The organism is Rummeliibacillus sp. TYF-LIM-RU47 (assembly GCF_008638315.1).
Classification (GTDB): Bacteria; Bacillota; Bacilli; order Bacillales_A; family Planococcaceae; genus Rummeliibacillus; species Rummeliibacillus stabekisii.
Map to the genome: position 1 here is coordinate 576,715 of NZ_VVIR01000001.1, position 110,379 is coordinate 687,093.

The window sequence follows — 110,379 nt, forward strand, 5'->3', positions numbered from 1 at the left end:
ACAGCAAATAATGGTAATTATTATATAGTCAAACAAGGTCAAACATATTACTTTACATTAAAGATAGAGAAGAATATAATAAAATTAACATAAGGTCAGTAATGGTCAAAGGGAGCTGATTTGAATGCAAATGCAAATGAATAACGAAGAGCAAAAAAGCCCATTAGAACAATTTGGACGGAATTTAGTAGAAGAAGTGAAAAAAGGAAAGATGGATCCTGTCATTGGTCGAGACCAAGAAATTCGGAATGTTATTAGAATATTGTCCCGTAAAACGAAAAATAACCCGGTATTAATTGGTGAACCTGGGGTAGGGAAAACAGCTATTGTTGAGGGTCTTGCACAGCGTATTGTAAAAAAAGATGTACCTGAAGGATTGAAGGATCATCTCATATATGAGCTTGATATGAGTGCATTAGTGGCTGGTGCGAGTTACCGTGGCCAATTCGAAGAACGGTTAAAGGGTGTCTTGAAAGAAGTCAAAGAAAGTGAAGGACGTATCATTTTATTCATTGATGAAATTCATACCATTGTTGGTGCGGGAAAAACAGACGGAGCAATGGATGCAGGCAATATGCTTAAACCAATGCTTGCACGCGGTGAATTACATTGTATCGGCGCGACAACACTTGATGAATATCGCATGTATATTGAAAAAGACCCGGCACTTGAACGTCGCTTCCAACAAGTACTCGTGCGGGAACCATCTGTAGAAGATACTATTTCCATTTTACGTGGTCTAAAGGAAAGCTTTGAATTGCATCATGCCGTAAAAATTCATGATAGAGCGATTGTGGCAGCAGCAGAATTGTCTAATCGTTATTTAACAGAGCGCTTCTTACCAGATAAAGCGATTGATTTAGTCGATGAAGCTTGTGCGATGATTCGTACTGAAATCGATTCAATGCCACAAGAGCTAGATGAAGTAACACGTCGCCAAATGCAGCTAGAGATTGAAGAACAAGCGTTACAAAAAGAAAAAGACGAAGCAAGCAAAAAAAGGCTAGTAGCTTTACGCGAAGAGTTAGATCAATTAAAAGCATCATCTAAAAATATGAAAGAGCAGTGGGAATCAGAAAAAAATGCACTGCAAGCTATCCAAGAAAAACGGGAAACATTAAACCGCTATCGTAGAGAATTAGAAGATGCAGAGAATCAATATGATCTTAACAAAGCTGCCGTTTTGCGCCATGGCAAAATTCCAGAATTAGAAAAAGAACTGCAATCGCTTGAAAAATCTTTGCAAACTGATGATGAGAGCCGTTTGTTACGGGAAGATGTAACAGCGGAAGAGATTGCATCAATCGTTTCAAGATGGACGGGTATTCCTGTGACTAAATTAGTAGAAGGAGAACGCGAAAAGCTATTGCACCTGAAAGACACATTGCATGAACGTGTAGTAGGGCAAGACGATGCAGTTCGATTGGTGACGGAAGCTGTATGGCGTGCAAGAGCGGGCATTCAAGATCCGAACAAGCCTATTGGTTCATTCCTATTTTTAGGTCCAACAGGTGTCGGTAAAACAGAATTAGCTAAAGCATTGGCTGCTCAGCTATTTGATTCAGAAGATCATTTCATTCGTATAGATATGTCCGAATACATGGAAAAACACAGTGTTTCAAGATTGGTAGGTGCACCTCCAGGATATATTGGATACGAAGAAGGCGGTCAATTGACAGAAGCCGTTCGCAGAAATCCTTATTCTGTTGTGTTGCTCGATGAAATTGAAAAAGCTCATCCTGATGTAGCGAATATCTTGTTGCAAATATTAGATGATGGTCGCATAACCGACAGTCAAGGGCGTACAGTCAACTTTACCAATACAGTCATTATCTTAACTTCCAATATTGGCTCACACTATTTGTTGGAGTTAAAAGGGCAAGATAGCGATCATGCAATCGAAGATCTAGTAATGGCAGAATTGAAACAACATTTTAAACCAGAATTGCTTAACCGACTTGATGATATCGTGATGTTCCATTCCTTATCAGAAAAACAATATTACGAAATTGCTAAAAAATATGTAGCACTTCTTCAAAAACGGGTGGCAGAACAAGATATTGAGCTAACCGTAAATGAAGATGTACTAGAATGGGTAGTCAAAGAAGGCATTGACCCTGCATTTGGCGCACGTCCACTACGCCGCTTTGTTCAACGCTATATTGAAACATTGGTAGCGCAAGAATTATTAAAAGGCGAAGCAAGCGCCGGAGACCGATTAGTAGTAGCCTTGGAGGATGGTAAAGTAACCATTCATAAAGAAAGAAAGTAAATAATCATTATTCAAAATAAAAAACCTGTCCATAATTTAGGACAGGTTTTTTAGTCATTATTCGTGTTGACCGATTTCTTTTGGTGAATCTTTTGGAATCACTGCATCCATTATTAAGATTAATACTGAAATGATAAGTGATATCCATAATCCTTTTGTGAATGCTGGTCCATCTAATGGCACATTATTGATTGAGCTCACAACATAGTTTAAAGTGGAAACCAATAATGCTGACCAAATCACTAACATAATGTATTTCATATAATCACCTCTAGCTCACTTTTATCCGCATTATGGGGCAGCAAGACCTCAACTCAACACTTGAGTGATAACGAATGGTTAGAAGAGTTACTGACCATAAATGCCCGATTGGTTCAACGCGCACTAATTGAGGATTAAACCTCATGAAATCTGAGTGTTCGTTTCACTTTATATCAACTCTATCATACCATAACGTTTTATTTTTTTGGAAGAAACTTTTACAATCTGATATGAACAAAATTGATTCATATTGATAAAAAGAGAATTATTCGCTATAATTAAGACCAGATACTAATAATTGATAATAAGAAAAGAGGCGCTACCTCATGAATGCTGGGATTGTTGGAGTAGGAAGATGTGTTCCAGAGAAGGTATTAACAAATTTTGATTTAGAAAAAATGATGGATACGTCAGATGAATGGATTCGCACACGTACTGGCATACAAGAACGTCATATCGCTGCAGATGACCAAGATACATCCCATATGGCATTTGAAGCAGCAGATAAAGCGATCAAAGACGCTGGCATAAAACCAGAACAAATTGGATTAATTCTAGTAGCTACTGTTACGCCGGATCAGCCATTTCCGAGTGTAGCCTGCATGATACAAGACCAGCTTGGAGCAGTGAATGCAGCAGCGATGGATCTTTCTGCAGCATGTGCTGGCTATATTTATGGTTTAGTCACAGCTAAGCAGTTTATTGAATCAGGTGTTTACGATTATGTTTTGGTTGTTGGAGTTGAAAAACTAACAAAAATTGTTGACTGGTCTGATCGTAATACAGCCGTTCTTTTCGGAGACGGTGCAGCTGCTGCGGTGGTAGGTAAAGTTTCTGAAGGAAGAGGCATACTTTCCTTTGAATTGGGTTCAGACGGTTCAGGTGGAAATCATCTATATCAAACGAAAGAAAACTATCTTTCAATGAATGGCCGCGAAGTATTTAAATTTGCAGTTCGTCAAATGGGGCAATCTGCACTAAATGTAATTGATAAAGCAGGCTTAACAAAAAATGATGTAGACTTTTTGATTCCACATCAGGCTAATATCCGTATCATGGAAGCTTCTAGACAACGGTTGGAATTACCGCCTGAAAAAATGTCGTCAGTTATCCACAAATACGGTAACACTTCAGCTGCTTCAATTGGTAATGCGTTAGTAGAAGAGTTGGAGAACGGCCGCATTAAAGATGATGATCTACTTGTTTTAGTAGGTTTCGGAGCTGGATTAACTTGGGGCGCTGTTGCAATGAGATGGGGAAAATAACACAAAGGAAAAGTGAGGAATTATAACCATGGCAAAACGTCGAGTAGTAGTGACTGGTATTGGAGCAGTAACACCGCTAGGAAACGATATTTCAACAACTTGGGAAAATATTAAAGCAGGCCATGTTGGAATTGGACCATTAACAAGATTGGATCCAGAAAAATTTCCGGCTAAAATTGCTGCTGAAGTAAAAGACTTTGATATTGAAAAATATATTTCTAAAAAAGATGCGAGAAAAATGGACCGTTTTACTCAATATGCATTAGCCGCATCTATTATGGCTGTTGAAGATTCAAACCTAGAAATTACGCCTGAGGTCGGATTGCGTACGGGTGTATGGATTGGTTCAGGAATTGGTGGAATGGAGACATTTGAACAGCAATATAATAATTTCCTTGAAAAAGGGCAACGTCGTGTGAGTCCATTTTTCGTACCAATGATGATTCCCGATATGGCAGCGGGTCAAGTATCCATCCATTTCGGAGCAAAAGCGATTAATTCATGTTCAGTAACAGCTTGTGCATCAGGTACAAACTCAATCGGTGACGCCTTCAAGGTAATTGAACGTGGTGATGCTGATGTCATGATTTCAGGTGGAGCAGAAGCACCGATTACTAACATGGCAGTAGCTGGTTTCTGTTCAAATACTGCACTAACATTAAATCCAGATCCAAAAACAGCTTCACGTCCGTTCGATAAAAATCGTGATGGCTTCGTTATTGGCGAAGGTGCTGGTATTGTGATCTTGGAAGAATATGAGCATGCGGTTAACCGTGGTGCAAAAATTTACGCAGAAGTTATTGGCTACGGCTCAACAGGTGATGCACACCATATCACAGCTCCTGCTCCAGAAGGTGAAGGAGCAGCACGTGCTATGCAACAAGCACTTAATGATGCAGATGTATCTCCTGAGCAAGTGGATTACATTAATGCTCACGGAACAAGTACGGTCTATAATGATTTATTCGAAACGAAAGCGGTCAAAACAGTTTTCGGAGAGCATGCTTATAAATTAGCAATCAGTTCAACTAAATCAATGACTGGCCATTTACTTGGTGCAGCAGGTGGTATTGAGGCAATCTTCTCTGTATTGGCGTTGCAAGAAAATATTCTGCCACCGACAATGAATCTTGAAACACCAGATGAAGAATGTGATTTGGATTATGTGCCAAATAAAGCAAGAGAGCAAGAAATCTCTTACGTGATGAGCAATTCACTTGGTTTTGGTGGACATAATGCTTCACTACTGTTTAAAAAGATGTAATATAAAAAGTTAAAACTAGTAGAAAAGCCTTTCTCATGAATAGAGAAAGGCTTTTTTTCATAGCTTATAATAGATTCTTTTAACGACAATACGAAGATTCACACAACAAATCTCTTTCTATCACTGAAATAAAAAAAAAGAAAAGGATAATGATATGCGATTCTTATTTTTTTTAATTTGTTATGGACTAGTTGTATTGACCGCCACTCATATGATTTTGTATTTAAACTATCATGCTCTCGGTTATCCATGGTCTGATGTATTTATTTTCATCTTGAAGACAGTGGACTTTAAAATCTTTTTAGGAGCATGTCTTGGACTGATTACCGTCTTTTTCTTCCCAAGCCCATCGCGGACTCCATTTTCGTAACAGTTTCACTTGCAATCTTGTTGGCTTTCTCAGCACCAACATTCAGAATTTCATCCAATTCAGGTGAATCAATTAATTCATTGTATCTTTCTTGAATTGGTGTTAGGTGTTGAATAACACTTTCCGCTACGCCCGCTTTAAAAGCGCCATAGCCAAGTCCATCATATTTTGAGACCAAATCGTCTATCGACATATTGCTCAACGCTGCTTCAATAGTTAAAAGATTAGAAACACCTGGCTTATTTTCCATATCGAATTTCACGATACCTTCCGAATCAGTAACGGCTGATTTGATCTTTTTCTCGATTTCTTTCGGCGTATCCAGCAAACGGATTGTTGCTTTTTTGTTCTCATCTGATTTGCTCATTTTCTTCAATGGATCTTGAAGTGATTTGATGCGAGCACCGTTCTTAGGGAGTTGAATTTCTGGAATAGTAAATACTTCGCCATAGCGTTTGTTGAATCGCTCTGCTAGATCACGTGTAATTTCAAGATGTTGTTTTTGATCCTCTCCAACAGGAACGATGTCTGTATTATAAAGCAAGATATCTGCTGCCATTAATGGAGGGTAAGTTAAAAGGCCGGCTGATACAGCATCTTTTCCTTTCGACTTATCTTTAAATTGAGTCATGCGTTCCAATTCTCCGATATAAGCTGTACAAGTTAACATCCAGCCTGCTTGTGCATGTGCAGGAACTTCGGATTGAATGAATAATGTTGATTTTTGTGGGTCAATGCCTGCTGCAATATAAGTAGCGGCAAGAGCTCGTATGCTGTTTCTTAGTGAATCGCTATCTTGCGGTACAGTAATTGCATGTTCATCAGCGATACAAAAGATGCAATCATAATCCTCCTGCATAGCCACAAATTGACGAAATGCCCCAATATAGTTTCCTAATGTAATGACACCTGTTGGTTGTACACCTGAAAAAATTCTTTTCATTTCTTTTTCCTCCTAAAAATTCTTATAAAAACAAAAAAACATTATTCATCCCTCTGAAAAGGGACGAATAATGTTATGTATCCGCGGTACCACCCAAGTTTGCCGAAATCCGGCCACTCTAATCCTGTAACGTAGGACAAACCCGAGCCTTACTACTATGTTTTCATAAAGCTACTCAGAAGCCCATTCCCTATAGCGTAGGATCTGTTTCCACCAGCCACAGACTCTCTTTACATACGAACTATAAGTACTCTTCTTCTTCAACGTTTTATCAATATGGTGAAAATTATAATATAGCGTTTTTGAAAAAGCAACTGTTGCATAATTTCCAATTATAGAGAAAGTTTTTATTTGTCTACTGTTAGGACAGTTAGAGAATGTCTAAAAAGTATCTTCATTATTTTTCATCTTTTCAAAAAGTTTTGGAACCTTTTTGGCAATTAAACGTAAATAATAGTATAGCAACTCATTTTCAGTGTAAAGGTATTAATTGAGAAAATTATTCTGGATTTTTATGTTTAGTTGTTCCTAAAAATGGGGATAATACAGATATAACTGAGAATTGCTCTATGACGAATAATAGTGAAACTGAACATAATAGAATAATTCGTCATATTTAGTCGTCAATCAATTGATGTAATTTCTATTTTGTGTATATTCAAATGAGAATTTATGGTGTATAATGATGTTAGACTTCTTTATTAGAGTAATTCTAATTTAACAATACAGCAATTCCTATATACATTAACTCACATTTTCGAAAGGATGTGTTTTTGAGATGATGGTCACTCTTTTTACATCACCGAGTTGTACTTCATGTAGAAAAGCAAAAGCATGGTTAGAAGAACATGAGATTTCATATAAAGAAAGAAATATCTTCGCGGAGCCGTTAAGCATAAGCGAAATTAAAGAAATACTACGAATGACGGAAGATGGTACAGATGAGATTATCTCTACACGCTCAAAGATTTTCCAAAAATTAAAAGTGGACGTTGAATCATTACCTTTACAACGATTATATGAGTTAATCCAAGAAAATCCTGGCTTATTAAGACGTCCAATCATTTTGGACGAAAAGCGTCTGCAAGTGGGGTACAACGAAGATGAAATTCGTCGTTTCCTACCACGAAAAGTTCGTGCTTACCAATTGCAAGAAGCGCAAAAAATGGTGAACTAACTCTGTATAGATCAAGTACAGGTGTACAAGCTAAGCTAGAATCCATCGTCTGGTGGGTTTTAGCTTTTTTCGTTTTTTAAAAGCCATTTGTGGGTAAAGAAGAAGGTAAAGACATGAGGATATTAAAGAACAGCGATGTGTCAACAATGGCAAGGCATCAGAATATAATGTTAAAACAATTGCGGTGAATACATTCTATTCACATTGCCATAATCTATTGCTTCTTATTGGCAAATGGAACTTAAAACTATTATAATTCATATACTATTGATATTTCCTAAGATTTATCCTTTTCATTTTTCACCATCTCGTCATACAATAGTAATAGACGCTGTTAAAGTAATACACCTTGAAAATCTGGCTACATGATCGTTGAAGAATATTATAATTATGGACCGAAGGGGGTTGTGTAAAATGGATATGGAACGCATTAATGAGAATACACTAAAACTCTTCATTTCTTACGTTGATATTGAAGAACGAGGATTCACCAAAGATGAAATTTGGTATGACCGTGATAAAGGCGAAGAACTCTTCTGGGTTATGATGGAAGAGATTAATGATGATATAGATTTTGAAATGGATGGCCCGTTATGGATCCAAGTTGTGGCAACTGACAAAGGTCTCGAATTGACGGTAACATCTACAAAGTTATCTCCTGATGGTTTGATGGATCTCCCTTCAAGTATTGAAGAAAAAAGAAAGTTTTTTGAAAATGCATTTAGTGGGCTTGATGCGAAGGCGGGTTCCTCTAACTTTGATACAATTTTCGGCGAAGTTGAGGATGATATAGATGGATATACGTTTATCCTAAAAGACTTTGACGACATAATTGATATAGCAGAAAGAATGCCACAAAGTGCAAACTTTGAAACATCACTTTTCGAGATGAAAGGCAAGTATTTCTTGCATGCTGACTTTGACGAGGAAATGACGATGGATGATTTAGAAGACTATCTAAGCGTTATCTCCGAATGTGCAGAAGAAGCAGATACGACCATTCACCTTTTAGAAGAATACGGAAAATTAATTATGGATAAAAACTGCTTAGAAATAGTGCGAAAATACTTCTAACAGTTTCTTTGAAACCTTCTCTATTTCCAAGTTGAGAAGGTTTTTTGTTTGCATTCAGAGTCGAATATTCTTACAATTTGGTTTGTGGAGGTGATTGAATGTTGACGGCACTTGATTCCTCGAACAAGCTCATTTTGTTGACTGGAATTGAAGATAAAAATGGGTTAAGTCGTTTGAGAGAAAAAGAACAATTTTATTGTCCGCAATGTCAAAAAGCCGTGCATTTAAAAATTGGACAAGTGATGATTCCGCATTTTGCACACAGAAAGAAAGGGTCTTGCCAGTATTTTTCAGAAGGCGAGACAGCTACACACTTGCTTGGAAAACGGCATTTATATGAAATGTTTCAAAGACTGCAGATAGAGGCAAAGCTAGAGCCTTATCTAAAAAGTTTAATGCAACGTCCCGATCTTCTTATCAAAGTAGAAGAACAGCAATATGCTATTGAATTTCAATACAGTACGATTTCCAAACCCCAAATGGTAAAACGTACAACTGGCTATCACAAGGAAAAAATGATTCCACTGTGGATTTTACATACCCCCACGACCAAAAATCCTCATAAAGATGGAATTCAACAAATACGTTTATCCCCATTTAAACAGCAGTTCATCACATATAGTAATCAACACGCCCATCTCATCACCTACAACCCCACTTTAAAACTATTCGTGTACTATAATTATCTGCTCCCTATTGGCGGATATCGCTTCATTGCAAAGGTACAAACACTTGCCATTGACCAACAACACTTTCCTTTTTTGCGTGCAAGTGCACTCACAAAGAATGAATACTTGAAATATTGGCAGCTTTGCAAAAGGGAACGAGAACGAGTTCTTAGAGGAAGACTACATATAAGCAAGAGAGGAGTAAAAGATCCCTTTTTACGTGCTTGCTATTATTTACGAGTCATCCCTGAGAAGCTGCCCTTATTTGTTGGCATTCCAATAAATAAAAAGCCGCATTCAATAGAAGCAGTTGAATGGCAGCTGTTATGGCTATATTTTTTATATACACAGCATCAAAATTGTATGGCTTATAGTCCAAAATTAGCAAAGGATTTCACTGACTCACATGGCATATGTTTAGATACAGAATCAATTCGTTTTTATAGCGAAATATTAAATTATTTAGATATTGAAGATATATTTAGCCATTATGAGGAAGAAAAGATATTCCACTATATTTATAGCCAATTTCTTGCAAAAACTTAAGAAAATTGAGAAAATAATAGAGCAGTCCATTTTTGGAGTTGAAAGTAGGAGGTTTAAGTAATGACAGAAAAAACGAAAGTACTTACAAGAGAAGAAGTACCAGAGGAATTAACATGGAAATTGGAAGATATTTTTCAGTCAAATGCTGATTGGGAAACTTCTTATCAAGAATTAACAGAATTGGCGAAACAGGCTTCGCAATATCAAGGTACTATTGCTGAAGGATCGGATGCATTGCTTAAAGTCCTTCGTTTCCGCGATGAAGTCTATACTAAGCTTGGGAAGCTTTATGTATATTCACATATGCGCAATGACCAAGATACAACAAATTCCACATACCAAGCTATGGACAGTCGAGCTAAAACATTATATGCAAAGGTTTCTACAAGCCTGTCTTTCTTGACGCCGGAAATTTTAGCGTTGGATGAAGCGGTAATTAAAGAATATTTGAAAGAAAATAAGGATCTCCAATTATATACACATGAATTAGAAGAAATTAATAATGAACGCCCTCATATTTTGCCTGCAGAACAAGAGGCATTGCTTTCGCAAATGTCTGAGGTAACAGGCGCTTCTTCTAATACCTTTAGTATGCTGAACAATGCAGACCTGGAATTCCCTACTGTACGTGATGAAGAAGGTAATGAGGTTCAATTAACTCATGGCAACTATGTTCATTTCTTGGAAAGCAAAGATCGCTCAGTCCGTGAGGCTGCATTCCGTGCGATGTACAAAACGTATGGAGATTTTAAAAATACGTTTGCAGCAACGTTATCAGGCAATGTGAAAGCTCATAATGTGAATGCTGAAATTCGCCATTATGATTCTGCCCGCCAAGCTGCTATGAGCGCAAATCATATTCCAGAAAAAGTATACGATCAATTGCTTGAAACTATCCACAAGTATTTACCGTTGATGCACCGCTACATTGCATTGCGCAAAAAAATGCTTCAAGTGGATGAATTGCATATGTGGGATGTCTATACACCACTTGTCGCTGAATCAAAAATTGATATGACATATGACGAAGCCAAGGAACATATGCTCAAATCCTTAAGTGTGATGGGTGATGAGTATGTAGGTATCGTTGAGCAAGCTTTAAAAGATCGCTGGGTGGATGTTTTAGAAAGCAAAGGCAAACGCAGCGGTGCTTATTCATCAGGTTCTTACGGAACAAATCCATACATTCTGATGAACTGGCAAAACAATCTGGATAACTTGTTCACACTTGTGCATGAATTTGGACATAGTGTCCACAGTTATTTCACACGCAACAATCAACCGTTCGTGTACGGTGATTATTCAATTTTTGTGGCAGAGGTAGCATCCACATGTAATGAAGAATTGTTAAATGACTACTTGCTGAAAACAATTGATGATCCAAAAACAAGAATTTATATCTTAAACCATTGGCTTGAAGGCTTCCGTGGCACCATTATTCGTCAAACAATGTTTGCAGAATTTGAGCATATTATTCATCAAATGGACCAAAAAGGTGAAGCTCTAACTGCTGATCGTATGACTGAAGTATACTATGAGTTAAATAAGAAATATTTTGGTGATGACATGGTCGTAGATGAAGAGATCGGCTTGGAATGGGCTCGCATTCCACACTTCTACTACAACTATTATGTGTATCAATATGCAACAGGTAAAAGTGCTGCAATTGCATTAAGTTCTCAAATTTTATCAGAGGGCAAACCAGCTGTAGAGCGCTATATCAATAAGTTCCTAAAAGCAGGCTGCTCAGATTATCCTATCAATGTGTTAAAAGCTGCTGGCGTTGATATGGAATCTGCATCCCCAATTGAAGAAGCATGTAAAGTGTTCGAGCGAAACTTAGAAGAATTAGAAAAGCTATTGTCAGAACAATAATCGAATGAAAAAGATTGAACTCTCTAGTTGAAGAGTTCAATCTTTTTTGCTTTGGGTTCAGACGGGGATATTGCTAATAGAAAGTTTGAAAACAATGTATTCGTAATTATTTGATGTGGAATCCTACATTGAGCGTTGCAGGTGCATATCTTTGTATTAAAAGAAGACTTACCCTAGGAAAGCGTAGATATCCCCACTTCATCCACATATCAAATTAGTACGCATATTTAAGAAAACCCTGTGAATAAATGGTTAATTTTCAATGATAACGCTTTCTATTTGACAACTTTGTGAAAAGATGTTCAAAGCGTTGATATATGCGATTTTCCGTGCTAAAGTAATAGATGTGAAATAAATCACAAACAAACATACACCCCTTTGTTTGAACGTGAACATTTCTCCCATCCCCTTTGTGAAAAGAAGCATCTCCCGTAGAGATGCTTCTTTATTTTTTTGCCTTTTTTAGAATTTTATATGTCAACACAGAAAGCCCTAACTGTTATCAACAGTTAGGGCTTTTTTGGTTTATTTATTTTAAACGCCAGAGCGATAAGTTTTCATAAGTCACTCGGTCTACTTTTTGTTGCAACATTTTTTTCTTTAGCTCTCGTTCACAAGTAGAAGGGGAAATTTGATAAATTGCTGCTAATTCTTTTGTTGTAAATGTATGAAAGCGATGGAATAAATCTTCTACTGATGGCGGTTGCTGGCAAACTAGCTTCTCACCGAGTAATTCTTCTAATATTTTTTCATAGACTTCATAGGAGTAGCTGCCTGAAACTTTTAATCCCTCATCCTCAATATTTTCATTGAAGAATACAAAGCTTGGCACTTCATCTACTTCCATTTCTCGTGCGATGCATAAATCGTTCTGGAAAGAGCGGGAAGCTTCCACGGATAAAAAGTCTGTTTGGAATTCTTCTACATCTAGATTTGTTTCATAAGCGATCTCTTGTAATGTACTGCATTGGCATACATTTTTAGTATTTAAATAGGTGTATTCCTGGAGCTTGGTTAAATAGCGATAACCTGCTTTTTTTCCTTGCAGTTCCGCAGCCTTTACGGCGATGGAAGGCAGGACAGGATGTGATAGGTCCACTAGTTCTTCTTGTGTTTGGCAACTATTAATACGCTGACATGCACTGTTTAAAGAATTTAATTCTGTGCTCAGGACAAAGCGCATTGAAAAATAATGGCCATAGTTTATTTGCAATTGTCGGATTAGCGCTTGAAGTTCAAAGCTCCCCTGAGAAAGCAAATCGATGAACACATAAAGTTCAATCGGTTTGCTTAGAGATGGGGAGACAGCAGGTTTTTCGCTTAAATACTGAATATTGTTCACTCTAAAACCTCCTCGTCTTCATCCGGTGCGTTGATCATGTGATGTGCAGTTTGGACAAGACGTTGATAGTACACGTGTCTGAATTTGCCGTCTAAGCCGACTTCATCCATAGCTTCGGACATGCACTCCAACCAAGCTTGAGCTCTTTCAGGAGTAATCTTAAATGGCATATGCCTAGCTTTCATCATGGGATGGCCGTGCTCTTGTGTATAAATGTTGGGACCGCCTAAATATTGTGTTTGAAATTGCTTTTGTTTGCGTGCGGTCTCAGTTAAATCATCAGGGAATATAGGCTTTAGCTTCGGATTGTTGGCAACTTTTGAATAGAAAATATCAATCAATTTATAGAGTCTTTCCTCACCAATTTCCTCAAATGGGATAATAGGTTTTTGCATCATAGATGTATCTCCTTTGCTTTAGCTGTAATCCTATTTTATCAACCTCTTTCTATTTTCTCAAACAAATGATACGTTATCTATTTCAAATTTCATAGAGTACAAAATAAAAAGCCAATCTACGTGCTAAAATCATACATAATTAAACGTAAATAGATGACAGTTAGCTAAGATTGGCCAGTAATATAAGAGGCTTAAGCATTAAATGTATTCATAATAGATTGCACATAGTTCATGGTTTCTTTATAAGGAGGAACGCCGCCATATTTAGCAACTGCTCCAGGCCCTGCATTGTATCCAGCGAGCATTAAATCATAATTGCCCCCAAATTTATCAAATAATTGTTTTAAATATTTAGTGCCGCCCATGATATTTTGTTCGGCATCATACACATTGGAAACACCCAAGAATTTAGCAGTACTCGGCATTAATTGCATTAAACCTCCTGCTCCAGCTGAGCTAGTAGCACTTGGATTGAAGCCAGATTCTTGTTTAATTACCGATTTTATCATTTTTTCTGGAATACCATACATATTGGAAGCCTTCGTGATTAACCCATCAAAACTCGTTTGTGGCCCAGACCCTGCCGCGGCACTCACGGGTTGCTGTGTTGCATTTAACGCAGACGAGGAACCATTTGTATAGTTCATCGTAGCTGGAGTGTAAACGGGAGATGTCCCGTTGTAATAAAGCGAGTTGGCACTGTTGGATAAGGAGCCTAAGCTGCCCAACAGTTGGGTTGGATTGAAGGCACTAGCTAAATTACTATTCTGCATACCGCTAGAAGATAATAATTGCAATAATTGTGTTCCTGTATTCGACAAAGCATTAGACATACCAAGCATTTGCGAAGTATCGGATGATTCTGTTGATAAGCCAGTATATTGCCCCATCATGTTAGCAAAAGAATTTGTTGTGTTATTTCCATTTATATCTGCTGTATTCGTATTAAGTGATTGTATATATGGAAGAATAGATTGAATGTTCATGGATAGACCTCACTTTTTATCAAACAGAGATTGTAAAAATACCCGTTACACACGATGCAAGAAGAGAAAGATCTTACTGTTTCGCATTCATCAAGCGGGCAATTTTTTTCTCTGCAGGACGGATGGGAATCGAATGGCTAGCAAGAAATTCAAGGAATGTTGCTTTTCCTTTTTCCTCATTTGATACTTCATATTCTAGTTCATAGTCTTCCGTACTTCCATAATTTGAATGGTCCAAAACTAGAAGACCACCCTCGTACTTTATTTCGGCACGTTTGGTGATAAGTGTACCTATATTATTTAAGTCTTTTATATTAATTTTTAATGCTTCAAGCCGTTGGTTTACTTCTGGGGCAGCAAGTGGGCCTTCTCCTTTTAGAAAAGAGTCTGCTTTACCTGCAGTTAGCCTGTCCGTTGTTTCCATGAGCCCTATACCGGTGAACGGTTCTTTTAATGTACATTCAAAGGAAGAGCCTTTTTTTCGTATACGGAGACCTGCACGCAGCTGTTTCAGTAAGAAGTCCTCTGTATCAAAGTAATAATTGGTTTGTTCACGAAATTCGTCTTGTTTTAGATTGAAATAGTCGGCGAGTTTGATAAACTCATCTTTTGTCAGCATATTTTTGAATTCAATTTCTAATTCTTGGGGCATTCTTTTCACCCTTTCTTATCCTGAATTATAGCGGAATTTAGGCTAAAATGACAACAAAGGTGTACAGACGTAAAAATGAAGAATATGGTCAGAAAAGAACGTCTTTATGATAAAATAATATGGAGTTCTACAACTAAGTAAAGAGCGAACAATTTAATCGTGAAATCCATAATACAAAACGAGAGAAACACTTCACAAAAGGGGAGAAGAATAGTGAGAAAAACATATACGATTAGCAGTAGTACTTTAGAAAACACACATATTAATTTTCTACTTGAAAACCAAGAGGAGAATATAATGGGAACGCCGTCAGGCAAGCTTATTACAGACTCGGATGCCATGACGTTTGTATATATGATGGATGAGGAAGAGGGATATAGCTATGTGGAATTCCCGCAAGCTATTTGGCCTGATTTAGCTGCTGCTATGCAGGTAAATGCAGTACCTGTGTTAAAATGGGATGCGGGTAAAGTGGAATTAGTTCATCTATGGGATGAATTAAGATCGCTAATATATAATATTGAAGGCAACTCTAATTACGGCGAAGCTTTTACAACAGCGGTTGAGGAAGTGTTTGCACAACTTTTGAGTGAAGCCTAAATGTGTTAGGGGGACTTATCATGGGACAATGGGATCGCTTTTTGCAGCCATATAAGCAAGCCGTTGATGAATTGAAAATAAAATTAAAAGGAATACGTGCTCAATTTGAGAAATCAAATAGGACATCGCCGATTGAATTTGTCACAGGCAGAGTAAAACCGCTTGCAAGTATATATGATAAGACATTGGAAAAAGGTTTGGTCTTTGAACCTTCCGATACACTTGCACATGAGCTGCAGGATATCGCAGGCGTGCGAATTATGTGCCAATTTGTCGATGATATACCAGTTGTAATTGACCTTTTGCGGCAAAGAAATGATTTACATATCATAGAAGAGAAAGATTATATTACGAATGTGAAAAAGAGCGGATATCGTTCTTATCATATGATAATCGAATATCCTGTCGGAACCATTCAGGGCGAAAAAAAGATATTGGCAGAAATCCAAATACGAACGCTCGCTATGAATTTCTGGGCTTCAATTGAACATTCGTTAAACTATAAATATAAGGGATTATTTCCTGACGAGATAAAAAAGCGCCTTCAAAGCGCAGCCGAAGCAGCATTCATGCTTGATGAGGAGATGTCTGAGATTCGCGAGGAAATTCGAGAAGCCCAGGCATATTTCACAGAATATAAAGAAGCAAACAATCCAGAAGTGCGCCAAAGCCAAGGGAAAGGAGATGAAGGAAAACGATGAGATTCGCAGTGCAGTCACGGAATGATCCACAGTCTAATGAACTGATGGAACGAGCTATCAACTACTTAACACATTTCGGGTTAGAATTAGACGAAGAAAAGCCGGAAATAGTCTTATCTATCGGCGGTGATGGTACACTATTACAGGCCTTCCATAGATATACACATATGCTATCAGAAGTGGCTTTTGTAGGAATTCATACAGGACATCTAGGTTTCTATGCAGACTGGAAGCCAGCTGAAATTGAAAAATTGGTCATTTCAATTGCTAAAAATGAGTTTGATGTGATTGAGTACCCATTATTAGAAATGACGATTAATTATCAAGACAATACGGATTGTTTTACCTATTTAGCGTTAAACGAATCTACTGTGAAGTCGCCAGAGGTCACACTAGTAATGGATATAGAGTTAAACGGTAAGCTATTTGAACGTTTCCGCGGCGACGGTCTATGTGTCTCTACTCCTTCCGGCAGCACAGCCTATAACAAGGCACTGGGAGGAGCCATTATTCATCCATCATTAGAGACAATCCAGCTAACGGAAATGGCTTCTATTAATAATCGCGTATTCCGTACAGTTGGCTCTTCGCTCGTGTTACCTGCACATCACAACTGTGTATTAAAGCCAGTAAAGGTGGATGATTTTATGGTAACGATTGATCATATTCAGCTGTTGCATAAAAACGTGAAAACCATTCAATATCGTGTGGCAAAAGATAAAGTGAGATTTGCGCGTTTTAGAGCATTTCCTTTCTGGCAACGTGTACATGACTCCTTTATTGATAGCGATTTGAGGGACTAATGAAAGATTTACGATACCATTTAACGTTTCATGCATCTCTAGATGGACAATTACTTAGAGATGCACTAGCTCAATTTGGCATTTCGAAGAGAACATTAACAGCGATCAAATTTCGCGGTGGCGCTCTGTTGGTCAATGGAGAAGAACAGAATGTGCGACATCCCTTAACAGAAGGCGATGAAATTAAGGTTATTTTTCCTAAAGAAGAGATGAGTGTTGGCTTAATACCTGAAAAAGGACGTTTAACTATCTGTTATGAAGATCAAGCATTATTGATTGTCGAAAAGCCGGATGGTCAAAGTTCTATACCCTCACATGACCATCCAACAGGCAGTATGGCGAATAAGATTGCGGGGCATTTGCAAGAGCAGGATGTGGCATCCACTGTTCATATCGTCACACGATTAGACCGCGATACATCAGGGTTGATGTGTATAGCAAAGCACCGCCATATACATCATTTGCTTAGCGAAGCACAAAAATCGCATACCATTCACCGAACATATGAAGCGCTTGTACATGGCCACGTGAAAGAAGACTTTCAGCAAATCATCGCACCGATTGGCAGAAAAGCAGGAAGCATTATTGAACGTGAAGTAACAGAGGATGGACAATACGCCCATACAGATGTGACTGTTTTAAACCGTTTTAATGTAAATGGAGAAGAAGTAAGTCATGTTCGTTTGACTTTGCATACAGGCAGAACACATCAAATTCGTGTACACCTATCTTCGATTGGACATCCATTGCTGGGTGATGACTTATATGGAGGAAAATGCACATTGATTAGAAGGCAGGCGTTGCACTGTGTTTCGCTAAAGCTTCAACATCCTCTCTCCCAAGAGGAAATGATATGGTTTAGCAATCTTCCGGAAGATATGGAGCATATTTTGCTCAGCCATTCAAATAGCGGTGTAAATTAACAAGAGGCTGGGACATAATTTCAAAAATAAAAATGCATGAAGGACAATACGCCTTCATGCATTTTTTCTATATGACTGCCTTTAAATATCCCAAAATCCTATTCAGTTTTGGGAGTGGACCGGAGCGGATAAAGGTCGACTCCTGCGGGATTTAGTGCTATTTTGAGACCCCGCAGGAGTGTAAGCGACGAGGAGGCTCAAGGTGCGCCCCGCGGAAAGCGATCTTTTGGAGCGCAGGGGAACGGACTACTTTAGTTATGTCCCAGGCTCTTTTTTATATGATATTTTTGGGGTATAGTGCAGTAGATATAGTGATCACTGTAGGTAGAGCTTGAGCTGAATACTCGCAAGAATGAATTGATGAATTGATTAAGTCTTTCACTGCAAAGCGTATCTAGCCAGAACTATTATGAATAAATAAAAGGTTAAACCGAACTTTTATAAAAACGGATTTATGAAATTGATTCAATAGAAACACTAAAAAAGAATTGACCCTTGTCGAAACTTCGCACTATTATAGTAAGGTATTAAAAAAGATCCAAATCGAGAGGAGGGGACATGCATGATGGATAACACAACAGAAAATGATGAAGTACAATTTGATGAAGAGCATTTAAGCTCGTTAATTCACCAAGGCGATACACTTGCATTCAGAGAAGAGTATTTATCGCTTCATCCATATGATCAGGCACAGTTTTATGAGAAGGTGGAACCAGATATACGACAGGTGATCTATCAATACTTGTCCCCGAAAGAGTTGGCTGAAATCTTCGAAGCTCTAGAACTTGACGATAATGGATATACTCGGTTTCTTGAGGAAATGACGCCTATTTATGCGGCACAAATGATTTCAGAAATGTACACGGATGATGCGGTCGATGTATTAAATGAATTAGACAAAGACCAAATTAGCCATTTTTTAAAATTAATGAGCAATGAAGATGCCCAGGAAATTCGGGAGCTTCTTCATTACGAGGAATATACTGCGGGTTCTATTATGACCACGGAATATGTGGCAATCCCCGAAAACTCTACTGTAAGGTCTGCTATGACGATACTGCGGAATGAAGCGCCGAATGCCGAAACCATCTATTATATCTTTGTGGTGGATGATGCTGAGCATTTGGCAGGTGTCATTTCATTGCGTGATTTAATTATCGCGGATGAAGATACGCTAATCCATGATATTATGAATGATCGTGTCGTAAGCGTGAAGGTAGCGGATGACCAGGAAGATGTAGCTCAGATTATGAAGGACTATAACTTCCTAGCGGTGCCTGTTATTAATTCAAAAAATGAAATGCTCGGTATTATCACAGTCGATGATATTATTGATGTTATTGATGAAGAAGCATCTGAGGACTATTCCAAGCTAGCAGGTGTTTCAGATATGGATACATTTGACAAGAATCCTTTTTTGGCTGCCAAAAAAAGATTACCTTGGCTTGTCATACTGTTGTTCCTTGGTATGATTACGGCTAATTTAGTTGATCTATTTACTGATACGCTTGAAAAAGTAGCGTTGTTGGCAGCATTTATTCCGTTAATTGGCGGGACTTCAGGGAATAGTGGTACACAGGCGCTTGCGGTTGCGGTCCGGGGGATTGCGACAGGGAATTCAGAAGAAGATAACAAATGGGCACTGATGCTTAGAGAGATGGTCACCGGCATAATCATGGGAGTTGTTTGCGGTATTATCGCACTCGGCATTGTATACTTCTGGCAACATACATTCCTTCTAGGATTGTTGGTAGGTGTGGCCATCTGTTGTTCAATCGTCGTGGCAACGTTGGCTGGTGCAGTGATTCCATTAGTGATGCACCGCATGAATATTGACCCTGCAGTTGCTTCAGGTCCTTTTATCACAACATTAAATGACATTACCAGTATTCTGATTTACTTAGGAATTGCTACAGCTTTCATTAATCATCTCATGTGAACCCATATGGCATATTAGGCATATGATAAAAATAAAAAGGATGTGTGATTGTGGGAAAAGACCCACTCCTTTTTATCAAAACGCCCCCTGCTTTTTTCAGAGAAACAGTCCCTGTGGAAACAGGTGCGGAGCTAATTGAAAGTATTGTAATCGAGGACCAAACAGAGCATTTTGAGAGTGCTCAAAAGCCAAGTACACATAATTTAGATAACAGTGAATTAGTAAAAAGAAAAGAGAGGCTTCATTTCCTGTCAAAGCCATTTCAGCAAAGGGCATATCAACCGCTTGTATTTGTACTGCATGATGGGCAGGAGATCACTGGAGTAGTAAAGAAATTTGATAGTGAGACAGAGGATGTCTTTATTCGTACCTCTGAAACAGTGTTAACGTATAAGGTTTGGGAAATCTCTGATTTGGTGTGGAGAGGAAGCTCATTCTTTAAACCACAAGTCCAACATGCTGAAAAAGACAAAATCGATGCTGAATCTTAAAATCAATTTTTAAAACTTGCCTAGATATTTTCTAGGCTTTTTTTATTGCAAAATAATATACCACTTCCATAAAAAATTTGTATGAAAAAAGCGAGATTCACCATAGTAAAGGAGAATCCCGCTTTTTAGCGTCTATTCGTTTTCTGGTTTAGGTATTTTTGTTAATCAGGACAAACATTTAAGAAGACGTCCTGGATGCATTGCACGCCGCAGAAGCAATTTAAATCTACAGTAATGCAACTATCTGTAAGTTCAAAATCAGTTACATCACAAATTGCATTTAAATCGATTGAGCCGCAATCGCAATCTTTATGAATGTTCTTGTTTGGTTTTAGTACACGCAATGTTGCACAACAGCCATCAAATACATCTTCTACACGGAAAAATACAGAAAAACATCCGTTATGATGTGTTGTACTGTTATTATGCGAACCGTGATGACGCGGTTTGAAAAATGCTTTAAATGGTGTGCCGTCTTTTGTTAATAACATAAACACACGTGTGTCTGCATTTGATCTAGATGGACTTACCAAGCCACCCAGCGGTTCTAAGAAACAGTTAGAAGGGCACTGGCAATCATTAGTGATGTCCTGTGTCTGAATGTCTAAGATTGCTTGCACCACATCACACACACAATTAGCTGAAGTGATTGGTCTAACGCTTGAGCTCGAACTTGAGCTTGAACTGCTTGAGCTTTCTTTTCCACAACCCATTAATATCACATCCTTATTCAGATTCTCTATAGCATATGCCTTATTAAAAAAAGAGACTGGGCTAAAAGAACAAAGGGCCCTAATCATAGATTAGGACCCTTTGCAATATTACGACGCTGTTTCACCTTGAGCGAGCTTTTTATCGGCAAACGTCTAAGAAGACATCTTGCACACATTGTACGCCGCAGAAGCAATTTAGATCTACGGTAATGCAACTATCTGTAAGTTCGAAGTCAGTTACTTCACAAATTTTATTGAAGTCGATGGAGCCGCATTCTTTTAGGATGTTTCGATTCGGTTTTAATACCCGTAATGTTGCACAGCAGTCATCAAAAATATCTTCTACACGGAAAAATACAGAGAAGCAAGATTGATTATGATTATGATGTTGTTGATTATGGTGCTGTTGATTATGATGATTGTTCATGTTCATTCCGCCTAGTGACGTACTCTCTAAAGAATTACGATGATGGTGACGAGAGTTTTTGAAGAAAGCTTTAAACGGCGTGCCATCTTTAGTCACTAGCATAAATACACGAGTATCAGCATTGGATCTTGATGGACTTACTAAACCGCCTAGAGGTTCTAGGAAACAGCTAGTAGGACAAGTACCGCATTCGTTATTTTCACGTTGAACTTGGAGGTCCAAAATTGTCTGTAATACGTCACATACGCAATTTCCTCCCATAATTGGGCTCACACTTGTACTTTCTCTTCCACAACCCATTCAAATTCACCTCCTTATTTCCAATTCTTTATACTATATGGCTATTTAGTGGGATGGCGCAGGCTATTATCATTATTGCTTTTGAATAATTTGAATTTAAAATTCGCATACTATCAATAAAAAGGATGGGGAAGATATGAAAAAAAGCCTGTTGATGTTTATTGCTCTATTAACTGTGCTTGCTGGATGTGGAAAATCAAATAGTGCAGCTATCTCAGTCAATGATGACCACAAATATCAGGAAGAACGGCAATCGGTAGAAAAAGTTTTAGGCCATGACAAACATGTCCAAAAGGTATCTGTCTTATTTACAAAAAAAGAGGCAATTGTAGGTGTTGAGGTAAAGCCGTTTTCAAAATGGAATAAAAAGAAATATGAAAAGAAGTGGAAAAAAGAAATTAAGCGTGCACTTCCTGATCGCGATGTGCTAGTTAGTACAGATCAAAAGATAATAATGGAAACAGATCGTTTAAACGAAAAGAAAATGAGCGAGAAGAAGGTAAAAGAAAAAATTAAAAATTTAAAAGAATTAGCGGAGGAGCAAACTTAATGGATGCAAAACAATATGATACTTTACAACAATCTCTGTCGCCAAAACCTTCCATTATAAAAAATTGTTTAAAGGCTTTTCTCGTAGGCGGCATCATTTGTACAATTGGCCAGCTGATTACGTTCTTTTATATGGCTTATTTTAATTTTACAGAAAGAACAGCAGGAAACCCGACAGTCGCTACAATGATTTTCCTTGCTATGCTATTTACTGGATTCGGGCTTTATAAGAAACTTGCACAATTTGCAGGAGCAGGTAGCGCCGTACCAGTTACAGGGTTCGGTAATGCTGTTATCTCATCAGCCATTGAACATAAATCAGAAGGATATGTATTGGGTGTCGGTGGTAATATTTTTAAATTAGCAGGTTCTGTTATTGTATTCGGCGTTGTATCAGCCTTTGTAGTAGCACTAGTAAAACTTCTGTTAGTAACAGTGGGGGTGACGAATTGGTAATGGATCAAGGAGTAATTTATTTTCCATCAAAGCCTTCCATTATTGCTTCTGGAGTAGTAGGTGGCCCTTTAGAGAAAAAAAGTGTATTTGCTGCTGATTTTGACCTTCTTTTAGATGATGAAAGAGCAGAAGAAAAATCCAATGAAAAGGGCCATAAGCAGATGGCTCTTCAAGCATGCCAAATTGCATTAGAAAAAGCGAATATTAAAGAACGTGATGTTGACTTCCTTATGAGTGGAGATTTAGTTAATCAAATGACTCCCTCCAACTTTCTAGCGTCTACGTTAGGTATTCCATATCTTGGACTTTATTCTGCCTGTGCTACTTCCATATCCGGAGCTATTGTGGCAGCATTACTAACAGAATTAGGGGCAAGTAAATATGCGTTGGCTGGTGCTGCAAGCCAGCATAACTCCATTGAAAGGCAATTTCGATATCCAGTGGAATATGGCGGTCAAAAACCTGGTACAGCACAATGGACCGTTACAGCAGCAGGCTATGCATTAATTGCGAAAGGGCAGATGAATAGTCCTGTAATAGAGGCCGCAACTGTCGGAAAATCCATCGACTTACAGCAAACTGATCCTTTCCATATGGGGGCAGCTATGGCACCTGCAGCTTGCGACACAATTACAAGGCATTTAAAAGGAAGAGGACAATCATTAAGCGACTACGATTTAATCATTACGGGAGATTTGGCGAAGGTTGGTCTTCCAATATTACAGGAATGTTTAATTAAGGAAGGAATGGCTCAGCAAGATGTGATGAAAATCCGTGATGCCGGAGCAGAATTCTATGGAGATGATCAAACCTTTCTTGCCGGAGCAAGTGGCGCGGGGTGCTCTGCATCTGTCTTTTTCAGTACTATTCTAAAGGGATTGAATGAGAAGAAGTATGAAAGGGTCTTAGCAGTCGCAACAGGAGCATTGCTTTCGCCGCTTACTGTTCAGCAAAATGAGTCTATTCCTTGCACGGCACACGCCATCGAAATTTCAATGAAATGAGGATATAAATATGTTTGCAACATTGTTGATTGCTTTTATTGTAGGTGGCCTTATTTGCGTTGTAGGGCAACTGATTATGGATTTAGGAAAACTGACCCCAGCACATACTTTAAGTATTCTGGTTGTTCTTGGTTCAGTTTTAGACGGCTTTAATTTGTATGAACCGTTAATTGACTTTGCTGGAGCTGGTGCAACTATTCCGATTACCTCTTTTGGTAACTCCTTGACACACGGTGCTCTAGCAGAAGCAGAAAAGCACGGATGGATTGGCGTTCTGACAGGAATGTTCGAAGTGACAAGTTCGGGTATCAGTGCAGCAATTGTTTTTGGTATGATTGGTGCGCTTATTTTCCACTCAAAAGGTCAGCATCCATAGACATACGCCCGGTCTCTCTTTTCCAAAAGGCATAGGATATAGAGAAAAGAGAGGAGGGGATGTAAATGTCATGGGGATACGGATGCGGAGGCGGTTACGGATACGGAGGCGGCTTCGGCGGAGGCTGCTATGGTTATGATGGTGGTGGATCTTCTTACGGTGGATCTACTTTCATTTTAATCGTTGTTTTATTCATCTTGTTGATTATTGTTGGCGCAAGTTTCATTTGCTAGAGGAGGATATTGAATGAATTCACCTTTCTTTCGTAAAATCGAACAAAAGACTGGGGTTCCAATGGAAGAAGTCTTCGCACTAGCAAATGCCATTCAAAACGCCGACTTTCAAGATGAACGTCAAGTACGTAAAATCGTAAAAAAAGTAGCGAAGCTTGCAAATAAGCCCGTTTCAAAAGATCTAGAAGAGCAAATTGTCAATTCTATTATGAAGAATGGCAAGAATTTGGACATAAGTAAAATCCAAGATATGCTTTAATATAAGTTTCCCCTGGCATGATGTTTATCTTTTAAACATATAGGGTATAAAGGATAAAAAACTGTCGGGGGTGCTTATAATGAGTTATATTTTACCAATCAATGACTATCAAGCTGCTCAATATATCAATCGCTCTGCACAAACAAGAGAATCCTATTCATACGTGGAACGTGTTGAGAAAGTGAAAAATTCATCAAAGTTTCAGCAGGAGTTAGAGCAAAAAAGACAAACGATGAAGCAATCTTTCTATGTAGAGAAAAAAAGATCTACACCTGTACACCAACCAATCATACACAGTCCTAAACGCCATACAGCTGATTCTTATGATCACGAAATTGTGAATAAAACGGATAAGGGATTGATTTGCAACTTATATGTCTAATATGCTCAATTCATCAATGGATCAACCTAAACCCTTCCATACTTCTTCCATATAAAAAGCTACGATGTACTTGAGATTCATAGACATCGTAGCTTTTTTGCTGTTATATTATTTTTTCCATAGCGCGGTAAGGTATTCCGGCATCGAGAAATTCTGGAGAAGTGATGATATAATTCTGTTTCTCGTAAAAAGGAATAGCATGCGTTTGGGCATTCAACTTTACTTTACGAATCTCTGAGCCATGAATAAAATCTTCTAGGCAATTCATCATGAGAATACCAATCTGCTTTCGACGGAAATCTGGTAAAACGCATACGCGTTCTACAACAGCTACTAGTTCATCTGTAAATCTTACACGCCCAGCGGCAATCGGTCGATTATCAAAGTATGCGACAAAGTGTGTAGCACTCTCATCATATTCATCTATTTCTAAAGGTTGAGGAATTCCTTGTTCTTTCACAAACACTTCTCTTCGAACAAAAAAAGCATCCTGCAATTCTTTTTCTGTTTCAACAATCTTAGCGAAAACCAATAATTACTCTTCTCCTCTAAGTCGGTAAGTTTCAAACACTGTCCAAGAACCATCCTCTAACTGATAAAGCAAATGAATACGATTAATTGTTTCGTTGAAATCAACCTTTGTCATGCGCAATTGGCCAAAGACATCATCATGTTCTCCAGCGCTCATATCTTGGGCAATCGTAATATGAGGTACAAATTTATATTTTGCTTCGCCGCCTGCAACATCATTTTCTAATGCCTCGTGTAAGCGCATAAGTTGTTCTGTCGGCTCCACTTTTAAATAAATGGCATTATTAACAGGTGCAAAAGAGCTAATCTTTGAAATAGAAATAGTTAGCGGATTAAATTGTTCGCACACCTTCTTAATAGATGCTGAGATTTCCTCAATTTCAGAAGATTGGATTTCTGTTTCTCCTTTTAATGTAATATGCGGAGTAATTTTTGCGTAATGGGTATCATATCTTTTACGATAAGAGTTAGCAAAATCTTGGATTTCTTTTGATGGGAATGCAACAATTCCATATTTCATATTATGAAAACCTCCTTAATAGAAAAATAATTAACTTAATTTTCAGTATAGCAGAAATTACTGTAAAGGTTATTACCTAACTATTTATTTTTGACCGAAATTTTGTCGGATAGCTCTTTTTAAGTCAGCTTGCCAAAATTTCCACGTATGTTTGCCCTCAAATTCATCGTAAAACGTATCAACACCTAGTTCCTTAAGCAGTTGGTGAAGTTTTCGGTTTGGTGTCAAAAAGTCTTTTACTTTTTTATCCATCGTCACGACTTCCGTTTCTAAAGAACCGATAACATGATATACCGAAAAAGCATGAGGATCTTTCATTTCTTGGACTTTCTGAAGCACCTCTTCATTCACTTGCGGCGATTGAAGCAGTACCTTTCCAAAAGTATTAGGATAGGCAACAGCGGCAAGCAAAGATACTGTGGCTGCTTGAGAATCACCAATAAGTGCCCGGGCCATGCCCATATGATAAGTGGAATAATTTTTGTCTAAATAGGGCACAAGCTCATGTGCTAAGAAACGTAAATAAGCGGTATGTAAGTCGCCATTTGGCAAGTACTTGCGTCTACGATCTTCCACATTTTTATATGGAACGCCCACAATAATTAAATTTTCAATCTCTTCATTTGCCAAATATTCATCGGCAATTCTAGAAATGCGTCCTAACTGAAAATAGTCGCGCCCGTCAGAAGCGATTAAAATAGTATATTTGTAAAGCGGTGAATAATTTTCTGGTAGATAAATCAACAAATGTAATTCTTCTTGTAGTGCTTCGCTAAAAAATGCTATATCGTTAATAGTTCCTTGTCCCATACCAAACACACCCTTCAACATTCTGTAGGGAAATTGTAACATATGAATTTGCAAAGGTATAATAAGAAATATAGGGAGAAATGAGGTCATTATTATGTATAATGAAAAAGTGAATATATCCTCCGAAAGCGTCCGAAATGCAGCAAAAGAAGCAATTGCGCGACGTGGCGTATTGATTAGCGATATCGCCGAAATTGTATTTGAAATGCAATATCCCTATAGCAACGGCTTGACACTGGCACATTGCATTCAATCAGTCGAACGGGTTCTCAATAAGAGAGAGGTACAGCATGCTATTCTCGTCGGAGTTGAATTAGATGAACTAGCAGAAAAGGGAATGTTATCCCAGCCGTTGCAGCAATTAATCGAGTCAGATGAAAGCCTTTTTGGCATTGATGAAACACTTGCGATAGGCTCTGTCCTCACATATGGAAGTATAGCAATGACAACGTATGGACATTTGGATAAGCAAAAAATCGGCATCATCAAGAAATTGGATACTAGAGACGGAACAGGCGTCCACACATTTTTAGATGATTTGATTGCAAGCATTGCAGCATCTGCTTCTTCTCGACTAGCACATCGTATTCGCGACGTCGAAGAAACAGGTGAATCGATTGCAGGGAGAGATAAAGTATAGCGTCTTTGCGCAGCGTCATACTTGGCGCTGTTTCGTCGCGTTATACAATTTATAAAGAAAATATGGTGATAGTATGAAATGGTGGATCATCCTACTATGCAGCATGGTGCTTGTAGTACTTGCAGGCTGTACATTGGACAATTCTTCTAGTAATGAACAAGAAACTGAAACATCAGAAAAAGTACCTGTAAAGGTAATAAGCGTGATGGATGGCGATACAATTAAGGTGAAATATAATGGTGAACTAAAAAAAGTTCGCTACTTATTGATTGATACACCCGAGATGTATCATAAACAACTTGGCGAGCAGCCATATGGGCGCGAAGCACAGACTAAAAATAGAGAGATATTGAATCATGCTAAGAATGTTTCCTTAGAGTTTGATGTTGGCGATAAGGAGGACAAGTATGGCCGCCTACTAGCTTATGTCTACGCGGACGGAAAAAGTGTGCAAGAACAATTAGTGGCAGAGGGACTAGCACGTGTTGGCTATATCTATCAGCCGAATACAAAGTATGTAAATGAATTTAAAGATATTCAAGAACAAGCTAAGAAAAAGAAGATTGGGATATGGAGATATGACGGATATGTAACCGATCGAGGATTTGTCAAATCTGTCGTTGAAAAGCAACAACATACGAAAAATTCGAACGGGACTTTCCGACAAAAAGATAACGGAAAAAGCGCTTGTACGATTAAAGGCAATATTAACAGCAAAGGAAATAAACTATACCACATACCAGGAATGGCTCAGTACAATAATGTAAAACCGGAAAAAACATTTTGTACAGAAGAGGAAGCCAAAAAGGCAGGTTTTACAAAAGCGGCAAGGTAGGTGTATCAATGACAAAAATCTATATGCTTCGCCATGGAGAAACAGATTGGAATTTAGCGGGGAAAATTCAAGGTGGGACAGATACTGTACTGAATGAAAATGGGAAGCGGCAGGCGATTGCTTGTAGGAGTTACTTTCAAGATAAAAATTGCCAAGTGATTTTTAGTAGCACGCTTCAAAGAGCGCGGCAAACTGCTACTATAATGAATGAAACGTTGGACCTGCCATTAATTTTGATAGACGAGTTTAAAGAACGAAACTTCGGCAAGGCAGAAGGACTAACACTAGAAGAACGTTTGAAATTATATCCAAGCAAGCAGTATCCGAACCAAGAATCTATGGAAAGTCTCTGCCAAAGGTTAGCAAAGGGTTTGCATAAGATTCAGCAAAGCTATCCCCACGATGAGGTTATCTTAGTCACACATGGTGCAGTCATCCATACAATCTTTGATATGGTTGAAAAGATGGCAGTTTTTCAAGAAGTCCCTCGCTTATCAAATGGTGGAATTAGCACACTATCATATGAAAAAGAGAAATGGGTATTAGAAACATACAATGATACAAGCTATATGACGGATTTAAAATAAGAGGGCAAGTAGAAATAGTACGTTGTCATTAATAACTTTAAATGAATAAAAGGATAGATAGAGACGATTGAAACAGCTCTATCTATCCTTTTTATGTGATTCTATTAGAAGAATGAAAAATAGACGATTTAAACTATGGTTTAATCCTCATCATAATAACTACTATTATTCCTGCTACTCCTATAATAGCTAGTAAACAATAGACTAGTGTGTTTCCAAACCAGTATAGAAAATATGGTAAAACTATCAAAATTATACCTAATAAGATAAGAACGATGCCCGTACCCTTTGCTAACTTTTCTTTATCCCCTTCAAAAGTTGCTTCATTATAACCCGCAATTAGAAAAAGCATCTTTTTATACCAAATTAAATAGCCTAATAAGATTAAAATGAATCCAACAATTGAAGTTAATATAACCAGGTTAAAATCCATATCCATTCTTCCGTCCTTTACAATTTAATAAACTGTATAATGAAAACAACAAGATATATAATTCATCGTTTTGGTTTCAATATATTTTTATAGTGTTAAGTCTAAAAGTGAATAATTTATTTTTAAATATGTATTTGAATACGTAAAAAACCTAAAAGTGTAAAATGCTGATTTCATCATAATATGCAACAAAAAGCTTGAACAATCTTTATCTTATAGCGTAGCGGAAGACGGCGTCTCCTGCGGGAAAAGCTTGAGCTGAAAGCCCCGCAAGAGCGAAGTGATGAGGAGATTGAAGCCAAGCCCGCGGAAAGCGTCGTCTGGAACGAAGCGATATAAGCAGACATTATAAGCAAAAATTAAACCTCTTTTTTACATTAGGCTAGCTATAGATAGCATCTTCTGCTTGAAAAGCTTGAGCTGAAAGCCCCGCAAGAACGAAGTGATGAGGAGATTGAAGCCAAGCTCGCGGAAAGCGCCGTCTGGAGAGAAGCAGTTTATAATTAGCTATTTGAAAAGCGAACATTATATAAATAAAATTATATAATGTTCGATTATTGGTTTGACAGCTGGATAATCCTGTAGTATTATCAGGGTGTAATAAGCAATTCTCTCATATATCCCCGGGAATATGGCCCGAAAGTTTCTACCCAATAACCGTAAATTATTGGACTATGAGAGAAAGTAGAACCGTTTGCTGGATATTATGGGATCAGTGTACCCATTTTCACTTTCCGGACAGACTACTTTCTCTTTGAAAGTAATCTGTCCGGTTTTTTTATTTCAAAAGAATGCACAGTAGAGTGATGTCTTACTTATCTTTATGTTAGATGGAGGGAAAGAGATGCCACAAGTTGGGGTAATCATGGGAAGCACATCTGATTGGGAAACAATGAAGCATACATGTGCCATTTTAGAGGAACTGGAAATCGACTTTGAAAAACGAGTAGTATCAGCACACCGAACGCCAGAATTATTATTTCACTATGCTGAAGGGGCAAAGGAACGCGGCATAAAAGTAATAATTGCTGGGGCAGGAGGAGCTGCCCACTTGCCAGGTATGACAGCTGCTAAGACAACGCTTCCTGTTATTGGCGTGCCAGTTCAAACGAAGGCACTCAATGGGCTAGATTCTCTTTTATCGATTGTGCAAATGCCTGGCGGTGTGCCAGTCGCAACAGTAGCAATCGGGAAAGCAGGTGCAACAAACGCTGGCCTGCTGGCTGCTCAAATTTTGGCAACATCATATGAAATGTTAGCGGAAAAGTTAGAAATGATGCGCAATGAAACAAGGGAGAAGGTGCTAAACAGTAGTGAACAACTTACATAGCCCTGTGATTGTACCGGGGCAAACGATTGGCATTATCGGCGGAGGACAGCTTGGCAGAATGATGGCCATTGCTGCGAAAGCGATGGGATTTCGTGTTGCGGTATTAGATCCAACTCCAAATGGGCCATGTGCACAAGTAGCAGATATTGAAATTATTGGCGCTTATGATGATACAGAAAAATTACAAGAACTTGCAGATGTAAGTGATGTCATTACATTTGAATTCGAAAATATTAGCTCTCCAGCATTGAATTGGCTTAGTGATTATGCGTATTTACCTCAAGGCTCTGCATTATTAAGAATCAGTCAAAACCGTATAGCTGAAAAAACGGCTCTAAAGTCCAGCGGTGTTGAGGTCGCTCCATATTGTGTCATTCAAACTTTGGAGGAACTTGCAATCGGGGTAGAAAAAATAGGATTTCCGTGCGTGTTAAAAACAGCTCGCGGCGGTTATGACGGTAAAGGGCAGCTTGTAATAAAGAACCGTATAGATTTATCTCGCGCAAGCGATCTTATACAAAGCAGTGTGTGTGTATTAGAAGCTTGGGTGCCCTACGTGAAAGAGATATCTGTCATTTTGACTAGAAAAGCAGACGGTGAATGTACGTGCTTCCCAATTGCTGAAAATATTCATCAAGACAATATTTTAGCGCAGACCATTGTGCCTGCCCGCATCAGTGAAAAAGCAGCCGAAGAGGCTACCAAGCAGGCGATGATGCTCGCAGAAAAGCTAGAAGTTGTTGGCACGCTTGCGGTCGAGATGTTTTTGACAGAAGAAGATAAAGTGATTATGAATGAACTAGCACCACGACCGCACAATTCAGGACACTTCACACTGGATGCCTGCGAAACCTCACAATTTGAACAACATATTCGAGCAATCTGTAATTGGCCACTAGGAAGTACCGAATTGCTAAAACCCGTTGTCATGATGAATTTGCTGGGACAGCATATGGAGAACGCGATTACGACCATACCACATAGTCTTGGGTGGAAGTATCACATTTATGGAAAAAAAGAAGCAGCGTTTAACCGGAAAATGGGCCATATTAATATTCTTCACCGGAATACAGAAGAAGCTCTTATGCAAATTGAAAAAAGCAGATTATGGAAAACACCCTTAAACACATAAATCATGCACATATATTGAAATGGGTGTTTGACCATCTTTATGGCTCATTTTATCAATTGTTTAGTCATACTATTCGGAAAAATGGAGGGGCAGGAATGGAAAAGAGAGAGATGTTATATGAAGGGAAAGCAAAAAAGATTTATGCAACAGATCAGGAAGATGTAGTCCTAATACAATATAAGGATGAAGCCACTGCTTTTAATGGGGAGAAAAAAGCACAGATTGCGGGCAAAGGGGTTTTAAATAATTCGATTACAAGTTTGCTGTTTTCAAAGCTTCATAGCGAAAACATTCAATCTCATTTCATCCAGAAAATTTCCGAACGAGAGCACCTTGCAAAGAAAGTATCCATTATTCCATTGGAAGTGGTAGTGCGAAACAAGGCTGCCGGTAGCCTATCCAAAAGGCTCGGTATAGCAGAGGGCGTGCCATTCTCTAAACCGCTTGTTGAATTTTACTATAAAGATGATGCATTGGGCGATCCACTGCTCAATGAAGATCATATTGAAGAACTGGCGATTGCTGCCCCAGCTGATGTAATTTTGCTAAAACAGTATGCACAGCAGGTAAATGCAGTGTTGAGTGCTTTCTTTCAAGAACTTGGTATTACGCTTATAGATTTTAAATTAGAGTTCGGCAAAACAGCAGACGGTAAAATTTTGCTTGCAGATGAAATATCGCCGGATACTTGTCGACTATGGGAAACAGCTACAAATAAAAAGCTAGATAAAGATGTCTTTCGCCGAGACTTAGGCAGTTTAACAGAAGCTTATCAAACGATTCTCATGAAATTGGAGGAAGAAATCCATGTATAAGGTACAAGTATATATTACATTACGTGAAAGTGTATTAGATCCTCAAGGTTCAGCTGTAAAACAATCCTTGCATAGCCTGGGCTATAAAGGAATTGAAGAGTTACGAATTGGTAAATACCTAGAACTTACCATTGATCAAAAAGAACAAGATATAGATGGTTTGGTCAATGAAGTGTGCCAGAAGCTACTGGCAAATACGGTGATTGAAGACTATCGCTACGATATTAAGGAGGTTGCCGCGCTATGAAGTTTGCTGTCATTGTATTTCCTGGTTCGAACTGTGATGCTGATATGTACCATGCTATCAAGGATGAGCTTGGTGAAGAGGTGGATTATGTTTGGCATACTGAAGACAATCTAGATCGCTATGATGGCATTTTGCTTCCTGGAGGATTTTCTTATGGAGACTACCTTCGAAGTGGGGCGCTTGCGCGTTTTTCAACTATCATGGAGCAGGTAGTTAAGGCAGCTGAGGAAGGGAAGCCTGTACTTGGCATTTGCAATGGATTTCAAATTTTATTGGAAGCAGGCCTTTTGCCTGGCGCGATGAGAAGAAATGAACAGCTTTCATTTATTTGCCGAAATGTGAAATTAAAAGTAGAAAACAGCCAGACTCCTTTCACCAATCTATATACAACTGGTGAAGTGCTTTCCATTCCGATTGCACATGGTGAAGGAAATTACTATTGCAATGATCAAACACTAGCAGAATTAAAAAAAGAAAATAGAATCCTGTTTACCTATCATGAAGAAAACCCGAATGGAAGCCTCGAGAATATTGCCGGCATTATGAATGCGAGAGGCAATGTGTTTGGTATGATGCCACATCCTGAACGAGCTGTAGATGCGCTCCTAGGATCAGAGGACGGGCTGAAGCTGTTCCAATCAATCGTTAAGAGCTGGAGGGAATCACATGTCGTTACTGCTTGAACCTACTGTTGAATCCATAAAAGAAAATCGTTTGTATGCTGAAATGGGATTATCGGATGAAGAATTTGCATTGGTTGAAAAAATTCTGGGACGCACGCCTAACTACACGGAAACAGGTCTTTTTTCTGTCATGTGGTCAGAACATTGCTCCTATAAAAATTCAAAGCCCATTTTAAAGAAGTTCCCTGTAACAGGCGAAAAAGTATTACAGGGGCCAGGTGAAGGCGCAGGGATTGTCGATATCGGTGACGATTTAGCCGTTGTATTTAAAATCGAAAGCCACAATCATCCATCGGCTATCGAACCCTATCAAGGAGCTGCCACAGGTGTAGGGGGTATTATCCGTGATGTCTTTTCGATGGGAGCACGCCCTATTGCCTTATTAAATTCGCTTCGTTTTGGAGAACTGCAAAATCCTCGTGTGAAATACCTATTCAAAGAAGTAGTTGCAGGTATTGCAGGATATGGAAATTGTATTGGCATTCCAACAGTAGGAGGAGAAATCCAGTTTGATTCTTCCTATGAAGGCAATCCTCTTGTCAATGCGATGTGCGTCGGTTTAATTGCACATAAGGATATCAAAAAGGGCCAAGCGCATGGTGTAGGGAATACTGTCATGTATGTAGGTGCAAAAACAGGACGCGATGGAATTCATGGAGCTACATTTGCTTCAGAGGAACTTTCCCAAGCATCCGAAGAAAAACGCCCTGCCGTTCAAGTCGGTGATCCGTTTATGGAAAAACTATTGCTTGAGGCATGTCTTGAGCTTGTTCAATCAGATGCGCTTGTTGGCATACAAGATATGGGTGCAGCAGGTTTAACCAGTTCTTCTGCTGAAATGGCAAGCAAAGCTGGTTCTGGCATTGAAATGAATCTCGATCATGTTCCACAACGTGAAACGAATATGACCGCCTATGAAATGATGCTTTCCGAGTCACAGGAGCGCATGCTGCTTGTAGTTAAGAAGGGTCGTGAAAACGAAATCGTCGAATTGTTTTCGAAATATGGCCTTGAAGCCGTATCGATTGGAAGAGTAACGGATGATCACCAGTTGACACTATTCCATCAGGGCGAAAAAGTAGCACAGGTGCCGGTGGATGCACTTGCCGAGGATGCACCAGTCTATCATAAACCATCAAATGAGCCGCAGTTTTTCCGCGATTTCCAAGCAATGAACGTAAAAGCTCCTGTGGTTACAGATTATAAAGAGACTCTTTTGAATCTATTGGCACAGCCTACTATTGCCAGCAAAGAGTGGGTGTACAACCAATATGATTATATGGTGAGAACAAATACAGTCGTAGCGCCGGGCTCTGATGCCGCAGTTGTCCGCATTCGAGGAACGAAAAAGGCGCTTGCAATGACAACAGACTGCAATTCGCGTTACTTATACTTAGACCCTGAAAACGGAGGGAAAATCGCTGTAGCCGAGGCAGCTAGAAATATTGTATGTTCCGGCGGAGAACCCCTTGCTATTACAGATTGCTTGAATTTCGGCAACCCGGAAAAGCCAGAGATTTTCTGGCAGCTTGAGCAAGCGGCAGACGGAATGAGCGAAGCATGCAGAACGCTGAAAACGCCGGTAATTGGCGGTAATGTTTCGCTCTACAATGAAACAAATGGTGAAGCAGTATACCCAACCCCTGTAGTAGGCATGGTAGGGCTTATTGAAGATACAGCACATATCACGACACAAACGTTTAAAGATGCGGGTGATTTGATTTATATCATCGGCGAGGCAAAGGAAGAGTTTGGTGGAAGTGAACTCCAAAAGATGGTAGAAGGAAAGATCTTTGGGAGTGCCCCAGCCATTGATTTAGAAATCGAACAAAAGCGCCAATCCCAATTGCTTCAAGCGATTCGATCAGGACTTGTTAAATCCGCTCATGACATATCTGAAGGTGGACTATCTATCGCACTAGCTGAATCATTATTTGGCCAAAATCAACTGGGAGCAAAAGTATCTATAAAAGGTACTGAATCAGCAGCGCTCTTTGGTGAAACACAATCTCGTTTCCTTCTATCGATTAAGGAGGCAAATCAAGCTGCATTTGAAGCAGTGATGGATGATGCAGTATGTCTCGGGAAAGTGACGTCCACTCCAAAGCTTATCGTTCATAACGAAAAAGGAGAGCTACTAATAGATGCGGCTGTCCAAGAATTGCAGGATGTGTGGAAAGGAGCAATCCCATGCTTGCTGAATTAAAGGGTTTAAATGAAGAATGCGGCGTATTTGGGATATGGGGCCATCAGGATGCAGCAAATATTACATATTACGGACTCCATAGCCTTCAACACAGAGGGCAAGAAGGCTGCGGAATGGTTTTAACAGATGGAAAAAATCTAACTGGTGTAAAAGGCGAAGGGCTTGTCACAGAAATATTCACATCAGAAAAAATGCAAGGACTTTCTGGGCATGCGGCGATTGGACATGTACGTTATGCAACAGCAGGAGGTGGCGGATATGAAAATGTCCAGCCATTCCTCTTTAACTCACAAAGCGGTGGGCTTGCACTGGCGCACAATGGAAATCTAGTGAATGCGGCACAGTTAAAAGATCAGCTAGAAGCACAGGGAAGCATTTTTCAGACCACTTCAGACACGGAAGTTCTTGCTCATTTAATTAAACGCGGTGGTTTCGCAGATTTGAAGACGCGTGTTAAAAATGCACTTGGGATGTTAAAGGGAGCTTATGCTTTTTTAATCATGACCGAGACGGAAATGATGGTAGCTCTTGATCCACATGGTCTTAGGCCATTGTCTTTAGGAAAGATTGGCGATGGGGTTGTAGTAGCTTCTGAAACATGCGCCTTAGACATCGTCGGTGCACAATTTATACGGGATATTGAACCGGGTGAGCTTGTGATTATTAATGAGGAAGGCATTCACTCAGAGAGATTCGCACATGCGACACAGCGCTCGATGTGTTCAATGGAATATGTTTATTTCTCTCGTCCTGACAGCAATGTAGATGGAATTAATGTTCATACAGCGCGTAAAAATTTGGGAAAACAGCTGGCACTAGAATCAGTGATCCATGCAGATGTCGTGACAGGGGTGCCCGATTCTGGCGTTTCAGTAGCGATTGGCTATGCGGAAGCATCTGGTATTCCATACGAGATGGGCCTCATTAAAAACCGTTATGTCGGACGGACATTTATCCAGCCATCACAGTCTCTCCGGGAGCAAGGTGTGAAAATGAAGCTGTCACCTGTGAGAGGCGTTGTAGAAGGTAAACGCGTAGTCATGGTCGATGATTCGATCGTACGGGGAACAACAAGCAAACGAATTGTAGCGATGTTGAAAGAAGCGGGAGCGAAAGAAGTGCATGTTTGTATCAGTTCACCACCTATTAAAAATCCTTGCTTTTATGGTATCGATACATCAACGCAAGACGAACTGATTGCATCGAAACTGTCAGTCGAGGAGCTGTGTGAACTGATTGGAGCAGACTCTCTTACTTTCTTAAGTGTAGAGGGCATGGTCAAGGGAATTGGCAGGCCTTATGCAGATGGAGGGCAATGCTTAGCATGTTTTACAGGGCAATACCCAACGGAAATTTATCCGGCATCAGAACCTGTATCGGAAAATCTAACAGTGGAAGAAGTAAAATTGGGAGCTAACTGACGCTCAACAATTAATCTCGGTAAAAAATAAAATGCTCAAAAGGAGTCATTCCATGGCAAATGCATACAAACAAGCTGGTGTAGATATTGAAGCCGGCTATGAATCCGTAGAACGCATGAAAAAACATGTGGCAAGAACGATGAGACCAGAAGTGATGAGTGGACTTGGCGGCTTCGGCGGACTATTTGACCTTTCCACACTAGGTTTAAAGGAACCTGTCTTAGTATCAGGAACAGATGGTGTAGGGACAAAGCTTCTTCTAGCGATGAAGATGGGACGCCATGACACAATCGGCATTGACTGTGTCGCAATGTGTGTAAACGATATTGCCGTACAGGGTGCACAGCCGCTTTATTTTCTTGATTATATCGCGTTGGGTAAAGCAGTGCCGGAACGTATTGAAGACATCGTGAAAGGAATTGCTGTAGGCTGTGAGCAAGCAGGCTGTGCATTGATTGGCGGCGAGACAGCTGAAATGCCTGGCATGTATGATGCAGATGAATATGATGTGGCTGGTTTCGCTGTAGGAGCATGCGAGAAATCTCAATTAATCACAGGTGAATCTATCCAGCCTGGCGATGCGATTATTGGCCTTGCTTCAAGTGGTATTCATAGCAATGGTTTTTCATTAGTACGAAAAGTTATTGAAGATATGCCTTTGGATCAGTATGTGGAAGAGATTAACGGAGTACTAGGCGATGTGCTGCTTACACCTACGAGAATTTATGTACGAGCTATTCAGGCTGCGGTGCAAGAAATTGATATCAAAGGGATGGCCCATATTACAGGTGGAGGTTTTGTAGAAAATCTTCCTCGCATGCTGCCAGCCGGAGTAGGAGCAGCTGTGAAACTCGACACCTGGAAGGTTCACCCAATATTTTCTTTATTGCAGAAAAAAGGGCAAATCTCAACGCATGAAATGTATCAAATCTTTAATATGGGCATTGGTTTGGCTGTGATCGTGAAGCGTGAAGACGCCGAACGTGCTGTAGCTCATTTTAAAAAATCAGGTGAAGAAGCATATATTATTGGCGAAACAGTCGCAGGGGAAGGAGTGTCGTTTGCCTAATGAAAAAAATTGCTATTTTTGCATCAGGCAACGGCTCAAACTTTCAATCCATCATGGAAGCTGAAGCAAAGAAAGAACTAAAAATAAAAACGTCCCTTCTTGTCTGTGATAATCACGAGGCTTATGTTCTACAACGTGCCCAAAAATTGGGGATTCCTATTTTTTGTTTTAATCCAAAGGAATACGAAGATAAAAAAGCATATGAAGAAGTAATCCTAGAGCATTTACTTGCAGAAGGAGTGGAATATCTCATTTTAGCAGGCTATATGCGCCTTATTGGGCCGACCATTCTACGGGAATACGAAGGACGAATTATTAATATCCATCCTTCACTACTTCCAGCTTTTCCTGGTAAAGATGCAATTGGGCAGGCACTGGATGCAAAGGCAAAGGAGACAGGCGTCACCGTCCATTATGTGGACGAAGGCATGGATACAGGACCTGTCATTGCACAGGAGTCCGTGCGAATTTATGAGAATGACACGGAAGAGTCGTTGAAGAAATGTATTCAAATAGTAGAACACCGTCTTTATCCATCTGTATTAAAAGAACTATTTCAACAAGAGCATGTAAACATAGGTTGAGGAGGAATCATCATGTCTAAACGAGCATTGCTGAGTGTATCAGATAAAAAAGGGATTATTGAATTTGCGAAGGGTTTAAAGAATGCTGGCTTTGAAATTATTTCTACAGGCGGTACAAAAAAGGCACTGTTGGATGAAGGCATTGAAGTGACAGGCATCAGTGAAGTGACCGGTTTTCCTGAAATTTTGGAAGGACGAGTAAAGACACTCCATCCAATGGTTCATGGAGCACTGTTAGCGAAGCATGGGGAAGAAAGCCATCTTCGTCAAATAGAAGAGCATGGCATCGCACCCATTCAGCTTGTTTGCGTCAATTTATATCCATTCCAACAAACCATTGAAAAAACAGATGTAACTTGGGAAGAAGCCATCGAAAATATTGATATCGGAGGACCATCGATGCTTCGGTCAAGTGCTAAAAACCATCAATATGTTACGGCGGTTGTTGACCCAGCAGATTATGAAGGCATCCTTTTAGAATTAGCCCATACAGGAAGTGTTTCATTTGAAACAAATCGGAAGCTAGCTGCGAAGGTTTTTCGCCATACAGCAGCCTATGACACGATGATTGCCCAATATATGACAGAGCTATCAGGGGAAGAAAATCCGGAAAGCCTAACAGTGACTTATCGATTAAAACAATCCTTGCGTTACGGAGAGAATCCACATCAGAAAGCTGCATTCTATGAAAAGCCACTAGGCTCTCTTTTCTCAATCGCTAAAGCAAAACAGCTTCATGGAAAAGCACTTTCCTACAACAATATCAATGATGCAGACGCGGCCATTCAAATTGCCAAGGAATTTGCAGAACCCGCAGCGGTTGCTGTGAAGCATAGTAATCCTTGTGGTGTAGGTAAAGGCGACACAATAGCCGAAGCTTTTGCCAAAGCGTTTGAAGCAGATGAAACTTCTATTTTCGGAGGAATAGTGGCTTTAAATCGAACTGTTGATGTAAAAACAGCTGAGAAACTCAGCGGCATTTTCTTGGAAATTATTATCGCTCCTTCATTTACACCAGAAGCGCTCAATCTTTTAAAAGCGAAGAAGAATATTCGTCTGTTAACTATTCCATTTGAGGCTGGTTCAAATGTAGAAAGAAGAATCTCTTCCATTGAAGGCGGGCTGTTGGTACAAGATAGTGATAATGCCAAGCTAGATGAAACGACAACTACAGTGCCTACAAAACGGAAGCCGACTGAAACAGAGTGGCAAGCGTTGAAATTTGGCTGGAAGGTTGTGAAACATGTTAAATCCAATGCAATCGTTGTCTCCAACGATCGAATGACACTTGGTGTGGGAGCAGGTCAAATGAACCGAATAGGCGCAGCTAGCATCGCCTTAGAACAGGCAGGAGAAAAAGCAGCAGGCAGTATTATGGCTTCAGATGCCTTTTTCCCAATGGAGGATACAGTAGAAGCTGCTGCTAAAGCGGGCATTACGGCCATTATTCAGCCTGGAGGTTCTATTAGAGATATGGATTCTATACAAAAAGCGGATGAATATGGAATTGCCATGGTATTCACAGGAGTTCGACATTTTAAACATTAACAATGAGGTGATTGGATGAAGGTACTTGTAGTGGGACGTGGTGGCAGAGAACACGCTATTGCGAGAAAACTTGCAGAGAGCGAGCATGTTGATAGAGTTTTTGTAGCACCAGGAAACCCAGGAATGGCAGATGTTGCTGAACTATGCAACATCCATGAAAATGACCATATCGGACTCATCGCATTTGCAAAAGAAAATCAAATTACATTCACTATAGTAGGTCCTGAAATACCTTTGATGGATGGCCTAGTAGACGATTTTGAGGAGGCTGGACTGCGTGCGTTTGGACCTTCAAAGCTTGCGGCAGAGATTGAAGGAAGCAAATCATATGCAAAGGATCTAATGAAAAAATACAGCATCCCAACAGCACATTATAAAACATTTACTGACTTCGCTCTTGCTAAATCTTACATTATGGAAAAAGGGGCACCAATTGTATTGAAAGCAGATGGCCTAGCTGCTGGTAAAGGTGTAATAGTGGCTATGACAGAAGAAGAGGCGCTGCAGGCATTGTCAGAATTAACATGCGAAAAATTGGTGATCGAAGAATTTTTAGAAGGAGAGGAGTTTTCCTTCATGGCATTTGTAAATGGAGAAAAAGTGTATCCTTTGGCTATTGCACAGGACCACAAACGAGCTTTTGATGGAGATGCGGGCCCGAATACGGGAGGAATGGGGGCATACTCGCCTGTTCCACAAATTTCAAAAGAGATCGTGCAGGAAGCACTTGATCATATTTTGATGCCGACCGCAAAAGCGATGGCTACAGAAGGGCGCCCATTTACTGGTGTACTGTATGCCGGGCTAATTTTAACCGATGCTGGTCCTAAAGTGATTGAATTTAACGCTCGATTTGGTGATCCGGAAACACAAGTGGTCTTGCCACGTCTTGGTTCTGATTTAGCAGAGGCTATCGAAACTGTTTTGGATGGACGAGACATGGAGCTTGAATGGAAAGAAGAGGCTGTGCTAGGCGTAGTTGTTGCAGCTGAAGGCTATCCAAGGGATTATACAAAAGGAATTTCACTTGATGGAATGGAAACAATATCTTCTGATGTACATATCTATCATGCTGGAACAGCTCAATCTAAAGACGGTAAATGGATTTCAGATGGCGGAAGAATTCTAGTTGTCGCAGCTGAAGGAACTGATTTGGAAGATGCACATAAAACAGTGTATGAAGAAATCAAAAAAATAAAGAACGATGGCTTGCATTGGCGAAATGATATCGGCAACCGAGCATTGAAACTGAACCAGCCCGCACTCTAAGCGGCTGGTTTTTTTGTTGTTGAAGCTTATATGCAGGTTTATAAGAGAATAAAATCGAAATTATTGAAAAAGTTAGTAAGTAATGTTACAGGATTGTAAATGTTCTATTAAGTAGTGTAAATTTACAAGCAATTTATTTTAATTACTGATATGCTATTTTTGCAAACAGCACATATTATATACTAACTTTTTCAGGGGGATTTTATGTTTAGTCGAAAGAAAGTAGATCCATTTTTTGATGCCTTAGTTAAAATATCAGTGAATGTACAAGAAGCCTTGCATTTTGCCAATGATTTTCGAATTAAAAATTTTGAGGATCTACAGGAAATTAGCACAAAAATGAAAAAGTATGAAACTGACGGTGACACGTTGATTCATGAGTTAATTGTGATGTTGAATAAATCGTTTATGACTCCAATTGAACGTGAAGATATTTTGGCACTAGCCAACAGCATGGATGATGTACTGGACGGCATGGAAGAATGTATTGCACATTTTGATATGTTTGCGTTAACAGATATTGATGAATCTATGAATACATTTATCGAATATATTGTGAAGAGTACGGATGAAATTGTGAAAGCAATGGAGAAATTGCAAAATAAAAATCTAACAAGCATGCGTGAAAATGCAATTTTAATAAAAGATTACGAAAGTAAATGTGATGAAGTACTGCGTGTATCCATTAAACAGTTATTCTTACATGAAAAAGACCCAATCCGCATTATTCAATTTAAAGATATTTATGAGCAACTAGAAGATATTGCGGATGAATGTCAAAAAGTAGCAAATACAATGGAAACCATCATTATGCGTAATGCATAGAAAGTGAGTGCAGCATGGATTCAATCATACTATTAACAGTTCTCGTTGTTATTTTCGCTTTAGCATTTGATTTTATCAATGGGTTCCACGATACAGCTAATGCGATTGCCACTTCAGTTTCCACAAGAGCATTATCGCCAAAAGTAGCTGTTATGATGGCTGCTGTAATGAACTTTATCGGAGCTATCACTTTTACAGGAGTTGCTAAAGCCATTACTAAGGATATTGTCGATCCTTTCGCCTTAGAGAATGGGTCAGTTGTGATTCTCGCAGCATTAATAGCAGCGATTATATGGAATCTAGTGACATGGTATTTCGGTATTCCATCTAGTTCCTCGCATGCCATCATTGGATCGATTGCAGGCGCAGCAATTGCAGCTGCAGGCTTTAGCATCTTGAATTACGGTGGTTTCCTTAAAATTTTGGAAGCATTGCTTCTTTCGCCGTTCATTGCGATTGCAATGGGGTTCATTGTGATGTCTCTTTTCAAAGTCATCTTTAAAAAGGCACATCTTTATAAGACCAATAAAGGGATCCGCTACTTGCAAATTTGCACAGCAGCGATTCAATCATTTACACACGGCACAAATGATGCCCAAAAAGCTATGGGTATTATGACAATGGCGTTAATTGCTGCCGGCTGGCAAACAGGCGATGACATTCAAACATGGGTGCGGATTGCAGCAGCTACAGCAATGGGGTTAGGTACGTCTATCGGAGGCTATAAAATTATCAAAACTGTAGGCGGCAAAATTATGAAGCTTCGCCCAATTAATGGTGCTGCTGCAGACTTAGCATCTGCCTCCATTATCTTCGGTGCGACGCTGATCCATTTGCCTGTAAGTACAACTCATGTTATTTCTTCATCTATTATGGGTGTAGGCGCGGCACAACGAGTAAAAGCTGTTAAATGGGGAGTAGCCCGCAAAATTGTTATGACATGGATTATTACGATGCCAACGTCGGCTGCCTTAGCTGCCATTTGTTATTTTATACTAAATTTAATATTTTAATAGAATTAGGCTGTCAATCTCTTTTGGGGTTGGCAGTTTTTATTGTGTATGAATTGTTTGTATGTAGAATAACTTTGGAGGTTTCCTATGAAGAAAAAGATGGTATGGAATTTTAAATCAAAATAAAAAAGCAGGCGCTCATCTGCCTGCTAATAGAAAAGAACTCCCAGCAATCCGTGCTGTTATGGAGTTCCTTTTTGTGATGATTTACGAATAAATCTCACGTAGGTTTGGCACCTAATTGTATATTATAGTCCGGTTTTTAAAAAAGACAAGCTATTTTTACTGAAATGAATCATTTGTAGGATGAAATGCAAACAAAAGCCTTGCACAGGAATTGTGCAAGGCTCTTATTTGAGATTATTGAGTCTTACTTGTGTAAGAATCTCCATCTATCATAATTTTCAAAACAACAAATGTCAATACGTTGTATCGTTTTGATGTGAAATACGTAGAATTAGTGGAATAAACCAGATTTTCTGGATTTCTCGGTCATTTTTAAAGTCATGGTTTGCATTTGCTTTTTAAAAATACTTCCAAATAACAGGATAAATAGCAAGACGCCACCTAGGAAGGTTAAGTCTAAAATGACCTTCTGCCAAATGATTCCGCCAATAGATTCTCTAGCCAAGGAAATCGCGTAGGTAAAGGGAAGGTAAGGATTAATAATCTGGAAAAACTTAGGTAGCAAAACGACAGGATATGTCCCGCCTGAACCTGCCAGCTGCAATACAAGCAGGACAATGGATAAGGCTTTTCCGATATTTCCGAAGACTGAAACGAGCGTGTAAACAATGGTCATGAATACAATGCTGATGAATAAGCTAAAGAGTAAAAAAGGAAGCGGTGCTTGTACGGAGACTTTTAAGAGGAAAAGGTCGCCTAATACAATAATTAGCGCTTGCAAAAGGCCAATCGTCCAAAATGTCAGCAACTTACCAAAGTATACTTCTCGAACAGTATATTGCTTATCCTCTACGTCTGTCGCCAATAATGAAACAAGCAATAGTCCGCCGACCCAAATGGCCAGAACAGAATAAAACGGAGCCATGCCAGTACCATAATTAGGTATAGGGAATACGCGATGTTCTTTCATCTTAATAGGTTCTTCAAAAAAGGTTTTTTCAGCGGTCGGATTATTGATGAGCAATTGGATGACACTGTTAAGATTTGTTTCTTTCTCGAAACTGCGTATTTGATTGGCGAGCTTTTGTACACGGCTATGAATAAGCGGATAATCAGCAATTGCTTTTTGTAATCCTTGGTTGGCGCTAGCTAATGCACTATCAGATACATTTAATAAGCGTGTTATTTCAGGGAAAGTGGACTGGATATCTGTCAATATACCCTTCGTTCCTGTTAGCATCTCTTTTATATGGTTGATATGTGAATCGATTGTAGGTTGAATAACATTGTCGAATTCATTCGTAAAATTCGTTAGGCCAGTGAGGGCAGTATCTGAAAACTCCCGTAGCTTTCCAACCCTTTCAGAAAGCCCTTGTACTTGGTCTGTGTTTGATTGTATATTTTGCTTCAGGGTTTCCATGGCTTGTTGAGCATTCGCTGTTTGCTGTAGAGCCTTGTCTAACGCTTGACGGTCCTCCGCTGTTTGTTGATCATTGCTGTTTTGTTGCAGTGTTGTCAGGGCAGTATGAATAGCGGTCAATTTTTCAATTGCAGTACTCGCTTGCTGGTTTAGTTTATTATGCATATCTGTCAAAGTGGCAGGCGTGAAGTTATCGTTGTTTAAGGCTGTAATGAGATCTTGGGCAGATGTAGCAATATGCTGGATTTTTTCAACATCATTTCTTACTTGGGGTTTGAGCGAATTTATTTTCGTTTCTGCATTATTGATGAAAGTTAATGTCTGATTGATTGTGGAAAGACCATCTTGTGTTAAAGCCTTTGCTTCTGGCAAATCCTTTTTGGCTTTTTGAAGAATTTGACCAGCGCTATTGAGGTCCTTTTGCGCTCGTTGAAGCTTGTTGAAAATAGACGGTAAATCTCTTTCTAGAGTGAAAACCAAATTTTTAAAGTTTTCGATATCAGGCAATTCTTCCTGCATCGTTACGCCAAGCCTGTTCATAATATCAAAGATAATACCATTCACTGTTCCGATAAATTTGCTGCTCATTGATTCGACTAAAACACTAGCACCTTTGCTCGTGATTTTCGGAGCAATAGAATTAATCTTTTCGTTTACAAAGTAATCCATCTTGGCGCGTTGGGGCTGCCCGCTTGTGACAGTCGCTAGTTCCTTAGAAAACCCTTTAGGGATGATGATGACAGAGAAATAGTCTCCATTATTCAAACGATCCAACGCCTTAGCCCTTGTTGTAAACTTCCAATCCATATCATGGTTGTCTTTTAGTTGCTCTACTAATTCCTTCCCTGCATTAAACGAGCGGTTCCCAGCTGTTGCTCCCTGATCTTCATTAACGATGGCAACGGGGATCTGATTGGTTTTTCCGTAAGGATCCCAAGAAGCAGCGATGTTAAGCCAAGCATAAAGAGAGGGTAGAATAATTAGTCCCAATATGATAATGGCTGAACTACCGTTTATGACAATATTTTTTATATCTCTTTTATAAATTTGGATGCTTTTGTTCATTCCTGTCTCCACCTTTTTTTGAAAGTGAAAAAAGCATGTATACGGATAGTTGCGTATACATGCTTGAAGTAAGATGAAGGTAGATGTTAGATCGTTAACTCATCTTGTCGTTCAAAACGTTCTGTATTTTGCAAATACAAAAATCCTTCATCTTCTAGCTCCTGTTGACGTTCCAGTGATAGTCCAATTGATAAATCCCCTGAAAATAAAGATTCCCACCAAGTGTCTGTTTTTATCATATTAATGACTCCCTTCGCGACTAGTATTCATTTTTCACAAATGGTACAATTTGAAAAAAGACAGTGCGTACTGGCAAAATCAACATTCTATTTAGCTGAAATTAGTATGGATAAGTTGGTTTTTTTTATACTTTGTAGGAGGGATTTTATGGCGAATTTTACTGTACAAGATATTGAAAACATGATCGCGTTGCAACGAGAATATTATATGTCGGGTTCAACAAAAACACTGGAATTCCGTAGAGAACAGTTAAAGAAATTAAAGGGATCCATTCAACGAAATGAAAAAGAAATAATGAACGCATTAAATCAAGATTTACATAAGAGTGAGTTTGAGGCTTACTCGACAGAAGTCGGTATTGTATTAGAAAGCATCGGTTTTATGCTGAAGTATTTAGAAGAATGGATGCATCCTATAGCTGTTCCTACTCCGATCTATTTCCAACCTGCCAAAAGCATGGTGGTTCGAGAGCCATATGGTGTTTCATTAATCATTGGCCCATTTAATTATCCATTCCAGCTTGTCATGGAGCCGTTGATTGGCGCCATTATTGGTGGAAATACAGCAATTGTGAAGCCATCAGAGTCTGCTCCACACACAGCAGCTGTCATACAAAAAATAGTTGAAGAAACATTTGAAGAACGCTATGTACGTATGGTAGAGGGCGAAGTGGAGGAAACATCCATTCTTATCCATGCACCTTTTGATTTTGTGTTTTTTACAGGAAGTGTAGGAGTAGGGAAAATCGTAGCCAAAGCATGTGCCGAACGATTAACACCACATGTGCTTGAGCTAGGTGGTAAAAGCCCGGCCATTGTAGATCATACAGCTAATATTGAAGTAGCAGTAAAACGTATTGTGTGGGGGAAATTTTTAAATGCAGGCCAAACATGTGTGGCACCGGATTATGTGCTTGTCCACGAATCAGTGAAAGTAACTTTCATCCGCCATTTGAAAAAAACGTTGCAAAAGTTTTATGGGTCCAATCCACAAGAGAGTTCGGACTTTGGACGTATTATCAATACCAAACAGTTCGATCGGCTGAATGAACTGCTCACAAAGGAAAAGGAACATCTCTTGTTTGGCGGGAAAGTAGACAGAAAAGATTTGTATATTGAACCTACTGTTTTACAAGATATCAGGTGGGATAATCCTGTGATGGAAGATGAGATTTTTGGTCCGATCCTTCCTTTATTAGTGTATGATGATTTGCCTGAGGCTATATATCGGATCAAGCAGAAGCCAAAACCACTAGCGGCTTATTTCTTTTCTGAGACCGAAAAAGCCATTCAATACTTTTTAGATGAATTGCCATTTGGCGGAGGGTGCATTAACGATACGATGGCACATGTAGGGAATACCCACCTGCCATTTGGAGGAGTTGGTCCATCAGGTATCGGCAATTATCACGGTAAGGCTAGTTTTGAATGCTTTACACATCCCAAATCTATTCTTAAACGATCTAGTAAACTAGCGAATAATTTATTGTATCCACCTTATAAGCAAAAGGCAAAGTTGATTCGCACTGTTTTGCGATAAAGAAAAAATGAGAAATCTCTATGCTTAAGGGGGAGAAGAATAAATATGAGAAAAATTGTTTATGGCTTCTTAATTGTCTGTGCACTGAGTGGTTGTTCCCAGAAAGAATATATCGATGATGCGGAAGACGATGCACCACTTATAGCAGATGTGAAAATTCCGCGTACTGTTTTCAATTCAACCAAAAAAAATCAGGCTCTTAACAAAGAGGAAATGAAACGTAGCATACAAACCTACCTAGATAGTGATGAAAAATTAGAACGTGCTAGTGAACCATTTGAGGACAATATTTATGACGGTGAGAAATTATCTAAAAGTGAATCAAAAAAGCTGAACAGGATTAACAAGCTTATAAAAGAAAATGATGAATCCTTCTCACAATATATCTCGAATAATACCTTACCGGAAGGGTATCAAGAAGAATCTGAAAGAATCAGCCGTTATATAACGGCCTCAAATGAATATATTCATGAATTAAACAAAATGATTGATAAGGTTAGTGATGGGGATTTTTCTAAATTAAACATGGGTTCACTCATTGAGAAAAATGGGGTAGTCAATGGCAAAGAACAGAAAAAAATAGAAGCATTCCTTGATAAGGAAAATATTCAAACAATAGCATTTGGACGTGAAGGTACTAAATAGAGATTTGCTGATAATCCGTGAATATATTCGGAGCCAAATGTATGTATAGGCTCAACCCTTTTAGATCAAGTAATTATTATAAAAAGAGGCAATAGCTATTCTGTTTTTGGATAGAAATTGTCTCTTTTCATATGTTTAAATTAGCTATGTTATTAAGCGGAAAAGAAGAGAAAAAAGAAACTAGAGAGGATGAGTCTGTGCTCTCTGTTACAGTCAAAAAAGCGAGTATGAGAACGATTTCACATTCCATACTCGCAGTTGCCTAAAAGGAAGACTTTTCACTGCCTCCTATCAAAATTTTATTAAATACAAAATAGCTTTATTGTAACTCCTTACGATTCAGACAGCATTTCTAGGAAAATGGATATTTCAGTTCCTTCACCAACGCTGCTGTTGATTTCTATCCATCCTTTATGCTCTTGTATAATTTTTTCAGAGATCATCATACCAAGCCCTGTCCCTGCATCTTTTGTTGTATAAAATGGCTCGAAAATATGTTGAATGACTTCCTCAGACATTCCTTGCCCGTTATCTGCGACTCGGATCGCACAATAACCTTCTTCTGCTTCTTTAATCGAAATCCTAATGGTGCCATCTGTTTCAATCGCTTCGATTGCGTTTTTTATCAAATTTATTAAGACCTGTTTGATTTGATTAGAGTCACCTCTTAATACGATATTGTTAGCCGGAATATCCTCTAGTAGACAAATATTTTTCATTTGTAACTCTGGTTTGAACAATAATAAGATATCAGATACCACATGTTTAACATCAAAATCTCTCACTTGTTTTGAATGAGGTTTCGACAGAACTAAGAACTCGCTAATGATTAAATTTATACGGTCAATCTCTGCGTTAATTAGATTAGTATAGTAGGTATAAGGCGAATTTTGCTCATTATTCATCATTTGAACAAAACCAGAAATCACCGTTAAAGGATTACGAATTTCATGAGCCACCCCAGCAGCAATTTCACCTGCAACTTTTAACTTTTCTGACTGGATTCGCATTTGTTCGGCTTCTTTTTTATAGGATATATCTCTAGTAATGACAGATGTGGCAATCACCTTGCCTTCATCGTCAAGTATCGGTGAAAGTGTTACTTGTGCATCAAAGTAAGTACCGTCTTTTTTCATATCCTTTGTCTCAAATAGGTGGAAGCTTTCTCCATTTAACAAATGGCGTAAACGCTCATTTGCATACGCTAAATTTTCTGGTGGAACAAGCGGAATTGCATTTCCAATACACTCTTCTTTACGCCATCCGTACAATTTTTCAAATGCAGGGTTTACTGCCACTACACGTCCTTCCAAATCAAAAACGGCGATACTATCTTTTGCATTTTCAAAGAATAGGTGCAGGTAGCCTTCTTTTGACAATAATTCTTGCTGTTTCTCCTCAGCTACTTGTTCAACCTTTTTCCATCTATAATTCAAATAGTTGCTTTGAATAATACCAATTACCGCTAAGAATATAAAAATTAAAAAGAATATCGTCATATCTGTTGAATTATAGAATTTAGAAAAGGGCTCATAATGAAATTTTAATAGAAAATAAAATTCAATCAATGAGATAGACATCATAGCAAAATTCAGCCAAAATGAATGATAGATAGCTAAGATAAAAAGTAATAATATAAAGAGGACCAAATGATGTGTATAATTAAAGTATAGATTAATCAGTACAACAAATGAATTGAGTCCTATTGCCAACAGAATACAAATCAATCGTTCATCAATCTTAAAATAGGTTAATATACCAATACAGATACAAAATAGAATAGACGAAAGCGTTAAGAGTTGGCCATCATCTATTAATCCAAGTAAATTAATCAATGTATGAAAAATGGTCGCCGCTACTAAAATTAACAGTACGAAGCGATTCTTTTTTCTTAATATGGTAGAGTGCTTCATTAAGACACCTCGGAAGTACTAAATATTTTCATACTTCCATCATACATGATTTTACGTTGTCGTAAAATGTCCTATTTTGATATGATGAGAGAACAAGTAGGGGGAATTGCATTGAAAAATAGATTTAACGAAGAAGAAACAGTTGAATTGCTAGAAAAATTAGTGAATATTGCAAGTCCATCAGGCTATACAACAAAAATTATGAATTTTATCAGTGAATATTTGGAAGATAATAATGTTCCATTCATCAAAACAAATAAGGGCGCTGTCATTGCTACACTTGAAGGCAAGAATACGCAACGCCATCGCTTGCTGACAGCTCATGTTGATACATTGGGCGCGATGGTAAAAGAAATCAAATCAAACGGTCGCCTGGCGCTGACGATGGTGGGCGGTTTCAGATGGAATGCTGTAGAGGGTGAGTCCTGTACCATCCATACAGCTTCCGGCAAAAAAATCCGAGGTACCATTCTCATGCACGAAACATCTGTTCATGTCTACAAGAAAGCAGGCGACCTGCCCCGCAATGAGGAACACATCGAAGTACGAGTTGATGAAAAGGTGTTTAATGAAAAGGACAGCCGATCAATCGGTATAGAAGTAGGCGACTTTATTTCTTTTGATGCCCGTTATGAAGCAACTGAAACAGGTTTCATTAAATCTAGACATCTGGATGATAAAGCAAGCGCAGCTATACTGCTTCAATTCGTGAAAACAATCGTGGCTGAAAAGATCGAATTGCCGTATACAACGCATTTTTATATTTCAAACAACGAGGAAATTGGCTATGGAGGCAATGCAAGCATACCTTCTGAGGTTGTCGAATATATAGCTGTAGATATGGGAGCGATTGGTGACGGCCAATCATCTGATGAATATACTGTTTCCATTTGTGCGAAGGATTCAAGCGGTCCTTATCACTATGAGCTGACACAGCATTTAGTCAAGCTCGCAAAAGAAAGCAACATAGATTATAAACTAGATATTTATCCTTACTATGGTTCAGATGCTTCTGCCGCCATTCGCGCTGGTTTTGATATACGGCATGCATTATTTGGTGCAGGGATTGAGTCATCTCACGCGTATGAACGGACACATATTGATTCAATTAAGAATACAGCTCAACTTGTATCTGCGTATGTGGCGTCAACCATGTGTGACGAGTAATAGGAGGAAATAAAGAATGCAAGCAACACAGTTATTACAATGTTTACCGAGTAAAAAAATCATTGGGACATTGCCAGATCAAATAAAAAACATTGCGATTGATTCTCGTGGTGTAGAACCCAAAAGTATATTTATATGCATTAAAGGCTATACAGTCGATGGACATGACTTTGCCCAAAATGCGGTTGACCAAGGCGCTACTATTATCGTTACTGAAAAGCAACTTGATTTGTCAGGAGATGTAACGCAAGTCATCGTTAGCGATACAAATCGTGCGCTTGGCCTATTGTCGGCACGATTTTTTGACTATCCATCAACAGACTTGATAATGTTCGGCGTGACGGGAACAAACGGCAAAACAAGTGTCGCTACAATGATCGAAAATATTTTATTGGGGCTTGGCGTTCGTTCTGCTTTAAAGGGAACTATTGGCTTTAATTTGAACGGAATTTTATACGAATCGGGCAACACAACAAGTGATGCATTATCTACACAACAAATGATATTCCGCGCCAAAGCGGAGAGCTGCGAAACAATGGTAATGGAAGTTTCCTCTCACGGTCTTGTTTTAGGCCGTGTTGCCGGCGTGGATTTTGATGTTGCTATTTTTACGAACTTAACACATGACCATCTTGACTTCCATGGATCGATGGAGGAATACGGAAATGCAAAAGGTTTGTTATTCTCTCAGCTTGGCCAAGATCTTGAGAAAGATAAACATGCTGTATTAAATGCAGATGATGAGTGGTCTGAAAAATATGCGGGTCTTACCCCATATCCAATATGGACTTATGGTCTGCACAATGAAGACGCATTGTTTAGAGCCATTAACTGTGAGTATCATGACCATCACACCTATTTTGACATGGTAACGCCAGAAGGAACATTTAGCGTTGAATTGCAATTGCTTGGCGAATTTAATATTTATAATGCTTTAGCTGCTACAGCCGCATTATATTGCAAAGGATATAAAGTACAAGAAATTATTGAACAGCTAGAACAATTAAAACCTGTAAAAGGCCGTATGGAACAAGTATCGCCAAAGAATTTCCCTATACAAATCTTCGTTGATTATGCTCATACACCTGATGCAATTGAAAAAGCTATTACAGCTGCAATGCCATATAAGAAAAATAAGCTCATTTTTCTAATAGGCACAGGCGGCAACCGTGACCAATTAAAACGTCCGGATATGGCTAAAAAAGCCTCTGCAGCTGATTATGTTATATTAACGACAGATGATCCGCGCTATGAAGAATATGGCAGCATTCTAAGTGGTTTAGAAAAAGGGATGCAGCATGATCAATATCGTTGTATCGGTGATCGTGCAGAAGCTGTACGCCATGCAATCGAAGTGGCTGAACCCGGCGATGTTATTTTGTTTGCAGGGAAAGGTCATGAGGATTATCAAATCATTGGCAATGAAAAATACCCGCACAGCGATGCAGAGATTGCTCTAGCAGCTGCAAGGGAAAAATTCAACTTACCTAATCGATAATTAAAATTACATCATTTAAGAAAAGTGAGGGTATGAATACCCTCACTTTTTTTGATATAATTGCAAGGTTAAGTTTTAATTAAAAAACGGCGAAGTTATAATTCTACAAGAAAATGGGATAACTGATTGTGAAGGTATTCCAAATCTTTCATTAAAATTAAAATATAAAAATTCACTTAGTGAAAAATATTAAAGGATGAATCCGATGTAGACTAACTATAGATCCCAGATAAAAATCACTATTTAAAGAAATAAAGGAGATTACAATATGAGTGCTAAGCTTGAACAAGATATATTAGCCCGTCGTACGTTCGCCATTATCTCTCACCCGGATGCTGGTAAAACAACGATGACCGAAAAATTATTATACTTTGGTGGTGCTATTCGTGATGCGGGTACTGTCAAAGCGAAGAAATCTGGCAAATTTGCGACATCTGACTGGATGGAGATTGAAAAACAACGGGGGATTTCTGTTACTTCCTCTGTTATGCAATTTGACTATAATGATTGCCGTGTAAACATTTTGGATACACCTGGACACCAAGACTTCTCAGAAGATACGTACCGTACGTTAATGGCTGTTGACAGTGCTGTGATGATTATTGATGCAGCGAAAGGGATAGAAGCCCAAACGTTGAAGTTATTTAAGGTTTGCCGTATGCGAGGTATTCCGATTTTTACATTCATCAATAAATTAGACCGTCAAGGTAAAGAGCCGTTAGAATTAATGGAAGAACTAGAAGAAGTATTGGGCATTGAATCGTATGCGATGAACTGGCCAATCGGTATGGGGAAAGAATTCCTTGGCATTTATGACCGTTACAATAGCCGAATTGAACAATTCCGTACAGAAGAAGATGAACGCTTTTTACCGCTAGATGAAAACGGTGAGCTTGCTGTTGACCATGAGATGAAAAAAACATCCTACTATACGCAAGCAATGGATGATATTATGTTGTTGAATGAAGCGGGAAATAGCTTCTCAAAAGAGCGTATCAAAAGAGGGGAATTAACACCTGTATTCTTTGGTTCTGCCCTAACAAATTTTGGTATCCAAACATTTTTAGAAACATATTTAGAATTTGCACCAACGCCTCAGCCTCGTTTGACAGAAGAGGAAACAATTGTAGAGCCGTTGGATCAAGAATTCTCAGGCTTTATCTTTAAAATTCAAGCAAACATGAACCCAGCGCATAGAGACCGTATTGCGTTTGTACGGATTGTATCAGGTATGTTTGAACGCGGCATGAACATCACTTTATCTCGTACGAAAAAATCCTTTAAAGTAACACAGTCTACTCAATTTTTGGCTGATGACCGCGAGACTGTTGATGTAGCGGTAGCAGGCGATATTATTGGTCTGTATGATACCGGAACATATCAAATCGGTGATACGATTGTCGGCGGCAAGAAAACATTCCAATTCGAAAAGCTTCCACAGTTTACACCTGAACTGTTTGTTCGTGTAACAGCTAAAAACGTTATGAAGTCTAAGCACTTCCATAAAGGGATTGAGCAGTTGGTGCAAGAAGGAGCCATCCAATACTATAAAACCCTACACACAGAAGATGTGATCTTGGGTGCTGTTGGGCAGCTTCAATTTGAAGTTTTCGAAAATCGTATGAAAAATGAATACAATGTAGATGTTCATATGGAGCCAATTGGCAGTAAAATTGCCCGTTGGATTGAAAACGAAGAAGATGTCAAAGAATCCATGTCCGGCCCCCGCAGCATGCTAGTGCATGACCGTTTTAACAACTACGTATTCTTATTCGAAAATGAATTTGCTATGCGTTGGTTTAACGATAAAAATCCGGATATTCGCTTATATAGCTTATTGTAATTCAAATGTTTTCATCTACAAAAATGCATTTACATTTTGAGTACTTTTTGCTATACTGAGTTAACAAACTGTATAACTTCTTTTGACACATGTCAAAGGGGAGTAGCTATAGGGAAACCTACCTCATAATCGTCATTACATGGCAGCAACGCCATCGGTTATGAGAAGCATCCAAAAATGACGAATGCTAAGCGAGACCTTTGCCTTTTATAGGCAGAGGTCTTTTTATTTTCAAATTTAAGGGAGGAAATAACTTTTATGGAAACAATTTTACTAGAGTACGGATGGGTACTATTAATATTAATAGTATTAGAAGGTCTGCTTGCGGCAGATAATGCGGTGGTCATGGCTGTAATGGTGAAACATCTACCGCCACTTCAGCAAAAAAAGGCGCTCTTTTATGGTTTGATTGGTGCGTTTGTATTGCGCTTTGCAGCACTTTTTTTAATCACTTTTTTAGTAAAGTGGTGGTGGATACAAGCAATAGGTGCAATCTATCTTCTATTTGTTTCAGGAAAGCATCTGTATGATATGAAAAAGCATCAAACAGGTTCTTCAGATTCTGTTAAACAAAAGAAGGCTTCAGGATTTTGGGCAACAGTAGTGAAAGTAGAAATGGCAGATTTAGCGTTTGCGATAGATTCAATGTTGGCAGCTGTAGCACTTGCCGTTACCTTGCCTCACATGGGGGATTTTTCTATCGGAGGCATTAATGCAGGACAATTTGCGGTCATGTTCTTAGGCGGGATTATCGGTTTGATTATTATGAGATTCGCTGCACAATGGTTTGTTTCGTTATTGCAGAAATATCCTTCATTTGAAACAGCAGCATTTATGATTGTAGGCTGGGTTGGTGTAAAACTAGGCGTGATGACTCTTGCACATCCACAGGTTGGCTTTTTAGACGAGGATTTCCCACATTCAATTGCTTGGAAAGTGATATTTTGGGTTGTTCTTCTTCTTATCCTTGCGGGTGGTTATATTTTGAGTGTAAACCATAAAACAAAATCCTTAAATGAACCAGAAAAATAAAGATAGGAAATCCTATTCCCTGTAGTAGGGAATGGGATTTTTTTTGCTTAAAAAGGGAAAGATAGCAAAGGGTAAATCTTTTCCCTAATACCCTTCCTTTTTCGCTCATTATTCAATACAATAGTGTGTATGTATCTTGGTTAACAATGAAAGGACCGAAATAATGGCTTCAGCAAAAGGTTTTAAAAAGCGGTTAACGCCGTTCCAAGCAATCGTGACTTACTATTTTATAGCGATCGCTATTTCATTCATCTTATTAATTTTACCTGGTGTGCATAAGGAAAATGTCCATGTATCTTTGCTAGACAGTTTATTTACTGCTGTGAGTGCTGTTAGCGTTACTGGGCTGACTGTAAATAATATTTCTGAAACATACTCTGTTTTTGGGGTTATTATGTTGTCGGTTATTATGCAGCTCGGCGCAATTGGTATTATGTCATTAGGTACCTTTACTTGGCTTATTTTTGGAAAGAAGATTGGGCTGCGTGAAAGGCAATTAATCATGGTGGATCATAATCAATATAATCTATCAGGTGTTGTCCATTTGATTAAAGAAATTATCAAGCTTCTTCTAATGATTGAATTAATAGGCACTGCCATTTTAACACTATATTTCACTCAGTATTTTGATACATTTTTAGAAGCGCTCTATAATGGTTTCTTTGCAGCTATATCAGCCACTACCAATGGAGGATTTGATATTACAGGCAATTCTATGTATCTGTTCCGACATGATTATTTTGTTCAAGTTATCAATATGATTATGATTGCGCTTGGTGCTATTGGTTTTCCTGTATTAATTGAAGTGAAGGCCTTTTTGTCAAATAAGACGCCAAACTTTAAATTTTCACTTTTTACAAAAATCACCACGTCTACCTACGCTATTTTATTCATAGTGGGGACAGCAGTTATCCTGTTACTTGAAGCATTTAATGCATTTAAAGGGATGAGCTGGCATCAAGCATTCTTTACAGCTATGTTCCATTCAGTCTCTGCACGTTCGGCAGGATTAACGACTATTGATGTAACGCAGTTCCATCAAGCGACAGATATCTTTTTAAGCCTATTAATGTTTATTGGTGCGTCTCCAAGTTCTGTTGGGGGAGGTATTCGTACAACCACTTTAGCGATTGCTATTTTATTTTTAATAAACTTTGCTAGAAATAAGCAGGATATTCAAATTTTCCATCGTGAAATCCATGTCCTGGATGTGTTTCGATCCTATGTAGTGATTATTTTGTCTACATGCCTAGTAGTATTAGCAACAATGATCTTATCATTAACAGAATCGCATGCATCGTTGATTGAAATTCTCTTTGAAATCACATCAGCGTTCGGTACATGTGGTATGTCATTAGGGTTAACAGAGCACCTTTCTAGCATTGGTAAAGTTGTTATGATTTTTTTAATGTTTATAGGCAGGGTAGGAATGATTTCATTCCTTTACTCTCTTGGCGGAAAAGCGAAACAGACGAAATATCATTATCCGAAAGAAAGAGTTATTATTGGATAAACAATAAAAAGCCTTGATACAAAAGGGTTCAGAAGGTGTAGTCATTGGTTTTGACCCCTTTTTGACCCCTTTTGTTATTTTTTTAGATAGGAATCGAATAAATCTACAGATTTTCTCTCATGATTTTCAGAGATATGCAAATAAGTATTACCTGTCATTTGAATATCAGAATGTCCAAGTCGCTCACTTACTGTTTTTATATCAACCCCAGCTTCAAGGAGCATAACAGCATGTGTGTGTCGTAATAGATGGGCGGACTTTCGTTCATTCAATTTTGCTTTTCTTAGTAAGTTAATCATGAGGTCCTGAGGCTTTGTATGATAAAAAGGTTTACCGCTCTCATCTACCATTACATATTCACTTTCAATGTAGTGAGGGTTAGCTTTCTGATTTTCTTCTTGCCAGCATTTATACTCTCGCAGTTCATTTCTCAAGGTTTCATCAATTGCTATTGTGCGATAAGCATTTTTTGTTTTTGGTGGTCCCAAACCATTTCGTAAACGTTGCTGATCTACTGTTAAGAAACCTTTATCCAAATCGAGATGCGACCATGTTAATCCTAATAACTCCCCACTTCGTAAGCCGGTACGCAATAATATAGAAACCATCACTCTTTTAAAAATCTTTTCTTCCTGAATAGCTTCTAGTAATTGTTTTACTTCTTCTTTTCGTAGGTATACCACTTTTTCTTTCTCTTCTTTTTTAATTTCTACACCACTTAAAATGTTTCTATCCAATTCATCATTTTCTACAGCACTATTTAAAATTCCCATCATTTCTCCATGAATGCGAGAGACAGTATTCTTAGAATAGCCTTTAACAAAAAGCAAATCGTTTATAAAAATTTGATAGTCCGTTCTTTTAATTTGATTTAGTTTATATCCTTTATACTGCTGTAACAGTTTTTCTTGACCATTACGTGCTGATACATTGCTTGATTCTCTTCGATGTACATTTTTAATTTCAATATATTTTTCTAACCAATCTTCGAAAAGGATATCGCCTCTCTTTACAGCAGATATACCACCTTTGAATAATTTTTCTTCTATAAGTGTAGCAGCCTTCTTCGCTTCCATTTTGGTTTTAAATCCACTCTTAGAGAGTGTTTTTTGTTTCCCACTTTCCGTATATTTTATTCGATACTCCCATGAATTACTTCGCTTTCTGAAATATGCCATGTTAACACCACCTATTTTGAAACGTATGTTCTTTTTATGAGTATTAAAATAACCGTTTACATTTTAGTTCAACAAGCTCCACTGGCACGTTATGTAAAGCGGCTATTTGTTTAATAGATAAATTTTCACATTCTCTTATTGATTCATCAGAAATTAATAGTTCTGCAGCAAATGTATTCGCTTCAATTTCAATTTTAGAAATTGATAGGAACGTGTTTTTTCGCATTAATGGTGTATTATGCCTAGCATGCAAAATTGCATGGCCTAATTCATGCGCACAAACCACTCTTTGTGCTTCTTGAGATAGGTTATCATTAATTACAATGTATTTATTACGACGATCGTATTTATAAAATCCTCTAATATCATCATGAAGATTCCATCCAATCACATTGATTTTTTTACAAGCAGCTATCTCATAAGGATTTTCAGTTTTGTATTTTTTCTTTAAATCCATTACAATGCTTTTTAACATAAACTCGCCCCACAATCCTAATCGTTGTCTTTAAATTTATTAGGTATGTATTTCTTATTTATCCTTTGTGTTTGGCGGAAAATATGTTCCATTGATTCGATTAACGATTCTTTTGCTTCATCAGAGATTGGTTCGCCATCAAATGCAAGGCCATCTGAATTTTCAATTTCATTTTTAAAAGCTTCCAGTCGTTTTGCGATATCTTTTTCTTCCTTGTTAGGTGTTTGTCTAGTATTTGTTGTTGCTGTATTGTTTTTTCTTCCTAGTAAATCATCAATCGTCACTCCAAATAAATCTGCCATCGTTTCAAGCAAATTGGTATCCGGTTCTCTAAGCCCGTTCTCATAGTGAGAATATCTTGCTCTTGAAATTCCTAACTTCTTAGCTATTTCCTCTTGCGTTCGTTTGCCTCTAAATTTCTTTAAGTTTTCAGATAGCACTATTATCCACCTCAAATTTATATAGAAAAGTGTAAAAGAATTTATAAATTTCTTATAAACTTTGTACACTTTATGTATACAAAATGTATACACTTTTTATATACCCATTATATATTCTTACAGATACAAAAAGTATCGAAAATATAAAAAGATACAAAATGTATCAAAAACAGTTGACGATACGAAATGTGCCTGATATATTCTAATTACAGATACAAAACGTATCAAAAAAGAGGTGATAAAATTGCGTACAAAGTTAATTGAACTTCGAAAGGGCTCAACATTAACCCAAGCGGAGTTGGCAGAAAAACTTGGTATCTCGGAAATCCACGTTAGAAAAATTGAAAGTGGAGATAGAAATCCTTCTGTAACATTAATGGTTAAATACGAAAAATTATTTAACGAATCAATGAAAGACTTATTTCCGGATATTTTTTTTATAGATATTGATACAAAACGTATCAAAAATAAACAAGCTATTTAAGGAGTGAATCGAATGAATGAACTACAAATGTTTAATTTTGAAAATCAAAATGTAAGAGTTATCCAACAAAATGGAGAACCATGGTTTGTCGCGATAGACATTTGCAAAGTGCTGGATCTCACAAATCCAACCGTTGTGCTGTCCCGATTAGACGATGATGAACGGACTAAGTTCAACTTAGGGCGCCAAGGATTTACCAATGTGGTCAGTGAATATGGTTTATATTCTTTAGTCCTAGCAAGTCGTAAGCCAGAAGCAAAACAATTTAAACGTTGGATAACACACGAAGTAATACCAACTATTCGAAAGCATGGCGCATACCTAACGCCGGAGACATTGGAACAAACAATGCAAGATCCTGACTTCTTAATTGGCATACTCAATGGATTAAAAGAAGAACAAGAAAAACGTCGTGCTGCAGAGTTAGCAAACCAAGAAGCTCAGGAAATTATTCAACAGCAACGTCCAAAAGTATTATTTGCTGAATTAATAGAAACGAGCCAAACATCTATTTTAGTTCGTGAATTAGCAAAACTCCTTAAACAAAACGGCATTAATTTTGGAGAAAAACGCCTATTCGAATGGCTTCGTGAAAAAGGCTACTTAATTAAACGCCTCGGTACTGATTACAACATGCCAACGCAGAGAAGTATGAATCTCGGATTATTTGAAATAAAAGAAACGCCAGTTCCTCGTTCGAATGGACTTACTACTATTAGTAAAACTCCAAAAGTAACAGGTAAGGGACAACTTTATTTCTTAAATAAATTAGCAAGTAAGGAGGGTGCTATATAATGCTACAAGTCCAAATTGATGAACAACAGGTGCTAGACATTGCTCGAGAAGAAATTCAACTTGCAGTAAGAAAGATTGAAAGCGAATTTGTCTTCTGGGACGTGAAAACACTTTGTGAAAAGACGTGTATGTCGAGAGGTTTTATTTTAGAGACATTCTTTTTCTTACCGGATTTCCCAAAATACAAAGTCGGGACTAAATGGTTGATACCAGCAAAAGAAGCAACAGAATTTTTACTTCAATGGCTAAAAAAACAATCAACTAACTAATTAACTAACTGCATCTTAACAAGTTTACTAGTATCTATGTAACTTCAAGCAATACAAATAAGGGGGAGATAGTGATGAAAAAATCAGCAAATGTAGGTAATGCAATCAAAGTATTAGAGAAAGACGAGGAACTTACAAACGATCAACTAGCTTTTGATTTAAACCTAAGTCCTCAAATGGTCAGTCATATGAAAAACGACAGAAGAGTTATGCAGCAGGACATTGCGCGGGAATCAGTCGCTATGTACGACAACCCGCGTTACACAATGGAAATTCTTCATGAGTTTAGTGATGGCTTCGCTGTTCCGATGATGGACGGAAAAGCAGTCGATTGGCATCGATTATCTTTGCTAGCTATGTTGAAAAAGCAGTTCGAAGAAGCACTTGAAGCCTTGAAAGAGGTGGATTTCACCAAACCACCGCAAGCAATGGAAAAACACGAAAGAGAGCTTATGGTGAGTGCTTTTGATGAAATATTGGATGCTCGATTATCCTTAGAAAACTGGTTAATCCAGTTGCAAGAGGATTACAACATCTCGATTAAAAAACGTATGAAAGTAATGACACCAAGATGGAAGGCGAGAGGATGGTTGCAATGAATGAATTGAATTTTAGACCTCGAGATTTAGAAAAGGCAAAGAAGGCACATGATTGCCTCGACACACTTCACAAACAACTGGCAATACATATCGAACGTGGGAATTATGCCATAGCTCAGATATGTATAGAAGAGATGAACACATTTTTATGTGAACTTTGCAGAATGAGACATACAAAAAAGGAGCATGACAGGTTAATCAAGGTAGCAAAAACAATGAATCAACGAGGAATTAAATCAAAGGTGGTGGCGAGATATGTATGATCGCTTAGATATGTTAATCATCGTAGGTTTAGCAGTTGCGGTTGCTGTCGTTCTTACATCAATGATTTTCTCATACAGACATGAAAATGAAAAATAGCCGGCTAACTTGTGCGAGTTAACCAGCTACACGTGATAAATCTTTTGTTAATTCATTATAACACGACAGGATAGCTCCTGTCATGAAGCACATGAGACAAAATCTATATAAAGAGGTGAAAAAGCCTCCAATTTGTTTATCAACTCATGTGCTTCATGATGCGAGTTAATGGCATCAAAAAAACGAAAGGAGAGGAGAAAATATGTTAGAAAACCCAATGGTTACCGGGCGAGGTTTTGAAGAATCGTATGCAACCCCGGTTGGGCGTTGTGTCGAATGTAGAGATCTTGTATTTCAAGGGTTTGAAGGTGTGTTGTTTGAGGATGATTTATTTTGCTGCACAACGTGTCTCGAAAGTCATCTTAAGAAGGTTGGGGCTTTGCAAGAAATATAAAAAGACCACTTCGCGAGAGTGGTCTCCATTACAAACAATATTTACGTGATTATATCACGAAAGGAGAGAAAATGCATGGTTCAAAATTTCATTTCAACCGTTGATATGAGTCGCCATGATTGGTTGAAACAACGCCAGAAAGGGATTGGCGGCAGTGATAGCTCCGTCATTTTAGGATTTAACAAATGGAAATCACCATTCCAACTTTATCTTGAAAAAACAGGGGAGCATGTTGAAGAAATCGACAATGAGTTTATTTATTGGGGCAATATTCTTGAAGATGTTGTGGCCAAAGAGTTTGAAGTGCGAACCGGCAAAAAGGTGCGCCGAATGAACAAAATGCTTAAGCATAAAGATTACCCATTCATACAAGCAAACCTAGATCGTGTTGTGGTTGGTGAAAAAGCATTGCTCGAATGTAAAACAACCTCTACGTATAACAAAGATGTTTGGGATGGAGATAGTGTACCTGCAGCTTATATATGCCAGGTGCAACATTATCTAGCTGTCACTGGCTATGAAAAAGCCTACATTGCCGTATTAATCGGAGGAAATCAATTTGTTTGGAAAGAAATTGAGCGTGATGAAGAATTTATAGAATTGCTCATTAATCACGAGAAGAATTTCTGGGAAAATCACGTACTTACAGAAACGCCACCTGAAATTGACGGAAGTCCATCGGCAGCTGAACTTTTACAAAAGCTTTATCCAGATGACGATGGTTCGGCAATTGTCTTGGATGAACAGGCTAACACATTAATTGAAGCAATAAAGTCTCTTAAAACAGAAAAGAAGAGCCTAGAAAGCCAATTAAAAGAGTACGAGAACAAACTTAAGATGCAACTAGAAAGCGCATCAGAAGGTTACTCAGAACGCTTTAAAGTGACGTATAAATCGCAAACACGAAAAACAATTGATAGCAAGCGTTTAAAAACAGAAGCGCCAGAGGTTTATGAAAAATATGCAAAAGAATCGAATACCCGCGTATTAAAAATTAAGGAGGCTAACTAATTATGAACAAAAAAATTGGTTTTATGTCAAAAGAAGAAACGAAGCATGTGAAATGTAACGTGTGTGCAAAAAAATGGCACGTTGAAGAAGCTCTTTTTTGCACACGTTGTGGATCTAAACTAGAACTTTCAAAAGTTGAATCTACTAGAACGGGAATGGGATTTCTCCAGTAGGTTTTTTAATAATCTCGACTTTTGGGTGTTTCACTTCAATCAACCCTCTTTGATTAAAAAGTGATTCAGCGCTACATTTCGGACAAAATGCAGCTGTTGGTTCTAATAGGTATTCTTCTTCATCTTGATGTAATGGCTCATTTTCAAACCCCGAAGAATTGTACTTACCTGTGTTTGTACATTCGTTGCGAATAGGATAACCACATTGGTCACAAAAGATATGATCTGGATCCAATGAAGTGACTTCTGATTCACAATTTAAGCAATGCTTTAAGTATTTATTTTCGTGAGTTTCTGTTTTCAAATTAACCACCTCCTCTCTGTCATTATTCGACAGGGAGAGAGGAAATCCCTACAAAAGGAGAAAAAAATTATGGCTACTACAAACGAATTAAAAGAACAAATGAAACAGCAGGCACCAACACAAGCGAAAAAACCTAAGACTATTGAGGATTACATGAAACAAATGGCTCCTGCAATGGCGGAGGCTCTACCAAAGCATATGAGCGTTGATCGTTTAACGCGCTTGGCTATGACAACAATTAGGACAACCCCAGCTCTACGCGAAGCTGATGTATCAAGTTTACTAGGGGCAGTTATGCAAGCGGCTCAACTAGGATTAGAACCTGGCTTACTTGGCCAATGCTACTTGTTACCATTTAAAAACGGTAAAAAAGGAATTACCGAAGTTCAATTCATTATCGGTTACAAAGGAATGATTGATCTCGCTAGACGTAGTGGTCATATCCAATCTATTTATTCACATGCAGTCTATGAAAATGATGATTTTGAGTATGAACTGGGCCTAGAACCCAAGTTAAAACATACGCCGACAATGTCAACGGATAAAGGGGCTTTTGTAGGAGCCTACGCAGTAGCTCATTTCAAAGATGGGGGCCATCAATTTGAGTTTATGAGTAAGGCGGATATTGAAAAGCGTAAAGGTCGTTCTAAGGCTGCCAACTCAAATTACTCTCCTTGGTCTACAGATTATGAAGAAATGGCCAAGAAAACAGTGGTCCGTCATATGTGGAAGTATCTTCCGATTAGTGTAGAAATGCAAGAGCAAGTGGCCTATGACGAAGGTGTCGGACGAAGCATTAAAGATGTAACACCAGAAGAAGATGTTTTTGTGCAGGCGCCTGATGAGATTTTAGAAGCCGAAGCAACAGAAGCATAAACGATGAATATTCAAACAAAAGTCGTCCTGCCTGCATGGATTTTTGAGCAGGCCCAGGGCGATAAAGATGAAATCAAAAAGCTAGTACTCGACTATATGAAACGCTATGACGGTTATCGAGTGATTAAAGTTAGCAAGAGATTAGCAATTTGCGAGACTAACAGAATTTAAGGAGGTAAAGATATGGGAATCATGCGAGTCGCTAAAAATGGCAACTACACAGTAATGAATCGCACAGCACTTAACGACAAACGGCTCTCATGGAAAGCAAAAGGTATTATAGCTTACATGCTTTCAATGCCAGATGATTGGATATTTTACAAAGATGAGTTAATGACTCATTCAGCTGATGGAAAAGCAGCTTTCCATAGCGGATTTAAAGAGTTAAAAGATTGTGGTTATGTTGAACGAAGACCTGTAAAAGATGAGAAAACCAAGAAAATTACTCATTGGGAAACGATTGTACATGAGATTCCTTGCGAGCCACAAACCGAAAAACCAGAGGGTGGAAAAACCACTGACTGGAAAACCAGTGAGTGGGAAACCAGACATGTGGAAAACCATTCACAGGGAAATCCGCCACTACTAAGTACTGATAATAACCAAGTACTGAAAGAACCAAATACTAATAGATTACTAAGTACTGACAACCACCAACCAGATATGAACTTTGTTAAAGTAAAAGGCTTTTATGAAAGCAATTTTTCTCTAGTAAGCCCAATCATTGGAGAAATGCTTGGTGGGTTGGTTGATGATTTCGATACAGATTTAGTTTTATATGCTTTTGAAATTACAGCTTTAAATCCGAAAGTATCAAATCCAATGAGATACGCCACATCGATATTAAACGGTTGGCAAAAGAATTTAGTAACTACTCGTAAACAAGCTGAAATCTATGAATCTAACAAACGAGGTGAACAGAATGCCAACAATAGCAGAGGTCCTCAAAAAGATGCAGGATCAAGCAACCCTTATGATGTCGCAAGAGGATATTGCTCCGAGTAACTTTGAATGCGAAACCTGTAAAGACGCAGGGGGATGGACTGAATTGCGTGACGCTGATGTCTTCGGCAATGGTAGAGTCGTTCGGAAAGAGAATGTGTGGGTTGAATGTTCTTGTGCTAAACAACGCAAACTTGAAAGATTAATAAATGGTTCTCACATCACACAAGAGTTTCAAAAAATGAGATTTGAAAACTTCGTCGGTGAAGGTTTAGACAAGAAAATCTTAAACATGGCCAAGAAAGCTAAACAGTATTATGACGAATTTGAAGAAATCAGAAAGACCTCTCAAAACGGTATTGCACTGTTAGGTCAACCAGGCATCGGCAAAACACATTTGCTCATGGCGATTAGTAATAACCTAATGCTGAAAAAACACATTCCAGTTATGTACTTCCCTTTCGTAACGATGACTAGCGAAATGCGAGCTAATCAATTCGAGAAGGAAGAAATGATTACCCGCCAAGCAAAAGAAATCGATGTTTTGTTTATCGATGATTTGTACAAGCCAGTTGCAGGCAAACCAAAAGCTAGTGAATGGGAACAACTCAAAATGTACGACATCGTGAATTACCGATATTTGAATCGAAAACCAATATTACTGTCTTGTGAGTTAGACCCAGCACTTCTATTAGCAATTGATGAAGCGACAGGCAGTAGATTATTCGAAATGACACAGGAATTTACGGTGAGCGTAGAAAAGGATTTTCGGCTCAATTATCGTACACGAAAGTTATTTAACAAGGAGGCTAAATGATGACTCAAATCACACCAAAAGTTGCTGCAGAACTAATTGATACAAGTTTCGGAGTACAGCTTATTGCTACAGGGCTTGCACAGTTGGTAGAAGACGAAGGTTTTACACCACATGAAGCATTAAAAATCGCACGTTATACAGGGCAGAATTGCTTTCATGCTCTATTGGAATTGAAAGAGGAGGCTAAATAATGAAACCAACAAACAACATCAAATACATTATTGATCAGATTGTTATCGCCTATTGCCAGTTTGAAAAGTTCGGTGATAAGACATTCGGCGACAACTTCGAAAAATACACAGCTCAGTTAATGCAAATCACGGAGTTAAATCGTGATGGAGCTCTTGAATATGCAGTCAATTTTTTAGCTGGTGAAAGCAAAGTTAAGGGGGTTGCGTGATGGCAATTACATGGGTTTATGTCCAATCAGAACCGTGGGTTTATACAGTAGGTTTCTATGCTCCAGATGGCAATTGGCATACAGACAGTGACTGGAACAGTAAAGAAGATGCAGCAAATAGAGTTCATTATCTAAATGGCGGCAATCCTAGCGTAAGAAGGGAGGACTAAATTGTGAAAGGTATTTGCATCAAACAAGGTGCTTCAACAAACCTAAAAGAGGGAGAACAATATTTTCTCTTTGAACATGGTCCAGATCATTACTATGCAAGTAGGTTCAACCATAAAGGCGCACATTTTGGGGCGTTTGAAAGAAAACTATTTGATGTCTTTATAGAACGTGCTGTAAGTAAATGGCCGCCGGAACCACCTTGTATAAAAGTGTCATTAGACAATTCAAAAGTATATAAAGCTGAAATGATATGGCGCGATGAAGCATATAAGAACAAACCTTTAGGTATCTATTATATCCGGCCTGTGAAAACGCATTGTTGGTTTTACTTTGATTCTCAAATGAAAAAGCCAGGAGGGTGTTATCCTCTCCATTGGTTTGATGGATTCCAAGAGCATGATCCAGAAATGCAGCAAGAAATAGTGGAGCTACCGAAAAATGAATGGGAGCAAATACGGCTTTTCTAAAATCAGTTGACTAATATAGAGAGAAATTTCCCCACCTTATAATTAAAGTGGGAAAATTTATCGGAGAGTGATATTACAATAGTAGTATATGCAAAGTAAAGTATTACTACTGTACTAAAGACCAAATCACCGTCGCATTTTATACGTGAAATGGAGAAACAAGGCTATAAAGGTTCGCAAGATTTTGAAATCAGAGGGAAGCGAGGTAAGGGCATTGTCAGTGTTTGAATTAATGATTGTAACGATTACCGTTGCAGAGATGTGTCTTGCTATCAAGATGGCTTGGGAGGCTAAAGGTAAATGATAAACAATGTAACGCTAGTAGGAAGATTGGCAAACGATATAGAGCTAAAGTACACGCCAAGTGGAGTGGCTTCTGCAAAGTTCAGATTAGCAGTTAAACGTCCATTTAAAAATCAGCAAAATGAACCGCAAGCGGATTTCATCAATGTACAAGTTTGGCGGAAACAGGCTGAGAATGCATCTAATTATTTAAAGAAAGGTTCCTTATGTGGCATCGTTGGCAGAATCCAAACCGGCAGCTATGAAGGGCAGGATGGCAAACGAGTTTATACAACGGATGTAGTAGCCGAGAGCGTTCAGTTTTTAGAACCAAGGAGCTCACAGGAAAGTACCAATAATCAAAGTAATACGAATTACCAAGCACCTCAACCAAACACAACACAGGGGCAATATGGGGCGAATAATCAACAGCAGAACTATACCAGAGTGGATGAAGATCCATTTACAAATAATGTGCCGAACAATTATCAGGTGCAAGAGGAAGATCTGCCGTTTTGATGATTGCTTGAAGAAAACTGTGAAGTAAGGAGGGCTATTAATTGGCAAAAAAATTATTATGGATATTTGTTATTGGTAATTCGTTAAGTCTAATGCTTATGTATTTTTATAATGTAAAAAGTGAACAGATAAACTTTATACCAATGTGGGTTGCAATAGCAGTAATAGCAATTTGTGAATCTATTGAGAAAACTAAAGAAATTAATTAACGCACAATTCAATTAAAAAGTACAAGGAGGACAATATGAACTTACAAGAACTATTTGAAATGCAAGCAGAGTTGGACCAACACATTATAGAAAATAAGGGCCTACAGGGAGTTGATCTCATTGCAAATACGTATGTGGCCTTGCAAATTGAATTAAGCGAAATGGCTAACGAGGCTCGCTGGTTCAAACATTGGAGCAACAAAAAAGACCCGAAAGATAGAAATAGCCTACTCGAAGAGATTGCGGATTGTATCTCCTTCTTTCTATCATTGGCCATCAAAAAAAACTGGAAAGATGCTTTATGGATTTACGAAGAACAGCTTGATAAAGATGAGTGGAATGGTAATTTAACCGGTTGGTATATTGAAATGATTTATTTTCTTAATTCATCTTATATTACAATCTACAACAATGATGAAAACGAACGACATGAGAAGGCATATGGTTTTTATAAAAATCAATATGATTTTCGGGCAGCGTGGATTTGTTTCTTGAATATTGTAATCAATGGATTTGGATTTACTAACGAAGATCTTGAACAAGCCTATAAAGCCAAGAACAAAGTGAACTTCGAACGCCAAGCGACAGGATATTAACAGGGAGGAGTCGGAATGAGGAAGAAATCTCAAAGAATCTTTGCTTTGTATAAAGGCGATACCAACATTTGCGACGGCACCTTGCGAGAAATTGAAGAAAAATCAGGCGTACCATTATCTTACTTAAAACGAATGACATATCCAGTTTATGAAAAGAGGATGAGTGAATCGAAGAATGTAAGAAACAGAATGATACTAGAAGAAATTTTTATGGACGAGGAGGATCTAATTGGTTGAGTTAAAGCTAGAGCAGGAAGAGCGCGAAGGTATGCTAGACACGCTTGCCGTATTTGGAAACTATCCTTATGAGGTATACGCCAACTTTTGCGATGCTAGATTGATAGAGGAATATGAAAGGATAGTGGGAGATGGGAAATAAAAAAGACACGCTTGAAACAAGTTCAAACGTGTCGGAGCCTATTAGGAGTGACGGTCTGCAAACCGTCCACCTTTATTATTATCAATCGGATATTAATTATACGGATAAGAATCCATAAAGATTCGTTTATTATAAAAACCATCAGAGCGGAGGCGTAATATGGTCATAAAAATTCAGACAGATTCCGATATGATCGCCGAAATTGATTTACATGATAATGCTGTATATGTTGTTACTGGTGGAAGGATTATCTCAGTAGATCCACCACCAAGCGGCTATGGCAAGCAGGAGATTAGTTGGCATAAGGGTGAGCCGACACACTCGGAAATTAAATATACGCAGAAGTTTTAAAAGCATCGTTGTAGGATATTGAAATAAAAGGGAGTTCCATCAAAAATGTTGGTAACTCCCTCTTCAAATTATCTGATGCTGCCACTACGGACGATTTCCGCGTTTACTTTTGCTTCAATTTTGATGTCTTTATATATATCCTTCCATTTTCCCTCTCTCCATAATTGCGGATGATAAGCCCGGATATATTCACCAATCCCAAGTATATCGGAAGAAGCTTCTTGGCTTTTTTTGAACATTCTATTGATGTCTTTTTCTACGCTCCTTTCAATAAAGTTCTCTAATTCTTTTCTCACTTGCTTACGATCTAAATGATCTGGCGGATATTCAGTCATAACTATTGGCATGTTAATTTTATACTGAATCTTTATGTTGTCTCCATCCTGTATTACTTTTTTCTTTTTCTTAAAACGAATCACGTCAAATGCAACAGATACTTTTTCCCCTTTCTTATTCCACAAATAAGCTAATTCAACAATTCTTGCTTTTCTATAGCCTAATAATGTGGCAAAAGTAGATTCTCTAAGTGTAAGGTATTTCCCCGTATATTTTTTTCCATTAAATAAAGCCAATCCCTCCGCTTGGGGAAGTGCTTTGTCACTACTCGTTTTTAAGTATGGTAAGGCAAGATCTCTTCCTTCACTAAACATGAGGTTAGCTGTCATCTCTAAATTAGTTTTAGGAAATATAGTCGCATCTTCAAAACTCTGTACAAAATCTAAATAGTACTCGCCAATTTCCTTTGGAATTGTTTCTTTTAATTCTAAGAATCTTTTTGATGTACCCTCTGTAACCATAACTTTCGCGGTCATGGGGCTTTGGGCAGATCGATAATAAACATCCAACAAAGCATATAAATCATCCTTAGCAGTTTCTTCGCTAACTAAAATTGTGGTCAACTCAGCTATATCCATAGTTTGCTCTGTTTTTTTATTGGCATCAATCCTTACTTCTCTCGCTGTTTTGCCCTCACCCTCAAGTACTATATATTGAATAGGGTCAGTACCTGAGCTAGGGTAAGCGTAGTAGGCTTTAAGTTCTCCAATGTGTCCACCTATGCCAACTACGGAAATCACGGAGAGTTCTTTGTATAGTCGTTGATCCCAACATCCACTCAGGAAAAAAGTGCTTATTAGGAAAAAAACAGTCACTTTACGCATTAGTTTTCCTCCTTTTATTTAGCATCATAATAAATAACGGTAATAAAACGGTAACTGGAATATATAAATACTGAAAGTGTTTTCTGATAAACTCTACAGTTTCGATATTTAGAAAACTTATACTTCCAATAAATACAAGGATATGCAATACAGCCATAGCCAATTTTTGATGTTTCCGCTCTTTTTGGAAATAGACTATACGTATATTAAAAACAATTAGTGAAATTGAAATAATACTCCAACCGAGCCATATATATAGGAAGAAGAGATCAAGCCTCTTTACAAATGTAACTTCAATGGATTTTAAAATATATAAAACAGGCTCTGTTATATATGGCAAAGACGCTTTTGCAAAAAACAACTCTACAATGAGGAGTATAAAAACAATAAACAATGTTATGATGAGTTGATAAATTAAGATGTCTTTAAATTTCATTTTTTCTTCGGGTAATACATATTTCCTCATTACTAAATAACCTTCTAAACCTGTAAAAGAAGCTAAGCCATAGAAAATACCCTTTATCCATTGGTGTTCTGTGCTTGTTCCAATAGGGAAAAGTCGAGAGAGTTCCACTTCAGGCAAAGCAAATATTAAAAAAATCAAATAAATAAAAGCAAATGGTATTATGAAAACGGGCATATTTACAGCAGTTGATGGTCTACTGACGCTAATATAATAGGAAACGAACAGCATTAGTAGCATTGATACTGTATTAGGCGTGTTTTGTAGAACCCAAGTATTTAAGGTGTATTGCATATATACTAAGGCGCAAATTAACTGCATTATCCAAAATAAAATATAAATCCATCTTGTAAATTTACCTAATTTGAAATATTTGAAAAACTTTTCATACAAACATAATTGAATAAAAACAATTAGTGCAGCTATCAAGAGCATAATCCAAGAATCAGAACCGCCAGCCTGAATAATTATTTCTGAATAAGCAATAAATATGATACCTATAGTTCTAAAAAAGAGCATGAGAAAAAGCTGAACTTTTGTTATTGTAAAATTCATATTTTTCTTCCTTTCGGATTAAAACTACTCGGCTGAGTACCAGATTTGGTATGCTTGCCCCGAAATAAAATTTGGGGAATTTCTTTTGGTTCAAAAGGAACTATTGGGAAAAAGTACGGTGATTTCAAAGAACTTAAGTTACATAAGTGTATACCTAAAATTAGAAAACCAATGACTATGCCAAAGAAACCGAACAAAGATGCTGCAAACATAAACGGAAAACGTAATACACGTACCGAAGTATTTAATTCAACCGACGGTACAACATAGCTAGATATCGCTGTTAATGCTACTACGATTACTACCATATTTGACACTAAACCAGCATTAACTATGACATCTCCGACAACTAAACCGCCGACAATGCTAATTGTTTGAACTAAAGACTTTGGTAATCTAACACTAGCCTCTCGGATTAGTTCAATAATGATTTCAACAATTAATGCCTCAACTAGTGGTATATAGGGGATTTCGCTAATATCTAATTTGAGTTTTTTACTTAATTCGATAGGAAGAACCTCATAATGAAAGGTAACTATTGCAATATAAAAGGCAGGTAAGTAAACAGCTGTAAGGAAGCTAACGACGCGCACCATTCTATAAAAAGACCCTACAATGACACGACTATTAAAGTCATCAGGCGATTGATAAAATGAAAATAAGGTGACAGGAGTGATAAAAGCAGCAGGCGAATAATCGGTCATGATGACAATTTTTCCATCAGAAAGATTAGCAAAAACTCTGTCAGGTCTTTCTGTATTCATTATCTGCGGAAATGGTGAAAATGGATTATCTTCTATAAAGTCATTCAACTGTCCTGATGTATATAACCCATCCGCTTGTTCTTTTATTCCTTCTAGTTTCCGCTCTAAATCGGCGAGATTATCTTGGTTAGCATAACGAGCTAAATACATATAATAAATATCTGCTTTATTATCTATTCCAACAGTCACTTTTTTTATGATTAAATCAGGTACTCGCATCCTTTTTCTTATAAGCGATATATTTGTGTCTTGATCTTCAACAAACCCTTCATGAGCACCACGTAAGATGGCTTCGTTTATCGGCTCATCTGGAGATCTATGAGGTAAGTTTGGCATTGTGAAACATACCATTTCTTGAGAGTTCAATAAAAGTAACACCGTGAATCCTTGACAGACATATTCCACTAACTTTTCTAAGTTATAACTTTCTTTTTGAGTGGCTGTTGTCGCCTCCCAGTCTTTTTCATTAAATGTTGTTTGCACTTTTAATACATTGACAATGTCTTGTACATCTTTTATATTGGCCATCGAACTATAGTAGCAAAGAATAGCATATTGATCTTTTGGGAACGAGATCTCTCTTGCTACAAAATCAACCGAATTATAAAAAGTAGCTTTTAATTTTTCAACCATTGATTCTAGATGGAGCATTTAACTTCTCCTTTTCTCAGTCTTTTGTTGAATCTAGAAAGATCTTTACTCTTACATCGTTTATTTTTCAGTATGGAACAAAATATTACATTTCAATCAAAGAACAGCTATTGTTTTAAAAATAAAAAACTCAAATGTTAGAAAGAAAATTGTTTTGTGTTTTAATATACAGAAAACCAAAAACACGTTAAAATATTCTTATACTAGAGGTAGTCTTTTTTCATATACTTCCTAGTTATTAACCTATATAGTTAGTGCAAGGGGGGTGAAGGAATGAAGAGAAGGTATATGGAATATACTGTCCATTTAAAACTCATTGGTGAGTTTATCGAAAGAATTATTTATTTAGTAAACAATCAAACCAAGAGTCAAAGTATAGAATTTCAATTGGCAATAGCGGGCTTTGACCATACTTTAGAATTAATTAAAAACTTTAAACCATCAGATGTAATTAATAAGGAACATCAGCAATTGGTTTCTGGTTTAACTGAATGGATAAATGTCATTAAAGGGGCTAATCGATTTGGGTTTTTAATTTAAAGTAGAAGCACACAAAGTGAATTAAGCTTCTGAATGTTATATATAGATCGATAATTAGCATCCCTCGGGGTGTTTTTTTTATTTTGCAGAAATGAGGTGATGTTAGAGTGATAGATTTCAACGAGAGGCTAGCGAGGAAAGAAGGTAGGGTAACACCAAAAGCTTTACTAGAAAATGCTTTAAATCGCTTGGGTGAGATTGATCAAATTATCTATGTTGTGAAAGATCATGACGGAACAGTGAAGGTAGGTTATTCCGAGGGAGGCTTACTGCAAGCTTTAGGAATGTTAGAAGCTGCCAAAGTAGACGTTATTAACGATATGTACGAATGAGGTGATGAAGTGGCTCGCAGTAAATACAAGAATAAACAAGTTGAAGTTGATGGAATTATTTTCGATTCAGCTTTAGAAAGCCAATATTATTTGCATCTGAAACAATTGCAGGAACAAGGCATCGTGAAATCGTTTGAAATGCAAAAAAACGTATTTATTGCTTGAAGGCTATTCGATTGAGGGGAAGAAACGACAGTCGATTAAATTCACGCCAGATTTCATTGTCCATTATGCAGATGACACTACAAGAGTTATTGATGTAAAAGGCAGTGAGATGGCAATATCAAGGGATTTCCCATTGCGAAAGAAAATGTTCGAATGTCGCTATCAAATGCCACTAGATATCGTTATGTGGTCCGCAATAGATGGCGGTTGGATTGAATATGAGGCTTTAAAGAAAGCTCGTAGGTTGAGGAAGAAGAACAAAGAACTTGCTAAGAAATGAGGTGGTGAAATGACTAATGCCAAGAGCACGTGATCCAAACCGGGATAAAGCATTTGAGATATTTAAAGAGCATAGCGGCAATATTGCAAATCGTAAAATTGCTGAGATGTTGGATTGTCCTGAAAAGAGTATTGGTGGTTGGAAATCTAAGGACAAATGGAATAAGAAATTGAACGGAGTACTCCAAACAGATGAACGGAGTACTCCAAATAAAAATAAAGCTAAAAAGATAGTAAAGAAAGAAGTTGCTGAAATCGAGGAAGTGCCATTGAATGAAAATGGAGAGCTTACCGAAAAACAGTGGCTTTTTTGTATGTACTATACAAAGTATTGGAATGCGACTAAGGCTTATCAAAAGGCATACGAGTGCAGCTATATGGTAGCAAACAAAAATGCATACTTACTTATGGTCAATCATGGTATAAAAGCCGAAATTGAACGTATGAAAGCAAACATATCAAGTGGCATAATGATTGACGCTAGAGTAGTGCTACAGAAGTACATTGATATTGCATTTGCGGATATCGGGGATTACATTTCATTTGAAAAGTATTCAGTTACTATCAAAGATTTAACGGAAGTAGATACATCATTGTTAACCGAGGTTAGTAACACGGAAGACGGTGTAAAACTCAAACTAGCCGATAAGATGAAGGCCCTTGATTTCCTAACTAAATACACTGATCTCCTCGGTGAAAAAGAGCTGAAACAGCTTAAAGTTGAGCGTGAGCGTATTGCAGTCCGTAAAGAAAACGGTGAGGAGGAAGAATACGAAGATGATGGATTCATCGAAGCCCTCAAAGATACAGAAGTTGATTGGAATGGTTAAGCGAAAGAAAAAACCTGCTCTCTTCAAATTTTCGCCATTTAGCATAAAACAAAAGAAAGTTCTTACATGGTGGGTTGCTGATAAGTCGCCATACAAGGACAAAGACGGAATCATTTGCGACGGATCAGTTCGAGCTGGTAAAACGGTTGTGATGTCTCTCTCATACATCGTGTGGGCAATGGAAAACTTTGACGATGAAAACTTAGGTATGGCCGGTAAAACAATTGGTTCATTTAGACGTAACGTTTTCAAGCCATTGTCGAAGATGTTACGTAGCCGTAAGTATCAAGTCAAAGAACATCGTACAGAAAACATGTTTACCGTTACTAAGAATGGTAAAACAAATCACTTTTACTACTTTGGTGGTAAAGATGAAGCTTCACAAGATCTTATTCAAGGGATTACGCTCGCCGGGATGTTCTTTGATGAAGTAGCACTTATGCCGAAATCATTCGTTGACCAAGCTACGGCACGTTGTTCTGTTGAAGGTGCAAAGTTCTGGTTCAACTGCAACCCAGCAGGCCCTTATCATTGGTTCAAAACAGAATTTATCGACAAGATGGAAGAGAAGAATCTATTCCAGATTCATTTCTTGATGGATGATAATCCTTCATTGTCTGAGCGTGTGAAAGAACGTTATAAGCGCATGTATAGTGGCGTATTCTTCAAACGATTCATTCTTGGGTTATGGGTACTTGCTGAGGGTGTTATTTATGACATGTTCGATAAGGAAAAACATGTTGTTGAGACTGTTGAACGTGAATATGAAAAATACTATGTCAGTATCGACTATGGTACTCAAAACCCTACAACATTTGGCTTGTGGGGTCTTTTTGATGGCGTATGGTATAAGATCAAGGAATATCACTATGATGGCCGTAAGAAGTCAAAACAGAAGACTGATGAAGAATATGCAAATGATTTAGAACAATTCATTGGTGATGTTTCTCATTTTAAAGGTATTATCGTGGATCCATCGGCAGCATCTTTCATTGCTGTTTTAAAGAAGCGAGGTTTGCGTGTGATTAAAGCGAAAAATGATGTGCTAGACGGTATTCGTAACGTAGCAACAGCTTTAGAAAAGCAATTGATTAAGTACAATGATTGCTGCAAAGAAACCTTCCGTGAGTTTTCATCTTACATTTGGGATGAGAAAGCTGCAGATCGTGGAGAAGATAAACCAGTAAAGCAGAATGACCACCAAATGGATGGTGACAGATACTTTGTGAACACAATTGTCATGAAGAAACGTGGTATCACAATTTTGAAATAAGGGGGCGATAACAGTTGCACTGGCTACTTGGAAGGACTCAAACAGATGAGTTCATAGAAATTATAGTAAACAACAAGCCGCAAGCGATCGATACAGTTAAGGAACTGTACACGACATTCAATCCATCGAAATTTTTAGAAGGCGTCAGGTATTACTTTACCGAAAACGACATTCTGAATAAGAAGGTATATATCTATAATGCAAATGGCGCCAAATTAGTTGATGGGGACGCAACAAGTGAAGCATCCAAGATACCATCGGGCTTCCACAAAATATTAGTTGACCAAAAAGTCGGCTATCTTGCTGGGGAGCCTCTTTCTTATGGATCAAAAAGCGATGATAAAAAGGCGCTTGAACTCATTGAAGAATTAATCGGAGAAGAATTTGAAGATACGCTACCGGAATTAATTTTGAATGCTTCAAACAAAGGTAAAGAGTGGCTTCATCCTTATGTTGATGAGGATGGAGAGTTTCAACACATCATCATACCGGCAGAAGAATTTATCCCTATCTACGATACAAAGCGAAAGGATAAGCTTCTAGCAGGCATTCGTTTTTATAATGTCGCCGATAATAAAGTGAAGCTAGAGTTATGGACGCCAGATGATGTAACTTACTATGAAATGATTAACGGTGAAATCTTTATTGATGTGACCGAAGAAGTCAACCCAGCTCCGCATTTCTACCAAGGTGATAAGAGTGTGAGTTGGGGAGATGTTCCATTCATCGAGTTTAAGAACAATGAATTTGGCGTATCAGACCTTACATTTTATAAAAGGCAAATTGATGGCTACGACTCATTAGTGAGTACTACACAAGATGTGCTAGAGGATATTCAAGCAATGATCTATGTGTTGAAAGGCTACGAGGGTGAGAATTTAGAAGAATTTAAAACGATGCTCAAACGATATCGTGCTATCACCATGGAAGCTGAAGAAGGTTCTGGCGTCGATACATTAAGTGCCGAGGTTCCGGTTGAAGCCTACAAAACACAACGAGACACTTATACCACTGATATTTATTCTTTCGGTCAAGGTGTGAATCCATCACCGGATATTATTGGGGATGCTCCAAGTGGTGAGGCGTTACGGAACCTATATTCCTTATTGGACATTAAAGCCTCCATGTTGGAACGTAAATTCACCAAAGCGTTGAGAAGGTTCATCTGGTTTGTCGCTGAGTATGCCAAGCTAAGTAAAAAGGGTGAATTTAATTATCGAGATATCACATTCACTTTTAACAAAATGATCTTGACTAATGAATCACAAATCGTTGATATGGCTCAAAAGAGTTTAGGGGTTATCTCGCAAACTACAATTATTGAAAATCATCCTTGGGTTAAAGATGTTCAGTTGGAGCAGGAACGCTTGGAAAAGGAAAGAGACGGTATAGAACCTCTTACTTATAAAGAAGGTGACTAGATGATCGATTTAGATAAGTACGCTAAATTACTCGCTGAATGGTCGGATAAAGTCACTAAGAAGTATGAAAAAGAGTTAAACAGTATGTACAGTGAGTTAATTAAAGCAGCTCTCGCTCTTTTAAGTAGCACATTTAACAGCTACGAGAAAGACGGCAAGCTCACCTATACCGAAATGATGAAATACAAGCGTTTAGACAGCTTTCATAGACAAATGAATGTCTTAATCAATACCATGTCCAAAAAGCAACGAGACAGCCTGCTAGACTTGCTAGAGGAACATTATGAGTATAGTTGGGATTGGATGGCGTGGGCTATCGAAAATGAAGCTGATATTCGTTTGAAAAACATGAAGACAAAGCTAGATCAAGTTGAGAAGGCCATGCAGAATCCAATTAGTGGCCTTACACTTGATGAAACCTTGGAAAAAAACCGACGAGACATCATCATCAAAGTAAAACGAGAAGTTACTCAATCACTTGTTCAAGGAAGTACCTACAAACAAACCGCTAGCAGGCTTACAAAGGCGTTTGAAGGTGACTATGTTAAATCGGTTCGGGTTGCTCGAACTGAGACGCATAGAGTACGTGAGCAAGCTTCTTTAGAGTCTGCACAAGAAGCGAATAGTCAAGGTATCATCATGGTGAAACGATGGATGAACATGAAAGATGAAAGAGTCCGTAGAACTCCAAAGGCTAACCATTTATCATTAGGCGGTCAAAGTGTCCCAGTTGATAAACCATTTGATTTAGGCGGAGGAGAAACAGGCCAAGCTCCAGGAATGACGGGCTATGCTCACCACGATATTAATTGCCGTTGCTTAACTGGGTATAGCATTGAACGAATTGAAAAGCAGAGTCAGAAGGATGTTGCGAAAAGAACCTTCGATGAATATCGGAAAGCTATTTCTAATTAGGTAAGTACGGTGTATCATTTTATAGAGGTGGGAAAATGAAAACATACGATTTAATAATTAGGACTAAAAGAAATAGGCGGTTTTATTCAGAAATTGGAGCAGATAATTATAAAGCTGCGAAAGAAAGTTTAGACATTGTTCTAAATCAAAACACCTTTATAACTTGTAACACAGAGGAAGGAGGCGATTGTGTATTTTTAGCAGTTTCTGAAATAGCATATATAGCATTAATAGATAATCCAGAAGAGAATGAATAAGGGTCACTCATTGAGTGACTTTTTATTTCGCCCTAAGCAAGGCGTTAAAGGGCTTTTTTATTATGCCTACGTGTCGTTGCACGTGAAAAACGTATAGGAGGAGAAGAGATGAACAAAGAAGCATTACTCGCATTAGGATTAACAGAGGAGCAAGCAGATAAGGTTATAACAGGTTTTGGTCAAATGGTTCCTAAAAGCCGTCTTGATGACAAAATTCAAGAGGTTAAGGACTTACAAGGCCAAATTACAGATCGTGATAATCAGCTTGACGATTTAAGCAAGAAAGCAGCTGGCAATGAAGAATTGCAGAAGCAAATTCAAACATTACAAGAGCAGAACCAAACGACGGTTGCTGACTATGAAGAAAAGTTAAAGCAAAAAGACTTCGATTTTACATTGTCAGAAGCATTACGTAATGCAAAAGCTAAGAACCCGAAAGCAGTTAAAGCTCTATTAGACGTGGAAGGCATCAAGCAAGATGGACAAACGCTTTTAGGCCTTGAAGATCAACTGAAGGCTTTGAAAGAATCAGATGCTTATTTATTTGAATCCGATAGTTTGAAGGGCAAAACACCACCAGCAGGCGGTCAACATTTACCAGGTGGCTACAATAAACCAAATCCGTTTGCGAAAGATACATTTAATTTAACAGAACAAGGGATTTTGCTACGTGACAATCCCGACTTATACAATCAATTGAAAGCCCAAACTGGGCAATAGGAGGAATTAATTTATGCCAATTACACGTATTGGAGATATCATTCAACCAGAGATTTTCACAAACTATGTCACTCAACGAACAATGGAATTATCAAATGTATTAAACAGCGGAATTGCAACAAATGACGTGGAATTCAACGCATTAGCAAGTGGACCAAACACTCTTGTTAACATGCCTTACTTCAATGATCTTACAGGTGATTCAGAAGTAATGTCGGATGACGGTTCTTTAACTCCAGGGAAAATCGGCACAAGCAAAGACGTTGCTCGTAAACAAGGGCGTGCAAAAGCGTGGGGAGCAAACGGCTTATCAGCATTGCTTTCAGGTGCTGATCCTATGGGAGCAATCGGAAATCTTGTGACAAACTATTGGGCTCGTGATCGTCAAAAAGTATTACTTTCAACACTAAAAGGCGTATTTTCTTCCTCATCAATGGCTAAGAAAATTCATGATATTTCTGGTGAAACGGATGCAGGTGCACTATTCACCGCTAATAGTTTCTTAGATGCAGTACAAATCATGGGGGATGCAAAAGACTCTTTAGCAGCTATTACAATGCACTCAGCCGTTGAAACGTATCTTGCTAAACTTCAATTAATTGAGTATGTACAACCTGCAGGCCAACCAGTAAGAATCCCTTACTTTATGGGTAAACGTGTCATTGTGGATGATGGCATGCCTTATGATACTGCAACAGGCGTGGCAGAAACGTATATCTTTGGTCAAGGCGCATTGGCTTGGGGTAATGGTAAGCACCCGAATATTATTGAGACTGAAACAGATCGTGACACAATGGCTTCATCAGGTGAAGATTTCTTAATCAATCGTAATATCTTTATGCTCCATCCACGTGGGGTGAAATGGACTGAATCAGCAGTTGCAGGCGATTTCCCAACAAATACAGAATTAGCAACTGGCTCCAACTGGGAATTAGTTTATGAACCTAAAGCAGTTCGTATGGTTGATTTCAAGTTCAAAATTAAATAAGAGGGCGCTTAGGCGCTCTTTTGTTATGAAAGGGTGATTGTATGGGAGCTTATACATTTCGGCGTGCTCGTGAGCGGTTAGCGGCTAAAAACCATTCATATGAGCAATTGAATGCCATGAAGATTTCTCAAATTAAAGGAATCTTAGATTCAAAACAGATTGATTACAAATCTAACGGAACTAAAAAAGAGTTAATATCTTATTTAGTAGAGATTCCAGAAGAACAACTAGGTAGCGAAGTGGGTGATAATGATGGCGATGACTCTTGATGAATTGAAGATACGTATTAATGCCACTGCTGATGATCTTGTATTGCAAACAAAGCTTGATGATGCAATTGACTTTGTCTGTGGTTATCTACATCGTACATTCAACGATGAAAAGCCAATGCCCTTGAAAGTAAAAAGGATTGTAGCAAAGTATGTACAGTCTGAATTGACGCTCACAGATGGAATAAAATCTGAAAGCATAGACGGTTTAACACAGACGTTTGAAAGTAAAAGTGAACGTGACAACGCCATAAAAGCTGAACTACGTTCCACAGGCTTAAGAAAGTTTGCGTGGTATCGTGGCTAGAATCAAATTCAAAGACAACAACAAAATACCACAGGCCATTAAAACGATTGAAAAAATCAATCGCAAAAAGGTAAAGGTCGGCTATTTTACAGGTGATTTTTACGATGGTAATGGTGAGCTTACTGTGAAAGGTTTAGCTGCAGTTCATGAGTTTGGTGTTCAGATTCAGGTTACACCTAAAATGAGATCCTTCTTGCATCATAAAGGACTGCACTTGAAAGATTCTACAACCCATATCACTATTCCAGAACGAAGCTTTGTACGAACCGGAGCGGATCAGTCTAGGTTTGCAGTTGTGCAAAAGACAGAAGAACTCATTAGAGATGCCATTACGGGGAACATACAGGTTGAGTTGCTCTATGAAATGATTGGTGAAGAAATGAGAGCAGAAATCCGTGAACATGCTATAGATTTAGAGAATCCAGCCAATCATCCATGGACAATTGAGAATAAAGGTTCATCAAATCCTCTTGTTGCTACAGGTAATATGATTGGAGCGATGGAGGTTGAGGTGAAATGATGTTCAACTTTGACCGATTGATAGCAAAGTATAGTTCTACTTTCACGGCTAAGATTACTACAGAGGGCTATTATGATGATGGTGGTAAGTACCATAAAGGCGAAACGAAAGAGGTTCCATATACAGGCGCGGTGATGCCAATGACAGCGAAATCCGTTTATGCCAGCGGTGGTAAATACACTACATCGGATGCAAAGCTTTATATAAAAACTCGGCTTAAGGAAGGCACGAAGATAACATATGATAATCATTTGTACACTGTACAAGATGAAAAATCGTATGAACGCTTTGGTGGCTTCTTTTATTATGTGCTAAAGGCGGTGGATAGCTTTGCTTGATTTAGAATCTATCCGTTCGGTCATTGTTAGAAATCTAAAGGCAACTACAGGTATTCAAACTATTATTGCTGAACAATCGAATGAACAACCACCTTATCCGTTTATTGCCATTAAGTTCACTACACTTGGAAAACAGGTGGGGAGAGCGGCACAGTACATGCATGAAGATGTACAGTATACCGAGCAAGATATTGAAATGGTCTTGTCGGTTTCTTCTTTTAGTGAGGAAATGGATGAATCAATCAATAATGCTTATGCAGCATTTCAATTTTTCGAAGTAGACGGCATTCAAACGTTGCAGGAAGCTAATATTGCCGTCGTAAAGACAACAGAAATATCAAATAGAGATACGTTTATCTCAATCGAATATGAGCGTAGAACAGGGTTTGATGTTCGAATTAGAACTAGGGCTCAATCGATAAGAGAACTTGATTCCATCGATACAATAAATATCAATAATTAGGAGGAAGAACATGCCTTTAAAAGATGTTACCGTCACAATTAATATTCAAAAATCATCTAAGTTAACAGGCTTAGGTAAACCGTTAATATTAGCGAAGTTCACTGGTGAGTCAACCTATAAAAATTATGCTGATCCATTAGATGTTGCGAAAGACTTCGGCGCTGATACGGTGGTTCATAAATTAGCTAAAGCACTAATCAACCAAGGAAACACAGCGCCATCCAAGATTGCTATTGCCACTTATAATCCTGCAGCCGAACCCGCTATGACTGCAGCCGATGCACTTAGAAAATTCTATGATGAGGATTGGTACTTTGTTGTTTCTGATACTCAGGTAGAAACAGAAGTGAAGGCTATCGCTGATGTAGTGGAAGGTAAAGGGGTCAAGTTACATGGAACAACTGTAACAGCTCTTGAAGCACTAACAACATTGAAAGGTTATAACTATGATCGTACCTTTGCTATGTTGCATACAACAGTCAATGAGTATGCTGCAGAAGGTTTGATTGGATCGGTTGGTTCCAGAGATGTTGGCTCAATTACATGGAAGTTTAAATCAATCAACGGATTAACGCCACAGCAAGTGACAGAGGATGAATTGAAAGATATACACGCATTAAATGGCTTTGCCTACGTAACGAAATCTGGCAACCCTCAAACATCAGAGGGAAAAGTGTTGAGCGGTGAATATATCGATGTTATTCATTCGAAAGACTGGATTAAAATCAATATTGAAGAAGCTGTTCAGCAAGTCTTTGTGAAAAACGGCAAGATTTCATACACAGACGATGGTATCACGCTATTGGCTAATGCAGTTAAATCAATTCTAAAGGCAGCCTTTGATATGGGCATGATTGCTGAGGATTCAGAGGGCAGCCCTTTATATAGTGTCGCAACGGTTTCACGCGTTGATACACCATCCAGTGATCGTGAATCACGTGTATATAATGGCTTATCCTTTAACTTTGAATTAGCCGGAGCAATTCACGAAGCAAATATTGTGGGCGAAATTATGATCTAGTTAAAGACATTCATTTGAATGTTTTTTTATTTTGGAGAGAAAAGAGGGCATTAAATGGATATTAAAACTTATGATGCGAGAAAAGTGAATGTTGATGTAGGTGGAATTTCGCTAACTGGTTTCGGTGAAGATACAATGGTTGAATGTTCGCAAGATGACGATACAATGTCCGCCAAGAACGACGCTAAAGGGAATGTAGGTATCACAATCAATAACAAAACGATGGGAACAATTAAAGTCACTTTAATGCAAACATCTCCATCGGTCAATTACCTAGATAAGCTAGCGAAGAGCCGAAAAATTTTCCCTATTTGGGTAACGTCAAACAACGAAATTAAAGAGGTTGTTGGCGGAACTAAAGCTTTCGTCACAAAGCCTGCAGATAAATCTTTCGGTGCTGAGGTAGATGAACGACAATTCGAAATTCGAGTGACCGACTACACAGTAGAATAGGCGGTGAGGGGCTATATGCCCCTTTTCTTATGCATAAATCAGTGAAAAAGCATTTACAACTCAAACAAAAAATGAAAAAACAGGAGGCTATTAAAATGGCTAAATATGGAGAAAAGAAAGTAATCACTTTTAAAGATAAAAAAGGCAAAGAGACTAAATTCAATCTTCAACATGTTGGTTTACAAGGATCATTCGAGATTCTCGACCGGACGAAGGATGCAAATGGCAATACAAGTATCACTGCCATGCATAGTGAGCTATTTGAACACGTTATCCGTACAGAGGACAATGAACAAGTAAGTTATGATTGGTTTGAAGAACAAGATTTCGGCTCAACAATGCTAAAAGAAGTCGTAAAGGAAGCAACAAAGTTCATATTTCAATAAGCCTAAATCAAATATGTTTTATAAAAAGCTGGCGAAGAGACGTTGGCTTTTTTGGCGAATAATAGTTGAGAATGTTGTAGATTATAAAACCGCAATGACAATGTCCCTCGATGAAATCATGGAAGCTAACGCAGCTCTCAATTATAAAATTGAGTTAAAAAATCAAGCGGCTAAGAACAAGAAAAAGTGAGGTGATATAAATGGCATTGCGTGATATAGACGTTGATATTGAGCTTGATGTCGATTATGGAGAACTCACCTATCTTAATGAGGAAATTGATGAGACATTACGGTTGTTGAAAGGTATTGACGATGATAATATCATTGACCTTACACGTGAGTTTAGACGGATGGGGCGTCAAGTAGACAACGCTACCCAAGATGTTCGGCAATTAAATCGGCAAGTTGAAACCATATCAGATGTAAAAGTAGATGTTGATATAGAAGATCCATTGGCAGATATCAAACGTTTGCAAATGCAAATTGAAGCGCTTGACCGTGAAGATATCAATGTGGACATCGACATCAGAAACGCTGCAAGTGAATTAACAAAGCTTTATACCCAAATGAAGATGATTGATGGCAAAGATATCGATATTAATGTTGACGTTAATGGAGCCTTAAAAGAATTAGGTATCTTAAGGGCACAGCTAAACGCTTTTAAGGCCACAAATTCGATATCCCTGCCAAGTATGGGGATGGACTTACTATCGAATTTTAATCTTGTTGGATTGGCTAAAGCCGCCGGTATTATCGTAGCCCTACCTGTTTTACTTCCTATTGTTGCTACCTTAATCGGTGCTGTAGGAACGCTAGGGGTAGCGATAGGTGTTTTGGCAGGCGGTTTATTAGGCATAGCAAGTGCTGCCGTTATAGCAGGTGGAGGACTTCTTGCGTTTAGTAGCCTTGCAATCTCATCTATTAGCGACTTATACGAAGAAGATGCCAAATTAACAACCGAACAAAAGCAGTTAAAACAGGAGACTGATAAGCTAGTCGGCTCATGGGGAGACTTAAAAGAATCGTTAAGTGATGAGGTATTCGATGTAGCATCTAGAGGGGTTAAGTCCTTAAATAAGCTTTTGGATATGTCTACACCAATCTTAGAACATGCAGGCGATTCAGTTGCTAAGTTATTAGGTAGTTTCGATAAATCTTTAAAAACAAACGAAGTTAAAAGCTTCTTTAAGTATGTTGACAGTTCTATAGGTCCTTTAACAGAAAGTCTTGGCGGTGGGTTAGGGTATGCCTTGAAAGGTGTAGCAAATACCATAGTAGCTCTTGGTCCTTTGACGTCATGGATGGCAGATGGCTTTGAAGGTATGATGTCTAAATTCTCAGATTGGACAGCAGGCTTAAAAGGTTCAGAAGGTATGAAGACGTTTATTGACTATATTAAAGACAATTTACCTAAACTCGGTTCAATTCTTGGTGATGGATCAGTAGGTGTAGCAAAGTTTTTTGCTGCCTTTGATACAACTGCAGCGGATGGCCTTGATTGGCTGGTCGATAAAATGAAAGATTTCTCGAAGTGGGCTAGCGGATTAGACGAGAATAAGGACTTCCAAAAGTTTTTGGATTACATCAAAGAAAATGGTCCGGAAATTGCTAATATTATCGGTAATGTTTCGGAGTCTATAAGTAATTTAGTAGGCTCGCTATCTAAGGATGGTGGCAATAAGTTAGGCTTTTTATCAGATCTAAGTGATTTCGTCCTTAAGTTAGAAGATAATGGTTTCACTGACTTAGTCAAAAGTCTAATGACTTTTGATTTAAAAGGAGTTTATGGATCAATTGGAGAGATGACAAAAAATCTGCTTGGCGATATTGATATCACAGGCGCTATTTCAAATATTGATTGGTCTAGTTTTGTTAAACATCTTAGTTGGGTGGACTTTATAAAATCGTTAACTTGGTCTACCTTTGTGAAGGGGCTATCTTGGTCATCTTTTGTCAAGATACTTAGTTGGGCTAGTTTCATTAAAAATCTCGGTTGGGGATCATTTATTAAACATTTAAATTGGTCTGGTTTTATAAAGAGTCTTACTTGGGGAGGTTTTGTTAAAGGGTTAACTTGGGCTTCGTTTATTCCTAAATTATCTTGGGGCAGCTTTGTAGGCGGAATAAAATCTCTCATAGGAGGATCTCGTGATGGTTCTCACGCTAATGGATTAGGCCGCGTTCCTTTCGATGGATATACAGCAGAACTTCACAAGAACGAAGCTGTACTGACTGCTCAACAATCAGATACACTTCGTTCTGCAGGAATGCTTCAAGGTGATGGGGCATACCCAACGCTTGATATGAACGCAGTTAGCAATTATGAGCCTTTAGCAGCGACTTCATCAAACACTACGACAACTAGCACTACATCAAGTAAAACTGTTGTTATCGAAGCACCTGTGACTATTCGTGTTGAAGGTGGAAAAGACGGAGAAAGCACAGCGAAGAACGTCAAAGATCAATTAGAAGAATACTTCGAGGATTTACAAGACATATTCACGGTTGTATTGGAGGGATAGTATGGCTAAAGCTAAAAAGTGCAAGCTCGGTAAAATGTACTTGTTTATCGAAAAAGAATCTTGGTTGGACGAAGCTAATATCCCTACCTATGCCGTAGAATATGGAATTGATATTTCAGATTATATTGAAGATAGACCAAACGAGGTTACTCTTACCGGAATCATTTACTCGGATAATAAACATACAATCGCCGAAAAGATAAAAGGCCTTAAGAAGTACAAGAATAATGGTATACGGCTTACTTATGTGGGAAGACGAACAGGTACAAACTTCTTAATTAGAAAGTTTAGCTATGACAGCGAAGTTTCAATCGCAAATGGTCATAGCTTTTCTTTATCTTTGCAAGAGGTTCGGATTGCTAAGAAATACAAAAAATCCAAAAAGAAAACCGCTAAAGGCAAATCAAACGGTGGACGTAAGCAAACGAATAATAGTAAGAGTAAAAAATATCATACTACCAGAAGCGGAGATACTTATTGGGTGTTAGCAAGAAAATACGGAACAACTTGGCAACAACTCTACAAATGGAACAAATATCCGCCAAGGCGAATACCAATAGGCGTTAAATTGAAGGTGAGATAATGGACAAGGAATATATTGAGATTGAGAAAGATCTTATCCCTTATGAATTCGAAATAGAGCTTGAAGAAGAAATATTCACCTTTGATGTTCGTTACAATGAAAATCATGATTTCTTTACGATTGATTTATATAAAGACGAAGAATTAATATGCGCAGGGGAAAAGTTAGTCTATGGTGTTCCCTTATGGGAAGACATAACGACGAGCGATTTCCCTGCACCTACCATTATTCCTCTTGATCCAAGTGGGAAGGAAAAGCGCGTTTCTTGGGATAACTTAAACACAACAGTTTTTCTTATTCTAGATAACCAAGGTGAAGAAGATGAGTGAATACTTTAAAAGGGTCATTAAAGTTAGAACACACAATACCACATGGACAAATGACAAGCTGCACATTGAGTTTGAAGTACCTTTTGATGATGACCATGAACCCAATCGAAGTACTATTCGAATTTATAACCTTTCTCATGACTCACGAGCTAAGTTTAAGCGAGGTAATCGTTTAGTGTTGAACGCAGGATATGAAGGCGATGTGGGTGTTGTATTGGATGGTGAGATCACTAGAGTGAGAAGTGAAAAAGTTGGACCGGATAGGACAACTATCATCAAGGTACTAGATACTCATGGGGTAACAAGTAAAAAGACAATAAAGAAAACATACAAGCAGAAAACAAATACCTCTACAATTATTCGTGATCTAGCACATGCAATTGGGCTTAAACTAAAAGTGTTAGACCTACCAAAAGATAAAGTTCAAAAGAAGGGTTACAACGTCACCGGCAACGTTCTCGACACAATCGAGAGACTGGCTGACGATTGCGGCGCTTCTTTTTATTTTTCAAAAGGTTACTTATATATCCGTGATATCCGAAAAGGTGATAACACAAAATTCACGCTAACATCGTCTACTGGCCTTATTGGTTCGCCTGATATATTCGAGAAAAGTTATCACGGAAAAACAGTAAAAGGATTTAGAGTAGATGCCTTGTTGCAACATAAAGTCTCTACTGCATCAATACTCACACTAAAGTGCCAGACTGTAGTCGGTAAATTTCGAGTGATTAGTGGTAAGCATGTGGCAAATAAAAGCGATTTTCAAACGCAATTTGATTGTATTTCAAGTAAGTAGGTGAAGTAATGGCAGCAGATACGAACTTCTTTAAAAACTTTCGGAATCAGATTTTATTCAGCATTAACACAGCTTTTCCTGCAAAGGTATTAGCTTTTGATGAATCGTCATTCGAAGCAAAAATACAGCCTTTATTCAAAGTAAAAGAAGTTGGGGAAGAGCCCGAAACGATTCCAGTGATCGAGGGAGTACCCGCCTTAAAATATGAATTTAGTGTGGAAGGTGGTCCTGTTCAATCATATGAGCCTGTATTAAAGGCAGGAAAGATTGTCCTTTGTGTATGTGCTCAACGTTCTTTAGATGATGCATTTGAAGGTAAACCATACTATGCCGGTAAATCACGTATTTTGGACATACAGGATGCTGTAATCGTGGGGGTGCTACGATGAGAGATATATCAATCGTAAACGGTGATATCTCTTTTGAAAAAGGGTTTGTCACAGGTTCAGAGGAAGTTTCTCAATCCATTGCAATTGAATTGGGTTCCCAACTGGAAGAGTTATTTCTGGATGAAGATTATGGCTTTGACATGTCAGTACTACAGGATAAACCAGATGATGATGAAATTATTGCAGAAGTAGGAAGGGTCATTGCCAATGAAGAACGTGTTGAACTCGTTGGTGAAGTATTAGTCAATCAAGACCGCAAAGCGCGGGTTGCTTATGTGCAATTTAAAGTACAAGTAAAAGAAACAAATGAAGAACTAGAATTGGATGTGAGTCTAGGTGGCACTGACGAGTAAGGGCTATAAACGAGAATCATATGAAGATATTCTTGAACGCTTAGATGTAAAAGCAAAAGAGTTATTCGGACAAGATGCCAATACAGGAGCACGATCAGCGTTAGGAATTTTATTAAGAATAATGGCGTTTGTTTTAGCGCTTGTATGGCAAGACAATGAAAATGTTTATTATTCTGGCTTTCGAAAGACAGCGGAGGGAAGGCAGCTCGATGCATTATTGCCATATGCAGGGATAACGAGGAACCCAGCTACATATGCAGATGGACCAGTAGTTTTCAGCGGTGCGCTAGGTACTACTATTGAAATGGGTTATACAGTTGGTAAGGAGAATGAAACGCTTTATTACACTTTAGAAGAATCAACAATAGGAACAGACGGTACAGCAAAAGTAGATGTTATGTGCCAAGTAAGCGGTGCAATCGGTAATGCTGAAATTGGTGAAATCAATCAAATAATAAACCCGATTGATGGACTAGAAAGTGTTACCAACCCAATTGCGTTTACAAACGGGAAAGAGCAAGAAACAGATCAAGAAGTCCGTGAACGCGCTGATACTACCGTTGAGGGATTGGGGAGTGCGACGACTGCATCGATAAGAACGGAACTTCTTAAAGTATCAGGAGTACGCGCCGCCTACGTTGATGAAAACTATAGTGATGAAATAAATGTCTATGGAACTCCTTCAAGGGCAATTCAAGCGTTTGTGCTTGGCGGGAGTGATGAAGATGTGGCTAAAGCTGTCTTTAAAAAGAAGTCAGGTGGTATTCAGCCTTATGGTCAAACTTATATCACGGTATTAGATGATGCCGAACAACCGAAAGCAGTTGGTTTTACAAGAGCTCAAACGGTACAAATATATGCAAAGGTTTCTCTTAAAACAAATAATAGCTTTGAAGCAGACGGTCAAAACCAAGTAATCAAAGCAATTGTTCAATATATCGGAGGTTCAGATGCTGAAAGCAATACCTATATCGGTTTAAATATGGGAGAGAATGTCATCTTATCTAAGCTTATAGCAAGGATTTATGGGGTGAATGGTATTGATGATGTAGATGTACAACTATCGACGGATGATTCAGTATATGAGGCTAACAACATTGAAATCAAACTGCAGCAAGTCGCCCAAATAACAGCAGCTAACATTGAGGTGATCTGATGTATAGCACTAAAGAAATTATTTCACTATTCACCGACTACTTTAAGAAAAATGAAGACTCCAATTTATACAAGCTTGTTTCTTTATTTTCCAGTGAATTAGAACGGATCAAGGAAACAAATAAACTGATTGTAGAATGGAGAGATATTGACAAGGCACAAGGGAAAGCACTTGATTTGATTGGTGAAAATATTAATCAAAGTCGAGGGGTAGCAACTGATGAAGTGTATAGAGTTTTGCTGAAATCAAAAATTGCTAGAAACCTATCTGACGGCACGATAAATACAATTATAAACGTCATAGCAATTGCACTGTCTACGGATAAGAAGAGTATAAAAATCGTCGAAGGTTGGACTGATGAACTTAATCCAGAACCAGCTTCAATTAAACTAATGGAAATGCCATTAGAAGCCATTAATAGAGCTGGTATAGATCCGGCAAACTTTGTACGAATTATTCAAAAGACGGTTGCTGGTGGAGTGAAAGTTCAAAGTATTGAACTAAATGGAACTTTTGAGTTTGGTGATACATCATTAGCGATTGATAACTCAAAAGGTTTTGCAGATATCGATGGAACCACAGGAGGGTATCTTGGTGCTGCATTCAACCCATCAACAGAACAAGATTTACCTATTTAGGAGGGATTTTAGTGGCATTTACGAAACAGTTACCAGAATGGCATGCGCTTGGTGTTGAGCCGCCTCAAAGCTTAAAAGAAGGTGGCTGGAAAGCAGGTGTAAAGCCTCCTGCCGATTACTTCAATTGGCTACAAAACAAAGCTTTTAAAGCAATAGAAGAGCTACAATTAAAAGCCGGAGAAGTAAAAACAATTAACGGCCAGTCACCAGATGAAAAAGGAAATATAACAATAAATGTAGATACGTCAAACTTCGCAACCAAAGAAGAACTTAAAGCCAAGTATTCAAAGCCTGCAAATGGTATTCCTAAAAGTGACTTTGCTGGTGAAGTTCAAACTTCTTTAAGTAAGGCAGATGGCTCAGCTAAACAAACAGATCTTGAAGCTTTAGACAAAAAGGTTAGTGAACATCAGGCGGATGAAATGAAGCATTTAACCAATGGGCTTTTAAAAATAAATAACGGATCAACGAACTTCCTTTTGAAAATGGATGCAGAGGGTCTTTATTTAGAGGAGGTATAATAAAATGGCAGTAGGAGACAAGTATTATTTGGGTGGTCGAGAATCATATAAAAATTATTTTTCATATAATGGTGGGTTGAACGTAGGAACTAATGGTATATCTTTCGGCTTTGAAGTGAACATGTTCAAATTCATTTCAAACGATAGTGAAACAGATGATTTAATTATCACCTTCAATGATGTACCAAAAACACAGACGGGGTTAAATGGAGCCATTACACTAAAGCCAAGGGAAGTTATCAACGACTTGAATATCAAAGCTACAAAAATTAATCTTTCTCGTAACAGCGGTTCGGGGAATGTTCGATTTTTGGGGGTGTAATAGATGGGGTTAGTTAAACCACAACCACCATTAAAAGGTACGCTTACACCTAGCTTTATTAGAAGAATGAAAGAATTACCTCATGTTACCCAACCGTTAAATAAATTCTTGACTGGTAGATACTTTGTATCTAGAAAAGACGTAATCAATGGAAATGAAGTATTTTATACTTTAACTAAAAATGGGACAAATATAGAAAAAATATTTTGGACTGAAGATGGTATTCAAATAAGAACAAAAGTCATTTTCAGTCACCCTGAAGGAGCCACCATAGGACGTTTTGATTATTACCCACAATATGGAGTAATACAAAAAATTAATGGTCAACCTATCTACTTCACTCATGATGGAATTATGATAGTCACTGCTACAACAAATTATGTTGATATAAATTCTATCTTAAAAAACAATTTATTACTTAGAATTAATTCTGGTTCAATATTAGATGTGTATACACCAAACGGTATACAATTGTTATCATTCGGTGGATACTTCCCTAATTCGGCTACTTTATTTCATGATGATGATGAACACGTTGTTTTAACTTATGGTGATGGAAGTCGATATACAAACACGCTATTAAAAATGACTTTAGCTGAAACAAAAGTTATTCAATATATTTCATACGGTTCAAGTCATACGGTTGTAAAAGATTATTATTCAAATGGGGGATATTAATATGTATTTAAAAATAATTAATTTAGTTAACACATATGGTCAATGTGATTATAAATCATTAGATATGTTAAAAATTGTTACGGGTTCTGCTTTTTATTCAGCAGATAATACATCATGTGTATTAGAATATAATGACGAATTTTCACCGCATGATGAAGTAATTGAAATATCGAATGAAGAATATGAAAGCTATCGACCAAAAATAAAAAATACTATTTCACTAGATGAACGTGTATCAGAAGTCGAAAAAATATTAAATGATATGTTATTAGGAGGAATCTAATCATGCAACAATCAAAATTATACACATACATTAAAAACCAATATTTAATGGGGAATTTCACAAGTGATGAAATGGTTCGTCTGGTAGAATTAAATCGAATTACTGATGGAGAGAGAATTAAGATTATCGAAGAAGTTGTATAAAAGGGAATTTGTATACGCAAACGCAGTCACTCGACTAGCGTTATTTTTATTGTCGAAAAAGAAGGGGAAATCTCCATTTTGTCGAAATTTTATTAAGTGAGAGGAGAGAATATCATGCGTAGAGATATGGAATATTGTCGGTTGTTACTTATAGATCTAAGTAAAGGAAAATTTAATCGATCTATCCCGAGAAATGAAGATGGTGAAAAGTACAAATACCATCTAGAATTACTAGAAAGTGCCGGGCTAGTTTCATTAGAGTTTGTTCAGCCATCATCTTTCGGTTATCACTTAAAAGAAATACCTAAATTAACTTGGGAAGGTAATGACTTTTTAGATGCTATCGAGAATGATACTATCTGGGAAAACACTAAAAGTTTTGCTAAATCTAAAGGTTTTGAGGTAGCTAAATTATCATTTGAAATATTAAAAGAGATAGCTATTGGACAAGGTAAGAAAATGCTTGGAATAGAATAAATTTAGAAAATTAATGCCTTCCACAACTAATTGTGGAGGGTTTTTATTATATAAAAATAGAGCCCTTAAAGGCTCTTTTAATTTGGGGAAATGAGGAGAAGAAATGGAACAAATTCTAAAAACAGTTCTTTCAATTGTTGGTGGTGTTACTTCCTACTTTTTAGGAGGGTGGAGCGTCTTACTTACAACTTTATTGTTACTAAATGTATTCGACTATATTACTGGAATGGCAGCTAATTGGGGACAATTATCTAGTAAACGTGGTTATCAAGGAATTATAAAAAAGGGTGTTATGTGGGTTTGGATTGTGGTAGCCAACCTTTTATATATGGTTTTAGGACAAGAGGGATTTAACCTGTCCGAAGTTATTCCAGATGGGGTAGTTATTCTATTCATTCTGAACGAAATTACAAGCCTAGGAGAAAACAGCATCAAATTAGGTATCAACGTACCTGAACCAATTCAAAAAGCATTAGCAGTAATGAAAGGGGATAAATAATATGGTAAAACAATTCGTAATTAGTAGCGGTCATGGTGATAAGGTAGCGGGAGCAATTGGTATTTTGAACGAGCATGAAGAAGCCAAAAAGGTTGTTAATCGTGTATACGATATTTTAACGAAGGAATTTAACGTAGTTGGTTTTAAGTATCACGAAACAATAGCTACAACGCAGAATCAAAATTTATCAAATATAGTTTCCTTCCACAATGGAAAGACAAGAGAACTAGACGTTAGCGTTCACTTTAACAGTGCGACACCTGCCGCAACAGGCACAGAATGCTTATACTATGATGCTTTAAGCTTATCAGCTAAAATGAGTGCAGCTATGGCCTCAGCCCTTGGCATCGTTGATCGTGGACCAAAAGAGCGCAAAGAACTGTATTTTTTACGAAATACAAGCAAGCCAGCAATCCTTTTAGAAGTATGCTTTGTAACTTCGGAAAAAGACGCGGCGGCATACCGTAAAAATTTTGAAGCCTTATGCCAAGCTATCGCCAAAGTTATAGCGGGGCATTTAGGATATACACAAAACAAAGTTGAAGGCGTTTCAAAGCCAGTTAACCAAGGTTATTACAACAAGAAATATGACAGGTTAGTTTCTCTAACAGACGTCGGTGTATATGAAGATAAAGAGTTTAAGAAAGAAATGAAACGCCATAAGAAAGGTACTAAACTAGATATTATCGACATTGCTCATTCAAAGAATGGTACACCAAGATTTATTACTTGCGGTGGCTATGTAACTGCAAATCGTGAGTATGTAAAAGCTTATACGGTTAAGTAATATTAACCTTTATATAAACAAGACCAGGGTTCGATTAATTTATGAACACCTGGTCTTTTTTTATTCATCTTACAATTCCTTTTCACGTGCTTCAATCCACGTTTTTACTTCGTTTAAGTCCTCTAAACTACAATACTTATTGATATATGTCTTAGCAGCACTCTTTGCGGATTGTTTACGTGTTTTTTCTCGATTCTTTTCACGGTACGCTTGGGTAGCACGCTTTTGCGCTTCCGATGTTTTATTCTCAGACATAATTTAATCACCTCTTTTTCATGAAATAAAGAACAATATTTACAATCACTAATATTAAACATATTGAATAAATAATAATCATTGAGTAATCAAAAGCACTTGGATTTTTCCAGTTAACCATATCAGTTAAGATGTAATAAGCAAACGCTAAAGCTACGACATATCCTATATTTTTCATAATGAAAGGGATATGATAAGATTAGGAGAAGGAGGGGCTAACCTCCTTCTAAGGGTATTAGCGACGTTTTCCTTTCCTAGAGGGGCGTCGCTTTTGTTTTTTCTTACTTTTCATATCGCTTATATTTTTCACTGAACTTGTAAGCAAGTTTAGGATTGTTGCGATAGCTACTAAGTAAGCTAAAATCTTATCATAATCCACTTTGTTCACCTCCTTTCTATATTTATATTATATACCATGGTATATAATTAAGCAATACTATAATTAAATTTATTTAAAATTTCACCTTACGTGGAGGATAGGGCATTTTGTTATATTCATAATAAATAATACATAATATATTTGGTAATACTGAAAATGTTGCACCATTATCTTAACTTGTGTAAAATTACTTTAAGAAGTGACACTACATACGGTGCGGATGTGATAGGGAATTGAGTAAAAAAGAGAAATTACTTGAACAGATAAAAAGAAATCCAAGGGACAGAGATTTCAGAGAGATTAAAACGTTACTAGAACGTTACGGCTTTATTGTTGATGAAACCTTAGGTAAAGGATCTCATTGCCCAGTTTACCATCCTAAGTATGAGAAGGATGAAAGTCTAAGGTGGACATTGTCAAAGCGAAAACCCATGAAAGTCTATCATGCTAAAGAAGCTATAAGACTTGTTGAGGAGGTAATATGCCGTGAAGCAGATTAATATTACATTAGAAGAATTTTTAAAATTAGACTATAAATTTATTGTAACTCCCTATAAAGATGAAGAGTATGGAGAAAGTGGATATGTAATCACATGTTCTGAATTACCGGGAGTGAAAGTTTTTGGTGAAAATATTCAAGAAGCATTTGAAGAGTTTGAAGAAGCTAAGATTGCATTTTATGAATTAAAACAACATTTAGGGGAAAACATACCCTTACCAATAAAAGAATCCGACAGACCATCAGGTAGGATAACTGCTAGATTTGGTGTAGATTTACATGAAAAAATTATACAATATGCAGCCGTTAACAAGATCTCTGTTAACTCTGCGATTAATCAACTTGTTAATTTTGGCTTCGAAAAGGAACAAAACAATTTGTTTATTGACGAGCTTAAATCGATTAAGCAATTAATTAAACAACAAGAAATTAATATAAGCTATAGAAATGATTATTTAGATGAAAGTTATACTTTTAAATTACCTAGAACACAACAAAAAAGACCTTTCCATCCGAGTTTCGAATTTACGGATAAAACTTTTGGAGATCTTAACTAAATCGAGGTGCTATAATGGAGAAACGTTTGAAAATAAGTATCCAAGATATTGAATTACTTGAATTAGATTTTAAGAAAACAACAAACAAAACAAGTGAAGTAAGTGCTGTAAATATTGAAGTAGATATAAAAGAAAAGAATGAAAAAGAAAATGGTTATCAGGTTAAAGTAGCGTTTAATGCAGATTTCAATGTAACTTCTAGAAACTTAGAAATAAATGGTAAATATTTATTCTTGGCGGTTTTTGCAGAAATTGAGAATTTAGAAGAGTTTAACCAAATGGTAGAAGAAAGAAAATATGAAATGTCTTTCCCTATGTTAAGTAAAATATCCAGTTTAATTACAAAAATAACTGAAGAAGCTAGACCGTTCCCTTTAATTGTTCCGCCAGTTGCTTGGATTGAAGCGACAGAAGACGAGGAATAAAAAAACTAGAGTGCAAATTGCTCTGGTTTTTTTTACTTGAAAAAAGAACAAATGTTCCTTATAATTAAAGCAAACAAATGTTCTTATTGAGGGGGAGTTAAAATGAAAGAGCAGTTAATAAAAGCCATGCAATATAATCAATTGGTCGATTTAATGTACATATCCCAAAATGGAACGATAACGAAACGACGAATAAAATTAATTAAGATTGTTGGCGATAAGTTTCAGGCATTCTGTTTTACGAAACATGCCAAACGAACTTTTATTATTGATAATGCTCTTGCAGTCCTTCCTGTAATTCAAAAAGAGCGTAGAGAAGTCATATGAGCAGGGAGCAAAGCAATCTAGTGCATAAACAGATCATTTTAGATTTAACAATACGTACACTAGAGCGAGATCGTAAGCTTTTAGATAGTTTTAAATCACAGGGTGCTTTCGAAGTGTGGTTTGAGAATAGGATTAAAGAAGTGAAACAAGAAAAACTGAATCTAAAAAGACAGTTGGGCGCTATGGGAATAAGAATTGAAAACGAAATAAGAGAAGATGATTTCATTACCGTTTACGAAGTGCTTTATAGAGGAGCGACGGAGCATCATAGATATTTCAATGTTGCGTTAAGAAACTGGACTAACGAAGAAATAAAGCGCCTGCTAAATATGGAGCATAAAACAGTAGCAGAAGTTAATAAGAAGGTATATCACAAGTAAAAAGGAGAGATAACCGTGTCTTTAGGATTCCCGAAACCAAAAAGAGTTAAAAAATCTGCTAAACACCCTGACCGTGACGAATTTGATTTAGAAGAATTAGCAATGACATTAAACGAGGCTATGAAAACAAACAATACTTATAGCTTTGCAGTATTTAATCAAGATGATCCAATTGTTGGAAAAGTTACTAAGATGGATCCAAACACAAAGTTGATTTCCATTCAAAGATATGGGGAGATATTTAAAGCTCACTTTTTAGATATATTAAAAGTAAATTCATATGAGGGTTAGTATTAAAAAAGAGCTACCATAAAAAAGGTAACTCTTTTTCTTTATTTCAGAGAAATCACTATCTTAGTCTTTTCACCGATTGGTTCTTTATTTTTATCCACTGGCGAATCAAAGTAAAGAGTAATTTTCTTTATATCTTTTATCTCTTTTTCTAAAAAGAAAACAATACGCCCCTCTTTAGAAACTTTGCCTTTAAAATCCTCACCCACAGTTTTAGAAATTTCGTGAGCTCGAACATCTACTTGTTCTCCGGTATTGGTCACTAGGGTAGGATGATCAGCACTAAACCAAACCTCTTTATTGGAAGTGTTTTTTGTATTAAGGTTTAAGATAAGAACATGAGCCTTTTTTAAATTATCAAATATAAATTCGCTCTCTTTATTAGGAGCTAAGTCAGCAACATTAATGCCTGTGATTTCTAATTTCATTGGGCCAGTTGAAATTTTATAACTTAAATCCTGTTTATTATAATATTCCTTTACATCGCCATACTTAGAAAGAATGTTATTATCTTTTACGTCTATGGTAGTTTCTTTTTTATTTTCTACAGACACACCACAAGCACTTAGCAATAATGAAACGCTCAATGTTGCTATCAAGAGTTTCTTCATATGTATTTCCCTCCAATCTCTTTAATGTAAAATTAAGTATATCATCTCTAAAAAGCAATTTTTATAAAATCAATAAATATAGAAAATTTCATTCCTATTATATAAGTACCTAGACCCCTTTTTTGACCCCTATCCTAATTCAATCTATACATATTAATAAATAGAAAAAGTTAAAAGTGTTCTTTTATATGAGAAGAAAAACACGTAAGAACTAATAAAAATGTGTAGCTATAATAAGAGTTATTATTGGATAGCTTGTAAAAGGATAAATTAAGCTTGAGTATAAAAAGGGCTCCTTAGAGGAGCCCTTTTTGCATATTTGATTAACTGTAAGCCATTTGTTCTTCGCGGATAAAAGCAAAGTACGGAGCTCCATCTTTGCGGAAATAGGTCATTAGATAACCATTGCACTCTTGGACCTCATTATTATTTTTCAGTAAATCTAAATCGATATAGAAAGGAAGAAGCAGTGTATGCTTATACAATTCTTTTTCTCCTACATTGAATTGAGCAAATGCACTGCCGGCCATTTCAGGGTGTAAGCGTATTTCTTTCAGTATATCTTTTGATTTAATTTCAGGTAGCTGATTTTTCCACCAAGGTTTACGAGGCTGGAAACGCTGTGCTTTTAAATAGTCTAGCTGCAGCAAACTTACAATGATATTCATATTTACGTTTCCGCGCTGTTCTAGAAATGCTATCAAGCGTAAGAATAAATCTTCAAGCTGGTGGCCTATACGTGACCAGCCTTGATTGTCCCAATAGGTTCCGAATTCTTGGAAGAAATCAAATGGTGTTTCAAAGACGCTACTGACCAAATAATCTATCGTATAATCAATTCGGTGATCATTCCAATATTTCTCTAATATATCCTCGGTTTGTTTAATCCGAAGCATATCATCAAAGCTTAGCACATTATTTGCGACAATTTCATATGGAGCTACATCCACATAATCGTAGCCGTATTGTTTCGCTTGCAGGCGCAGTCCAGTGCCACGCAGTAACTTTAAGAAACCTAGCTGTAATTCCTCTGGGCGTAGAGCAAATACGTCATTAAATGTTTGGCGGAAGCTGTGATAATCTTCTTCTGGAAGTCCTGCTATTAAATCTAAATGTTGATCAATTTTGCCTCCTTCTTTTACCATTGTCACTGTACGAGTTAATTTGGAGAAGTTTTGTCTTCGCTTCACTAGGTCATTGGTTAAGTCATTTGTCGATTGTACGCCAATTTCAAAGCGGAACAAACCCTTGGGTGCATTGTCATTCAAAAATTGAATAACTTCTGGACGCATGATATCTGCTGTAATTTCAAATTGGAATACGACACCTTCTTGATGTTCATCTATTAAAAACTGGAACATTTCCATTGCATAGCTTCTGCTAATGTTGAAAGTACGATCGACAAACTTTATCGTCCGGACGCCGTTATTCATCAAATATCGTATATCTTCTTTTATTTTTTCGCGGTTAAAGTAGCGAACACCAACTTCTATAGAAGAAAGGCAAAATTGGCAGTTAAAAGGACAGCCACGACTTGTCTCAATATAGGCTATTCGCTTTGATAGATGGGGAAGATCTTCTTCAAAACGATAAGGGCTAGGCATGTCACGCAAATCAACTTTTTGTGCCGCTTGATGTATTTCAACCTTATCCTCTTTTAAATAAGCGATGCCTGGCACTTCAGAAAGAGGAATTTTTCCATGGTAATAATGAAGTAGTTGTTTAAAAGAATGCTCACCTTCGCCCATAATAATGCAGTCAACATCCTCTTTTAAACGCTTGAGCCAAACATGGACATCATAACTTACTTCTGGGCCTCCTAGGACAATTTTCGTATGAGGGCTGACTTTCTTCACCATTTGTATTACTTTGATTGTTTCTTCAATATTCCAGATATAACAACTGAATCCGAGGATATCTGGAGATTTTCGATAGAGATCAGATACGATATTAAAAGTAGGGTCTTTAATCGTATACTCTGCAAGAACTGGGTTGAAGTCAGGCTGGGCATAAGCTTTTAAATATCTGATAGCAAGATTAGTGTGGATATATTTGGCATTTAGTGTTGCAAGAACAATATTCATAGGGAATCTCCTTTTAGCTAATTTGTCGAGTGGAAATATCTTGTATATTTAACAGAGTTGTTTTAAGATAAAGATACTAGCGTAATTATACAAAAAAATTTAAAGTAAAAAGTCCTATTTATAGAATTTGATTTATATGAAATAATCTGAATATTAATAATTTAATTTCGGACGGAGGTAATTTAGGACATTAAAACTCCTATTTAGTAGAGTTTCATCTTATTTAGTGCTAATTTGATGTCATAATTTATTGGCGAAATTCATAGAATGATAAAAAGAAGGGATTGGTGATTAGTTAATGCCGCAACGATTTTTCAGTAATTTTGATTTTACATTTCAAGAATGTGAAGAACCAATTATAATTGTTGACCACAGATTCCATATTTTATTTGCTAATGAATTGGCCAAAGAACACTTACAAGTAGAAGAAGATATTGATATAAAAAATTGGCTAAGCGAAGATTCCTACGATGTATGGAAGAAGATTGTTGAAAATACTAAAACTCGTTCGTATACAACTGAGAAGATGTCTATTAACACCTTAAACTCTAAAATAGAGGATATGAAAGTAACGAGCTGCTATTCAGATGTATACGATTGGATTTTACTATGCTTCCACTACTCGGAGGTTACTAGTAAAGTTGATAAGCATCTCGCCGTTGAGAAAAAGTTCCGACGTGTTTTTGACCAATCTGAGAGTGGTCTTCTCTTAACTGATGCTGATAAGCGAATTGTTGAGATGAATGAAATGGCCGCCAAATTATTAAATGTTTCCCTGCATAGTATCATTGGACAAGATATCTCTATTTTATGGAAGTTATTCCCTAATGAAGGGTATAATATCCATAAATTCTTCTGTTCTTTAAAAGAAACGGGCAAGGGAGAATTAACCGTTCAAGTGCCAATGAAAGAGGGCACGCGCTATATACAGTTATTGAGCAATTATGACAGCCAGGATGATATTCATTTAACAATTATTCGCGATGAAACGGAAAGAATTATGATGATGAATCGGCTGGAACACCAGCAAACACTTCAAATGGTCGGTGAGATGGCAGCAAGTATTGCACATGAAATTAAAAACCCTATGACAACATTAAAGGGTTTTACAGATTTAATGAAAATGACAGCCACAGGTGAAAATAAGCGTTATTTATCTGTTTTGGACAGAGAAATCGAGCGTATCGAAAATATTGTAAATGAATTCTTAGATTTATCCAAGCCAGGTGGCTATGAGATGAATATTTTCTCATTTAGCGAGTTAATGGAAGAGACAATTGAGCTGATGCAGCCCCAATCAATTATGCAGCATGTAGAGATAGAATATGAGAAAAACCTTTATCAAGAAGATTTAATTTTAGGGAATAGCCACAAACTGAAGCAGGTGCTAATCAATTTATTAAAGAATGCTTTTGAGGTTATGCCTTCAGGTGGCAAGATTGTCATTCGACAACAAATCAAGTATTACGATAAAGTGACCATCTCGATTGAAGATAGTGGTACAGGTATGTCTGAAAACGATTTGGAAAATATCTTTACTCCCTTCTACACTACTAAATCAGAAGGCACTGGATTAGGCCTTGCTTTTGTGGCGAAAACTGTTGAAGAACATAATGGTAAAATCACAGCCACAAGCAAAGTAGGAGAGGGCACGATATTCAGTATTGATTTTCCACTTGTAATCCAAAAACAAAGAGAGATGGTGGCAGAAAAAAGCTTGGAAATAGACTTCGCTGATCTTACAGAACAGAGCGATTGCTTTTATTCTGTATAACATCACCCTTTTGACAAAGTATTAACCACAGCGGTATAATATCTTAAAATCAAGATTTATTATAAGGGATGAACAAGAATGGCAACACAAGATGAAATAAAGCAGTCATTGAAACTCTTTATTGTACTTTCGAGGGCAACAAAAGCTATAAATGAGTGCACAAACCAATTCTTCCAGGAGAATGGATTAAATCCTACAGAATTCGCTGTGTTGGAATTACTTTACCATAAAGGAAGACAGCCCCTCCAAAAAATAGGAAATAAGATTTTACTGGCTAGCGGGTCAATCACTTATGTTGTTGATAAATTAGAAAAAAGAGGTTACTTAACGCGCGTATCATGTCCATCTGATCGGCGCATAACATATGCTGAAATTACACCCCTAGGTACTGAGTTTATGGACGAGCTGTTTCCTAAGCATGAACAACAATTGCATGAAATTACAAGTGTATTGACTGGGGAAGAAAAAGACCTAGCGATTGATTTATTAAAAAAACTAGGGCTCTCAATTAAAGATTTGTCTTATTAAGATCAAAAGAGTGGTGTGATGTAAGACACATACATCGCTCTTTTTGTCATAATAATAGAGGGCATTACAGTATAAAGAGGATCTAGGGAAAATGCTAAACGTAAAAAGACAAACAGATAATAGAAGTATTTATAGGTTGTTTAATAAAAAATGCCGCTCTTATAGAGCAGCACAAAATGTTTGGTATTCGAAGAGACAACATGGTTGAAGAATATGTAATGCGTTATATTAATTGTTATTAGCAGCTGCTAATATTTTATAGCGTTTATGGTTAACAACAGTTTTTTCTTCAATCTCAAGTGAATTGAAATTCTCCATATACGTTAGATTCACGATCACAGAATTCTCATTCACTTTCTCGACAATTCCCTGTAGTCCATTTCCGAATTCAATGACATTCCCAATTTCAGCTATTTTCATAAGTACCAGCCCCTTTAACTTTAGTTACTTTACAGTTTGCCTTAAAATAGTTATTTCGTAAAGTGAAAACCATTTTATGTAGATTTTTGATATTATACGTAAAGGGAGTTGCGAATATGAACGATTACATACAAAAGTTAGACGATTTAAAAAATGGAAACATTCAAGAATTAAAAGTAGATAAACATGAATTTTATCAACTGAGAGAAGAATTAATTAAAAGAGAAGACTTTAAGCATTTTCAAGGGATCGCCAAACAAGGTGGAGATATAATCTATGTTTACTTGAAAGAACCACGAAGTTAAAATAGAATTTCATAAGACAAGCTACATCTGCAATAGGATAAGAAAAACAATACTTTACTGAGAGGAGGATGGTGGATGTCTGAGTCCATTTTAAAAAAATTAGAAAATACACGTGAAAAAATGATTCAATCAGGTATCGAGAAGGGATTTTCTAATATTGAAACCATCCGCTTAAGTAAAAAGTTAGATCATTTACTAAACACTTATCAGCAAGAACAAGAGCATGAACAAGATTATCCTAAGGATGAAGATTTAGTGAAATTTTAAAGGATAACTCCTATTAGGGGTTTTCTTTTTTTTTTTCGTAGATTTATTTACTTCCAGCAGATGAATGCCACAATAGGCCTTGGTAATACTTTTGGCTTTCCACATACACTATATAAAAAAATTTGCACAAGGTGGTTTAGAATTTGTTGTAGCGTGGAATAATAATAAAGAACACAGCAACAATCTCATTTCCCCCTTTCTTTAGCAGGTACTTTACGTATCTGCTCTTTTTTTGCGCTAGAAAAGTTCTTGTATAATAAAGTGGAATGAAAATTCTGATATAATGAACACAACAATAAAAAGGGGGAGTCATATATGAAAAAATGGACCATTGGCTTTATTGGGACTGGTGTAATGGGATCAAGTATCGCTATGCATTTATTAAAAGCAGGACATACAGTACATATTTATACGCGGACAAAAGCAAAAGCGGAAGCTTTAATCGAACTAGGGGCAAGCTGGTTTGAGAGTCCGGGCGAAGCAGCGGAAAATACCGAAATTGTTTTCACGATGGTAGGCTATCCGCATGATGTGGAAGAAGTTTATTTTGGAGAAAACGGTATTTTTAAAATGAGCAAGGCGGGAACAAGATTAGTTGATATGACTACATCTCAGCCAACCCTAGCTAAAAAAATTGCTAAACATGCTGAGACTATGGGGATGGAAGCATTGGATGCTCCTGTTTCAGGTGGAGACATTGGTGCGAAAAATGGGACACTTTCCATCATGGTAGGCGGCAAAAAGGATGTTTTTGAAGAGGTACAACCTGTATTTGAATTATTTGGTGAACATATTATTTATCAAGGAGAGGCTGGAGCAGGACAGCATACAAAAATGTGCAACCAGATTGCCATTGCGAGCAATATGATTGGTGTATGTGAAGCAATCGTTTATGGCAAAAAAGCAGGACTCGACATTAATACAGTCCTTCAATCCATATCCACAGGTGCAGCTGGATCATGGTCTTTAAGCAATTTAGCTCCACGTATTGTAAAAGGAGACCTAGAACCAGGATTTTATATTAAACACTTCATCAAGGATATGGGCATTGCCTTAAAAGAAGCAGAAATGATGGAGCTCCAATTGCCCGGGCTATCTCTTGCAAAAGGAATGTACGAAGAGTTATCGCAAAAGGGATATGATGATTTAGGTACTCAAGCATTAGTTGATTATTATAAAATCTAGTTACTTTTGAGCTACGCGTTTTGATGTTAATACAAAAAATGACTACTTATTGTCAATAATTCTTCTATATGCAAATGATGTAATATGATACAATTGGGGTAATTATGGGAGAATTGTAGGAGGTATTAGCTCAGATGAATGAAAATAAAGGTATTTTACTTGAGAGCGGTACAAATGAGCTTGAAATAGTTGAATTCCAAATGGGGACAAACAAATTCGGTATTAATGTTATTAAAGTAAAAGAGATAATTCAACCTATACCTGTTACTTTTATTCCGCATGCACACCCACATGTAGAAGGCATTATCCAATTGCGCGGTGAGGTTTTGCCGGTTGTTGATATGAAAAAGGTTTTGGGATTGTCCAATACGCCTTATAGCGAACAGCATAAATATATTGTAGCTGAGTTTAATAGACAACGAGTTGTCTTTCATGTAGATAATGTAACGCAAATCCACCGTATCTCATGGGATCTTATAGAAAAGCCGTCAGATATGTATCAAGGGGGAAATTCACAAGTCATCGGTGTCATCAAGCAAAATGACGTAATGCTATTATTGCTTGATTTTGAAAAGATTATGGTAGATATCAATCCTGACTCCGGTATTAATGTGTCTTCCATTAAAAAGTTAGGGCAACGAAGCCGCTCTGAAAAGAAAATCGTTATTGCAGAAGATTCACCACTTTTACGTAAACTCCTGCATGATACGATGGAAGAGGCTGGCTATGCGAATGTCGAATTTTTTGAGAATGGAAAAGATGCATTAGAATATTTGTTAAGCATTGCGGAAAAAACAGATGATATTAGCGAATATGTCCAATTGATGGTAACAGATATTGAAATGCCGCAAATGGATGGGCATCATTTAACAAAACAGGTGAAATCTCATCCGGTATTAAGCAAATTGCCTGTCATCATTTTTTCAAGCCTTATAACAGATGATTTGAGACATAAAGGAGAAAAAGTGGGAGCTGAAGACCAAATCAGCAAGCCAGAAATAGCTGATTTAATTTTAAAAATCGATCAATATGTATTATAAAAACCGGAGAGAATTCTCCGGTTTTTTTTAATGGCCATAAAAATAGCTGTTCATTTGGTAAAGTCCTTTTTTTCTGTTCTCCTCGTAAATGCTTCGAGGCGTTCTTTTTTTTCGTTTAGGCATAGAAGATGAAGAAGTTTCCGGCTCAAGGAAGTTAGTCAATATTTGCTTTGCCTTGCTTAGACTCATACTACGTCTAGGGTTTCGATAATTCTCATCCAAGTGACCTAAATGAGGCAATTCCTTGAAGTCTTCTTTCTTAGGCAATGAGTGGAAATAGTAATCAGAACATTGAATGACCACAGCGGACTGCTGTTGGCTAAACCGTGGCCTTTTGACGAATTGAAGTCCTATTTTTTTTGCGCATCCCATCTTAATCATCTTATCGAGGGCTAATCGCTTTAATGTATAAAGAGTTTTATTATCAGGGGCAGTTTTTGCATGTTTATTAACTATATAAATCGCTGTAGCTATATCTCCATTGTGGGGGCGATTGCTCATCGTATTCCTACCTTTCTGCTAAAAAAATAATTTCAATATAAAGGAATAGTATGGAAACAAAAGAAAAACACTTCTCATACAAGATAATAGAATGATTTGGCGCATATTACACGGGTGCGAGATAGTCCCGAGCGGAAATATAACTGCCTCCAAAACCTTAAAACAACATGCAGGATTGAACTAACGATCCTTATGAGGTCTTACTTTTTCTATTATAATACCAATCAATTATATCTGTATATACAGAAGAATATACTTTCTAATTATCTCTTTTAACCCAAATAAGCATGCTATAAACCTCTTAACAAAAAACAGAGAGAAAATATTAAATTAAGGAAGTGGAACGGGACTAAACACTCAGTAGGGATTATTAATTATTTTTTGAATGCGACTTTTTGTGGAAAATAGGTAAAAAGGGTTCATTAAATTCAAAAAATTTTTGTTTTTAATCTATATAATTCTTTTGAAATCTATTATGATAGTCTAAAGTACACCTTTTTGTGGAGGCGCTAAATGAAAAAAACAACTTTAGACCAAAAGTCTTTGCAATATATAGTAAATCAATATAGCAGTATAGAACAGAGTGGTCTTTCTGTCCTTATTCGTAAATCTAACGAACAGTACTCTATAATGTATGCTAATGACATGGCACAAAATGAATTTGGAGTGCTCCACTTTCCAAAAACAGAGTTGGCTCACCGTTATTTGCCAAGCGTAATTTGGCAACATTTGAAAACAATGATTCTAACAGTGTGCGCTAATGAAACGGCAGCTTTTGAGAATCTAGAACACCTATTAACTGTTACGGAAGAGACTGTTTTCGAAGATCAATTCTATTACTGTACAATACATAAGCATCCACAAGATCCAGCGTTTCTTGAATTACTTGAACAAAATTTCGACCCTATTTTAGTAGTGGATAAAGAAGGCAATATTCTTCACAGCAATGCTGCGGCAAATGGCAAATTTGGATTTGTTGGGGCAAACCTGCAAATAGACAAATATGTGAGTCTATTTGCAAGGGAAGAGATACAAAAGCTTATAGATGAAACAATCTCCTCTCAAAAAAGTATTGAGTTAGCGGATATAGGCCTTAAAACAATAGAAGGAAAATCTGTTATTGTATTTATAAAAAGTATTCCAATGCTAACAGAGCAAAAAGTCTCTAAAATCCTTCTAATATTGCGTGATATAACGCCTTCTCCTGAATGTGAGAGCGACACGAGTTATTTTACCTATCATGACCAACTGACAGGTTCATGGAATCGTAAGGCGCTAAGCGTACATTTTAAGGAAATTATAAAAGACTCGATGAGAACGAATCAAAAATCAGCCATATTATCCATTGATCTCGACCGCTTTAAAAGGGTCAATAAAACGTATGGGACTGCTGCAGGCGATATGATAATCAACGCAGCTATCGAACGTGTTTCTCAAATAACCAAGAGTATAGGATCAATCTATCGGTTGAATGGCGATAATTTTGTTGCTGTCCTGCAAAATGTGCAAAAAGAGCAAGTACAGCAAGTGGCTGCGGATATCATCTACAGTATGAAAAAACCGTTTCTAATCGAGGATTCTGAATTAGCTACAACAGCTTCTATTGGTATAACCTATTTTCCTGATGATGGTGCTTCTATTGACGAGCTCTTGCAAAAAGCAAATCAAGCGTTATTATATGCTAAAGAAAAAGGACGATCTTCATATCGTTTTTACCAAAGCAAAATGAAAAATCAACTCGAAAACACAGCTCTCATGGAAGCTCATCTACGCAGAGCCATTGAAAAAAATGAATTAATGGTGTATTACCAACCGCAAATAGATTTAGAAACAGAGACTATTACAAGCTTCGAGGCATTGTTGCGCTGGCAAAATCCGAAATTTGGTTTTGTTTCACCTGGTGTTTTTATCCCACTTGCAGAAGAGTCAGAGCTTATCATAGATATAGGTAATTGGGTACTGGAGGAAGCATGTAAGCAATTATATGAATGGAAAGTACAAGGTATCTCTAATATCCGAATTGCCGTCAACATTTCGCCAAAACAATTTCGCGAAGATCAGTTAGCATCCAAGATTCTTTATTTTTTGGAAAAGTATGAAATTGAACCATCTCTGTTAGAACTCGAAATCACTGAAAGTTCTATGACGGATGCAGAAGATACGATGAAGATTCTAAAACAACTAAAGAGTATGGGGCTGATTATTTCAGTTGACGATTTTGGAACGGGCTATTCCTCATTAAGCTATATTAAAAGGTACCCAATCGATATTATAAAAATTGATCAATCTTTTATCCGTGATATGGACACAGATGAAAAAGACAAGGCTATTGCTCAAACCATTATCCATCTCGCTCATAATCTGGGCTTAGATGTCATAGCAGAAGGTGTAGAAAAAGAAGAACACGTTGGTTTCTTAAAAAAGCAGCAATGTAAAAAGGCTCAAGGATTTCTCTTCAGCAAACCGTTGCCGATTTATGAGCTAATGAAGGAAATTCCTTTAAAAAAGTGATACGAAATTTTTAAGTCATATTCCATGCATTAATTAATCGGAGATGTTTCATACTACATGAAAAAGAAAGAAGGTTTTTTCTTGAATTTCACGGGTGAATTGACATGGCCATTAATTATTGTTTGCGTTCTTATTGCTGGTATAGCATTATTTTGGACTATGGGCATTGCAAAAAAACAAGCAGCTCAATCAACTGTAGAGGATCAAAATTATTCTGAGACGGTGGAAAATCATCCAACAATGTTGAATCCA

142 protein-coding genes, 1 riboswitch and 1 other annotated feature (1 of these 144 only partly in view) are annotated in these 110,379 nt (G+C 37.6%); of the genes, 114 read left to right on the forward strand and 28 right to left on the reverse strand.

Annotated features, from left to right (window positions below; all coding sequences use genetic code 11):
- Positions 1–124 precede the first annotated feature (124 nt).
- Complete coding sequence (locus F0527_RS02680; protein ID WP_150283723.1) at positions 125–2,272, forward strand: ATP-dependent Clp protease ATP-binding subunit; 2,148 nt, start codon at positions 125–127, stop codon at positions 2,270–2,272.
- Between the two features lie 57 nt (positions 2,273–2,329).
- Here F0527_RS02680 and F0527_RS02685 read toward each other — a convergent pair whose 3' ends face one another.
- Complete coding sequence (locus tag F0527_RS02685) at positions 2,330–2,533, reverse strand: YjzD family protein (RefSeq protein WP_066784779.1); 204 nt, start codon at positions 2,531–2,533, stop codon at positions 2,330–2,332.
- A gap of 326 nt (positions 2,534–2,859) precedes the next feature.
- Between F0527_RS02685 and F0527_RS02690 the strand changes: the two genes are divergently transcribed.
- From F0527_RS02690 to F0527_RS17475, 3 genes are all read left to right on the forward strand, one after another.
- A complete protein-coding gene (locus F0527_RS02690) occupies positions 2,860–3,798 on the forward strand; it encodes a beta-ketoacyl-ACP synthase III (RefSeq protein ID WP_066784782.1) in 939 nt (312 codons plus the stop codon).
- Between the two features lie 28 nt (positions 3,799–3,826).
- Positions 3,827–5,062: a beta-ketoacyl-ACP synthase II gene (gene fabF, locus F0527_RS02695; protein ID WP_066784784.1), complete on the forward strand. Its 1,236-nt coding sequence runs from the start codon at positions 3,827–3,829 to the stop codon at positions 5,060–5,062.
- 211 nt (positions 5,063–5,273) lie between these two features.
- Positions 5,274–5,432, forward strand: a complete 159-nt coding sequence (locus F0527_RS17475) for a hypothetical protein (RefSeq protein WP_470411867.1) — start codon at positions 5,274–5,276, stop codon at positions 5,430–5,432.
- Here F0527_RS17475 and trpS read toward each other — a convergent pair.
- The gene (gene trpS, locus F0527_RS02705; RefSeq protein ID WP_150283724.1) at positions 5,386–6,375 is read right to left on the reverse strand and encodes a tryptophan--tRNA ligase; all 990 of its coding nucleotides are present in this window, start codon (positions 6,373–6,375) and stop codon (positions 5,386–5,388) included. The genes F0527_RS17475 and trpS overlap by 47 nt on opposite strands.
- A 56-nt stretch (positions 6,376–6,431) precedes the next feature.
- Positions 6,432–6,648 (reverse strand) — a binding site (T-box leader).
- Positions 6,649–7,156: 508 nt separating this feature from the next.
- Here trpS and spxA point away from each other — a divergent pair.
- The 4 genes from spxA to pepF all read left to right on the forward strand — a co-directional run bounded on the left by spxA (position 7,157) and on the right by pepF (position 11,715).
- Entirely contained in the window at positions 7,157–7,552 is a 396-nt protein-coding gene (gene spxA / locus F0527_RS02710) for a transcriptional regulator SpxA (protein WP_066791827.1), read from the forward strand.
- Positions 7,553–7,966: 414 nt separating this feature from the next.
- Positions 7,967–8,626 (forward strand): adaptor protein MecA, encoded by a 660-nt coding sequence (gene mecA, locus F0527_RS02715; protein ID WP_150283725.1) that lies wholly within the window; start codon positions 7,967–7,969, stop codon positions 8,624–8,626.
- Between the two features lie 98 nt (positions 8,627–8,724).
- Positions 8,725–9,840 carry a competence protein CoiA gene (locus F0527_RS02720; RefSeq protein WP_150283726.1) on the forward strand — a complete coding sequence of 372 codons (1,116 nt, stop codon included), beginning with the start codon at positions 8,725–8,727 and terminating at the stop codon, positions 9,838–9,840.
- Between the two features lie 60 nt (positions 9,841–9,900).
- A complete protein-coding gene (gene pepF, locus F0527_RS02725; RefSeq protein WP_150283727.1) occupies positions 9,901–11,715 on the forward strand; it encodes an oligoendopeptidase F in 1,815 nt (604 codons plus the stop codon).
- Between the two features lie 529 nt (positions 11,716–12,244).
- Here the strand turns inward: pepF and F0527_RS02730 are convergent.
- The 4 genes from F0527_RS02730 to F0527_RS02745 all read right to left on the reverse strand — a co-directional run bounded on the left by F0527_RS02730 (position 12,245) and on the right by F0527_RS02745 (position 15,093).
- The gene (locus tag F0527_RS02730) at positions 12,245–13,057 is read right to left on the reverse strand and encodes a DsbA family protein (protein WP_066784793.1); all 813 of its coding nucleotides are present in this window, start codon (positions 13,055–13,057) and stop codon (positions 12,245–12,247) included.
- Positions 13,054–13,455 carry a globin domain-containing protein gene (locus tag F0527_RS02735; RefSeq protein ID WP_066784795.1) on the reverse strand — a complete coding sequence of 134 codons (402 nt, stop codon included), beginning with the start codon at positions 13,453–13,455 and terminating at the stop codon, positions 13,054–13,056. The genes F0527_RS02730 and F0527_RS02735 overlap by 4 nt, the downstream gene beginning before the upstream one ends.
- Before the next feature lie 191 nt (positions 13,456–13,646).
- Entirely contained in the window at positions 13,647–14,441 is a 795-nt protein-coding gene (locus F0527_RS02740; RefSeq protein ID WP_150283728.1) for a lytic transglycosylase domain-containing protein, read from the reverse strand.
- 73 nt (positions 14,442–14,514) lie between these two features.
- Entirely contained in the window at positions 14,515–15,093 is a 579-nt protein-coding gene (locus tag F0527_RS02745; RefSeq protein WP_150283729.1) for a CYTH domain-containing protein, read from the reverse strand.
- A 213-nt stretch (positions 15,094–15,306) separates the two neighbouring features.
- On the opposite strand from F0527_RS02745, the gene F0527_RS02750 reads away from it, so the two are divergent.
- The 6 genes from F0527_RS02750 to F0527_RS02775 all read left to right on the forward strand — a co-directional run bounded on the left by F0527_RS02750 (position 15,307) and on the right by F0527_RS02775 (position 20,550).
- The gene (locus tag F0527_RS02750) at positions 15,307–15,693 is read left to right on the forward strand and encodes a UPF0738 family protein (RefSeq protein ID WP_150283730.1); all 387 of its coding nucleotides are present in this window, start codon (positions 15,307–15,309) and stop codon (positions 15,691–15,693) included.
- Between the two features lie 20 nt (positions 15,694–15,713).
- On the forward strand, positions 15,714–16,394 hold the full coding sequence (yjbM, locus tag F0527_RS02755; protein WP_066784810.1) for a GTP diphosphokinase: 681 nt from the start codon (positions 15,714–15,716) through the stop codon (positions 16,392–16,394).
- Entirely contained in the window at positions 16,391–17,197 is an 807-nt protein-coding gene (locus F0527_RS02760) for an NAD kinase (protein WP_066784812.1), read from the forward strand. Before yjbM ends, F0527_RS02760 begins: the two co-directional genes overlap by 4 nt.
- Positions 17,197–18,120, forward strand: coding sequence for an RluA family pseudouridine synthase (locus F0527_RS02765; RefSeq protein ID WP_150283731.1), 924 nt, complete (start codon positions 17,197–17,199; stop codon positions 18,118–18,120). Before F0527_RS02760 ends, F0527_RS02765 begins: the two co-directional genes overlap by 1 nt.
- 562 nt (positions 18,121–18,682) lie before the next feature.
- Positions 18,683–20,059: a magnesium transporter gene (gene mgtE / locus F0527_RS02770; RefSeq protein WP_066784818.1), complete on the forward strand. Its 1,377-nt coding sequence runs from the start codon at positions 18,683–18,685 to the stop codon at positions 20,057–20,059.
- A gap of 50 nt (positions 20,060–20,109) precedes the next feature.
- On the forward strand, positions 20,110–20,550 hold the full coding sequence (locus F0527_RS02775) for a hypothetical protein (protein WP_150283732.1): 441 nt from the start codon (positions 20,110–20,112) through the stop codon (positions 20,548–20,550).
- Between the two features lie 161 nt (positions 20,551–20,711).
- Here F0527_RS02775 and F0527_RS02780 read toward each other — a convergent pair whose 3' ends face one another.
- Complete coding sequence (locus tag F0527_RS02780) at positions 20,712–21,263, reverse strand: CotY/CotZ family spore coat protein (RefSeq protein WP_150283733.1); 552 nt, start codon at positions 21,261–21,263, stop codon at positions 20,712–20,714.
- A 139-nt stretch (positions 21,264–21,402) separates the two neighbouring features.
- Complete coding sequence (locus F0527_RS02785) at positions 21,403–21,990, reverse strand: CotY/CotZ family spore coat protein (protein WP_147194538.1); 588 nt, start codon at positions 21,988–21,990, stop codon at positions 21,403–21,405.
- A gap of 136 nt (positions 21,991–22,126) precedes the next feature.
- Between F0527_RS02785 and F0527_RS02790 the strand changes: the two genes are divergently transcribed.
- The 7 genes from F0527_RS02790 (at position 22,127) to F0527_RS02820 (ending at position 25,249) form a co-directional block, all read left to right on the forward strand.
- Entirely contained in the window at positions 22,127–22,540 is a 414-nt protein-coding gene (locus tag F0527_RS02790) for a YhcN/YlaJ family sporulation lipoprotein (protein WP_150283734.1), read from the forward strand.
- Positions 22,540–22,995: a stage V sporulation protein AC gene (gene spoVAC, locus F0527_RS02795; protein ID WP_066784830.1), complete on the forward strand. Its 456-nt coding sequence runs from the start codon at positions 22,540–22,542 to the stop codon at positions 22,993–22,995. The genes F0527_RS02790 and spoVAC overlap by 1 nt, the downstream gene beginning before the upstream one ends.
- Positions 22,995–23,999 carry a stage V sporulation protein AD gene (locus F0527_RS02800; RefSeq protein WP_147195092.1) on the forward strand — a complete coding sequence of 335 codons (1,005 nt, stop codon included), beginning with the start codon at positions 22,995–22,997 and terminating at the stop codon, positions 23,997–23,999. Before spoVAC ends, F0527_RS02800 begins: the two co-directional genes overlap by 1 nt.
- 10 nt (positions 24,000–24,009) lie before the next feature.
- Positions 24,010–24,375 carry a stage V sporulation protein AE gene (spoVAE, locus tag F0527_RS02805; RefSeq protein WP_147194533.1) on the forward strand — a complete coding sequence of 122 codons (366 nt, stop codon included), beginning with the start codon at positions 24,010–24,012 and terminating at the stop codon, positions 24,373–24,375.
- 65 nt (positions 24,376–24,440) lie between these two features.
- Positions 24,441–24,608 (forward strand): YjcZ family sporulation protein, encoded by a 168-nt coding sequence (locus tag F0527_RS02810; protein WP_147194530.1) that lies wholly within the window; start codon positions 24,441–24,443, stop codon positions 24,606–24,608.
- Positions 24,609–24,621: 13 nt separating this feature from the next.
- The gene (locus tag F0527_RS02815) at positions 24,622–24,867 is read left to right on the forward strand and encodes a stage VI sporulation protein F (RefSeq protein WP_147194527.1); all 246 of its coding nucleotides are present in this window, start codon (positions 24,622–24,624) and stop codon (positions 24,865–24,867) included.
- Between the two features lie 79 nt (positions 24,868–24,946).
- Positions 24,947–25,249, forward strand: coding sequence for a hypothetical protein (locus F0527_RS02820; RefSeq protein WP_150283735.1), 303 nt, complete (start codon positions 24,947–24,949; stop codon positions 25,247–25,249).
- A gap of 103 nt (positions 25,250–25,352) precedes the next feature.
- Here F0527_RS02820 and F0527_RS02825 read toward each other — a convergent pair whose 3' ends face one another.
- The 3 genes from F0527_RS02825 to F0527_RS02835 form a co-directional block, all read right to left on the reverse strand.
- Positions 25,353–25,781 carry a GNAT family N-acetyltransferase gene (locus F0527_RS02825; protein ID WP_147194521.1) on the reverse strand — a complete coding sequence of 143 codons (429 nt, stop codon included), beginning with the start codon at positions 25,779–25,781 and terminating at the stop codon, positions 25,353–25,355.
- 3 nt (positions 25,782–25,784) lie between these two features.
- Positions 25,785–26,300, reverse strand: coding sequence for a YjcG family protein (locus tag F0527_RS02830; protein ID WP_150283736.1), 516 nt, complete (start codon positions 26,298–26,300; stop codon positions 25,785–25,787).
- Between the two features lie 84 nt (positions 26,301–26,384).
- Positions 26,385–27,110: an alpha/beta hydrolase gene (locus F0527_RS02835; protein ID WP_150283737.1), complete on the reverse strand. Its 726-nt coding sequence runs from the start codon at positions 27,108–27,110 to the stop codon at positions 26,385–26,387.
- 94 nt (positions 27,111–27,204) lie between these two features.
- On the opposite strand from F0527_RS02835, the gene F0527_RS02840 reads away from it, so the two are divergent.
- The 3 genes from F0527_RS02840 (at position 27,205) to F0527_RS02850 (ending at position 29,172) form a co-directional block, all read left to right on the forward strand.
- On the forward strand, positions 27,205–27,750 hold the full coding sequence (locus tag F0527_RS02840; RefSeq protein ID WP_066784859.1) for a phosphatidylglycerophosphatase A family protein: 546 nt from the start codon (positions 27,205–27,207) through the stop codon (positions 27,748–27,750).
- Positions 27,751–27,823: 73 nt separating this feature from the next.
- The gene (locus F0527_RS17360) at positions 27,824–28,585 is read left to right on the forward strand and encodes a thermonuclease family protein (protein ID WP_150283738.1); all 762 of its coding nucleotides are present in this window, start codon (positions 27,824–27,826) and stop codon (positions 28,583–28,585) included.
- 8 nt (positions 28,586–28,593) lie between these two features.
- Complete coding sequence (locus F0527_RS02850; protein WP_150283739.1) at positions 28,594–29,172, forward strand: histidine phosphatase family protein; 579 nt, start codon at positions 28,594–28,596, stop codon at positions 29,170–29,172.
- Positions 29,173–29,305: 133 nt separating this feature from the next.
- On the opposite strand, the gene F0527_RS02855 is transcribed toward F0527_RS02850, so the two are convergent.
- The gene (locus F0527_RS02855; RefSeq protein WP_223823512.1) at positions 29,306–29,611 is read right to left on the reverse strand and encodes a DUF3784 domain-containing protein; all 306 of its coding nucleotides are present in this window, start codon (positions 29,609–29,611) and stop codon (positions 29,306–29,308) included.
- 587 nt (positions 29,612–30,198) lie between these two features.
- Positions 30,199–30,300, forward strand: a riboswitch (purine riboswitch).
- Between the two features lie 149 nt (positions 30,301–30,449).
- Between F0527_RS02855 and purE the strand changes: the two genes are divergently transcribed.
- The 13 genes from purE (at position 30,450) to F0527_RS02920 (ending at position 43,747) form a co-directional block, all read left to right on the forward strand.
- Positions 30,450–30,935 carry a 5-(carboxyamino)imidazole ribonucleotide mutase gene (gene purE, locus F0527_RS02860; RefSeq protein WP_150283740.1) on the forward strand — a complete coding sequence of 162 codons (486 nt, stop codon included), beginning with the start codon at positions 30,450–30,452 and terminating at the stop codon, positions 30,933–30,935.
- Positions 30,919–32,067 carry a 5-(carboxyamino)imidazole ribonucleotide synthase gene (gene purK / locus F0527_RS02865; protein ID WP_150283741.1) on the forward strand — a complete coding sequence of 383 codons (1,149 nt, stop codon included), beginning with the start codon at positions 30,919–30,921 and terminating at the stop codon, positions 32,065–32,067. The genes purE and purK overlap by 17 nt, the downstream gene beginning before the upstream one ends.
- Before the next feature lie 95 nt (positions 32,068–32,162).
- On the forward strand, positions 32,163–32,882 hold the full coding sequence (purC, locus tag F0527_RS02870; protein WP_149031981.1) for a phosphoribosylaminoimidazolesuccinocarboxamide synthase: 720 nt from the start codon (positions 32,163–32,165) through the stop codon (positions 32,880–32,882).
- The gene (gene purS, locus F0527_RS02875) at positions 32,875–33,129 is read left to right on the forward strand and encodes a phosphoribosylformylglycinamidine synthase subunit PurS (protein WP_066784878.1); all 255 of its coding nucleotides are present in this window, start codon (positions 32,875–32,877) and stop codon (positions 33,127–33,129) included. The genes purC and purS overlap by 8 nt, the downstream gene beginning before the upstream one ends.
- Positions 33,126–33,812 (forward strand): phosphoribosylformylglycinamidine synthase subunit PurQ, encoded by a 687-nt coding sequence (gene purQ / locus F0527_RS02880; RefSeq protein WP_150283742.1) that lies wholly within the window; start codon positions 33,126–33,128, stop codon positions 33,810–33,812. The genes purS and purQ overlap by 4 nt, the downstream gene beginning before the upstream one ends.
- Entirely contained in the window at positions 33,796–36,018 is a 2,223-nt protein-coding gene (gene purL / locus F0527_RS02885; RefSeq protein ID WP_150283743.1) for a phosphoribosylformylglycinamidine synthase subunit PurL, read from the forward strand. The genes purQ and purL overlap by 17 nt, the downstream gene beginning before the upstream one ends.
- A complete protein-coding gene (gene purF, locus F0527_RS02890; protein ID WP_150283744.1) occupies positions 36,003–37,439 on the forward strand; it encodes an amidophosphoribosyltransferase in 1,437 nt (478 codons plus the stop codon). Before purL ends, purF begins: the two co-directional genes overlap by 16 nt.
- Before the next feature lie 52 nt (positions 37,440–37,491).
- Complete coding sequence (gene purM / locus F0527_RS02895) at positions 37,492–38,508, forward strand: phosphoribosylformylglycinamidine cyclo-ligase (protein WP_150283745.1); 1,017 nt, start codon at positions 37,492–37,494, stop codon at positions 38,506–38,508.
- A complete protein-coding gene (gene purN, locus F0527_RS02900; RefSeq protein ID WP_150283746.1) occupies positions 38,508–39,092 on the forward strand; it encodes a phosphoribosylglycinamide formyltransferase in 585 nt (194 codons plus the stop codon). The genes purM and purN overlap by 1 nt, the downstream gene beginning before the upstream one ends.
- Positions 39,093–39,104: 12 nt before the next feature.
- Positions 39,105–40,640: a bifunctional phosphoribosylaminoimidazolecarboxamide formyltransferase/IMP cyclohydrolase gene (purH, locus tag F0527_RS02905; protein WP_150283747.1), complete on the forward strand. Its 1,536-nt coding sequence runs from the start codon at positions 39,105–39,107 to the stop codon at positions 40,638–40,640.
- Positions 40,641–40,655: 15 nt separating this feature from the next.
- Positions 40,656–41,909 (forward strand): phosphoribosylamine--glycine ligase, encoded by a 1,254-nt coding sequence (gene purD / locus F0527_RS02910; RefSeq protein WP_150283748.1) that lies wholly within the window; start codon positions 40,656–40,658, stop codon positions 41,907–41,909.
- A gap of 204 nt (positions 41,910–42,113) precedes the next feature.
- Positions 42,114–42,734: a DUF47 domain-containing protein gene (locus F0527_RS02915; protein ID WP_066784901.1), complete on the forward strand. Its 621-nt coding sequence runs from the start codon at positions 42,114–42,116 to the stop codon at positions 42,732–42,734.
- A gap of 14 nt (positions 42,735–42,748) precedes the next feature.
- The gene (locus tag F0527_RS02920) at positions 42,749–43,747 is read left to right on the forward strand and encodes an inorganic phosphate transporter (protein WP_066784904.1); all 999 of its coding nucleotides are present in this window, start codon (positions 42,749–42,751) and stop codon (positions 43,745–43,747) included.
- A 457-nt stretch (positions 43,748–44,204) separates the two neighbouring features.
- Here F0527_RS02920 and F0527_RS02925 read toward each other — a convergent pair whose 3' ends face one another.
- Both F0527_RS02925 and F0527_RS16915 read right to left on the reverse strand, forming a co-directional pair.
- The gene (locus F0527_RS02925; RefSeq protein ID WP_150283749.1) at positions 44,205–46,358 is read right to left on the reverse strand and encodes a YhgE/Pip domain-containing protein; all 2,154 of its coding nucleotides are present in this window, start codon (positions 46,356–46,358) and stop codon (positions 44,205–44,207) included.
- Positions 46,359–46,444: 86 nt separating this feature from the next.
- Positions 46,445–46,597, reverse strand: coding sequence for a hypothetical protein (locus F0527_RS16915; protein WP_173668467.1), 153 nt, complete (start codon positions 46,595–46,597; stop codon positions 46,445–46,447).
- A 148-nt stretch (positions 46,598–46,745) separates the two neighbouring features.
- On the opposite strand from F0527_RS16915, the gene F0527_RS02930 reads away from it, so the two are divergent.
- Together F0527_RS02930 and F0527_RS02935 are read left to right on the forward strand one after the other, a co-directional pair.
- Positions 46,746–48,137 carry an aldehyde dehydrogenase gene (locus tag F0527_RS02930; protein ID WP_150283750.1) on the forward strand — a complete coding sequence of 464 codons (1,392 nt, stop codon included), beginning with the start codon at positions 46,746–46,748 and terminating at the stop codon, positions 48,135–48,137.
- A 45-nt stretch (positions 48,138–48,182) separates the two neighbouring features.
- On the forward strand, positions 48,183–48,782 hold the full coding sequence (locus F0527_RS02935) for an NDxxF motif lipoprotein (RefSeq protein ID WP_150283751.1): 600 nt from the start codon (positions 48,183–48,185) through the stop codon (positions 48,780–48,782).
- Between the two features lie 332 nt (positions 48,783–49,114).
- Here the strand turns inward: F0527_RS02935 and F0527_RS02940 are convergent, their stop codons facing one another.
- On the reverse strand, positions 49,115–50,695 hold the full coding sequence (locus F0527_RS02940) for a two-component system sensor histidine kinase NtrB (RefSeq protein ID WP_150283752.1): 1,581 nt from the start codon (positions 50,693–50,695) through the stop codon (positions 49,115–49,117).
- An 84-nt stretch (positions 50,696–50,779) separates the two neighbouring features.
- Between F0527_RS02940 and F0527_RS02945 the strand changes: the two genes are divergently transcribed.
- From F0527_RS02945 to F0527_RS02965, 5 genes are all read left to right on the forward strand, one after another.
- The gene (locus F0527_RS02945) at positions 50,780–51,862 is read left to right on the forward strand and encodes a M42 family metallopeptidase (RefSeq protein WP_190323449.1); all 1,083 of its coding nucleotides are present in this window, start codon (positions 50,780–50,782) and stop codon (positions 51,860–51,862) included.
- A 16-nt stretch (positions 51,863–51,878) separates the two neighbouring features.
- Positions 51,879–53,360 (forward strand): UDP-N-acetylmuramoyl-L-alanyl-D-glutamate--2,6-diaminopimelate ligase, encoded by a 1,482-nt coding sequence (locus F0527_RS02950; protein WP_150283754.1) that lies wholly within the window; start codon positions 51,879–51,881, stop codon positions 53,358–53,360.
- Positions 53,361–53,628: 268 nt separating this feature from the next.
- Entirely contained in the window at positions 53,629–55,203 is a 1,575-nt protein-coding gene (locus F0527_RS02955) for a peptide chain release factor 3 (RefSeq protein WP_150283755.1), read from the forward strand.
- Between the two features lie 258 nt (positions 55,204–55,461).
- Positions 55,462–56,235: a TerC family protein gene (locus F0527_RS02960; protein WP_150283756.1), complete on the forward strand. Its 774-nt coding sequence runs from the start codon at positions 55,462–55,464 to the stop codon at positions 56,233–56,235.
- Positions 56,236–56,398: 163 nt separating this feature from the next.
- Positions 56,399–57,748: a TrkH family potassium uptake protein gene (locus F0527_RS02965; RefSeq protein WP_147194443.1), complete on the forward strand. Its 1,350-nt coding sequence runs from the start codon at positions 56,399–56,401 to the stop codon at positions 57,746–57,748.
- Positions 57,749–57,822: 74 nt separating this feature from the next.
- On the opposite strand, the gene F0527_RS02970 is transcribed toward F0527_RS02965, so the two are convergent.
- The 3 genes from F0527_RS02970 to F0527_RS02980 are packed head-to-tail and all read right to left on the reverse strand — an operon-like array spanning position 57,823 to position 59,841.
- Positions 57,823–58,926 carry a site-specific integrase gene (locus tag F0527_RS02970; protein ID WP_150283757.1) on the reverse strand — a complete coding sequence of 368 codons (1,104 nt, stop codon included), beginning with the start codon at positions 58,924–58,926 and terminating at the stop codon, positions 57,823–57,825.
- A 43-nt stretch (positions 58,927–58,969) separates the two neighbouring features.
- Entirely contained in the window at positions 58,970–59,401 is a 432-nt protein-coding gene (locus F0527_RS02975; RefSeq protein ID WP_150283758.1) for an ImmA/IrrE family metallo-endopeptidase, read from the reverse strand.
- 17 nt (positions 59,402–59,418) lie between these two features.
- Complete coding sequence (locus tag F0527_RS02980; protein WP_223823513.1) at positions 59,419–59,841, reverse strand: helix-turn-helix domain-containing protein; 423 nt, start codon at positions 59,839–59,841, stop codon at positions 59,419–59,421.
- Positions 59,842–60,085: 244 nt separating this feature from the next.
- Between F0527_RS02980 and F0527_RS02985 the strand changes: the two genes are divergently transcribed.
- From F0527_RS02985 to F0527_RS03015, 7 genes are all read left to right on the forward strand, one after another.
- Positions 60,086–60,325 (forward strand): helix-turn-helix transcriptional regulator, encoded by a 240-nt coding sequence (locus F0527_RS02985; protein WP_150283759.1) that lies wholly within the window; start codon positions 60,086–60,088, stop codon positions 60,323–60,325.
- Positions 60,326–60,337: 12 nt separating this feature from the next.
- Complete coding sequence (locus F0527_RS02990) at positions 60,338–61,120, forward strand: phage antirepressor (RefSeq protein ID WP_150283760.1); 783 nt, start codon at positions 60,338–60,340, stop codon at positions 61,118–61,120.
- The gene (locus F0527_RS02995) at positions 61,120–61,389 is read left to right on the forward strand and encodes a group-specific protein (protein WP_150283761.1); all 270 of its coding nucleotides are present in this window, start codon (positions 61,120–61,122) and stop codon (positions 61,387–61,389) included. Before F0527_RS02990 ends, F0527_RS02995 begins: the two co-directional genes overlap by 1 nt.
- 74 nt (positions 61,390–61,463) lie before the next feature.
- Positions 61,464–61,988, forward strand: a complete 525-nt coding sequence (locus tag F0527_RS03000) for a hypothetical protein (RefSeq protein WP_150283762.1) — start codon at positions 61,464–61,466, stop codon at positions 61,986–61,988.
- Complete coding sequence (locus F0527_RS03005) at positions 61,985–62,251, forward strand: hypothetical protein (RefSeq protein WP_150283763.1); 267 nt, start codon at positions 61,985–61,987, stop codon at positions 62,249–62,251. Before F0527_RS03000 ends, F0527_RS03005 begins: the two co-directional genes overlap by 4 nt.
- Before the next feature lie 299 nt (positions 62,252–62,550).
- Positions 62,551–62,742, forward strand: coding sequence for a hypothetical protein (locus F0527_RS03010; RefSeq protein WP_150283764.1), 192 nt, complete (start codon positions 62,551–62,553; stop codon positions 62,740–62,742).
- Positions 62,743–62,817: 75 nt separating this feature from the next.
- Positions 62,818–63,753 (forward strand): YqaJ viral recombinase family nuclease, encoded by a 936-nt coding sequence (locus F0527_RS03015; protein WP_150283765.1) that lies wholly within the window; start codon positions 62,818–62,820, stop codon positions 63,751–63,753.
- Between the two features lie 144 nt (positions 63,754–63,897).
- On the opposite strand, the gene F0527_RS03020 is transcribed toward F0527_RS03015, so the two are convergent.
- Positions 63,898–64,230 (reverse strand): hypothetical protein, encoded by a 333-nt coding sequence (locus F0527_RS03020; RefSeq protein WP_150283766.1) that lies wholly within the window; start codon positions 64,228–64,230, stop codon positions 63,898–63,900.
- Positions 64,231–64,299: 69 nt separating this feature from the next.
- Between F0527_RS03020 and recT the strand changes: the two genes are divergently transcribed.
- From recT to F0527_RS03070, 14 genes are all read left to right on the forward strand, one after another.
- Positions 64,300–65,106, forward strand: a complete 807-nt coding sequence (recT, locus tag F0527_RS03025) for a recombination protein RecT (protein WP_150283767.1) — start codon at positions 64,300–64,302, stop codon at positions 65,104–65,106.
- Between the two features lie 3 nt (positions 65,107–65,109).
- On the forward strand, positions 65,110–65,277 hold the full coding sequence (locus tag F0527_RS16920; protein WP_190323369.1) for a hypothetical protein: 168 nt from the start codon (positions 65,110–65,112) through the stop codon (positions 65,275–65,277).
- A gap of 12 nt (positions 65,278–65,289) precedes the next feature.
- Positions 65,290–66,111, forward strand: coding sequence for a DnaD domain-containing protein (locus F0527_RS03030; RefSeq protein WP_150283768.1), 822 nt, complete (start codon positions 65,290–65,292; stop codon positions 66,109–66,111).
- Entirely contained in the window at positions 66,029–66,865 is an 837-nt protein-coding gene (locus tag F0527_RS03035; protein WP_190323370.1) for a DnaA ATPase domain-containing protein, read from the forward strand. The genes F0527_RS03030 and F0527_RS03035 overlap by 83 nt, the downstream gene beginning before the upstream one ends.
- Complete coding sequence (locus F0527_RS03040; protein ID WP_370454625.1) at positions 66,865–67,056, forward strand: hypothetical protein; 192 nt, start codon at positions 66,865–66,867, stop codon at positions 67,054–67,056. Before F0527_RS03035 ends, F0527_RS03040 begins: the two co-directional genes overlap by 1 nt.
- A complete protein-coding gene (locus tag F0527_RS03045) occupies positions 67,056–67,265 on the forward strand; it encodes a hypothetical protein (protein WP_150283771.1) in 210 nt (69 codons plus the stop codon). Before F0527_RS03040 ends, F0527_RS03045 begins: the two co-directional genes overlap by 1 nt.
- Positions 67,265–67,435 (forward strand): hypothetical protein, encoded by a 171-nt coding sequence (locus F0527_RS16925; protein ID WP_190323371.1) that lies wholly within the window; start codon positions 67,265–67,267, stop codon positions 67,433–67,435. The genes F0527_RS03045 and F0527_RS16925 overlap by 1 nt, the downstream gene beginning before the upstream one ends.
- 3 nt (positions 67,436–67,438) lie before the next feature.
- Positions 67,439–67,903, forward strand: coding sequence for a hypothetical protein (locus tag F0527_RS03050; protein ID WP_150283772.1), 465 nt, complete (start codon positions 67,439–67,441; stop codon positions 67,901–67,903).
- 300 nt (positions 67,904–68,203) lie between these two features.
- On the forward strand, positions 68,204–68,704 hold the full coding sequence (ssb, locus tag F0527_RS03055) for a single-stranded DNA-binding protein (protein ID WP_150283773.1): 501 nt from the start codon (positions 68,204–68,206) through the stop codon (positions 68,702–68,704).
- A 41-nt stretch (positions 68,705–68,745) separates the two neighbouring features.
- Complete coding sequence (locus F0527_RS16930) at positions 68,746–68,913, forward strand: hypothetical protein (RefSeq protein WP_190323372.1); 168 nt, start codon at positions 68,746–68,748, stop codon at positions 68,911–68,913.
- Between the two features lie 35 nt (positions 68,914–68,948).
- Positions 68,949–69,509, forward strand: a complete 561-nt coding sequence (locus tag F0527_RS03060; RefSeq protein ID WP_150283774.1) for a dUTP diphosphatase — start codon at positions 68,949–68,951, stop codon at positions 69,507–69,509.
- Between the two features lie 15 nt (positions 69,510–69,524).
- Positions 69,525–69,746: a hypothetical protein gene (locus F0527_RS03065; protein WP_150283775.1), complete on the forward strand. Its 222-nt coding sequence runs from the start codon at positions 69,525–69,527 to the stop codon at positions 69,744–69,746.
- Positions 69,739–69,888: a hypothetical protein gene (locus tag F0527_RS16935; RefSeq protein ID WP_190323373.1), complete on the forward strand. Its 150-nt coding sequence runs from the start codon at positions 69,739–69,741 to the stop codon at positions 69,886–69,888. Before F0527_RS03065 ends, F0527_RS16935 begins: the two co-directional genes overlap by 8 nt.
- A 159-nt stretch (positions 69,889–70,047) precedes the next feature.
- Positions 70,048–70,239: a DUF3954 domain-containing protein gene (locus F0527_RS03070; protein WP_223823514.1), complete on the forward strand. Its 192-nt coding sequence runs from the start codon at positions 70,048–70,050 to the stop codon at positions 70,237–70,239.
- Between the two features lie 68 nt (positions 70,240–70,307).
- Here the strand turns inward: F0527_RS03070 and F0527_RS03075 are convergent, their stop codons facing one another.
- From F0527_RS03075 to F0527_RS03085, 3 genes are read right to left on the reverse strand one after another with little or no spacing between them, the layout of a single operon-like run.
- Positions 70,308–71,399, reverse strand: a complete 1,092-nt coding sequence (locus tag F0527_RS03075) for a Ger(x)C family spore germination protein (RefSeq protein WP_150283776.1) — start codon at positions 71,397–71,399, stop codon at positions 70,308–70,310.
- Positions 71,392–72,417: a GerAB/ArcD/ProY family transporter gene (locus F0527_RS03080; protein WP_150283777.1), complete on the reverse strand. Its 1,026-nt coding sequence runs from the start codon at positions 72,415–72,417 to the stop codon at positions 71,392–71,394. The genes F0527_RS03075 and F0527_RS03080 overlap by 8 nt, the downstream gene beginning before the upstream one ends.
- The gene (locus F0527_RS03085; protein ID WP_150283778.1) at positions 72,414–73,832 is read right to left on the reverse strand and encodes a spore germination protein; all 1,419 of its coding nucleotides are present in this window, start codon (positions 73,830–73,832) and stop codon (positions 72,414–72,416) included. Before F0527_RS03085 ends, F0527_RS03080 begins: the two co-directional genes overlap by 4 nt.
- 273 nt (positions 73,833–74,105) lie before the next feature.
- On the opposite strand from F0527_RS03085, the gene F0527_RS03090 reads away from it, so the two are divergent.
- The 35 genes from F0527_RS03090 to F0527_RS03250 all read left to right on the forward strand — a co-directional run bounded on the left by F0527_RS03090 (position 74,106) and on the right by F0527_RS03250 (position 95,788).
- Positions 74,106–74,372: a hypothetical protein gene (locus tag F0527_RS03090; protein WP_150283779.1), complete on the forward strand. Its 267-nt coding sequence runs from the start codon at positions 74,106–74,108 to the stop codon at positions 74,370–74,372.
- Between the two features lie 107 nt (positions 74,373–74,479).
- Positions 74,480–74,704 carry a hypothetical protein gene (locus F0527_RS03095; protein ID WP_150283780.1) on the forward strand — a complete coding sequence of 75 codons (225 nt, stop codon included), beginning with the start codon at positions 74,480–74,482 and terminating at the stop codon, positions 74,702–74,704.
- A 9-nt stretch (positions 74,705–74,713) separates the two neighbouring features.
- Positions 74,714–74,869: a DUF1064 domain-containing protein gene (locus tag F0527_RS17320; protein ID WP_255476006.1), complete on the forward strand. Its 156-nt coding sequence runs from the start codon at positions 74,714–74,716 to the stop codon at positions 74,867–74,869.
- Positions 74,838–75,149 (forward strand): DUF1064 domain-containing protein, encoded by a 312-nt coding sequence (locus F0527_RS03100; protein WP_255476007.1) that lies wholly within the window; start codon positions 74,838–74,840, stop codon positions 75,147–75,149. The genes F0527_RS17320 and F0527_RS03100 overlap by 32 nt, the downstream gene beginning before the upstream one ends.
- A gap of 16 nt (positions 75,150–75,165) precedes the next feature.
- Positions 75,166–75,978, forward strand: coding sequence for a terminase small subunit (locus tag F0527_RS03105; RefSeq protein WP_150283781.1), 813 nt, complete (start codon positions 75,166–75,168; stop codon positions 75,976–75,978).
- On the forward strand, positions 75,926–77,251 hold the full coding sequence (locus F0527_RS03110) for a PBSX family phage terminase large subunit (protein ID WP_223823515.1): 1,326 nt from the start codon (positions 75,926–75,928) through the stop codon (positions 77,249–77,251). The genes F0527_RS03105 and F0527_RS03110 overlap by 53 nt, the downstream gene beginning before the upstream one ends.
- A gap of 14 nt (positions 77,252–77,265) precedes the next feature.
- Positions 77,266–78,672, forward strand: a complete 1,407-nt coding sequence (locus F0527_RS03115; protein WP_150283782.1) for a phage portal protein — start codon at positions 77,266–77,268, stop codon at positions 78,670–78,672.
- A complete protein-coding gene (locus F0527_RS03120; protein WP_150283783.1) occupies positions 78,673–79,587 on the forward strand; it encodes a phage minor head protein in 915 nt (304 codons plus the stop codon).
- 35 nt (positions 79,588–79,622) lie between these two features.
- Positions 79,623–79,844 carry a hypothetical protein gene (locus F0527_RS03125; RefSeq protein ID WP_150283784.1) on the forward strand — a complete coding sequence of 74 codons (222 nt, stop codon included), beginning with the start codon at positions 79,623–79,625 and terminating at the stop codon, positions 79,842–79,844.
- A gap of 108 nt (positions 79,845–79,952) precedes the next feature.
- Complete coding sequence (locus F0527_RS03130; RefSeq protein ID WP_066790778.1) at positions 79,953–80,564, forward strand: phage scaffolding protein; 612 nt, start codon at positions 79,953–79,955, stop codon at positions 80,562–80,564.
- A gap of 13 nt (positions 80,565–80,577) precedes the next feature.
- Positions 80,578–81,552: a major capsid protein gene (locus tag F0527_RS03135; RefSeq protein WP_150283785.1), complete on the forward strand. Its 975-nt coding sequence runs from the start codon at positions 80,578–80,580 to the stop codon at positions 81,550–81,552.
- A gap of 41 nt (positions 81,553–81,593) precedes the next feature.
- Positions 81,594–81,821: a hypothetical protein gene (locus F0527_RS03140; RefSeq protein ID WP_150283786.1), complete on the forward strand. Its 228-nt coding sequence runs from the start codon at positions 81,594–81,596 to the stop codon at positions 81,819–81,821.
- Positions 81,802–82,128, forward strand: a complete 327-nt coding sequence (locus tag F0527_RS03145) for a phage head-tail connector protein (RefSeq protein WP_150283787.1) — start codon at positions 81,802–81,804, stop codon at positions 82,126–82,128. The genes F0527_RS03140 and F0527_RS03145 overlap by 20 nt, the downstream gene beginning before the upstream one ends.
- Positions 82,121–82,648 carry a hypothetical protein gene (locus F0527_RS03150; RefSeq protein ID WP_150283788.1) on the forward strand — a complete coding sequence of 176 codons (528 nt, stop codon included), beginning with the start codon at positions 82,121–82,123 and terminating at the stop codon, positions 82,646–82,648. Before F0527_RS03145 ends, F0527_RS03150 begins: the two co-directional genes overlap by 8 nt.
- Positions 82,645–82,986, forward strand: a complete 342-nt coding sequence (locus F0527_RS03155) for a hypothetical protein (RefSeq protein WP_150283789.1) — start codon at positions 82,645–82,647, stop codon at positions 82,984–82,986. The genes F0527_RS03150 and F0527_RS03155 overlap by 4 nt, the downstream gene beginning before the upstream one ends.
- Entirely contained in the window at positions 82,979–83,449 is a 471-nt protein-coding gene (locus tag F0527_RS03160) for a phage neck terminator protein (RefSeq protein ID WP_150283790.1), read from the forward strand. The genes F0527_RS03155 and F0527_RS03160 overlap by 8 nt, the downstream gene beginning before the upstream one ends.
- 10 nt (positions 83,450–83,459) lie before the next feature.
- Positions 83,460–84,470: a DUF3383 family protein gene (locus F0527_RS03165; RefSeq protein ID WP_150283791.1), complete on the forward strand. Its 1,011-nt coding sequence runs from the start codon at positions 83,460–83,462 to the stop codon at positions 84,468–84,470.
- A gap of 54 nt (positions 84,471–84,524) precedes the next feature.
- A complete protein-coding gene (locus F0527_RS03170) occupies positions 84,525–84,923 on the forward strand; it encodes a phage structural protein (protein WP_150283792.1) in 399 nt (132 codons plus the stop codon).
- A gap of 95 nt (positions 84,924–85,018) precedes the next feature.
- The gene (locus tag F0527_RS03175) at positions 85,019–85,309 is read left to right on the forward strand and encodes a hypothetical protein (protein WP_150283793.1); all 291 of its coding nucleotides are present in this window, start codon (positions 85,019–85,021) and stop codon (positions 85,307–85,309) included.
- A 200-nt stretch (positions 85,310–85,509) separates the two neighbouring features.
- Positions 85,510–87,831, forward strand: coding sequence for a hypothetical protein (locus F0527_RS03180; RefSeq protein ID WP_150283794.1), 2,322 nt, complete (start codon positions 85,510–85,512; stop codon positions 87,829–87,831).
- A gap of 1 nt (position 87,832) precedes the next feature.
- The gene (locus F0527_RS03185) at positions 87,833–88,414 is read left to right on the forward strand and encodes a LysM peptidoglycan-binding domain-containing protein (protein WP_150283795.1); all 582 of its coding nucleotides are present in this window, start codon (positions 87,833–87,835) and stop codon (positions 88,412–88,414) included.
- Positions 88,414–88,743, forward strand: coding sequence for a phage baseplate plug family protein (locus tag F0527_RS03190; protein ID WP_150283796.1), 330 nt, complete (start codon positions 88,414–88,416; stop codon positions 88,741–88,743). The genes F0527_RS03185 and F0527_RS03190 overlap by 1 nt, the downstream gene beginning before the upstream one ends.
- Positions 88,736–89,542: a phage protein gene (locus tag F0527_RS03195; RefSeq protein WP_150283797.1), complete on the forward strand. Its 807-nt coding sequence runs from the start codon at positions 88,736–88,738 to the stop codon at positions 89,540–89,542. The genes F0527_RS03190 and F0527_RS03195 overlap by 8 nt, the downstream gene beginning before the upstream one ends.
- An 8-nt stretch (positions 89,543–89,550) precedes the next feature.
- Positions 89,551–89,931: a Gp138 family membrane-puncturing spike protein gene (locus F0527_RS03200; protein ID WP_150283798.1), complete on the forward strand. Its 381-nt coding sequence runs from the start codon at positions 89,551–89,553 to the stop codon at positions 89,929–89,931.
- Entirely contained in the window at positions 89,928–90,284 is a 357-nt protein-coding gene (locus tag F0527_RS03205) for a contractile injection system sheath initiator (protein ID WP_150283799.1), read from the forward strand. Before F0527_RS03200 ends, F0527_RS03205 begins: the two co-directional genes overlap by 4 nt.
- Positions 90,268–91,440: a baseplate J/gp47 family protein gene (locus tag F0527_RS03210; protein WP_150283800.1), complete on the forward strand. Its 1,173-nt coding sequence runs from the start codon at positions 90,268–90,270 to the stop codon at positions 91,438–91,440. Before F0527_RS03205 ends, F0527_RS03210 begins: the two co-directional genes overlap by 17 nt.
- Positions 91,440–92,078, forward strand: coding sequence for a baseplate wedge 1 family protein (locus F0527_RS03215; RefSeq protein WP_150283801.1), 639 nt, complete (start codon positions 91,440–91,442; stop codon positions 92,076–92,078). The genes F0527_RS03210 and F0527_RS03215 overlap by 1 nt, the downstream gene beginning before the upstream one ends.
- An 11-nt stretch (positions 92,079–92,089) precedes the next feature.
- The gene (locus F0527_RS03220; RefSeq protein WP_150283802.1) at positions 92,090–92,599 is read left to right on the forward strand and encodes a hypothetical protein; all 510 of its coding nucleotides are present in this window, start codon (positions 92,090–92,092) and stop codon (positions 92,597–92,599) included.
- 4 nt (positions 92,600–92,603) lie between these two features.
- The gene (locus tag F0527_RS03225) at positions 92,604–92,921 is read left to right on the forward strand and encodes a hypothetical protein (protein ID WP_150283803.1); all 318 of its coding nucleotides are present in this window, start codon (positions 92,604–92,606) and stop codon (positions 92,919–92,921) included.
- A gap of 3 nt (positions 92,922–92,924) precedes the next feature.
- The gene (locus F0527_RS03230; protein WP_150283804.1) at positions 92,925–93,599 is read left to right on the forward strand and encodes a hypothetical protein; all 675 of its coding nucleotides are present in this window, start codon (positions 92,925–92,927) and stop codon (positions 93,597–93,599) included.
- 1 nt (position 93,600) lies between these two features.
- A complete protein-coding gene (locus F0527_RS03235) occupies positions 93,601–93,882 on the forward strand; it encodes a hypothetical protein (RefSeq protein WP_150283805.1) in 282 nt (93 codons plus the stop codon).
- Positions 93,883–93,884: 2 nt separating this feature from the next.
- Entirely contained in the window at positions 93,885–94,025 is a 141-nt protein-coding gene (locus tag F0527_RS16940; protein ID WP_190323374.1) for a hypothetical protein, read from the forward strand.
- Positions 94,026–94,139: 114 nt separating this feature from the next.
- Positions 94,140–94,502, forward strand: a complete 363-nt coding sequence (locus tag F0527_RS03240; RefSeq protein WP_150283806.1) for a DUF2513 domain-containing protein — start codon at positions 94,140–94,142, stop codon at positions 94,500–94,502.
- 103 nt (positions 94,503–94,605) lie between these two features.
- Entirely contained in the window at positions 94,606–95,001 is a 396-nt protein-coding gene (locus F0527_RS03245; RefSeq protein ID WP_150283807.1) for a phage holin family protein, read from the forward strand.
- 1 nt (position 95,002) lies between these two features.
- Entirely contained in the window at positions 95,003–95,788 is a 786-nt protein-coding gene (locus F0527_RS03250; RefSeq protein WP_150283808.1) for an N-acetylmuramoyl-L-alanine amidase, read from the forward strand.
- 69 nt (positions 95,789–95,857) lie between these two features.
- Here the strand turns inward: F0527_RS03250 and F0527_RS03255 are convergent, their stop codons facing one another.
- Both F0527_RS03255 and F0527_RS16945 read right to left on the reverse strand, forming a co-directional pair.
- Positions 95,858–96,043, reverse strand: coding sequence for a hypothetical protein (locus tag F0527_RS03255; RefSeq protein ID WP_066790733.1), 186 nt, complete (start codon positions 96,041–96,043; stop codon positions 95,858–95,860).
- 235 nt (positions 96,044–96,278) lie between these two features.
- The gene (locus F0527_RS16945) at positions 96,279–96,422 is read right to left on the reverse strand and encodes a hypothetical protein (protein WP_190323375.1); all 144 of its coding nucleotides are present in this window, start codon (positions 96,420–96,422) and stop codon (positions 96,279–96,281) included.
- A gap of 233 nt (positions 96,423–96,655) precedes the next feature.
- Between F0527_RS16945 and F0527_RS03260 the strand changes: the two genes are divergently transcribed.
- The 6 genes from F0527_RS03260 (at position 96,656) to F0527_RS03285 (ending at position 98,901) form a co-directional block, all read left to right on the forward strand.
- Positions 96,656–96,922, forward strand: coding sequence for a hypothetical protein (locus F0527_RS03260; RefSeq protein ID WP_150283809.1), 267 nt, complete (start codon positions 96,656–96,658; stop codon positions 96,920–96,922).
- Entirely contained in the window at positions 96,909–97,478 is a 570-nt protein-coding gene (locus F0527_RS03265) for a hypothetical protein (protein ID WP_150283810.1), read from the forward strand. The genes F0527_RS03260 and F0527_RS03265 overlap by 14 nt, the downstream gene beginning before the upstream one ends.
- A gap of 14 nt (positions 97,479–97,492) precedes the next feature.
- A complete protein-coding gene (locus F0527_RS03270; protein ID WP_150283811.1) occupies positions 97,493–97,903 on the forward strand; it encodes a hypothetical protein in 411 nt (136 codons plus the stop codon).
- 102 nt (positions 97,904–98,005) lie between these two features.
- Complete coding sequence (locus tag F0527_RS03275; protein ID WP_150283812.1) at positions 98,006–98,230, forward strand: transcriptional regulator; 225 nt, start codon at positions 98,006–98,008, stop codon at positions 98,228–98,230.
- Positions 98,227–98,610 carry a YhjD family protein gene (locus F0527_RS03280; RefSeq protein ID WP_483314019.1) on the forward strand — a complete coding sequence of 128 codons (384 nt, stop codon included), beginning with the start codon at positions 98,227–98,229 and terminating at the stop codon, positions 98,608–98,610. Before F0527_RS03275 ends, F0527_RS03280 begins: the two co-directional genes overlap by 4 nt.
- A 15-nt stretch (positions 98,611–98,625) precedes the next feature.
- Positions 98,626–98,901 (forward strand): YolD-like family protein, encoded by a 276-nt coding sequence (locus F0527_RS03285; RefSeq protein ID WP_190323376.1) that lies wholly within the window; start codon positions 98,626–98,628, stop codon positions 98,899–98,901.
- A 41-nt stretch (positions 98,902–98,942) separates the two neighbouring features.
- Here F0527_RS03285 and F0527_RS03290 read toward each other — a convergent pair whose 3' ends face one another.
- Both F0527_RS03290 and F0527_RS03295 read right to left on the reverse strand, forming a co-directional pair.
- Complete coding sequence (locus F0527_RS03290) at positions 98,943–99,512, reverse strand: hypothetical protein (RefSeq protein WP_150283815.1); 570 nt, start codon at positions 99,510–99,512, stop codon at positions 98,943–98,945.
- Between the two features lie 323 nt (positions 99,513–99,835).
- Positions 99,836–101,596, reverse strand: a complete 1,761-nt coding sequence (locus tag F0527_RS03295) for a B12-binding domain-containing radical SAM protein (protein ID WP_150283816.1) — start codon at positions 101,594–101,596, stop codon at positions 99,836–99,838.
- A 298-nt stretch (positions 101,597–101,894) separates the two neighbouring features.
- On the opposite strand from F0527_RS03295, the gene F0527_RS03300 reads away from it, so the two are divergent.
- Both F0527_RS03300 and F0527_RS03305 read left to right on the forward strand, forming a co-directional pair.
- A complete protein-coding gene (locus F0527_RS03300; RefSeq protein WP_147194437.1) occupies positions 101,895–103,370 on the forward strand; it encodes a PAS domain-containing sensor histidine kinase in 1,476 nt (491 codons plus the stop codon).
- Between the two features lie 78 nt (positions 103,371–103,448).
- Complete coding sequence (locus F0527_RS03305; RefSeq protein WP_147194433.1) at positions 103,449–103,898, forward strand: MarR family winged helix-turn-helix transcriptional regulator; 450 nt, start codon at positions 103,449–103,451, stop codon at positions 103,896–103,898.
- 228 nt (positions 103,899–104,126) lie between these two features.
- On the opposite strand, the gene F0527_RS03310 is transcribed toward F0527_RS03305, so the two are convergent.
- Positions 104,127–104,318 (reverse strand): YkvS family protein, encoded by a 192-nt coding sequence (locus F0527_RS03310; protein ID WP_066784945.1) that lies wholly within the window; start codon positions 104,316–104,318, stop codon positions 104,127–104,129.
- A 116-nt stretch (positions 104,319–104,434) separates the two neighbouring features.
- On the opposite strand from F0527_RS03310, the gene F0527_RS03315 reads away from it, so the two are divergent.
- The 4 genes from F0527_RS03315 to F0527_RS03330 all read left to right on the forward strand — a co-directional run bounded on the left by F0527_RS03315 (position 104,435) and on the right by F0527_RS03330 (position 107,115).
- Entirely contained in the window at positions 104,435–104,623 is a 189-nt protein-coding gene (locus F0527_RS03315) for a hypothetical protein (RefSeq protein WP_066784949.1), read from the forward strand.
- A 75-nt stretch (positions 104,624–104,698) separates the two neighbouring features.
- Positions 104,699–104,890, forward strand: coding sequence for an aspartyl-phosphate phosphatase Spo0E family protein (locus F0527_RS03320; protein WP_147194427.1), 192 nt, complete (start codon positions 104,699–104,701; stop codon positions 104,888–104,890).
- Positions 104,891–105,205: 315 nt separating this feature from the next.
- Entirely contained in the window at positions 105,206–106,075 is an 870-nt protein-coding gene (locus F0527_RS03325; protein WP_150283817.1) for an NAD(P)-dependent oxidoreductase, read from the forward strand.
- A gap of 134 nt (positions 106,076–106,209) precedes the next feature.
- Positions 106,210–107,115: a chemotaxis protein gene (locus F0527_RS03330; protein ID WP_147194421.1), complete on the forward strand. Its 906-nt coding sequence runs from the start codon at positions 106,210–106,212 to the stop codon at positions 107,113–107,115.
- A 27-nt stretch (positions 107,116–107,142) separates the two neighbouring features.
- Here F0527_RS03330 and F0527_RS03335 read toward each other — a convergent pair whose 3' ends face one another.
- Complete coding sequence (locus F0527_RS03335) at positions 107,143–107,616, reverse strand: YkyB family protein (RefSeq protein WP_066784962.1); 474 nt, start codon at positions 107,614–107,616, stop codon at positions 107,143–107,145.
- Between the two features lie 513 nt (positions 107,617–108,129).
- On the opposite strand from F0527_RS03335, the gene F0527_RS03340 reads away from it, so the two are divergent.
- The gene (locus F0527_RS03340) at positions 108,130–110,127 is read left to right on the forward strand and encodes a sensor domain-containing protein (protein WP_150283818.1); all 1,998 of its coding nucleotides are present in this window, start codon (positions 108,130–108,132) and stop codon (positions 110,125–110,127) included.
- Between the two features lie 81 nt (positions 110,128–110,208).
- A protein-coding gene (locus F0527_RS03345) for a hypothetical protein (RefSeq protein ID WP_147194412.1) crosses the window boundary here: on the forward strand, positions 110,209–110,379 show its 5' portion. 75 nt of this gene lie beyond the right edge of the window; only the first 171 of its 246 coding nucleotides appear in the window; its start codon is at positions 110,209–110,211; its stop codon lies beyond the right edge, outside the window.

What these genes read in the sequence shown, in the direction of transcription:
- F0527_RS02680 (WP_150283723.1), top strand. Translation starts at nt 125, where the DNA reads ATGCAAATGCAAATGAATAACGAAGAGCAAAAAAGCCCATTAGAACAA.
- F0527_RS02685 (WP_066784779.1), bottom strand. Translation starts at nt 2,533, where the DNA reads ATGAAATACATTATGTTAGTGATTTGGTCAGCATTATTGGTTTCCACT.
- F0527_RS02690 (WP_066784782.1), top strand. Translation starts at nt 2,860, where the DNA reads ATGAATGCTGGGATTGTTGGAGTAGGAAGATGTGTTCCAGAGAAGGTA.
- fabF (WP_066784784.1), top strand. Translation starts at nt 3,827, where the DNA reads ATGGCAAAACGTCGAGTAGTAGTGACTGGTATTGGAGCAGTAACACCG.
- F0527_RS17475 (WP_470411867.1), top strand. Translation starts at nt 5,274, where the DNA reads ATGATTTTGTATTTAAACTATCATGCTCTCGGTTATCCATGGTCTGAT.
- trpS (WP_150283724.1), bottom strand. Translation starts at nt 6,375, where the DNA reads ATGAAAAGAATTTTTTCAGGTGTACAACCAACAGGTGTCATTACATTA.
- spxA (WP_066791827.1), top strand. Translation starts at nt 7,157, where the DNA reads ATGGTCACTCTTTTTACATCACCGAGTTGTACTTCATGTAGAAAAGCA.
- mecA (WP_150283725.1), top strand. Translation starts at nt 7,967, where the DNA reads ATGGATATGGAACGCATTAATGAGAATACACTAAAACTCTTCATTTCT.
- F0527_RS02720 (WP_150283726.1), top strand. Translation starts at nt 8,725, where the DNA reads ATGTTGACGGCACTTGATTCCTCGAACAAGCTCATTTTGTTGACTGGA.
- pepF (WP_150283727.1), top strand. Translation starts at nt 9,901, where the DNA reads ATGACAGAAAAAACGAAAGTACTTACAAGAGAAGAAGTACCAGAGGAA.
- F0527_RS02735 (WP_066784795.1), bottom strand. Translation starts at nt 13,455, where the DNA reads ATGATGCAAAAACCTATTATCCCATTTGAGGAAATTGGTGAGGAAAGA.
- F0527_RS02740 (WP_150283728.1), bottom strand. Translation starts at nt 14,441, where the DNA reads ATGAACATTCAATCTATTCTTCCATATATACAATCACTTAATACGAAT.
- F0527_RS02745 (WP_150283729.1), bottom strand. Translation starts at nt 15,093, where the DNA reads ATGCCCCAAGAATTAGAAATTGAATTCAAAAATATGCTGACAAAAGAT.
- yjbM (WP_066784810.1), top strand. Translation starts at nt 15,714, where the DNA reads ATGGGACAATGGGATCGCTTTTTGCAGCCATATAAGCAAGCCGTTGAT.
- F0527_RS02760 (WP_066784812.1), top strand. Translation starts at nt 16,391, where the DNA reads ATGAGATTCGCAGTGCAGTCACGGAATGATCCACAGTCTAATGAACTG.
- F0527_RS02765 (WP_150283731.1), top strand. Translation starts at nt 17,197, where the DNA reads ATGAAAGATTTACGATACCATTTAACGTTTCATGCATCTCTAGATGGA.
- mgtE (WP_066784818.1), top strand. Translation starts at nt 18,683, where the DNA reads ATGATGGATAACACAACAGAAAATGATGAAGTACAATTTGATGAAGAG.
- F0527_RS02780 (WP_150283733.1), bottom strand. Translation starts at nt 21,263, where the DNA reads ATGGGTTGTGGAAAAGAAAGCTCAAGCAGTTCAAGCTCAAGTTCGAGC.
- F0527_RS02785 (WP_147194538.1), bottom strand. Translation starts at nt 21,990, where the DNA reads ATGGGTTGTGGAAGAGAAAGTACAAGTGTGAGCCCAATTATGGGAGGA.
- F0527_RS02790 (WP_150283734.1), top strand. Translation starts at nt 22,127, where the DNA reads ATGAAAAAAAGCCTGTTGATGTTTATTGCTCTATTAACTGTGCTTGCT.
- spoVAC (WP_066784830.1), top strand. Translation starts at nt 22,540, where the DNA reads ATGGATGCAAAACAATATGATACTTTACAACAATCTCTGTCGCCAAAA.
- F0527_RS02800 (WP_147195092.1), top strand. Translation starts at nt 22,995, where the DNA reads ATGGATCAAGGAGTAATTTATTTTCCATCAAAGCCTTCCATTATTGCT.
- spoVAE (WP_147194533.1), top strand. Translation starts at nt 24,010, where the DNA reads ATGTTTGCAACATTGTTGATTGCTTTTATTGTAGGTGGCCTTATTTGC.
- F0527_RS02810 (WP_147194530.1), top strand. Translation starts at nt 24,441, where the DNA reads ATGTCATGGGGATACGGATGCGGAGGCGGTTACGGATACGGAGGCGGC.
- F0527_RS02815 (WP_147194527.1), top strand. Translation starts at nt 24,622, where the DNA reads ATGAATTCACCTTTCTTTCGTAAAATCGAACAAAAGACTGGGGTTCCA.
- F0527_RS02820 (WP_150283735.1), top strand. Translation starts at nt 24,947, where the DNA reads ATGAGTTATATTTTACCAATCAATGACTATCAAGCTGCTCAATATATC.
- F0527_RS02830 (WP_150283736.1), bottom strand. Translation starts at nt 26,300, where the DNA reads ATGAAATATGGAATTGTTGCATTCCCATCAAAAGAAATCCAAGATTTT.
- F0527_RS02835 (WP_150283737.1), bottom strand. Translation starts at nt 27,110, where the DNA reads ATGGGACAAGGAACTATTAACGATATAGCATTTTTTAGCGAAGCACTA.
- F0527_RS02840 (WP_066784859.1), top strand. Translation starts at nt 27,205, where the DNA reads ATGTATAATGAAAAAGTGAATATATCCTCCGAAAGCGTCCGAAATGCA.
- F0527_RS17360 (WP_150283738.1), top strand. Translation starts at nt 27,824, where the DNA reads ATGAAATGGTGGATCATCCTACTATGCAGCATGGTGCTTGTAGTACTT.
- F0527_RS02850 (WP_150283739.1), top strand. Translation starts at nt 28,594, where the DNA reads ATGACAAAAATCTATATGCTTCGCCATGGAGAAACAGATTGGAATTTA.
- F0527_RS02855 (WP_223823512.1), bottom strand. Translation starts at nt 29,611, where the DNA reads ATGGATATGGATTTTAACCTGGTTATATTAACTTCAATTGTTGGATTC.
- purE (WP_150283740.1), top strand. Translation starts at nt 30,450, where the DNA reads ATGCCACAAGTTGGGGTAATCATGGGAAGCACATCTGATTGGGAAACA.
- purC (WP_149031981.1), top strand. Translation starts at nt 32,163, where the DNA reads ATGGAAAAGAGAGAGATGTTATATGAAGGGAAAGCAAAAAAGATTTAT.
- purS (WP_066784878.1), top strand. Translation starts at nt 32,875, where the DNA reads ATGTATAAGGTACAAGTATATATTACATTACGTGAAAGTGTATTAGAT.
- purQ (WP_150283742.1), top strand. Translation starts at nt 33,126, where the DNA reads ATGAAGTTTGCTGTCATTGTATTTCCTGGTTCGAACTGTGATGCTGAT.
- purL (WP_150283743.1), top strand. Translation starts at nt 33,796, where the DNA reads ATGTCGTTACTGCTTGAACCTACTGTTGAATCCATAAAAGAAAATCGT.
- purF (WP_150283744.1), top strand. Translation starts at nt 36,003, where the DNA reads ATGCTTGCTGAATTAAAGGGTTTAAATGAAGAATGCGGCGTATTTGGG.
- purM (WP_150283745.1), top strand. Translation starts at nt 37,492, where the DNA reads ATGGCAAATGCATACAAACAAGCTGGTGTAGATATTGAAGCCGGCTAT.
- purN (WP_150283746.1), top strand. Translation starts at nt 38,508, where the DNA reads ATGAAAAAAATTGCTATTTTTGCATCAGGCAACGGCTCAAACTTTCAA.
- purH (WP_150283747.1), top strand. Translation starts at nt 39,105, where the DNA reads ATGTCTAAACGAGCATTGCTGAGTGTATCAGATAAAAAAGGGATTATT.
- purD (WP_150283748.1), top strand. Translation starts at nt 40,656, where the DNA reads ATGAAGGTACTTGTAGTGGGACGTGGTGGCAGAGAACACGCTATTGCG.
- F0527_RS02915 (WP_066784901.1), top strand. Translation starts at nt 42,114, where the DNA reads ATGTTTAGTCGAAAGAAAGTAGATCCATTTTTTGATGCCTTAGTTAAA.
- F0527_RS02920 (WP_066784904.1), top strand. Translation starts at nt 42,749, where the DNA reads ATGGATTCAATCATACTATTAACAGTTCTCGTTGTTATTTTCGCTTTA.
- F0527_RS02925 (WP_150283749.1), bottom strand. Translation starts at nt 46,358, where the DNA reads ATGAACAAAAGCATCCAAATTTATAAAAGAGATATAAAAAATATTGTC.
- F0527_RS16915 (WP_173668467.1), bottom strand. Translation starts at nt 46,597, where the DNA reads ATGATAAAAACAGACACTTGGTGGGAATCTTTATTTTCAGGGGATTTA.
- F0527_RS02930 (WP_150283750.1), top strand. Translation starts at nt 46,746, where the DNA reads ATGGCGAATTTTACTGTACAAGATATTGAAAACATGATCGCGTTGCAA.
- F0527_RS02935 (WP_150283751.1), top strand. Translation starts at nt 48,183, where the DNA reads ATGAGAAAAATTGTTTATGGCTTCTTAATTGTCTGTGCACTGAGTGGT.
- F0527_RS02940 (WP_150283752.1), bottom strand. Translation starts at nt 50,695, where the DNA reads ATGAAGCACTCTACCATATTAAGAAAAAAGAATCGCTTCGTACTGTTA.
- F0527_RS02945 (WP_190323449.1), top strand. Translation starts at nt 50,780, where the DNA reads ATGAGAGAACAAGTAGGGGGAATTGCATTGAAAAATAGATTTAACGAA.
- F0527_RS02950 (WP_150283754.1), top strand. Translation starts at nt 51,879, where the DNA reads ATGCAAGCAACACAGTTATTACAATGTTTACCGAGTAAAAAAATCATT.
- F0527_RS02955 (WP_150283755.1), top strand. Translation starts at nt 53,629, where the DNA reads ATGAGTGCTAAGCTTGAACAAGATATATTAGCCCGTCGTACGTTCGCC.
- F0527_RS02960 (WP_150283756.1), top strand. Translation starts at nt 55,462, where the DNA reads ATGGAAACAATTTTACTAGAGTACGGATGGGTACTATTAATATTAATA.
- F0527_RS02965 (WP_147194443.1), top strand. Translation starts at nt 56,399, where the DNA reads ATGGCTTCAGCAAAAGGTTTTAAAAAGCGGTTAACGCCGTTCCAAGCA.
- F0527_RS02970 (WP_150283757.1), bottom strand. Translation starts at nt 58,926, where the DNA reads ATGGCATATTTCAGAAAGCGAAGTAATTCATGGGAGTATCGAATAAAA.
- F0527_RS02975 (WP_150283758.1), bottom strand. Translation starts at nt 59,401, where the DNA reads ATGTTAAAAAGCATTGTAATGGATTTAAAGAAAAAATACAAAACTGAA.
- F0527_RS02990 (WP_150283760.1), top strand. Translation starts at nt 60,338, where the DNA reads ATGAATGAACTACAAATGTTTAATTTTGAAAATCAAAATGTAAGAGTT.
- F0527_RS02995 (WP_150283761.1), top strand. Translation starts at nt 61,120, where the DNA reads ATGCTACAAGTCCAAATTGATGAACAACAGGTGCTAGACATTGCTCGA.
- F0527_RS03000 (WP_150283762.1), top strand. Translation starts at nt 61,464, where the DNA reads ATGAAAAAATCAGCAAATGTAGGTAATGCAATCAAAGTATTAGAGAAA.
- F0527_RS03005 (WP_150283763.1), top strand. Translation starts at nt 61,985, where the DNA reads ATGAATGAATTGAATTTTAGACCTCGAGATTTAGAAAAGGCAAAGAAG.
- F0527_RS03010 (WP_150283764.1), top strand. Translation starts at nt 62,551, where the DNA reads ATGTTAGAAAACCCAATGGTTACCGGGCGAGGTTTTGAAGAATCGTAT.
- F0527_RS03015 (WP_150283765.1), top strand. Translation starts at nt 62,818, where the DNA reads ATGGTTCAAAATTTCATTTCAACCGTTGATATGAGTCGCCATGATTGG.
- recT (WP_150283767.1), top strand. Translation starts at nt 64,300, where the DNA reads ATGGCTACTACAAACGAATTAAAAGAACAAATGAAACAGCAGGCACCA.
- F0527_RS16920 (WP_190323369.1), top strand. Translation starts at nt 65,110, where the DNA reads ATGAATATTCAAACAAAAGTCGTCCTGCCTGCATGGATTTTTGAGCAG.
- F0527_RS03030 (WP_150283768.1), top strand. Translation starts at nt 65,290, where the DNA reads ATGGGAATCATGCGAGTCGCTAAAAATGGCAACTACACAGTAATGAAT.
- F0527_RS03035 (WP_190323370.1), top strand. Translation starts at nt 66,029, where the DNA reads ATGCCAACAATAGCAGAGGTCCTCAAAAAGATGCAGGATCAAGCAACC.
- F0527_RS03040 (WP_370454625.1), top strand. Translation starts at nt 66,865, where the DNA reads ATGACTCAAATCACACCAAAAGTTGCTGCAGAACTAATTGATACAAGT.
- F0527_RS03045 (WP_150283771.1), top strand. Translation starts at nt 67,056, where the DNA reads ATGAAACCAACAAACAACATCAAATACATTATTGATCAGATTGTTATC.
- F0527_RS16925 (WP_190323371.1), top strand. Translation starts at nt 67,265, where the DNA reads ATGGCAATTACATGGGTTTATGTCCAATCAGAACCGTGGGTTTATACA.
- ssb (WP_150283773.1), top strand. Translation starts at nt 68,204, where the DNA reads ATGATAAACAATGTAACGCTAGTAGGAAGATTGGCAAACGATATAGAG.
- F0527_RS03060 (WP_150283774.1), top strand. Translation starts at nt 68,949, where the DNA reads ATGAACTTACAAGAACTATTTGAAATGCAAGCAGAGTTGGACCAACAC.
- F0527_RS03065 (WP_150283775.1), top strand. Translation starts at nt 69,525, where the DNA reads ATGAGGAAGAAATCTCAAAGAATCTTTGCTTTGTATAAAGGCGATACC.
- F0527_RS03070 (WP_223823514.1), top strand. Translation starts at nt 70,048, where the DNA reads ATGGTCATAAAAATTCAGACAGATTCCGATATGATCGCCGAAATTGAT.
- F0527_RS03075 (WP_150283776.1), bottom strand. Translation starts at nt 71,399, where the DNA reads ATGCGTAAAGTGACTGTTTTTTTCCTAATAAGCACTTTTTTCCTGAGT.
- F0527_RS03080 (WP_150283777.1), bottom strand. Translation starts at nt 72,417, where the DNA reads ATGAATTTTACAATAACAAAAGTTCAGCTTTTTCTCATGCTCTTTTTT.
- F0527_RS03085 (WP_150283778.1), bottom strand. Translation starts at nt 73,832, where the DNA reads ATGCTCCATCTAGAATCAATGGTTGAAAAATTAAAAGCTACTTTTTAT.
- F0527_RS03090 (WP_150283779.1), top strand. Translation starts at nt 74,106, where the DNA reads ATGAAGAGAAGGTATATGGAATATACTGTCCATTTAAAACTCATTGGT.
- F0527_RS03105 (WP_150283781.1), top strand. Translation starts at nt 75,166, where the DNA reads ATGCCAAGAGCACGTGATCCAAACCGGGATAAAGCATTTGAGATATTT.
- F0527_RS03110 (WP_223823515.1), top strand. Translation starts at nt 75,926, where the DNA reads ATGATGGATTCATCGAAGCCCTCAAAGATACAGAAGTTGATTGGAATG.
- F0527_RS03120 (WP_150283783.1), top strand. Translation starts at nt 78,673, where the DNA reads ATGATCGATTTAGATAAGTACGCTAAATTACTCGCTGAATGGTCGGAT.
- F0527_RS03125 (WP_150283784.1), top strand. Translation starts at nt 79,623, where the DNA reads ATGAAAACATACGATTTAATAATTAGGACTAAAAGAAATAGGCGGTTT.
- F0527_RS03130 (WP_066790778.1), top strand. Translation starts at nt 79,953, where the DNA reads ATGAACAAAGAAGCATTACTCGCATTAGGATTAACAGAGGAGCAAGCA.
- F0527_RS03135 (WP_150283785.1), top strand. Translation starts at nt 80,578, where the DNA reads ATGCCAATTACACGTATTGGAGATATCATTCAACCAGAGATTTTCACA.
- F0527_RS03140 (WP_150283786.1), top strand. Translation starts at nt 81,594, where the DNA reads ATGGGAGCTTATACATTTCGGCGTGCTCGTGAGCGGTTAGCGGCTAAA.
- F0527_RS03145 (WP_150283787.1), top strand. Translation starts at nt 81,802, where the DNA reads ATGATGGCGATGACTCTTGATGAATTGAAGATACGTATTAATGCCACT.
- F0527_RS03155 (WP_150283789.1), top strand. Translation starts at nt 82,645, where the DNA reads ATGATGTTCAACTTTGACCGATTGATAGCAAAGTATAGTTCTACTTTC.
- F0527_RS03165 (WP_150283791.1), top strand. Translation starts at nt 83,460, where the DNA reads ATGCCTTTAAAAGATGTTACCGTCACAATTAATATTCAAAAATCATCT.
- F0527_RS03170 (WP_150283792.1), top strand. Translation starts at nt 84,525, where the DNA reads ATGGATATTAAAACTTATGATGCGAGAAAAGTGAATGTTGATGTAGGT.
- F0527_RS03175 (WP_150283793.1), top strand. Translation starts at nt 85,019, where the DNA reads ATGGCTAAATATGGAGAAAAGAAAGTAATCACTTTTAAAGATAAAAAA.
- F0527_RS03180 (WP_150283794.1), top strand. Translation starts at nt 85,510, where the DNA reads ATGGCATTGCGTGATATAGACGTTGATATTGAGCTTGATGTCGATTAT.
- F0527_RS03185 (WP_150283795.1), top strand. Translation starts at nt 87,833, where the DNA reads ATGGCTAAAGCTAAAAAGTGCAAGCTCGGTAAAATGTACTTGTTTATC.
- F0527_RS03190 (WP_150283796.1), top strand. Translation starts at nt 88,414, where the DNA reads ATGGACAAGGAATATATTGAGATTGAGAAAGATCTTATCCCTTATGAA.
- F0527_RS03195 (WP_150283797.1), top strand. Translation starts at nt 88,736, where the DNA reads ATGAGTGAATACTTTAAAAGGGTCATTAAAGTTAGAACACACAATACC.
- F0527_RS03200 (WP_150283798.1), top strand. Translation starts at nt 89,551, where the DNA reads ATGGCAGCAGATACGAACTTCTTTAAAAACTTTCGGAATCAGATTTTA.
- F0527_RS03205 (WP_150283799.1), top strand. Translation starts at nt 89,928, where the DNA reads ATGAGAGATATATCAATCGTAAACGGTGATATCTCTTTTGAAAAAGGG.
- F0527_RS03215 (WP_150283801.1), top strand. Translation starts at nt 91,440, where the DNA reads ATGTATAGCACTAAAGAAATTATTTCACTATTCACCGACTACTTTAAG.
- F0527_RS03225 (WP_150283803.1), top strand. Translation starts at nt 92,604, where the DNA reads ATGGCAGTAGGAGACAAGTATTATTTGGGTGGTCGAGAATCATATAAA.
- F0527_RS03230 (WP_150283804.1), top strand. Translation starts at nt 92,925, where the DNA reads ATGGGGTTAGTTAAACCACAACCACCATTAAAAGGTACGCTTACACCT.
- F0527_RS03235 (WP_150283805.1), top strand. Translation starts at nt 93,601, where the DNA reads ATGTATTTAAAAATAATTAATTTAGTTAACACATATGGTCAATGTGAT.
- F0527_RS16940 (WP_190323374.1), top strand. Translation starts at nt 93,885, where the DNA reads ATGCAACAATCAAAATTATACACATACATTAAAAACCAATATTTAATG.
- F0527_RS03240 (WP_150283806.1), top strand. Translation starts at nt 94,140, where the DNA reads ATGCGTAGAGATATGGAATATTGTCGGTTGTTACTTATAGATCTAAGT.
- F0527_RS03245 (WP_150283807.1), top strand. Translation starts at nt 94,606, where the DNA reads ATGGAACAAATTCTAAAAACAGTTCTTTCAATTGTTGGTGGTGTTACT.
- F0527_RS03250 (WP_150283808.1), top strand. Translation starts at nt 95,003, where the DNA reads ATGGTAAAACAATTCGTAATTAGTAGCGGTCATGGTGATAAGGTAGCG.
- F0527_RS03255 (WP_066790733.1), bottom strand. Translation starts at nt 96,043, where the DNA reads ATGTCTGAGAATAAAACATCGGAAGCGCAAAAGCGTGCTACCCAAGCG.
- F0527_RS03270 (WP_150283811.1), top strand. Translation starts at nt 97,493, where the DNA reads ATGGAGAAACGTTTGAAAATAAGTATCCAAGATATTGAATTACTTGAA.
- F0527_RS03275 (WP_150283812.1), top strand. Translation starts at nt 98,006, where the DNA reads ATGAAAGAGCAGTTAATAAAAGCCATGCAATATAATCAATTGGTCGAT.
- F0527_RS03280 (WP_483314019.1), top strand. Translation starts at nt 98,227, where the DNA reads ATGAGCAGGGAGCAAAGCAATCTAGTGCATAAACAGATCATTTTAGAT.
- F0527_RS03290 (WP_150283815.1), bottom strand. Translation starts at nt 99,512, where the DNA reads ATGAAGAAACTCTTGATAGCAACATTGAGCGTTTCATTATTGCTAAGT.
- F0527_RS03295 (WP_150283816.1), bottom strand. Translation starts at nt 101,596, where the DNA reads ATGAATATTGTTCTTGCAACACTAAATGCCAAATATATCCACACTAAT.
- F0527_RS03300 (WP_147194437.1), top strand. Translation starts at nt 101,895, where the DNA reads ATGCCGCAACGATTTTTCAGTAATTTTGATTTTACATTTCAAGAATGT.
- F0527_RS03305 (WP_147194433.1), top strand. Translation starts at nt 103,449, where the DNA reads ATGGCAACACAAGATGAAATAAAGCAGTCATTGAAACTCTTTATTGTA.
- F0527_RS03310 (WP_066784945.1), bottom strand. Translation starts at nt 104,318, where the DNA reads ATGAAAATAGCTGAAATTGGGAATGTCATTGAATTCGGAAATGGACTA.
- F0527_RS03315 (WP_066784949.1), top strand. Translation starts at nt 104,435, where the DNA reads ATGAACGATTACATACAAAAGTTAGACGATTTAAAAAATGGAAACATT.
- F0527_RS03320 (WP_147194427.1), top strand. Translation starts at nt 104,699, where the DNA reads ATGTCTGAGTCCATTTTAAAAAAATTAGAAAATACACGTGAAAAAATG.
- F0527_RS03325 (WP_150283817.1), top strand. Translation starts at nt 105,206, where the DNA reads ATGAAAAAATGGACCATTGGCTTTATTGGGACTGGTGTAATGGGATCA.
- F0527_RS03330 (WP_147194421.1), top strand. Translation starts at nt 106,210, where the DNA reads ATGAATGAAAATAAAGGTATTTTACTTGAGAGCGGTACAAATGAGCTT.
- F0527_RS03335 (WP_066784962.1), bottom strand. Translation starts at nt 107,616, where the DNA reads ATGAGCAATCGCCCCCACAATGGAGATATAGCTACAGCGATTTATATA.
- F0527_RS03340 (WP_150283818.1), top strand. Translation starts at nt 108,130, where the DNA reads ATGAAAAAAACAACTTTAGACCAAAAGTCTTTGCAATATATAGTAAAT.